Genomic DNA, 114,109 nt, shown 5'->3' on the forward strand with positions numbered 1-114,109 from the left:
GACCCCCTCGCTAGGGTCGAAGACACCGTGGGGAGGAACACCGGTGAACGGCTCGTGGGCCGTCCGACGAGGGGGAGTCGTCGAACGGCCCACGTGGCCAACACCTGCTCAGGCGACGGGCATCTCCTCGGCGAAGTGGCACGCCGACAGCAGCTCGCTCTCGCCGCGCTTCTTCAGCTCCGGGGCCTCGGTGGCGCAGATGTCCTGCGCCTTCCAGCACCGGGTCCGGAACCGGCAACCCGAGGGCGGGTTCACCGGGCTGGGCACGTCGCCGGTCAGCACGATCCGGTTGCGCTGGCGCTCCCGCTCCCGCTTGGGATCGGGGACGGGCACGGCCGACAGCAGGGCCTGCGTGTACGGGTGCATCGGCCGGCTGTAGATCAGCTCCCGCGGCCCGACCTCGACCAGCGACCCCAGGTACATGACGGCGACCCGGTGCGAGATGTGCCGCACCACGGACAGGTCGTGCGCCACGAACAGGTACGCCAGGTTGAGCTCCTGCTGCAGCTCCTCCAGCAGGTTGACCACGCCCGCCTGCACGGACACGTCCAGCGCGGACACCGGCTCGTCCAGCACGACCAGCTTCGGGTTCAGCGCCAGCGCCCGGGCGATGCCGATGCGCTGCCGCTGGCCGCCGGAGAACTCGTGCGCGTAGCGGTTCCGGTGCTCCGGGTTCAGGCCGACGATCTCCATCAGCTGGTTGATCCGCTGCTGGATGACCTCGGCGCTGCCGAAGCGGTGGATCCGCAGCGGCTCGGCGATGATGTCGTTGACCTGCCACCGCGGGTCCAGCGACGCGTACGGGTCCTGGAACACGATCTGGAGGTCCCGGCGCATGGCCTGGAGCTCCTTGCGGTGCATGGTGGTCAGCTCGCGACCCTCGAACTTCACCGAGCCCGAGGTGGGCTTGTGCAGCTGGAGGATGGCCCGGCCGGTGGTCGACTTGCCCGAGCCGGACTCGCCGACCAGCCCCAGCGTCTCGCCGGCGGCCAGGTCGAAGCTGACGCCGTGCACGGCCTGCACGTGCCCGACGGTGCGCGGGATGATGCCGCCGCCCCGCACCGGGAAGGACTTGTAGAGGTCCTTCACCTGGAGCAGGGGCGAGCCCGTGGTGCCCGCGCCGCCGGTCGCCGGCCTGGTCTCGGTGCCGGTGCTCACGACGCGGCCTCCTTCTGCTGGTCACCGCTGTCCGCGAGATGCTCCTCGACGACCACCTCGGGGTTGTCGATCATGAGCGCGGCGATCGGCTCCTCGGCGCCGATCTCCTTGCGGGCGAACAGCTTCTTCGGGTCCTCGTAGCCGGCCAGGTCGTTCCACCGGTGGCAGCGGGTCAGGTGCGCCGTGGCGCCGCCGCCCGCCTCCACCAGCTCCGGCTCCGACTCGTGGCACACCGGCGCCACCAGCGGGCAGCGCGGCGAGAACGCGCAGCCGGACGGCAGGTTGACCAGCGAGGGCGGCGCGCCGGTGATCGGGGTCAGCCGCTGGCCGATCAGGCTCGGGTCCGGGTTGGAGCCGAGCAGGCCGACCGTGTACGGCATGCGCGGGGTCTCGAACACCTCGTCCACCGAACCCGACTCGACGACGGTGCCGGCGTACATCACCTGCACCTTGTCCACCATGCCGGCCACGACCCCCAGGTCATGGGTGATCATGATGATGGCCGCGTTCGTCTCGTCCCGGATCCGCAGCAGCGTCTCCAGGATCTGCGCCTGCACGGTCACGTCCAGCGCGGTCGTCGGCTCGTCCGCGATGATCACGTCCGGGTCGTTGATGATCGCCATGGCGATCACCACGCGCTGCCGCATGCCGCCGGAGAACTCGTGCGGGTACTGCTTGGCCCGCCGGTCCGGCTGCGGGATGCCGACCTGCTCCAGCGCCTCGACGGCCTTGGCCCACGCCGCCTTCTTGGACACCTTGTGGTGCTCCAGGTAGGCCTCGGCCAGCTGGGCCCCCACGGTGAACACGGGGTTCAGCGAGGTCATCGGGTCCTGGAAGATCATCGAGACCGAGTTGCCGCGGAACTTGCGCATCTCGTTGTAGCTCAGGCCGTTGAGCTCCTGGCCGCGGTAGGCGATCGAGCCCGACACCCGGGCGGTCTTGGGCAGCAGGCCCAGGATCGCCATCGAGGACACCGACTTTCCGGAACCGGACTCGCCGACGACGCCGAGCACCTCGCGGGGCTTCAGCTCGAAGGACAGGTCGCGGACCGCGTGCACCACGCCGTCGTCGGTCGGGAACTCGACCGTCAGGTCGGACACCCGAAGCAGCGGCTCGTTCGTGTCGATCCCGTTGGTCATCACGCACGCACCTTCGTCTGCCGCGGGTCGAACGCGTCACGCAGTCCGTCACCGATGAAGCTGATGGTCATCGAGATCAGCACGATGGCCAGGAACGGACCCCAGAACAGCCACGGCCGCAGCAGCACCTGGGTGTAGTTGTCCTGCACGATCAGGCCGAGCGAGGTGTCCGGCAGCTGCACGCCCAGGCCGATGAACGACAGCGCGGCCTCGGTCAGCACCGCCGTGGACACCGACAGCGTCGCGTTCACGGTGATGGTGCCGACCATGTTCGGGATGAGGTGCTTGAACACGATGTGCCAGGTGCCGGCGCCGGCCGCGCGGGAGGCCTCGACGAACTCGCGAGCCGACAGCGACAGCGCCTCGCCGCGGGTGATGCGGGCGATCTGCATCCAGTTGAACAGTGCCAGCACGATGGCCACCACCCACCAGGTGCTCGACCAGGCGTGCACCAGGATCGCGGCCAGCGCGATCTGCGGCACGATCAGGAACAGGTCGACCAGCCGCATCAGGGCGTTGTCGACGAAGCCCTTGAGATAGCCGGCGACGGCGCCGACGAGCACGCCGACGATGGTCGAGCTGATCGCCACCGTGAACGCGATGGCCAGCGAGAACTGGGTGCCGCGCAGCAGCTGCGCGAGCGCGTCCCGGCCCAGCTGGTCGGTGCCGAGCAGGTGGCCGCCGCCGGGCCGCAGGTAGCCGCCCGCGCTGGTGTCGGAGTAGTTGTACTTCAGGAACAGCGGCACCACGAACGAGGCGATCGCCAGCAGGATGAGCACGCCGAGGCTGGCCATGGCCAGGCGGTGCCGCACGAACCGGCCGAAGATGATCGACGTCTGGGACCGGGCCTTGGCGTCGAACTCGTGGCGCACGGCGTCGGCGGCGGGGCCGTCGACGGTGGCGGTCTGGGTTGCGTTAGCCAAGGCGGATCCTAGGGTCGAGAAGGCCGTAGAGCACGTCGGCGATCAGGTTGAACACGACGACGACTGTCGCGGTCACCGCGAACCAGCCCATCAGTGTCGGCGGGTCGAAGTTGGTGACGGACTTGACCAGCACGGTGCCCATGCCGCTCCAGCCGAACACGTGCTCCGTGATGATCGCGCCGCCGATGATGGCGCCGATGTTGAGCGCGAACAGGGTCGTGACGGGGATGAGCGCGTTGCGCATGGCGTGCCGGAAGATCACCCGGCTCTGCGAGAGGCCCTTCGCCCGCGCGGTCCGCACGTAGTCGGCGTTGAGCGTCTCCAGCATGGAGGCGCGCTGGAACCGGCTGTACGCGGCGAAGCTGATGGTCATCAGCGAGATCGTCGGCAGCAGGAAGGTGCCGGAGTAGTTCACGATGATCTGGCCGAGGTTGTGGCCGAAGCCGCTGGTCGGCGGGCCTGCCGTGGTCAGCCAGCGCTTGAGGTGGAACGACTCCAGCACGTTGTTGAACTGGATGCCGTAGTTCTTGATCACGACGGCGACGCAGCTGATCGGCATCGAGAACATCAGGAACGCGATGCTGGTGGCGATGTAGTCGAAGATCGAGTACTGCCGGACGGCGGAGAACACGCCGACGGCGATGCCCAGCACGAGCGCGATCAGCTCGGCGCCGATCACCAGGCGCATGGTCACCCACAGCGCGTTGGAGATGGTGTCGATGACCGGCGTCTGCGCCTCGCCGAGGGCGACGCTGACCCCCCAGTTGCCGGTCACGAAGCCGGTCAGCCACGACCAGTACCGGGCCAGGATCGGCTTGTCCAGACCGAGCGAGACGGACAGCGTGTGGATCTGCTCCGGGGTGACGCCGGGCTTGCCTTTCAGGCCCGCCAGCGGGTCACCGGCCGAGGCCACGAGCAGGAAGAGGAGGAAGCTGCCGATCAACAGGATGGGTATGGAGATCAGCAACCGTCGAATCAGGTATTGGAACACGGGTTGCTCCTCGACGACCTCACCGGGAGCTGGTCGGGTAGCCGGCTGGAGCGAGGTCTGCCTGGACGGGTGGGGACGGGGTCAGTACTGACACGGGTGCGCCCCGGCGCCGATCGCGAGCCGCGACCGACGCCGGGGAGCCGACAACCGTGGTGCTGGAATCAGGAGTTCGGCTTCTGCCACTCGTTGGCGTTCCACAGGGCGCCGAAGTAGCTCTGGAAGTACGCCCGGTCGATGTCACCGGTGTACGCCCACATGTTCGGCGGCTGGAAGAGCGGGAACGTGGAGTACGTCTCCGACAGCGCCTTGTCCGCGGCCTGGTAGAACGGCACGGCCGCAGCGGGGTCGGTCTGCTTGACCGCCTGGTCGAACGCGTCGTCGGCCGTCTTGTCGCTGATGCCGTTCCAGTTCTGGCCCTGACCGGTGTGGTAGGTGGCCACCGAGGACGAGTGGAACGGCGGCACCGACCACGCGAACAGCGCCACGTCGTAGTCACCGTCGCTGACCCGCTTGTCCAGGAAGTTCGGGTCGGTGTCGTCCTGGACGTCGATGCCGGCCGCCTTGCACTCGCTCTGGATCAGCGCGACGGTCTGCTTGCGGCGGGGGATGTCGGTGTGGCTGATCTTGAAGCTCAGCTTCTGGCCGTTCTTGGCCATGATGCCGTCCGGACCCAGGGCCCAGCCGTCGTCGGTCAGCGTCTTCTTCGCGGTGTCCGCGCTGGCGGTCAGCTTGTCCGAGTAGTTGTCGGCGTAGCCGGGGCTACCCGGGAAGAACAGCAGGCTGTTGAACGGCTTGGCGTCCGGCTGCACCTGCTTGATCAGCTTGTCCACCAGCTCGTTGCGGTTGATGCACTCGCCGAACGCCTTGCGGACCGCGATGTCCTGGAAGATCGGCCGCTTGAGCTGCAGGTCGAGGTGCTCGAAGTTCAGGCCGGCGTTGGCGCCGTAGGTGATGCCCGACGAGCCGAGGCCCTGCAGCGTGGTCGCCGCGTTGCTGTCCGGCTGCGCCGAGGACAGCACCTGCTCCTCGTTGTTCTGCAGCGCCTGCACCTGGGCGTTGGAGTCGGGGATCGCCTTCAGGGTGATCTGCGACGGGCCGCCCGGGTTGCCCGCCCACTTCGGGTTGCGGACCAGCGTGATCGACGAGCCCTGGGCCCAGTCCTTGATCATGTACGGGCCGGAGGCCGGCGCGAGGTCCGCCTTGAAGCCCTTCCACCCGGTGTTCCAGAAGTCGGAGACCTTGGTCAGCACGTCGGCCGAGCTCTGCGGGGTCACCTGGGTGATGTCCGAGACGCCGGTCTGCTTCTCCAGGATGTGCGCCGGGAGCAGGTCGTCTGAGAAGCCGAACAGGCTCTTGTAGTCGGCGAACGGCGTGCTGAACGTGGTGACCATCGTCTGGTCGTCCTGGCACTTGGCCGAGCTGATCTGGCTGTACCCCGTGGTGCTGGCGGCGTTGAAGTAGGCCGTCTTGCCGTCGGGCTTCATGGCCAGGCCGCTGTCGGCCAGGTAGGTCAGGTAGAAGTCCTTGCAGTTCCAGGGCGCGCCGTCGGACCAGGTGACGCCCTTCTTGATCTTCCAGGTGATCGTCTGGGGGTTGGTCGAGGTGACGTCGACCGAGTCCATGACGTCCTTGTTCAGCAACACCTTGTTGTTGCCGTCAGGGATGAACGGACGGGCCAGAACCTGGATCAAGGCGAAAGTGTTGTATGACTGATTCGCGTCGGCCGTCGCGTTGTTGTACGCGGTGAACGGCTTGTCCGTCGAAACGGTCACCGGGCCAATGTCGCTGACCTTCGGCGCGGTGTACGTGTCACCTGATTCGCCCTTGGCAACCGCCGCGCCGGCGAGGCCACCGCCGTTGGACCCGTTGCCCTGATCGCCCCCACCGGAGCCACCACATGCGGTCAGCATGAGCGCGGCGCCAGCCATCACCGCGATCGCGGGGATCGCTTTGGATCTCCTCATTGACACGTGCCCTCCTAGCACAGGGCGGCCGCGACCGGATCAGTCGACGCGCACACCCGGGGACCATAGCGCGCCACAAGCTACTCGACCTGCGCGCTGTGCCAGGCACCGTAAGAAGAGGAATACCCACGGGTCACTGGTGACACGGCGATCGTGACCAAAGGGTGACACGGTGACAGCGCGTAGCGATTGAGCAGTTACCGGGCGGGATCGTTCGCTACCCGAACGGGGGAAAAATCTGTCAAGAGTTGAAATCGGCAGGTCGCGCCGAGTCGCCCGAATTAACAGCAATTAACAACACGAACGGGTCACCGACGAACTGCTCGGCGCCACGTCGGCGCGCCGGCAAAGGGTCCGACCAAGGGTGGCCCGCCGTTCACACCAGTGATCTCGGAACCGGTCGCGAGGACATCGGCGAGTTGGAACAACGGCATCGCGACATGGTGTTGCCACAACGCCGGCTCAACCGTCGACAGCGCGTCCGGCAGTGACATCGCGCCGGTCAGGGCCGCTTCGATGGTCGGCTGCAGGCCGGGGTCGCAGAACCCGGCCGGGTTGGCCGCCGGCAGCGCCGTCGTGCCGTCCGGCAGCGCGCCCCGGCAGCCGAACGCCGCCGCCAGCACGCTGGCCGGGTCACCCCCCACCGCCTGCGGGACGATCGCGACATCCACCGAATTGACGGGGTCGCCGCCCTGGTCGTTGGCCGGGGAGGTGGTGGTGGTCACGGTCGGCGTCGTGGTCGTGGTGGCCGGCAGAACCTGCCCGAACAGCTGGTCGCCGGAGGTGTTGAGGATCGTCGCGCCGATGCCGGCCGCCTCCAGCTGCTGCTGCAGCACGCCGGCCAGCTGTGAATAGGGGGCACGGTCGTTCGGCGCGCCGATCACGAGGTTGAGTGGCACGCCGTCACGGATCCACGAGCCGTTGGTCTTCGTGTAACCCGCCTGGGTGAGCAGCTGATTCACCAGGTCGTGGTTGGGCGTGCCCACGCCGGCCGGTATCGACGGCTTGTAGCCCGGCTGCGACGGGGCCAGCACCAGCGAGTCGGCGCGCAGCGAAGCCGACGGGCCGCCGCCCGAGCCGATGGAGATCAGGGCGTCCCGGTCGATCGCCGCGAACACCGCGGCGCGCAGCGTCGGGTCGGACAGCCGTGGGGCGGTCTGCCGCAGCAGCACCTCCACCACGACCGGATTGGGCACCGTGGTCAACGTGACCGACTTGCCCAGTTCGTTGAGCGCGCGCATCGTGCTGTCGCCCGGGTCGAGCACGGCCAGCTGGTCGTCGGCCGACTTGAGCGCGCCGACCAGGTCGGCCGGCCCGGCCTGGCGCAGCACGATCTGCTGCAGCTTGGTCGACTGGCCCCAGTAGCGGTCGTTGCGCTGCAACAGGATCTCGCCGCGGTCCTGGTCGATGTTGCGGATGGAGAAGGGCCCGCCGGCGGCGGGGAACGTCTCGCTGAGCGCGCCGGTCCAGCCGCCGGGCGCGTCCTTGAGCACGTGCGCCGGCAACAGGTCGTTGAACAGCGACCGCCAGCCCGGATAGGGCTGGCTGAAGGTCACGTCCGCGACGCGGCCGCCGTCGCGCGCCGACACGCCCGTGATGAGGCGGTAGCCGGCCGGGTCGACCACGCCGGGCTGGCTGCGCATGTTCTGCCACAGGTAGGCGAAGTCCTCGGCGGCGATCGGCGCGCCGTCACCCCAGGCCGCCTGCGGCTGGATGGTGTACGTGACCGTGTACGGATTGGCCTTGGTGACCTCGGCCGACACCATCAGCGTCCGGTCCAGCAGCGGGCTGCCGTCGACCCCGGTGTGGAAAACCGAGGGGAGCACGAGTTCGCCGAGCGCGCGGGTGACGGTGGTCTGGTTGGCGATCAGGTGCGGGTTGTAGCCGCCCTTCACGCTGTCCACACCGACCACCAGCTGGGTCGGATCCGTGGGACGCGTCGGCGTTACGGTGGTCGGTGGGGCGCTGACCAGCGGAGGCGGCGGCGAATCCGTGCACGCCGTCAGCAGCGCGCAGACCGCCGCCGTAAGGGCGAGCAGCGCCGACCTGCCGCGCACGAATCCGCCTCCAAGTGTCTGCGACCGGGGCGAAGCCCCGTGTGGTCCACAGCCGGGCTTCCGCCGTCAACTATGGACCACACGGGTGAATAGACGTGTGCGGGGTACTGCGGGTTGCTACTTGATGTTCGCGTCGCGGGTCTTGGCGCGGGACCGCTCGCGGCCACGGGTGGTGGAGTCCAGCACCAGCTTGCGCACCCGGACCACGTTCGGCGCGACCTCGACGCACTCGTCGGTGGCGCAGAACTCCAGCGCCTCCTCCAGCGACAGGGTGCGCGGGCGGGCCAGCCGCTCCAGCTCGTCACCGGTGGAGGAGCGCATGTTGGTCAGCTTCTTCTCCCGGGACACGTTGATGTCCAGGTCCTCGGCGCGCGGGTTCTCGCCCACGACCATGCCCTCGTACGCGTCGGCGCCGGGCTCCACGAAGAAGGTGCCGCGGTCGGCCAGCTGGATCATGGCGTACGCGGTGACCGGGCCGGTCCGGTCGGCCACCAGGGAGCCCGAGTGCCGGGTGCGGATCTCGCCGGCCCACGGGTGGTAGCCCTCGAACACGTGGTTGGCGATGCCGGTGCCGCGGGTCTCGGTGAGAAAGTCGGTGCGGAAGCCGATCAGGCCGCGCGCCGGCACCACGTAGTCGAGCTTGATCCGGCCGGTGCCGTGGCCGTCCATGTGCTCCATCCGGCCCTTGCGGTTGGCCAGCAGCTGCGTGACCGCGCCCAGGTGCTCCTCGGGGGCGTCGACCGTCAGCCGCTCGTACGGCTCGCACAGCACGCCGTCGATGGTGCGGGTGACGACCTGCGGCTTGCCGACCGTGAGCTCGAAGCCCTCGCGGCGCATCTGCTCGACCAGGATGGCCAGCGCCAGCTCGCCGCGGCCCTGCACCTCCCAGGTGTCGGGGCGCTCGGTCGGCAGCACGCGCACGGACACGTTGCCGACGAGCTCGCTGTCCAGCCGGGCCTTGACCAGGCGGGCGGTGAGCTTGGTGCCGCCGTTGCGGCCGGCCAGCGGCGAGGTGTTGACGCCGATGGTCATGGAGATGGCCGGCTCGTCCACGGTGATCCGGGGCAGCGGCTCGGGCGTCTCGGCGTCGGCGAGCGTGTCGCCGATGGTGATCTCCTGAATGCCGGCGATGGCCACCAGGTCGCCCGCGCTGGCCTGCTCGGCCGGCTGGCGCTCCAGGCCCTCGGTGATCAGCAGCTCGGTGATCTTGACGCGCTGGGTGGAGCCGTCCTCGCGGCACCAGGCCACGAACTCGCCCTTGCGCATGGTGCCGGCGTGGATGCGGCACAGCGCGATACGGCCGAGGAAGCTGCTCGCGTCCAGGTTGGTGACCAGCGCGCGCAGCGGGGCCTCCGGGTCGCCGGTCGGTGCCGGCACGTGGCCCAGCAGCACGTCGAACAGCGGGTCCAGGTTCTCGCTGTCCGGCAGCGCGCCGTCGGCCGGCTGGTTCAGGCTGGCCTTGCCGGCGCGGGCGGAGGCGTAGATGACCGGCAGGTCCAGCACGGAGTCGTCCGCGCCGACCTCGGTGGCCAGGTCCAGCAGCAGGTCGTGGGTCTCCTCGACGACCTCGGCGATCCGGGCGTCCGGGCGGTCGACCTTGTTCACCACCAGCACCACCGGCAGGCCGGCGGCCAGCGTCTTGCGCAGCACGAACCGGGTCTGCGGCAGCGGGCCCTCGCTGGCGTCCACCAGCAGCAGCACGCCGTCCACCATGGACAGCGCCCGCTCCACCTCGCCGCCGAAGTCGGCGTGGCCGGGGGTGTCGACCACGTTGATCGTGACGACCCCGTCCGGCGTGCTGCGCCGCACCGCGGTGTTCTTGGCGAGAATGGTGATGCCCTTCTCGCGCTCCAGCTCGCCGGAGTCCATGACCCGGTCGACCAGTTCGGCGCGGGCGGCGAAGGCGCCCGACTGCCGCAGCATGGCGTCGACCAGCGTGGTCTTGCCGTGGTCGACGTGCGCGATGATGGCGACGTTGCGAAGGTCCGTGCGGATCTGACTCGCGGTGGCCGTGGGCACGCGAAACTCCTAGAGCGTTGCGAGTGGGAGGTGGGCACCGGCGGCCGTCCATACCCGCGCGTGTCCCCAACCATCGTACCTTTTCCGGGCCGCGGGTTCCGACTTAGGCGAGCCTCACCTATCCTGGTCGGAGTCGAGGACGGGAGTGCGCCGGGTGGGCAAGGTCAAGGTGAAGAAGAAGTGCTGCCGGTCCAAGCCGAGGTGCAAGCGCTGCCCGGTGGTCGCCCTGCTCAAGGCCAAGAAGAAGGCCGCGTGACGCGGATCTCCACCGCGCTTTTCGATCTTGTTCCGCATCGTCGCCGACGGTCGTACTAGGCGTTTCCCTAGTGACAGGCTTCACACCTGATCAGTGCGTGGCTGCGATCACCTTCACGTCGTAGAAGACGCCGTTGTGGTCGGGAAAGACCAGCGCACCCGTCGCGTCCACCATCTTCCACAGGACATGGCACACGCCGACGGCCATCGGCGTCACCGGCACGCTCACGGCGACCATCTGGCCGGGCTCGGCGTCGGGCACCGGCACCCGCGACGGCGAGACGCACTGCATGGTGGTGCCGCCGGCGATGTCCAGGAACCGGCCGTGCCACGGCACCGTGCCGGTGTTCTTGATCCGCCACACCTTCGTGAAGGTCTGCCCCAGCGGCACCTGCGAGCCGTCCGGGTACGTCATGTCGCCGGACAGGCCGTCGCCGCCGAAGCCGGAGGCGTCGCCGGGCAGCGGGTACGGGTCGTGGGATCCCCAGGACGGCAAGTGCCGGAACAGGCGCGGCGCCAGCACGGCGGCGGCCACGAGCACCACCACCGCGGCGATCGCGAGAACCGCCCGGCGGGCCTTGTTCTTCGGAGCAGGCGGTTCCGCTACGGCCTTTTCTTCTTCCCGTACAAGGACATTCGACTGCTTCGACGCTTCGGCGAGTTCGGCGTTGGCCGTCTCCCAACGGAACCGCCACTCCCGGCGGACGTCGTCACCGGGACCGGCGAGACTGCGCACGAACTCCCAGGTGGTCTCCCAGGACGGCAGCACGCGGCCGCGGGTGGCCGCCGACAAGGTGGATTTCGACGCCGCCGCACCGAGTTCGGCGCGCATCCGGTCATAGGACGGGTTCCCGGCGAGTTCCTTGAGCTCCAGGAGGTCGCGGGCGAAGCGGGCCGCCGGACCGTCGCCGGCGTCGGGAACGATGTGCTTGCGCCCTCGTCGAGCCTGATTCTGAGGACCGGTCACGACGGGAATATAAACCACCCGGGGGTATGTCAACGATGCGTGACGGGACGTGCGAGGCGGGTGACCCCTCCCCCGGGGTCACCCGCCTTTCACCTCAGACGGCGCAGTCCCGCGTCAGAGGCTGCAGCCCTTCTGGATACGGACGACGGTCTCGTCGACACCGATGTCGAACTTCTTCTTGCCCGAGGTGCCGCCGTTGGTGACCATGCAGTAGACGGACAGGCGGTCGTCCTGGTCCTTCGTGACGATCCCGGCCGACACCTTGTGCGAGCAGTGGTTGTTGAAGTAGACGGTCACCGTGGTGAAACCGTCGCCCCACGAGTAGTTCGCCTTCGCGTCACTGGGCGAGGTGCACTTGATGCTCGCGCGGTGCGTGTCCGCCATCGCGGCCGGAGCGGCTGCGGCCATCAGGCCCAGACCCAGCGCGGAAGTGACAACAGCGGCAATTGCCTTGTTCATGTTTTCCCCTCATGACATGACCGGGACTCCGGTGCACACATCACAGCCCGGCGGCCGCATCCGGTTCAAGCCGGAAATGTGCGAAGTCTCGTTCGCGCAGGTCAGGGAATTGTTCGGCGGTCTAGCCGAACAGTTTCCGAAGGTCCGGAAGGAACGCCAGGTCGGCTTCGAGCCACGGCAGGTCGTCGAATTCCTCGATGCCGACCCACCTCACCGCGCTGTGCTCGACCGCCACCGGCTCCGCGTTGTCGTCGACAAGTGTGGCCGTATAGAGCCGCAGCACCATTCCATTCCGCAGCGGCACATCCGGCCCGACACTCGGCCCGGCTTCGACCTCCACACCCAGTTCTTCACGGCATTCCCTGACGACCGCCGCTTCTTCGGACTCGCCGGGCTCGACGCGTCCGCCGGGGAATTCCCACCGGCCGGCGTCGGCGCTGGGATACGCCCGCTGCTGGGCCAGCACCTGCCCGTTCCGCATGATCGCGGTGGCGACGACAATCTGGGTCACACTCAGATCCTGCCCCACATCGCCAGCCCGGCCGCCTGCCACCGCACCTCGAACCGCGCACCGCCCTCCGGCGAGTCCGTCACGCGCACGGTGCCGCCGCGCCGCCGCACGGCCTCCGCCACCAGCGCCAGCCCCAGCCCCGCGCCGCCGGTGCCCCGGCCACGGTCGTCCTGCACGCGGTAGAAGCGGTCGAACAGCCGGGTGCGGTGCTCCACCGGCACGCCGGGGCCGTCATCGTCGACGAGAAGCCGCACAGTCGCGCCCGCCGGCAGCACGGACACCCGCACCTGCACACGTGCGTAGCGGATGGCGTTGTTGAGCAGGTTGTTCAGCACGAGCGCCACTTCGCCGGGGGCGCACAGCACCACCGCGCCGGCGCGCGGGGCGTCCACCCGGATGCGAGGGCCGCCGTTGGTTGACAGGCGCTCCGCCGCGGCGATCGCCGCCTCGCTCACGTCGACACGGCCCACCGGCTGCGCTTCTCCGGCGTCGGATCGCGCCAGCGCCAACAGATCGTCCACGAGAGTCGACATGCGCTCCGACTCGTCCGTGACGGCCGCGAGGACCTCCTGCGCGAACTCCGGATCCGGGTGCGCCACCGCGACCTCCGCCTGCGCACGGATGGACGCCACCGGCGACCGCAGCTCGTGCGCGGCGTCCCCGGTGAAGCGCCGCAGTCGCTGGACCGCCTCGTCGCGCCGTACCAACAGGTCGTTCATCGCCTCCGCCAGCGAGCGCAGCTCGTCGTGCGCCTCCGGCACCGGCAGCCGTTCCCCCGGCGGGAGTGCGCCCGCCGCCGCGTGCATGCGCCGTACCGGCCACAGCGACCAGCCGACAACGAACCACGTCGCCACGCCGATCAGCAGCGACGCCAACACCGCCGCGACCGACAGCCAGTCCGCGCCCTCCCTTACCGCCTGGTTGTAGCCGACGAGGTCGGCGCCGGCCGCGACGAGCCGTGGCAGGCCGGTGGGGTCGTAGACGACCTGGCCGATCCAGCGGTGCGGCGGGTCGTCGTCGATGCGCAGCACGTCCCGTCCGGACATCAGCGCGTCGACGTCGTGCGGGCTCAGCATCGGCGGCGGGCCGCCGTCGGCCGGAGCGCCCTCGGAGTCCAGGACGCGCAGCTGCACGTCGACGAGCGCCGAGTGCACCGGCTTGCCCTCGGCCACCGCCGGCACGGCGTCGCCCAGGGCGTTGTGCAGCTCAGAATCCGCCGCGCCGACCAGCAGCTGCCCGATCGCGCCTCCGGCCAGGCGGGACAGCACCAGCAGGCACACCATCGCGAACAGCGTGGCGGAGACGGTGATCTTGGAGCGCAGCGATCGACGCCGCCACCACGCGCGAGGATTCATCGACGCAGCGCTGCGTCCAGCTCCGGAGAGCTGGCCATGTAGCCGTGGCCACGGATCGTCCGCACCACGTCACCCGCGCCCACGGCATCCAGCTTGCGCCGCAGGTAGCCCACGTATACCTCCACCGCGTTGCGGGTGGCCGCCAGCTCGTCACCCCACACCGTGCGCAGCAGCTCGTCCTTCGTGACGACCGCTCCCGCGCGGCTGGCCAGCACCTCCAACACCGCGAACTCGCGGGGGCTCAGCGCCACCGTCTCCCCGGCCCAGCGCACCTCCCGGCCCGCGCGGTCGATCACCAGCTCCCCCACCTTGAGCTGCGCCGCCGCCTCGGCCGACGCACCACGGCGCAGCACCGCCCGCACCTGCGCCACCAGCACCATGAAGGAGAACGGCTTCACCAGGTAGCCGTCCGCGCCCAGGTCCAGGCCGTCCGCCTGGTCCACCTCGCCGTCCTTCGCCGACACCAGCAGCACCGGCGTGTCCACCTGCTCCGCGCGCATGTGCTGCAGCACGCGGTAGCCGGACAGGCCCGGCAGCATGATGTCCAGCAGCACCACGTCGAAGCTGCCGGTCAGCGCCGCCCGCAGGCCGCTCGGGCCGTCCGCCGCGCACACCACGTCCATCCCCTCGGCCGTCAGTCCGCGTTCCAGCGCCCGACGCACCCCGATCTCGTCGTCGACTACGAGCACCCGTGGTCTCACCAGGCCAGTATGGCCACGGCGAAGGCCGCTCTCAGGCATCTCTCAGCAGCTCGGTCCGTCGGCCGGCGCGATGCGGCCCCCGTCTCAGCGTTCTCTCAGCTCCTCAGCCCGGTCTCAGCTGGCCTTCACCAAGCTCGAAGCGTTCACTGGAGACGTGACCGGGAGGGGACCCATGAACGGGAAGAAGGCAGGTCTGGTCGTCGGGGCGGCCGGCGTGCTGGCCGGCGTGGTCGGGCTGGGGGTGCTCGCGATGCCGGCCGGTGCGGGACCCGCCCCCGTGCTGCCGCAGGTCAGCGCTCAGGACCTGGTGCAGTCCGTGCTGACCACCAAGTCGGTGCCGGCGCTGGCCGGCACCGTGACCGCGACCAACAACCTGGGGCTGCCGGCGATGCCGTCGCTCGGGCAGGCGGCGCGGTTCCTCAGCAACGGCTCGACCAGCACGCAGGTCTGGACCGACGGCCAGGGCAAGGGCCGCATCTCGCTGCCCAACGGAACGTCCGAGGAGACCGTTGTGTTCGACGGCACCACGGTGTGGGACTGGACGTCGTCGAACAACACCGTGCGCAAGGAGACCGGCGCGCCGGACAAGGCGCACCCGGAGAAGCCCTCCAGCGGTGAGGTCGCCACCGACCCGGCGCAGGCGGCCAAGCAGGTCATCGCGCTGATCAACAAGGACAGCACGGTGAAGGTGGACGGCACCGCGACCGTCGCCGGCCGCTCCGCGTACGAGCTGGTGCTGGCGCCGAAGCCGACCGAGCGCACGATGCTGCGCGAGGTGCGCATCGCCGTCGACTCGGAGACGAAGATTCCGCTGCAGCTGAGCGTGCTGGCCAACGGCAACGCGCAGCCGGTGGCGCAGATCGGCTTCTCCAAGCTGGAGATCGGCAAGCAGGACCCGGCGCTGTTCACCTTCACGCCGCCGGCCAACGCCAAGGTCGTCACCGGCGACGCGCAGAAGCAGGCCGACAAGGCGGCCGGCGCGGCCAAGGACCTGCCGGAGCCTCAGTTCGTCGGCACCGGCTGGGACACCGTGCTGGTGCAGAAGCTGCCGGCCGGCACCCTGGGCTCCTCGGGCAAGGCCAAGGAGGGCCAGAGCATCGACCCGTCCAAGCTGCTCGGCCAGCTGGGCAAGCGCGTCAGCGGGCCGTGGGGCTCGGGCTACGAGATCAGCACCGCGGTCGGCACCGCGCTGATCCTCGACGACGGCCGGGTCGCCGTCGGCGCCGTGCCCCAGCAGGTTCTGGTCGACGCCCTGGCGAGCGTGAAGTGACCAGCACCTCCCTCGTGGAGCCGGGAGTGGGGGCGGCGCTGGCCGCCCCCACCCTCGCGGCGCGGACTCGGGGCCTGCGCAAGACCTACGGCAGCACGGTCGCCGTCGACCAGGTGGACCTGGACGTGCCCGAAGGCGCCGTGCTGGGGATGCTGGGCCCGAACGGGTCGGGCAAGACGACCACCATCCGGATGCTGCTCGGGCTCGTGCAGCCGACCGACGGCGAGGTGGAGCTGCTCGGGCATCCGATGCCGAGCGGGGCCCAGATCACGCTGCCGCACGTCGGCGCGCTGGTCGAGGGGCCCGGCTTCCACCCGTTCCTGTCCGGGCGGGAGAACCTGCGCCGCGTCGCCTCCGCCGAGCCGCTGATGGAGACGCCGGCGATCGCGTCGTCGGTCGAGGAGGCGTTGGCGCGAGTCGGCCTTTCCGACGCGGCCGACCGCCGGTACCGCGGCTACTCGCTCGGTATGAAGCAGCGGCTGGGGCTCGCCGCCGTGCTGCTGCTGCCCCGGCGGCTCGTCGTGCTGGACGAGCCCACCAACGGCCTCGACCCCGCCGGCACGCGGGAGATCCGGCGGGTCATCGCCGAGCTGCACGGCGCCGGCACCACCGTGCTCGTCAGCTCCCACCTGCTGGCCGAGATCGAGGCCACCTGCACGCACGTCGCCGTGCTGCACAAGGGTTCCGTCGTCGCCCAGGGCGAGCTGGCCGAGCTGCTCGAGGCCGGCGCTCCCGCGCTGATCGTGTCCACTCCGGACGTCGAGCTGTCGCTGGACTCGCTCCGTGACAACGGGATCGCCGCACGGTCCACAGAGGACGGACTGTTCGTCGAGCTGATCGGCACCACCGCGCCGCAGGTGGTTCGGGTGCTGGTCGAGGCCGGTGCCGGCGTGCACGAGGTGCGTCGGCGGCGGACCGGGCTGGAGGAGCTGTTCGCCCAGCTCACCGAGGGGGAGACGCAATGACCGCCGCCGTTGTGGACCGGCCCGCGCTGGACCGCCCGGTCCGGGCGCCGCTGGGTCGGCTGCTCGCGTCCGAGCTGCGCTGGGTGCTTCGCCGGCCTCGGACCATCATCGCCATCGTGCTGCTGTCCCTGGTGCCCGTGCTCATCGGCGTCGGCACCGTCATCGCCGGCAACGCCGGGGCCGGTCCCGGCGGGAACGGGCCCGGCTCGTTGTTCACCATCTTGATCGGCAACGGCTTCGTGCTGCCGGTGCTGTCGTTGACGCTGCTGCTGGCCATGCTGCTTCCGCTGCTCGGCGCCATGTCCGCCGCCGACGCCCTCGCCGGCGAGTCCGCCCACGGCACCCTTCGGGGACTGCTCATCGCCCCCGTCAGCCGGGCCCGGCTGCTCGGCGTCAAGGCCTTCGGCGTCGGCGCCGTCGTGTTCATCGCCGCCCTGTCCATCGCCCTCGTCGGCCTCGTCACCGGCGTCGTGCTCGTCGGCACCGACGGGCTGATCACCCTGACCGGCAACACCCTCAGCTTCGGCGACGCCCTCGCCCGCATCGGGCTCGCCGTCGGATGGGTCACCTTCCAGGTCTGGGCCGTCGCCGCCATCGCCCTGGCCGTGTCCGCCTTCACCGAGCACCCCCTGGTGGTCATGGCCGCCACCCTCGCCGGGGCCCTGGTGTTCGCCATCCTCACCGTCATCCCCCAGCTCGACTGGATCCAGCCGTACCTGCTCACCAGCAGCTGGGGCACCATGACCGACGTCCTCCGCGACCCCATGCCGTGGGACGGCCTGCTCGACAGCACCCTCAAGGCCGCCTGTTACCTCCTCATCGGCCTCTCCGTCGCCTACGCCCGCCTGTCAAGCAAGGACGGCTAGTTGTCCACAGGGTGGCTGGGCTGGTCCACAGCCACCCTGTGCGGAGATCACAGCCGGGCTCTCAGCACGTCGACCTCGCAGCCCGGCGCGGCCGGGTCGAAGCCGTGCTCGACCAGCCAGCGGACCGCCACCAGGCTTCGCAGCGACCACCAAGCGCGGATCACGTCGAGGTCGACGTCGGTGCCGTAGCCGGCGACGACGTCGCCAAGGCGCTCCTCGTGCCCGAGCGTCAAGATGGCGAGGTCGAACAGGGCATCGCCCTGGGCCGCCTCGGACCAGTCGATCACGCCGGTGATCTCGTCGCCGTCGACGAACACGTGGGTGAGCTGGAGGTCGCCGTGCGTGAACACCGGTGTCCACGGGCGGAGCGCGGCCTCGGCGACCTGGCGGTTGCGCGTGACCAGGTCGGCGGGGAGGACACCATTGGTGACGAGCCACGCGCATTCGCCGTCGAGCCGCGCCGCGATCTCGTCGAGGCTCCGACCGGGCCACGGCGGCAGCGGCGCGTCGTGCAGCATCCGTGCGGCGGCACCCGCCGCGGCCCACGCCGCCGACGACGCGGTCGACGGCTCGCCGAGGCGGCCGAGTGCCGTGCCTGAGAGGGCGGCGAGTGCGAGCACGGGCGGCTTGCGCCAGAGGACCTCCGGAGTCGGGATCGGCGCCATGGCCATCGCCTCGACCTCGACGTCGATGCGCGTCTGATCAGGGTCGATCTTCAGGAACACGTCGCCGACACGCAGGGTCGCACGCTCGTTGTGGGCGACGACGACCTCGACCTCTTCCATATCGGCGAGTATCGCGGGGACGATCAGCGGTGTCGCCGGGTTTATCGCGTACGACCGCGCGCCTGGCCGGTGAGGGCGATGCCGTCGGGGTCGAGGGCGAGGCGGATCGCGTCGCCGGGTTCGGGGGCGCCGGCGACGGGGGCGACGGCCTCGACGGGGGCGGTGGGAACGCCGTCACCGGTGAGCTGGACGAGCAAGCGGGCGTGATCGCGGCGGTGGAGGCGCTGGACGACCTCGCCGTGGACGAAGCCGGCCGGGTCGGTGCGCAAGGCGTTGGCACGAAGGCCGAGTAGCACGGAACCATCGCCGGCGCCGGGCAGCGGGACCGCGCCGAGGGGGCTGCTGACCAGGTCGTGGTCGGCCTCGGCGGGCACGAAGGTGGTGCAGCCGAGGAAGCCGGCGACGACGTCGTCGGCGGGCCGGCGCCAGACCTCGTCGGGCGGCCCGACCTGGCGGATCCGGCCGGCCTGCATGAGGGCGACACGGTCGGCGAGGGTGAAGGCCTCGTCGTGATCATGGGTGACGACGAGAGCAGTGGTGCCGGTGGCGCGCAGCAGGGCGGCGAGGTCGACGGCGAGCTGCTCGCGCAGGGCACGGTCCAAAGCGGACAGTGGCTCGTCGAGCAGGAGCAAGCGGGGCTTGGGAGCCAGGGCCCGGGCCAGCGCCACCCGCTGCTGCTCGCCGCCGGAGAGCTCGGTGACGCGGCGTTCGCCGTAGCCGGCAAGGCCGACGAGCGCCAACAACTCGTCGACGCGGGCGGCGCGCTCGGAGCGGTCGACGTGGTGCATGCGCATGCCGAACGCGACATTCGCGGCGACGTCCCGGTGCGGGAACAACTGCCCGTCCTGGAACACCAGCCCGAAGTCCCGCCGGTGCACGGCGACGCCGGCCAGATCGACGCCGTCCCAACGAATCGTGCCGGCGGCGGGCCGCTCCAGACCGGCGACGGCCCGAAGCAGCGTCGACTTGCCGCAGCCGGACGGACCGAGCAGCGCGACAACTTCGCCGTCGGCGACACTGAGGTCCACATCGGACACGGCGGCGATCGCGCCGTAGCGCACGGACAAGCCCTGCAGTTCCAGTGCCATCAGAACTCCCCAACCGCCGGCGTCAACCGCTCGATCAGCACGACGGCGAGCACGGTGACCAGCATCAACACCACGCACGCCGCGTACGCCATCTCGTTGTTCAGCTCGCCCGGCCGGGCGATGAGCCGCGCGATCGCCACCGGCAGCGTCGGCGCGTCCGGCCGCGCCAGGAAACTCGTCGCGCCGAACTCACCCAGCGCGACCACGTATCCGAAGCCGGCCGCGGCGATCAGCGACCGCCAGGCCAACGCCAGGTCGACCTCGCGCCACACGCGGAACGGCCCGGCGCCGAGCGTGCCGGCGGCCTGCCGCAGCCGCTCGTCGATCGCCCGCAGCACCGGCAACACCGTCCGCACGATCAGCGGCGTGATCACCAGGGCCTGCGCGAACGGCACGAGCAGCGGCGATGTGCGCAGGTCGAAGGGCAGATCGCCGAGCGTGACGAGGTAGCCGAAGCCGACCGTCACCGCCGACACGCCCAGCGGCAGCATCAGCGCCAGGTCCAGCGTCTCGCCCAGCACCGCACGTCCTCGACGGAGCTGCGACAGCACGACGGCCGCCGTCACGCCCAGCAGCATCGCAAGGATGGTGGCGTCGGTCGCCGCACGGATCGAGTTCCACGCCGCGTCCCAGGCCGAAACCTCCAGCGTGCCGGAATCGCCGGTGCCCGCCAACGCCCGCCAACCGTCCATTGTGGTCAGTGACCGGGCGACAAGGCCGACGATCGGCACCAGCAGCGCGATCACCACGACCAGCGCCGCGCCGACCACGATCCATTCGCCGCCGACCGGCCGCCGTGCCGTCTCCAGGCGACCCCGCAGCTTCAACGCCGTCTCACGGCGTCGACGCGCGAACGCGCCGATCAGCAGCACCGCGATCACCGCGACCACCTGCAGGATCGACAACGCCGCCGCGCCGGGCAGGTCGAACAGGTCGACCGTGCGGAGGTAGATCTCCGTCTCCAACGTCCGGTAGCGCGCCCCGCCGAGCATCAGAACAACGCCGAAACTGGTGGCACAGAACAGAAACACGACCGCGGCAGCCGACCCGATCGCGGGCGCGATCGCCGGCAGCACCACCGACGTGAACGCCCGCCACCGTGACGCGCCCAGCGCCCGAGCCGCCTCCTCGGCCCGCCGATCCGTGTGCGCCCACAGCCCGCCGACCGTCCGCGCGACGACCGCGACGTTGAAGAACGCGTTGGCCAGCACGATCGACAGGACGCCACCGTCCGGCAGCAGGGCCCGAAACGCCAGGCCCACCACCACCGTGGGCAGCACGAACGGCACCAGGATCAGCGTGCGCACCAGGCCCACACCCGGCAGTTCGCAGCGCGCCATGACGTACGCGAGCGGCATGCCCGCGAGCACCGCCACCAGCGTCGCCGCGGCCGCCTGGCCGAGCGTGAACGCGACGAGCCGCCAGGTCTCGCCGCTGGCCAGCACGTCCGCCGCGCCGCTGCCGCCGAGCCCGATACCCACGATCGACACCACCGGCCAGGCGAAGAACAGGCCAAGGAAACCGATCGGGACCAGCGCCAGCAGCGGCAGAACTAGCCTTGCAGCAGCGTTCGGCACTGCTGAACCCACTTCTCCCGGTTGGCGTCCACCTGGTCCGCCGGCAGCTGCGCCGGCGCGTCCGGCAGCGGCGCCGCCGTCTTCCAGGCAGCCGGCAGCGACACGCCGGACCGGGACGGGTAGACGTACATGCTGCCCGGCACCTGCTCCTGGAACTTCTGCGAGATCAGGAAGTCCAGGACCTTCTTGGCGTCATCCGGGTTCTTCGCGCCGGCCAGCACGCCCGCGTACTCGACCTGGCGGTAGCAGGTGTTCAGCAGGGCCTTGGTGCGCGGCTTGCCGTCGTCACCGATCTCGTCGGCGGGCGAGGAGGCGTAGGACACCACGATCGGGCGCGGCCCCTTGCCCGAGGAGCCGGAGAAGTCCTGGCTGTACGCCTCGTCCCAGCCCGAGTCGACCTTGACGTCGTTCGCCTTGAGCTTAGACCAGTAGTCCGGCCAGTTGTCCGCGCCGAACTGCTTGATCGTGCCCAGCAGGAACGCCAGGCCCGGCGAGGAGGTGGACGGGTCCTCCACCACGGTCTGGCCCTTGTACTTCGGGTCGGTGAGATCGGCATAACCGGACGGCGCCGGCCGGTTGTGCGCCGCGTACCAGCCCGTGTCCACGTTCAGGCAGACGTCGCCGACGTCGATCGCCGTCAGCCGGTGCGAGTCGTCGAACTGGTACCGCTGCGGGCCCTGGCTCGCGTCAGGGCTGGTGTACGGGGCGAAGACGCCCGCCGACACCGCCCGGGAGGCGAACGTGCTGTCCACTCCGTACGCGATGTCGCCGATCGGGTTGGCCTTCGTCAGCACCAGCTTGTTGGTCAGCGCGCCCGCGTCGCCGTTCATGCTGACCTTGACCGTGATGCCGGAGGTCTTCTGGAAGTCCGCCCACAGGGTCTTGTCGACCGCCCACGAGTCGTGGGTCACCAGCGTGACCGTGTGCTGGCTCGGGGCCTGTTCACCGCCGCCGACCAGCGAACAACCCGCCACCATCGTGGCCGTCAGCGCCAGCGCGGCCAGCCGTGCCGTCCGGGTCAAGTTCTCCTCCAGGTGACCTCGTCGCGCGAGGTCGCCCGTAGTGCCTCCCTCCACCGGCATGATCCGGATCAGGTGCTTACGGTCGAGAGCTCGCCCGCTCTCCTCTCAGCCCGGCGACACCGGACTCCCGTGGCTCACCCGGAGCTTACGCTGCGTTCCGGCGTGGTCGGGACCACCATGGACGGCATGGCGGAATTGCTCACGGACGATCAGGTGACCGAGGCGCTGGGGCGGCTGGCCCAGTGGCGGCAGGACGGCGATGCGATCATCCGCATCGTGGAACTGGGCAGCTTCCCGGAGGCGATCCAGGCGGTGAACCGGATCGCCGAGATCGCGGAGAACGACAACCACCACCCCGACATCGACATCCGGTGGCGGACCCTGACGTTCCGGTGCAGCACGCACAGCGCCGGCGGCATCACGGCGTTGGACGTGACGCTCGCCGGCGAGATCGACGGGGTGCTGGAGCTGCTCGGTCAGCCGAGCGAGTAGAGCAGGTTGCGGCCCGCCTCCGCGTTGCGCGGCTGGCACAGCACGTCGTAGCGGCGGGCCACCAGCTGGCTCTGCGACACGAAGTCGCGCTTGCCCCGGGTCGAGGCGTAGCTGATCGCCGCGAAGATCATGCTGGAGCCCACGCCGCCGACCAGGCCGATGACGATCGGCAGCCAACCGCCGCCGATCGTGAACAGCGACAGCAGGATGCCGACGAACAGTCCGAACCAGGCGCCCGAGGCCGCCGCCGCGCCGAGCACGCGGCCCCAGCTCAGCCTGCCCGCGACGCGTTCGACCAGCATCGGCTCCACGCCGACGATGGTGATGTCCTGCACCGGGAAGTCCCGGTCGGCGAGGAAGTCGACCGCCCGCTGCGCCTGCTCGTAGGTGTCGTAGGAGCCGATCGGCCAGCCGGTGGGCGGGGTGGGCAGCGCGGACGCCGCCGGGTTGTTGGCGAATGCAGTGGTCATGATGGCCCTCCTTGTCGGCCTTACACCCCCTTTAACGTCGAGCCCACCTCGGTTCGTGCCGGCCGGCGGAAGTCCACAGGGGAATCTCAGGTTGTGACCTGGGCTACCCGGCGACGATCACCGATGCCCACCCGCGCCATCCACCTGTCCGCGCCCACGCGCCATCCAGCGGTCCCCACCCGCGGCATCGGTTTGTTGTGACGTCGGCTACCCGGGCAACGATCACCCCTTCCCGTGCGTCGTTCGTAGTGAAGCCGTACAAGGGGATTCGAAGTGATCAAGTTCTGTCGCACCGCGGCCGCCAGCGCCGCCGCCGTCGTTCTCGCCGTGCTGTTCGCCGTGCAGGCCCAGGCCGCGTCGCCCAGCCCCCAGGTCGCCGCCCAGTCCCAGCAGGGCGACGGCGACCTGATCTTCGCCGGCGCCGCCGGCCTGCTCATCCTCGCCGCCGCCTTCGGCGTGATCATCTACGCCGCGCGGCACCGCAACACCGAGAACTGACGCCGTACCAACACGAAGGGGCCGCTGCATCCGCAGCGGCCCCTTTGTCATGCCGACAGGTCCAGCCACATCACATGCAGGCCGACCAGTCCGTGGTCGGGATGGTCGAAGGCCTCGGGGACAGTGCCGATGGTCCGGAAGCCGAGCGAGTGCCAGAGACCGACCGCGGTGCTGTTGGTCTCCACGACCGCGTTGAACTGGATGCTGCGGTAGCCGGCCGAGCGCACCCACTCGATCACGTGAAGGCCGAGGTTGCGTCCAACACCCCGGCCACGGTGACGGGGATCGACCATGAAGCTGGCGGTCGCGACGTGAGACCCACGGCCCGGACGGTTGGGCCCCATCTTGGCGCTGCCGAGGATGTCGTCGCCGTCGACGGCGACGACCGTGCGCCCCGGCGGCGTCTCCATCCACCAGCCACGCGCCTCGTCGAGGCTGAGGCCGTCGGGAAAGGCATAGGTCTTGTCCTCGGCGACGATCTCGGCGAAGAACGGATAGATCAGCGGCCAGTCGCCGTCCCCGGCGTCACGGATGAGCACCCGCGAACCGTAAACGCGACCGCCGGGACCTTCCACCCATATACGCCCCGGTGAACGCGACCCGCTGGCCGCCGACGACGGTCAGACGTTGAAGCGGAACTCCACGACGTCGCCGTCGGCCATGACGTAGTCCTTGCCCTCCATCCGGGCCTTGCCGGCGGCGCGGGCGGCGGCGACGGAGCCGGTCGCTACGAGGTCGTCGTAGGAGATGACCTCGGCCTTGATGAAGCCGCGTTCGAAGTCGGTGTGGATGACGCCGGCGGCCTGCGGGGCGGTGGCGCCCTGCGGGATGGTCCAGGCGCGGGACTCCTTGGGACCGGCGGTGAGGTAGGTCTGCAGGCCGAGGGTGTGGAAGCCGGCGCGGGCCAGGGCGTCGAGGCCGGGCTCGTGCTGGCCGATGGACTCCAGCAGCTCCCGGGCGGACTCGGCGTCGAGCTCGATGAGCTCGGACTCGACCTTGGCGTCGAGGAACACGGCGTCGGCGGGCGCGACGAGCTCGCGCAGCTCCTTGAGCCGGGCCTCGTCGGTGAGGATGGTCTCGTCGGCGTTGAAGACGTACAGGAACGGCTTGCCGGTGAGCAGGTTGAGCTCCCGCAGCAGCGACACGTCGACGTCGGCCTGCGCCTGGAACAGGGTCCGGCCGCCGTCGAGGATCTCCTTGGCCTTGGCGGCGGCCTCGAAGGCGGGCCGGCGGTCCTTGTGCGTCCGCCCCTCCTTCTCCAGCCGCGGCAGCGCCTTCTCCAGGGTCTGCAGGTCGGCCAGGATCAGCTCGGTGTTGATCGTCTCGATGTCGGACGACGGGTCGACCCGGCCGTCGACGTGCACCACGTCGGGGTCGTCGAACACGCGGATGACCTGGCAGATGGCGTTGGCCTCGCGGATGTTGGCGAGGAACTTGTTGCCCAGCCCGGCACCCTCGGAGGCGCCCTTGACGATGCCGGCGATGTCGACGAACGACACGGTGGCCGGCACGATCTTCTCCGAGTGGAAGATCTCGGCGAGCTTGTCCAGCCGCGGGTCGGGCAGCGCGACGACGCCCACGTTGGGCTCGATGGTGGCGAACGGGTAGTTCGCGGCGAGCACGTCGTTGCGGGTCAGCGCGTTGAACAGGGTCGACTTGCCGACGTTGGGCAGACCGACGATGCCGAGGGTGAGACTCACGACGGAGCAGTCTACGCGGCTCGATGCTGGTGTCCGAAAACCGCCAGCCATCGCCCGTGGACGCTGGCAGCATTCATACCGTGCTCATCGATCCGGAACGCGCCTACCGCGCCGTCGCCTCCCGCGACGCGCGGTTCGACGGCCACTTCATCACCGCGGTGCGCACGACCGGCATCTACTGCCGGCCGTCCTGCCCCGCGGTGCGCCCGAAGCGGGAGAACGTCGAGTTCTACCTGACGGCGGCGGCCGCCCAGGCCGGCGGCTACCGGGCGTGCCGGCGCTGCCTGCCGGACGCGGTCCCGGGCTCGCCGGACTGGAACGTGCGCGCCGACCTGGCGGCCCGCTCGATGCGGCTGATCGCGGACGGCGTCGTCGAGCGCGACGGCGTGCCGGGACTGGCCCGCCGCCTCGGCTACTCGGAGCGCCACCTGACCAGGGTCCTGACGGCCGAGCTCGGCGCCCCGCCGCTGGCGCTGGCCCGGGCCCACCGGGCGCACTCGGCCCGGCTGCTGATCGAGAGCACCGACCTCCCGTTCTCGGACGTGGCGTTCGCGGCCGGCTTCGCCAGCATCCGCCAGTTCAACGACACCGTACGGGCGGTGTTCGCCGTCACCCCGTCGCAGCTGCGGGAGGGCGCGGCCAGGCGCAAGCACCACGAGTCGGTGCCGGGCACCATCTCGCTGCGCCTGCCGTTCCGGCCGCCGATGGACGCGACCGGCATGCTCGCGTTCCTCGCCTCCCGGGCCATCCCGGGCGTCGAGGAGGCGACCGAGGACAGCTACGCCCGCACGCTCCGGCTGTCGCACGGCAGCGCGACCGTCCGACTGACGCCGACACCGCAGCACATCGACTGCACGCTGCGGCTGACCGACCTCCGCGACCTGGGCAGCGCGGTGACCCGCGTGCGCCGCCTGTTCGACCTCGACGCGGACCCGGTGGCCTGCGACGAGCTGCTCGCGGCGGACCCGAACCTGGCGCCGTCGGTGTCGAAGACGCCGGGCATCCGTCTGCCGGGTGCGGTCGACGGCCCCGAGATCGTGCTGCGGGCACTGCTCGGCCAGCAGGTGACGGTGGCGGCGGCACGCACCGCCGTCGCCCGGCTCACCGAGCAGCTCGGCGAGCCGCTGGAAACCCCGGACGGCACGCTGACCAGGCTGTTCCCCACCCCCGAGGCGATCGCCAAGGAGGGCGCCGCGGTGCTCACCGGCCCACGCCGTCGCATCGACACGGTGCTGTCCACCTGCGCGGCGCTGGCCGACGGCACGCTGACCGTCGACGTCGGCCGCGACCCGGAGGAACTGCGCGCCGAACTCGAAGCCCTGCCCGGCATCGGGCCGTGGACCGCCGGCTACGTGCTGATGCGCGTGCTCGGCGCGCCCGATGTCCTGCTCACCACGGACGTTGCCCTGCTCAAGGGCGCGGCCAACCTCGGCCTGCCCGCAGACCCGGACGGTCTGGCGGCACGCGGCCGGGCCTGGCGGCCCTGGCGCTCGTACGCCGGCATGCACCTGTGGCGGGCCGCCCAGTCGACGACACCGATTCCCAGGAGTTCGAAGTGACCACCGCGTACTCGTCCACCGTGGACACCCCGATCGGACCGTTCACCACAGTCGTCAACGACCAGGACGTCGTGCTGGCCTCGGGCTGGACCGCCGACCTCGGCGACCTGCTGCCGCAGGTCCAGCCGTCGCTGCGGCCGACCGAGGTCGAGCAGCGGGCCGAGCTGGGCCACATCACCAAGGCCGTCCGCGACTACCACGCGGGCGAGCTGCTGGTGATCGACGACATCGAGGTGCTGCAGCGGTCCGGCGAGTTCCGCGAGCACGCCTGGCGCGTGCTGCGCACCGTCCCGGCCGGCAAGCCGGTCACCTATCGGCAGTACGCCGAGCTGGCCGGTCGCCCGGCCGCGGTCCGGGCTGCCGCGGGAGCCTGCGCGTACAACGCCGCGACACTGTTCGTGCCCTGCCACCGCGTCCTGCGCACCGACGGTTCGATCGGCGGGTTCCGCTGGGGCGCCGAGGTCAAGCGCTGGCTGCTCGACCACGAGGAGAAGGCTGCCTAAGCGACCACCTCCAATCGCGAGCCGGCGCGGGCCTTGCGCACCCGCAGCCGGGTCGGGATCCGCTGTCGCAACTCCTCGACGTGCGAGACCAGCCCCACGACGCGGCCACCGGCACGCAGCTCGTCGAGGGTGTCCATGACCATGTCGAGGCTCTCCGGGTCGAGGGTGCCGAAGCCCTCATCGACGAAGAGCGTGTCCAGCAGCGCCCCGCCGGTCTCGGCGGCGACGACGTCGGCCAGGCCCAGCGCGAGCGCGAGCGACGCGAGGAAGGACTCGCCGCCGGACAGCGTCTTCGCCGGCCGGATCCGGCCGGTGTAGTCGTCGAGCACGTCCAGCCCGAGGCCGCCCCGGGTGCCGCGCGGGCCGGCGGCGTCGGAGTGCACGAACTCGTAGCGGCCCTGGCTCATCCGGCGCAGCCGGCGCGAAGCGGCGATGGCGACCTCCTCCAGCCGGGCGGCCAGCACGTACGACCGCAGCGACATGCCACGGGCGTTCTGGCCACGCCCGATGACGACGTCGGTCAGGGCGTCCAACTCGTCGTACTTGGCCAGCACCGGGGCGAGCGAGGCCCACACCGAGCGCAGCCGGGCGCCCTGCTCGGCCAGCTCGGTTCGCCGCTGCTGGGCCGAACGCAGCGCCGCGACGGCGACCTCCAGGGCCTCACGCGCCTGCGCCGCCTCGGCTTCGACCGTTGCGACGTCGACCTCGGTGGTCGGGTCCACACCGGCCAGCTCGGGCTCGGCGAGCACTCCCCGCGCCGAGTCCTCGACCGCTTGCACCTGCTCAAGCTGCCGCTCCAGGGCGGCGATGGCCTGGTCGGACCGCGCGGCGTCGATCGCCGCCGGCACGTCGTCGAACCCGGCCGCCGTGGCCGCCCGGGCGACGGCTTCCCGTTGTGCGGCAAGCCTTTTCTCCACTCCGACGGCCTCGTCCCTCGCGTTGGCGACGAACTCGACGATGTCGGCGACGGTGAGCAGGTGCTCGCGCCGGGCGGCGACGTCCGGGAACTCGCCGCGAGCGAGCCGCACGCGTTCGGTGCGCTCGTCGACGTTCTCCCGCAGCGAGGCCAGCTCGGCGACGACGACCGCGAACTCCCGCTCGGCCTCGGCGTGCCGCTCGGTCTGCCGCCGCGTCTCGTCCTCCAGCCGGCTCACCTCGGCGACCAGCCGGTCGACCCACGCGGCGACCGTGCGCAGCTCGTCCCGCTCGTCGGTGAGCATCTTCAGGTCGGCCTTCAGCGACTCGGGGTCCTTGCCGGCCAACCGATCCCGGAGCGTCAGGCACTCCTGTTCGGCGGTCCGCAGCCGCGCGGCGGCCTGTTCCCGGCGCTGCTTCGCCTCCTGCTCGGCCCGCTGCGCGGCGGCGTCCTGCTCCCGGGTGACCGAGCCGTCGGCGGCACGGGCCGGCACGGGGTGCTCGGTCGAGCCGCATACCGGGCAGTGCTGGCCGGGAACGAGCCCGGCGGCCAGTTCGGACGCCATGCCGTCCAGGCGGCGCTGCCTGATGTCCAGGAACCGGTCGTAGGCCGCCTGATGCTCGTCGACGGCCTTGCGGTCGCCGGCGATGGCCCGCTCCAGCGCGCGTTCCAACGCCGGCAGCCGGTCCGCGTCGACGGCGATCTCGGACAGCTGCCGCCACTGCTCCTCGACGGCGTCCAGCCGCGTCCGGGCGTCCCGGGCCTTGTCGAGGCGTTGCCGAGCGATGCTCAGCTGGTCCGGCAGCTGGGTGAGAACGCCGCCGAGCTGCCGGATGCCGACGGCGAGCTCCTCGCGGCGCTTCTCCTGCTGCCGGATCCGTCGCTGATCGGCCGCCAACTGCTCGGCCTCGGCGACGAACTGCCGGAGCGTTCCCGCTTCCTCACGAAGACGGCCCGCCTGACCACGGGGATCGTCCTCCAACACGACCGGGCCGAGCCGTCGGACACCGGCACGCTCCCGGTCCCGCACCTGAGTCAGTTCCTGCTCGATCTGCCGCTCGGTCTGGTGCGCGGCCTTGACGCCGACGGCCCGTCGGGCGGCCGCCAGCTCGGCTCGCCAGGCGGCGCGTTCCTCGGTCGGCAGGCCCGCGAGCTGCTCGGTCGCCCGGCGCACGCGGCGCACCCGATCGGCCAGCGCACGTCGCTGCGCCAGCTCGGCGTCCGCCTGCCGGGCGCGTTCCCGGCTCGCGGACTCGGTTGCCTCTGCCACGGACACCATCGTGGCGACCCGGTCCGACAATTCCGCGAGCCACTGCTCGTCGGCCTCGTCGGGCATCTGCTCGCCGGCCGCCTGCGCGGTGCGGGCGACCTGTTCGCGTACCTGCTGGCGATGCTGCTCGACCTTGCGGCCGGCCAGCTGGCGGCGGTCGCGGAACCACTGCTCGACGTCGTGGAAGCGCTGCGTGCCGAACAGCTTCTCCAGCAGCTTCTCCCGTTCGGACGTGTCCGAACGCAGGAAGCGGGCGAATTCTCCCTGTGGCAGCAGCACAACCTGGAAGAACTGCTCCGCGGTCATGCCGAGCAGCCGCTCCACGGTGCGAGCGACCTCGTCATTGCGGGTAATGCCTTCGGCGTCGGAACTCAGCCACGTCAGCGAGACCATCGCCTTCTGGGTGGTGAAGCCGCCGCCGCGGCGCTTGGGCCGGTCGTACTCCGGGCTGCGGACCAGTCGAAACCGTTGACCCTGAACGGAAAGCTCCAGTAAGACCTCGGTCGGCAGGTCCGGGTCGGCGTTGTCGTACCGCAGCCGCTTGACGTCACCGCGCGCGCCGGGAACCCGACCGAACAGGGCGAACGCCACGGCGTCGAGCAGCGTCGTCTTGCCGGCGCCGGTCTCCCCGTGCAGCAGGAAAAGGCCGTCGGCGCCGAGCTGGTCGAAGTCCACCGCCTCGCGGCCCGCGTAGGGGCCGAAGGCGCACAACTCCAAGCGGTGCAACCTCATTCCGTCTCCACCTCCCGGAAAGCCTGCTCCAGCAACGACGATTCCGACGCGGTCGGCGCGCTGCCCCGGACGTCGTGCACGAAGCCGGCGGCGATCTGGTGATCGCTGCGGCCGCGCACGGCGTCGGCGTAGCGCAGTTCGGCCGCGGCCCGGCCGCCGTCGGGACGCCACTCGGCGTGCACGGCGTACGGGAACCGCTCCTGCAACTTGCGTTGCAGGTCAAGGGGTCGAACCTCGTCGGTCACCGCGACCGACAGGAAGCACTCTTCCAGATCGGCGTGCCGAGGGTCGGAGAGAAGATCGTCGAGACGGCCGCTGAGGGTGGCCAGCCGGCGCGGAACAGGCAGCTCGACCTGCGTGACAGCATGCAGTCCGTAGCTGTCAATGTCGACCAGCAGGACCTGCTTGCGGTGTCGCGCCTCGGAGAAGGAGTAGGCCAGCGGGCTGCCCGAGTAGCGCAGGTTCTCGGCCAGCTTCTGCGCACCGTGCAGGTGGCCGAGGGCGACGTAGTCGACGCCGTCGAAGACCGCGCCGGGCACGTGGTCGATGCCGCCGACGCGAATGGAGCGTTCGGACTCGCAGGATTCGCCGCCCGTCACGAAGGCGTGGGCGAGAACCATGGTGCCAAGGCCGCTTCTGTTGCGTAAATCGGCACGAACTCGGCGCATCGCTTCACCCAGCACGGCCGCGTGACCGCGGCCGTCGACGCCGAGCGCGTGACGCGAGGGTTCCGGGTCCAGATAGGGCAGCCCGTAGAACGCGACGTCGTCGAGCACAACCGGCGTGTCCAGCGCGGACAGCTTCGTCCTGAGGTGCAGGCCACCCGCGGCGGCGAACGCGCCGAACACGCCGATGCGTTGGGCGGAGTCGTGGTTCCCGGGTGTGATCACGATGCGGGCCCCGGCCTCCCGGATCGCCGACAGCACACGCGCGCAGGTGTCGATGGACTCGGCGGACGGAACCGCGCGGTCGTACAGATCGCCGGCCACCACGACGACGTCCACCCGCTCGCGCTCGACCAGGGATGCCAGCCCGGTGAGGACCGTTTCCTGGTCGGCGAGCAGGTCGCGGCCGTGGAAGGTACGGCCCACGTGCCAGTCGGAGGTGTGCAGGACCCGCATGGCACCTCAAGCTAAGCCCCGGCACCGACAACCTCCGGTAGGCCGCTCGGCGAGTCTCGAAGGTGTGACCGAAGTCCTCGGGCGGCGACAACTCTGTCGGAGGGCAGTGGCACTGTGGGGTCGTGAGTTCCGAAGTGATCAGCACCGCGGCGATCGTGCTGGCCCTGCTGCTGGCCGGCGGCCTGGTGCTGCTGTGGCGGATGTACCAGGACAGCGTGCGTCGGACCGACGCCGCGTTCGCCGCGGTGGAGGCCGAACGCGCCCGGTTCGACCGGCAGCAGGCGACGCTGCGCCGGTACGAGGTGGCGTTCTCCTCGATCACCGGAAGGGGTGAACTCGGCGAACAGGTGCTCGTCGAGACGGCCCGCACCCTCGGGCTCCGGGAGGGCCTGCACTTCACGTTGCAGACGGATCTGGCCGGCGGCGGCACGATCCGCCCGGACCTGGTGCTCGCGGTCGGCGGCGGCCGGCAGGTGCCGGTGGACGCGAAGATGAGCATGGTCGTCTGGGCCGAGGCGATGGAGACCGACGACGCCGACGAGCGGGCCGACGCCCTGCGGGTGCACGTGCGCAACATCCGGTCCCGGGCGGCGGAGCTGGCGGGCAAGGGCTATGCCCGCTGGGCGGACGCCATCTACGGCACGGTGATGTTCGTGCCCTCGGACGCGGCGGTGGTCGCGGCCCTGGACACCGACCCCGACCTGCTGCGATGGCTGCTGGACCGGCGGGTGTTCCTGTGCGGCCCGACCGGGTTCGCGGTGCTGGCGTCGGCGGCGCTGTTCGCGGCGACGGAGCGTGCCATCGCCGCGGACGTGGAGCAGGTACGCAGCCAGGCCGCGGTGGCACACCGGGCGGCGAACACGGCGATCGACTCCGTCAACCTGTCCAGCACGCATCTGCAGCGCTTCCTGTCCGCTCGGCGGCGCGAGCTGGACGCGCTGGAGGGGTTCCGGGGTGCGGTGCAGCCGCTGACCGACGCGGCCGGCAGCCCGACGCCGCTGGCGACCGTGCGCCGTGCGGATGAGGTCACGGCCGGTCCGTTTACCCCGATGGCCGAGCCGCTTCACAGTGAGCAAACAGCGGACGGAGGGTGATCAACTGACGGTTTTGCCCGCTCAACGGGGCACTCCCCGCAGCCCGTAGGGGTGACTGCCGGGCGTTCTCACGGAGCGTTCACAAGCTTCGCGACACAAACGGGCTACCGTGTCGTCTCGTGACCGCCACGCGCGATCGCCGAAGCGATCTTGACACCGAGCCGCGGACCTCCTCGTGGGGGGACTCACCCGCCTTCGGCTCACGGGCCATGCCCTGGTGGGGCGCGGTGCTGACGGCGCTCGCCCTCACCGTGGTCGGCGCGCTGTTCGACGAGCTGACGAACAAGACCCTGGGGCTGCCGTTCCAGGTCCTGTACACGCTCGGCTGCGTGTTGGCCGTGACCTTCGTGCGGCGGCGCAGCCTGTTCGGGCCGATGGTGCAGCCGCCGCTGATCATGATCATCGTGGCCGGCCTCGTGCTCACGCTGTTCGCCGGCGGCGCGAGCGGCGGTGTCACGGCCAAGGCCATCGCGATCGCCCCGCCGTTGATCGGCAACTTCCCGGTGATGGCCATCGCCACCGTGCTGACCGTGGTGATCGGCGCGATCCGGCTGATCCTGCAGCGCAAGCCGCGGCTCGACGAGGACGAGGACTTCCCGCCCGCGGTCAGGTCCGTGCGCCGGGAGCCGCAGGGCCGTGAGGACCGCGAACCGGTCGGGCGTGACCGCGAGCCGCCGCGTCGCGAGCCGGCCCCGCGGCCGGCCGGTGGACGCTCGCGGCCGGCACCGCCGCCGCCCGCGCGTGACCGGGAGAGGGTGGATCGCGACCGGCAGCAGCCTCCGCCTCCGCCGCGGCAGGTGCCGCCGGGCCGGGGTGGCAATCCCGGGCGTCCCGCTCCTGGTGCCGGCGGCCAGCGCGGCGTGCCGCCTCGTCCGGCCGCACCGGGCCGTGGCGGCGGTGGCCGTCCCGGCGGTGGCGGGCAGGGCCGCCCGCCGCAGCCCCCGCCGCGCCGGCCTCGTCGTCCCGACGACGAATACTGAGACATGACACGAAGGGGCCCTTCGTCGCACCAACTGCGACGAAGGGCCCCTTCGTGTCAGCTGAGGATCAGCGCACGAGGTCCTTGCGGAGCTCGCGGGGCAGCTGGAAGGCAATCTTCTCGTTGGCGGTGGTGACCTCTTCCACGTCGCCCCAACCGCGCTCGGCGAGGTAGGCCAGCACCTCGTGGACGAGGATGTCCGGCACGGAAGCGCCGCTGGTCACACCGACCGTGCGGACGCCGTCCAGCCACTCCTCCTGGATCTCCTTGGCGTAGTCGATCAGGTACGAGGCCTGCGCGCCGTGCTGCAGCGCGACCTCGACCAGCCGCTTGGAGTTGGACGAGTTCTGCGACCCGACGACGATCACCAGGTCGCACTCCGGGGCCATCGCCTTCACCGCGACCTGGCGGTTCTGGGTGGCGTAGCAGATGTCGTCGCTCGGCGGCGCCTGCAGATCCGGGAAGCGCTGCTTGAGCTGCTCGACGCGGACCATGGTCTCGTCGACCGACAGCGTCGTCTGGGACAGCCAGATGACCTTGGACGGGTCGCGGACCTCGACCTTGGCCACGTCCTCGGCGGTGTCCACCAGCTGCACGTGCTCGGGGGCCTCGCCGGCGGTGCCCTCGACCTCCTCGTGCCCCTCGTGGCCGATCAGCAGGATGTCGTAATCCTCGCGGGCGAACCGCTTGGCCTCCTGGTGCACCTTGGTCACCAGCGGGCACGTGGCGTCGATGGTGCGCAGGTTGCGGGCGGCGGCCTCGTCGTGCACCGCCGGTGACACGCCGTGCGCGGAGAACACCACGAGCGCCCCCTCGGGCACCTCGTCGGTCTCGTCCACGAAGATCGCGCCGCGGTCCTGGAGGGTCTCCACGACGTACTTGTTGTGCACGATCTCCTTGCGCACGTAGACGGGGGCGCCGTAGGTCTCCAGCGCCTTCTCCACCGTCACGACGGCACGGTCCACGCCCGCGCAGTAGCCGCGTGGCTTGGCGAGGAAGACGCGCTTGGGCCGGTCAGCAGCTGGGCTCGACGTGGTCATGGCCCAAGGGTAGCGGCGGCGGGCCGGCCGCTCCGCGTGAGCGGCGTTGGTTTCGTCACCCGTTCGCCATGCAGAACTGTGCAGGACGGGCCGACTGGGGCAGGCTAGACGCCATGAAGTCGTCACTGCCGCTGCCGGTGCGCATCGCAGCCGGACTCGCGGTCACCGCGGTCGAGCAGGCACGCAAGCTCCCCGAGCAGCTGACCGGGCTGCCGGTGACGGTGGTGAGCCAGGCGCTGCAGCTGTCCATGCGCGTGCAGCAGCGGGTCACCGAGCTGGCGATCAAGGGTGACGACGCGCTGGCCTCGCTGCGGCCGGTCGAGGAAACCCCCGATTGGGCGACCTTCGACGAGGACGAGGACGTCGCCGCCGACGGCCAGGTGCAGGACCTCGACCCGTGGCTGGCCGAGGAGCGGGCGGTGTCCGAGCACGAGGACACCGCCGACGAGGACGAGTTCGCCGCGGGCGGCCCGGCCGCGCTGCCGGAGTACGACGAGCTGTCGGTGCCGCAGCTGCGGGCCCGGCTGCGCCGGCTCAGCCTCGACGACCTGGAGCAGCTGCTCGGCTACGAGCGCGAGCACGCCGCCCGCCCCGCCTACCTGGGCATGCTGACCAGGCGCATCGCCACCGTACGGGCCCAGGAGAACACCGACTCGTGACCGCACCCGGTCCGACCACCGCCGAGCAGCCCTGGCCGGTGCGCACGGTCACCCGCAAGATCGCCGATTGGATCAACCGGCTCGGCGCCGTCTGGGTCGAGGGGCAGGTCACCCAGATCTCGGCCCGTCCGGGCACCGCCACCGCGTTCCTCACGCTGCGTGACACCAGCGCGGACGTGTCGATCTCGGTGACGTGCTCGACGCAGCTGGTCCGAGGCATGGAGCCGCCGCTGACCGACGGCAGCCGGGTGGTGGTGCACGGCAAGCCCAGCTACTACACCGGCCGCGGCACGCTGAGCCTGCGGGTGGACGAGATCCGCGCGGTCGGCATCGGCGAGCTGCTAGCCCGGATCGAACGGCTGCGCCGGCTGCTGGCCGCCGAGGGCCTGTTCGACCCGCGCCGCAAGCGGCCGCTGCCGTTCCTGCCGCGCACCATCGGCCTGATCACCGGCCGCGCGTCGGCGGCCGAGCGGGACGTGCTGACCAACGCCCGCGGCCGCTGGCCGGCGGCACACTTTCGGGTGATCAACGTGGCCGTGCAGGGCACGACGGCCGTGCCGCAGGTGATGACCGCCCTGAAGACCTTGGACGCCGACCCGGACGTGGACGTCATCGTGATCGCACGCGGCGGCGGCAGCGTCGAGGACCTGCTGCCGTTCTCCGACGAGACGCTCTGTCGTGCGGTGTCCGCCTGCGGCACGCCGGTGATCAGCGCCATCGGCCACGAGCCGGACACCCCGCTGCTGGATCACGTCGCCGACCTGCGGTGTTCCACGCCGACCGACGCCGGCAAGCGGGTCGTGCCGGACGTCGCCGAGGAGACCCAGCGGATCCGCCAACTGCGCGACCGCACCCGGCGGGCGCTGCACGGCTGGGTGGACCGGGAGCGGCGGCTGCTGGACGCGCTGCGCAGCCGGCCGGTGCTGGCCGACCCGTTCACGCCGCTGCAACGGCGCGCCGACGACGTGACCACGCTGCGTGACCGAGGCCGTCGGGAGATCAAGTCCCTGCTCGGCAGCGAGGAAAGTGCACTATCGGCCATCCGTTCACGCTTGACGACCCTCGGACCAGCCGCCACGCTGGCCCGTGGATACGCCGTGGTGCAGAGCGTGGCCGAGGACGGGGCCACCTCGGTGCTCCGGTCCGTGGACGACGCCCCACCGGGAACGCATCTGCGGGTGCGGCTCGTTGACGGGGCGATCCGTGCCGTCGTGCCCGACGACGACACCCGTGAGCGGAGGTAGGGGTGCCATACCCGGCGCGTGAACCCACGTTCCTCCCGTTGACGGTGGCCACGGCCAGAGCGGCGGCCGACAACACCGACCAGTCCGAACTGACCCGCGGCGCGCGGGTGGTGCAGTACTGCGCCGAGGCGGCGAACGCGGCCGCCGTCGACACGTGGACCGCCATGCTGGCCGGCTGCGACTACCCCGGTCGCCGGGCGTTACCCTCGCGTCTCCATGAGCTGACCGAGGCCACCTCGGTCTACGTGGGGACGCAGTGGTGGTACGGCGACGGCTCCGTGCACCGGCGCCGCGTGGCCGATGCCGAGGACCGCATCGGCGAGGCGGTGCAGGACGGCGACGGCGCCGAGTTCGCCGAGGCGTTCGTCGGGTACGACCAGGCCGTCGCGGCGGTTGTGGTCCGGGTGCAGAGCCAGATGGGAACCAGCGCGTCATGACGGAACCGACGCTCGGCTACGAGGCCGCGCGCGACGAGTTGGCCGATGTCGTCCGCAAGCTGGAGGCCGGCGGCCTGTCCCTGGAGGACTCGCTGGCGCTGTGGGAGCGTGGCGAGGCCCTGGCCAAGATCTGCGAGGGGCACCTGGCCGGCGCCCGCCAGCGGGTGGAGACGGCGCTGGCGGTCGTCGAGGAGGACGTCGCCGAGGGCTAGGACTTCTTCGGCAGCGGCGCGGCGGTCTGCACGGCCTGCGCCAGCGTCCGGAACTCGGCGTCCTTGCCGCTGCCGGAGATCAACAGCCGTACCCCGCCGACATTGGCCAGCCACGACGTCTCGCTGCGCCGGGCCGGATAGATGGTCCAGTTCACGCCGGCCACGTCGACGGTGCCGGTGGCGGCCGGCTCCGACTTCGGGTCGTCCGTCTCGGAGGCGATGAGGTCCCGAGCCGCGCCCTGGGTCTGGGACAGCCGCAGGTAGCCGCCGCCGGGCGTGAGCCAGCCGACGCGGACGACCGGCCGGGCCTGGTCGCCGGTACCGATGGAGATCGTGTCCGTCGAATTGGCGTGCCAGTCGGCGGGCACCTTCGGCTCCCGCACCGGAACGTCCGTGCCGGCCGCGATGCCCTTCAGCGCGCTGTCCACGTCCACGGTCGGCACCGCGCTGGTGTCGATGGTCGGCCCGCCCGGGCTGAACGAGCAGCCGCGGCTGAAGCCCAGCACCGCGAGCAGGATCAGCAGCAGCGCGGCCAGCGACAGCACCATGTCGCGGGCGGTCTGCGAGCCGCGTCCGGACCGCGGTGGGGTGGGCGTCTGGGTGTCGGGCACCCGGCCATCGTCTCAAGCTGGCCCGACGTGGGCGCACGGGGTGCTGTTTCTCACCGCGGAATCGATCACGGGCCGGGCCCGAGCGGGTGATCTGCGAGGATTTCCGGGTAGTCCTGCCACGAGCAGAACAGGGAGGCCGCCATGACCACCACCGAGCCCCGGCGCACGCCGGAGGCGCCCGACCGCAACCTCGCGATGGAGCTGGTCCGCGTGACCGAGGCCGCCGCGATGGCCGCCGGCCGCTGGGTGGGCAGGGGCGACAAGAACGGCGGCGACGGCGCCGCGGTGGATGCCATGCGCAAGCTCATCGGCACGGTGTCGATGCGTGGCGTGGTCGTGATCGGCGAGGGCGAGAAGGACGAGGCGCCCATGCTGTTCAACGGCGAGGAGGTCGGCAACGGCGACGGCCCGGACTGCGACGTGGCCGTCGACCCGGTGGACGGCACCACGTTGATGAGCAAGGGAATGCCGAACGCCGTCGCGGTGCTCGCGGTGGCCGAACGCGGCGCGATGTACGACCCGTCGGCCGTGTTCTACATGGAGAAGATCGCCGCCGGCCCGGAGGCGGCGGACGTGATCGACCTGACCGCGCCGGTGGCGGAGAACATCCGCCGGGTGGCGCGGGCCAAGCACAGCGACGTCGAGGACGTCACGGTGTGCATCCTGGACCGGCCCCGCCACGAGCAGCTGGTCAAGGAGGTCCGTGAGGCCGGCGCCCGGATCCACTTCATCGCCGACGGCGACGTGGCCGGCGCGATCTCGGCGGCGCGCCCGGGCACCGGCGTGGACCTGTTGCTGGGTATTGGTGGCACGCCCGAGGGCATCATCACGGCGTGCGCCATGAAGTGCATGGGCGGCGCGATCCAAGGCCGGTTGTGGCCGCGTGACGACGCCGAGCGGCGGAAGGCGCTGGACGCTGGGCACGACCTGACCCGAGTCCTCACCACCGACGACCTGGTGCGCGGCGACAACGTGTTCTTCTGCGCCACCGGCGTCACCGACGGCAGCCTGGTGCGCGGCGTGCAGTACCGCGCGGGCGGCTGCACCACGCAGTCGATCGTGATGCGCTCCAAGTCCGGCACCGTGCGCGTGATCGACGGCTTCCACCGGCTGACGAAGCTGCGCCAGTACTCCTCCGTGGACTTCGACCGGCTGGCCGAGTCGGACGTCGAGGACGTGCTTCCGCCGCTCCCGTAGCCAACCGGAGTCCCAACCGTTACGAAGTAACGGAAATCCCGTGGCAACCCCCGCATACAGTGTCGCGTCGTTGCTGGTGATCGGCGTTGTACCGGGGATTGCAGGGGAGAATTCCGTGCGGGTGAACAGAATTGTGCTGGCGCTGGCCGCGGTGGGGGCCGCGGGGCTGATGGCGGCGTGTTCGACCGGGGTGGATCTGGCGTCGAACGCCTCGCCGGCGAGCACGTCGGCCAGCGCGACAACGACGACCACCACCACAACCACGACGACGACCACGGTCGCGCCGACGACCACCACCACGACTCCCCCGCCGACCACGACCACCACCACGGTGAGGCCGACCACCACGACGAAGCCCAAGCCGGTCGGCAAGGCGCCGGGCACGCCGTGCCTGGCGACCATGGCGGCGTGTGTGGACAAGAGCAGCGGGCAGGCGTGGCTGATCATCGACGGCAAGGTCAGCTACGGGCCGGTGCCGATGATGCCGGGCAAGGCGTCCGAGCCGACCCCCGTCGGCTTCTTCCACGTGGAGTGGAAGGACAAGCACCACAAGAGCAGCGAGTTCAACAACGCGCCGATGGAGAACTCGGTGTTCTTCGCGCCCGGCGGCATCGCCTTCCACGAGGGCAGCCTGACCCGGCCCTCGGCCGGCTGCGTGCACCTGACGATGGCGGCGTCCGCGAAGTTCTACGCGGTGCTGGAGGTCGGCGACCCGGTCCAGGTCGTCGCCTGATCAGCCGTCGTTGCTGGAGTGCCCCGGGAACAGGTGCGCCTCGGGGTTCAGCTCCACGGCGAGGTTGTTGACCGCGGTCGCGGCCTCGCCGAAGCCGGTGGCGATCAGCTTGACCTTGCCCGGGTACGTGGCGACGTCGCCGGCGGCGTAGACCCGGGGCCGCGCGGTGCGCATGGTCGTGTCGACGGCCACCGCGCGGTGGTCCAACTCCAGGCCCCAGGACTCGATCGGGCCCAGGTCGGCGGTGAAGCCCAGCGCGGCGACCGCCGTCTGGGCCGGCAGCACCTTGCGGCCACCGCCCTTGATCTCGATCTCCACCTCGGCGAGCAGCCCGTCATCGCCGCCGCGCAGCTCCGTGACCTGGGCGTCGGTGATGATCGGCACGCCCAGTTCGCGCACCTTGGTGACGGTGGCGGGATGGGCCCGGAAGGCCGCGCGGCGGTGCACGAGGGTGACGCTGTTGGCGATGGGGTGCAGCGCCAAGGCCCAGTCGAACGCGGAGTCGCCGCCGCCGACGATCACCACGTCCTGGCCGAGGTGCGCCTCCAGCGACGGCACGAAGTACACGACGCCCTTGCCGACCCAGCCGTCGCCGGCGGGCAGCGGGCGGGGGTTGAACTCCCCCATGCCGGCGGTGATCAGCACTGCGCCCGCGCGCACGGTCGTGCCGTCGGCGAGGCCGACGACGAGCCCGTTCTCCCCGTCCTCGACCGTGCGGGCCTGGCGGCCCAGCAGGTAGCGGGGCTTCCACTGGGCGGCCTGCTCGACCAGCGCGTTGATCAGGTCGCGGCCGCGCACCGCCGGGAAGCCGGCGACGTCGAAGATCATCTTCTCCGGGTACATCGCGGTGACCTGGCCGCCGGGTTCGGGCAGTGCGTCCACCAGCGCGGTGGACAGCTCCCGGAAACCCGCGTAGTAGGCGGCGAACAGCCCGACCGGGCCGGCGCCGACCACCAGGAGATCGACCTCGATGTCGTCCGGAGAACTCATCGCTTGGGCCCCGCTTTCCGCCTGTGGTGGGAGGCAGTGATCGCGAACACGTCCGACTCTAGTGCGGTTCGCGCCGGGCGCGTCAGGACATCGCAGGATTCAGGGGGTGATCTCGGGGGTGCCGCACGCCACGCTGCCGGCGGTCGCTTGTAGGTCCAGACTCGAACTATGGGTGAGCAGCAGTACCGGATCGAGCACGACACGATGGGCGAGGTCAAGGTCCCCGCCGAGGCGCTGTGGCGCGCGCAGACGCAGCGCGCCGTGGAGAACTTCCCGATCTCGGGGCGGGGCCTGGAACGATCACAGATCCGGGCGTTGGGCCTGCTCAAGGCGGCCGCCGCGACCGTGAACAAGCAGCTCGGCGTGCTGCCCGACGACATGGCGGACGCGATCGTCGCCGCGGCCAAGGAGGTCGCCGACGGGGCGCACGACGAGCACTTCCCGATCGACGTCTTCCAGACCGGATCGGGCACCTCGTCGAACATGAACGCCAACGAGGTGATCGCCACCCTCGCCACCCGTGCCCTCGGCCGTGACGTTCATCCCAACGACCACGTGAACGCCTCCCAGTCGTCCAACGACACGTTCCCGACGACCATCCACGTCGCGGCCACCGAGGCCGTCGTGCGGGACGTCGTGCCGGCGCTGGAACACCTGGTTGCCGTGCTGCGCAAGCGGGCCGCGGAGTGGGGCGATCTCGTGAAGTCGGGTCGCACGCACCTGATGGACGCGGTGCCGGTCACGCTCGGGCAGGAGGCCGGCGGCTGGGCGTCGCAGGTCGCCTATGGCGTCGAGCGGCTGCAGGCGAGCCTGCCGCGGCTGGGTGAGCTGCCCATCGGCGGCACCGCCGTCGGCACCGGGCTGAACGCGCCGGAGGGCTTCGGGGCCGCGGTCGCGGCGGAACTGGCCTCGCTGACCGGACTTCCGCTGACCGAGGCCCGCGACCACATCGAGGCGCAGGCCAGCCGGGACGGCGTCGTGGAGATCTCCGGCCAGCTGCGCACCGTCGCGGTGTCCCTGTTCAAGATCGCCAACGACCTGCGCTGGCTGGGCTCCGGGCCGCGCACCGGCCTCGCCGAGCTGGCGCTGCCGGACCTGCAACCGGGCTCGTCGATCATGCCCGGCAAGGTCAACCCGGTGATCTCGGAGGCGACCATGATGGTCGTCGCCCAGGTGATCGGCAACGACGCGGCGGTCGCGTTCGCCGGCACCCAGGGCAATTTCGAGCTCAACGTGATGCTGCCGGTGATCGCCCGCAACGTGCTGGAGTCGGCCCGCCTGCTCGCCGCCGTGGCGCGACTGCTGGCGGACAAGGTGATCGCGGGTGCGGTGCCGGACGCCGACCGGATGCGGGAGTACGCCGAGTCCTCGCCGTCGGTGGTGACACCGCTGAACCGCTACCTCGGCTACGAGGAGGCGGCCGCGATCGCCAAGCAGGCGCTCAAGGAGCGGCGCACGATCCGCGAGGTCGTGCTGGCCCGTGGGCATGTGGACGCCGGGCGGATCACCGTCGAGCAGCTGGATGAGGCATTGGACGTGCTTCGGATGGCTCGCGGCGGGCGCTGACCCGGCGGCGGTACAGACCGAGGGTGCAGCCGGCGGCGACGGCGGATGCACCCACCGCTGCCGTGACGGTCAAGGCCTGGGCGTGCAGCAGCACGGAGACGACGAGGCCCGACACCGGCATCAGCCCGACGAGCACGCCGGCGCGGTCGGCGCCGATCCTCGCCACGCACGTGTACCAGCCGGTGAACGCGACGGCGGTGACGAAGACTCCCAGCACCACCAACGCCGTTCCCTCGGTCGGCGTCGGCAGCCGCCACGCGGCACCACCATCCACAATGGACGCGATGCCGGCGCCGCCGATGGCCGCGATGAAGCTGGCCCACGTGGACGCTTCCATGGCTCCTAACCGCTGCACCGGCCCGATGCCGCACAACGTGAACAGCACCTCGCCCGCCATGCACGCCAGGGCCAGCAGCAGCCCGGGCCCGTGCCACGAACCGCCGCCGGTGAGCACGGCGACGCCGCCGACCACGATCCCCGCGCCGAGGACAGCCGCCATCGCCGGACGTCGCCTTCCCAGCAGCGGCACCGCGATCGCGAGCACCAGCGGCGTGCAGCCGACGACGGCCGTGACGAATCCCGGCGTGGCATAGCGTTCGGCGACCAGGATGGCCGCGTTGAAGCCGAGCATGCCGGCCACGACCATGCCGAGGATGCCGGCCAGGTCGCGCAGGCCCGGCAGCGGCAGCCGGCGGCCACGCGCCAGCAGCACGCCGAGCAGGATCAGGCCGCCGATCGCGTACCGGACCGCCTGCCCGGCCAGCACCGGGTAGCCCTGCAGCAGCCCGGTCACCGGGAAGGACGCGCCGACCAGCAGGATGCTCCCCCCGCCGAACGCGACCGCCCTGATGTCCCCCGTCTTCGCCATGCCCTCCAGTCTGCGGGCAACTGGTCCGCGTACCTGCTCCACTTGATGCTCCGGTTGCCGGACCACTTGAGGAGTTTCCGCAGTCCCTCCGATGAGTTTCCGCAGTCCGTGCATTTGAGCGTTTGGCCAACTCGCGATGACTGACCATGGGAACAGGGCATCTCGGCGACCGGTTCGCGCTCTTGCTTGATGGGGGTGTGGCTGCCGTCACACGGCGGCCACCGCACTGGGAGGACTGACATGACCACACCGCTCGCGACCTCACAACCGCCCGCGGTCAACCACCGCGTGCTGGCCATGCTGCGTGCCGTCGCCGCCGGCCGAGCCCAGCTGGCCTGCAGCGCCGAGCCCGACCTGTTCGTGGACGGCGTCCCGTGCTGCGACCAGTTCACCGCGCACGTGCTCGCGCACGAGGGCCTGGTCCGCCCGGGCCAGCCGGGCACACCCGGCCAGCGCGTGCCGGCCGTGCTGACCAGAGCCGGCCGCGCGCTCGTGACCGGCGCCCAGGCGGCCGCGTGAACACGTGCGGGACCTAGCCGGCGGGTGGTTCTCGGGCATGCTCGACTGGTGACCCCAGTCGACCGACCACCGCCCGGCGGCGGACCGCCGTATTCATGACCTCGAACACGACAGCGTCCACACGTGAACTGCTGCTCCCCGCCGTCTCGGCCGAACCCGTACGCACCCGCGGTCGAGCCCTCGAGTCGGCACTGCGTGAGGCGATCCGAACCGGCCGACTGCGGCCAGGCACCCGGCTGCCGTCCAGCCGCGACCTCGCCGGCCAGCTCGGGCTGGCCCGAGGCACCGTCACCGCCGGATACGCCCAACTGATCGCGGAGGGCTACCTGGTCGCACGGCACGGCTCCGGCACCATGGTGGCCGACACCGAGTGCGGCGCCGCGCCCGTCACGACCAGCCCGAGCCGACCGGTCCGCTGGCGCTACAACCTGCGGCCCGGCATCCCGGCGCTGGGCGCGTTCCCCCGCGCCGAGTGGATCGCGGCGACCAAGGCGGGCCTGGCCGAGCTGCCCGACGAGGCGCTGGGCTACCCCGACTACGCGGGGCTGCCCGAGCTCCGGACCGAACTGGCCGGCTACCTGGGCCGGGTCCGAGCCGTCGCGGCCGGTCCCGAGGACGTCGTGGTCACCCACGGCGTCGCCGAGGGCATGGGCCTGGTGGCCCGCGTCCTGCGGGCCGCCGGCCACACCAGCATCGCCCTCGAGTGCCCCGGCCACCTCGGCCAGGCCGACCTGTTCGCGGCACACGGGCTGCGTCCGGTCCCGGTCACCGCCGACGATCGCGGCATCCGCGTCGACGAACTGGCCGCGACCGGCTGCCGCGCCGTGCAGGTCACCTCGGCGCACCAGTTCCCGCTCGGCGTCGTGCTGCACCCCCAGCGCCGACGGGCGCTGATCGCGTGGGCACGCGAGCGTGATGGCCTTGTGCTGGAGGACGACTACGACGCCGAACACCGGTACGACCGGCACGCCATGGGCGCGGTGCAGGCGCTGGACCCGACGCGGGTGGCCTACCTCGGCAGCGTCAGCAAGGTGCTGTCGCCGGCGCTGCGGATCGGCTGGCTCATCCCGCCGCCCGCGCTGCGCTCGGCCGTCATCGACGCCAAGCACTACAACGACCTCGGCGGCAGCCCGATCCCCCAGGCCGCCCTCACCCACCTGCTGCGGACGGGCGGGTACGAACGACACCTGCGGCGGACCAGGGCGCTGTACCGCCGTCGTCGGGACGCGTTGCTCGCAGCAGTCGCGGAACGGCTGCCCTCGTGGCAGGCCGTCGGTGTGGCGGCGGGTCTGCACGTGGTGCTGCGGTTGCCGGACGGCACCGATGATCTCGCGCTCCAGCGGGCACTCGCCGCGAGCGGGGTCAACGCGCTGGCACTGTCCGGGTACGTCCCGAGTGGACGGATCGCGCCCTACCCAGGTCTGGTCGTCGGCTATGCGTCGCTCGGGCCGGATCGTCTCCGGTCAGCGGTGGACGTCATCGCCTCCGTTGCGTCATAGATCGCCTCCCCTCCGTGTCGGGCATGGGCCTCACTATGCACCACGTTCCTGGCAGTCCGAGGCCGCTCGGGACGCGCTCCACTCTGCCTTGCACCACTGACAATTTCGTGCTCCCGCAGGTCGAGGCGCACTTTTCCGTCGAACCGAGTGGTGCTCACCCGGCCCCGAAATCGCACGCGAAGAAATTGTCAGGGCGCGGGCGCAAGATGGCCCCATGCGCTTCGCCGAAGTCGTAGCGACCTCAGCAGCCGTGACCGCCACCAGGTCCCGGCTGGCGAAGGTGGCCGCGCTCAGCGAGCTGCTGCGGCAGCTCGAAGACCCCCGCGAGGTCGAGGCGGCCACCGCGTTCCTGGTCGGCCTGCCCAGGCAGGGCAAGGTCGGCGCGGGCTGGCGCACGCTGGTCTCGATCGAGGTGCCGGCGGCGACCGAGCCGGACCTGTCCATCCTGGACGTCGACGACCTGCTCACCCAGGTCGCCGGCACCAGCGGCAAGGGCTCGACCCAGCGCCGCACGGAGTTGTTGACCGCCGCGCTGGCCCGGGCGACCGCGCCGGAGCAGGACTTCCTGCTGCGGCTGCTCACCGGCGAACTCCGGCAGGGCGCATTGGAAGGAGTGATGACGGACGCGGTCGCGGCCGCGTTCGACGTGCCGGTGGACGCGGTCCGCCGGGCTTTCATGCTCAGCGGTCGGCTGCACACCACGGCCGAGCAGGCGAGATCCGGTGGCGCGGCGGCACTTGCCGCGTTCGGGCTCGAGGTCGGCCGGCCGATCCGGCCCATGCTGGCCTCGCCGGCCGAGTCGCTGGAGTCGGCACTGACCGAGCTGGGCGCGGTCACCGTCGAGTACAAGCTCGACGGGGCGCGGATTCAGGTGCACCGCAACGGATCCGAGGTGCGCGTCTACACCAGGACGCTGCGCGAGATCACCGCGAGCGTGCCCGAACTCGTCGAGCAGGTCCGCGGCCTGCCCTGCGAGTCGGTCGTGCTCGACGGCGAGACGCTCGCGCTCAACGACGACGGCCGGCCCCGTCCGTTCCAGGAGACGATGAGCAGGTTCGGCGCGACGAGCTCCCGGGAGCTGTTGCTCCATCCCTACTACTTCGACTGCCTGCACCTGGACGGCGACGACCTGCTCGACCTGCCCCTGCGCGACCGGTTGGCCGCGCTGGAGCGGGTCGCCGGGCCGTTCCGCATCCCGGGCGCGGTGGAGCCGGACGCGGACAAGGCCGCGGAGATCGCCGCGGCGGCGCACGCCGCCGGGCACGAGGGGGTGATGGTCAAGGCGCTGGACTCGGTGTACGCCGCCGGCCGGCGTGGCAAGTCGTGGCAGAAGGTCAAGCCGGTGCACACCCTGGACCTCGTGGTGCTGGCCGCGGAGTGGGGTCACGGCCGCCGCCGTGGCTACCTGTCCAACCTGCACCTCGGCGCCCGGGATCCGGACGGCGGCCCGCCGGTGATGGTGGGCAAGACCTTCAAGGGCCTCACCGACGAGCTGCTGGCCTGGCAGACGAAGGCGTTCCAGGAGATCGCGGTCGATTCCGGTGACTGGGTCGTGCACCTGCGGCCCGAGATCGTGGTGGAGATCGAGTTGGACGGTGTGCAGGTCAGCCCGCGCTATCCGGGCGGTGTGGCGCTCCGGTTCGCACGGGTCCTGCGCTACCGCCCGGACAAGGAGGTGAGCGAGGCCGACACCATCGATCAGGTCAGAGCGCTGCTGCCGGGCTGACCGACCCGTAGTCTGGAGTCTCGTGCGCTTCCTAGACGGGCATGAGACCCACTACGACCTCACCTACGACGACATCTTCGTCGTCCCGGGCCGTTCCACCGTGGAGTCGCGGTTCGACGTCGACCTCGCGACCTCCGACGGCACAGGCGCCACGATCCCCATCGTGGTGGCCAACATGACCGCGGTCGCCGGCCGGCGGATGGCCGAGACGGTCGCCCGCCGGGGCGGTCTGGTGGTGTTGCCGCAGGACGTGGCTCCAGACGCGGTCGCCGAGATCACCGCCTGGGTGAAGACCCGGCACACGGTCTGGGACACCCCGCTGGTGCTGCGGGCCGGCGACGCGGTCGCGGACGCCGTCAACCTGCTGCCGAAGCGGGCCCACGGGGCCGTGGTCGTGGTGGACGGCGAGGGCCGGCCGCTGGGCGTGGTCGATGAGGCCGCGTGCCACGGCGTGGACCGGTTCACGCGGGTGGGCGAGGTGGCCAACCCGGACGTGGTGACGCTGCCGATGGACACCGCGCCGCGAGACGTCTTCGACCGGCTGCACGGGCGGTCCACCAAGGTGGCGCTGGGTGTGGACGACGAGGGCCGGCTGGCCGGCGTGCTGACCGAGGTCGGGGCGCTACGGGCGGAGATCTACACGCCCGCGCTGGACGCCGACGGCAGGCTGCGGGTCGCGGCCGCGACCGGGGTGAACGGCGACGTCGCCGCCCGGGCGGCGGAGCTGCTCGACGCCGGGGTGGACGTGCTGGTCGTGGACACCGCCCACGGGCACCAGGAGAAGATGCTCAGCGCGCTGCAGGCGGTGCGCAAGCTCGACCTGGGGTCGGTGCCGGTGGTCGCGGGCAACGTGGTCACCGCGGCCGGTGTGCGGGACCTGGTGGACGCCGGGGCCGACGTGATCAAGGTCGGTGTCGGGCCGGGCGCCATGTGCACGACGCGGATGATGACCGGCGTCGGCCGGCCGCAGTTCTCGGCGGTCGCCGAGTGCGCCGCACAGGCCCGTGCGCTGGGCAAGCACGTGTGGGCCGACGGGGGCGTCCGGCACCCGCGGGACGTGGCGCTCGCCCTCGCGGCCGGCGCGTCCAGCGTCATGGTCGGGTCGTGGTTCGCCGGTACCTACGAGTCGCCCGGCGACCTGCAGCGCGACGAGGCCGGGCGGCCGTACAAGGAGTCGTTCGGCATGGCCTCCAAGCGGGCGGTCGGCGCGCGGACGCGCAACGACAACGCCTTCGACCGGGCGCGCAAGGGCCTGTTCGAGGAGGGCATCTCGACCTCGCGCATGCGGCTCGACCCGCTGCGACCGGGCGTCGAGGACCTGCTCGACTCGATCTGCGCGGGCGTGCGGTCCTCGTGCACCTACGCCGGCGCGCACAGCCTGGAGGAGTTTCACGAGCTGGTGGTGCTGGGTGTGCAGTCCGCGGCGGGCTTCGCCGAGGGCCGCCCCCTGCCCGGCGGTTGGTGAGCCGCGGCTGAGGGCCACGGCTGGGCGGCTGCGCGGCCGGCTGGTGCATAGGGGCCACACGGGTCGGGAATGCGGACCGGGCGATTCAGGCTGCTGGCGATTCGGCCGGCGGTCCGATGGTCGGTGACGTGATGCGCGCCGCGCACCCGGAGGGCCGCGCGGCGGCGATCAGGGCCGCTCGCGACCCGGCCGCCCGCGACCCGACATCCGCCGCCCGCCGTCCGGGCCAACCACGACCCGGGTCACCCGCGGCCTGGGCGCGCGTGGCCGCGCGTGGCGGGTGAGCTGTGCGGCGGCTCGCGCTGCCACGCTGGGTCGCGGCCTCATCGGGCAGAGATCGGCCGGGAGCAAAGAAATGGGTTGCTCCCATTAACTAGCGGTCCTAGGGTTGCGCCGTGACTGACGCGGTCGTGGTCGAGGAGCTGGTCAAGCGGTACGGCAAGAACCCGAGACCGGCAGTGGACGGCCTGGGCTTCACGGTCCATGGCGGCGAGGTGTTCGGCCTGCTCGGCCCGAACGGGGCGGGCAAGACAACGACGGTCGGAGTGCTGACGACGCGGGTGCTGCCGACGAGCGGTCGGGCTTTGGTGCACGACGTGGACGTGGTGGCGGACCCGCAGCGGGCCCGGCAGGTGCTGGCGGTGGTGCCGCAGCGGAACAACCTGGACCGGTCGCTGAACGTGCGGCAGAACCTGCTGTTCCACGCCGCCTACCACGGGGTGGCGCGGGCGGAGCGGACGAAGCTGGCGGACGAGATCCTGGAGCGGATGGGGCTCACCGGCCACGCGAAGGCGGCGATCGACACGCTGTCGGGCGGCCAGGCCCAGCGGGTGATGATCGCCCGGGCGCTGATGCACCGGCCGAAGGTGATGTTCCTGGACGAGCCGTCGACGGGGCTGGACCCCCAGGCCCGGTTGTTCGTGCACGACCGGGTGGCGCAGCTGCGGGCCGAGGGCGTGACGGTCGTGCTGACCACGCACGACATGGACGAGGCGGCGAAGCTGTGCGATCGGGTCGGCATCGTCGACCACGGCAAGCTGCTGGCGCTGGACACGCCGGCCGAGCTGACGAAGTCGTTGCCGGGCAGCTCGACGATCACCTTCACGGTCGATCTCGCCGGGGTGGCCGGCAGCGAGATCGCGGCGAAACTGTCCGCTGTGGACGGTGTGGAGCGGGTGGAGCAGATCGCCGCGGCCAACAGCGGGTTCCCGGGCGGGGGTGCGCCGTGGGCCGGCATGGCGATGGGCGGCGGCGCGCCAGGCGGCGGGGCAACAGGGGGCGGCGCGGCACGCGGCGGGGTGACAGGCGGCGCGACAGGGGGTGGCGCGGCAGGCGGCGGGATGCCGGGTGCCGGGGCGAAGGGCGGCGGGATTCCGGGCGCCGGAGCGGCGGTCGGGGCGCCGCAGACCGAGGGCAACCAGTTCCGGCTCTACTCCGACTTCGACGCCGCCGTGGTGCTGCCGCCGGCGTTGAGCGCGCTGGGCGCGCTCGGCTGCGAGGTCAGCGACCTGGCGCTGGGCAAGCCCAGCCTCGAGGACGTGTTCATCCACCTGACGGGAAGGGAACTCCGGTGACGGCCCTGCGCACCTTCAACGCGGTACTCGGGCGGGACGTGTTCGTCACCGGCCGGGAGCTGCCCAGCTTCCTGGCGCAGGTGATCATCCAGCCGTTCTTCACGCTGTTCATCTTCGGCAAGGTGCTGGCCCAGATCGGCTTCGTGCAGGGCAACTTCGCCGAGGTGCTGCTGCCGGGTGTGGTGGCGCTCAACGGCTTCCTCGGCGCGCTGCAGAACACGACGCTGCCGCTGGTGCTGGACTTCTCGTGGACGCGGGAGATCGAGGACCGGCTGCTGGCGCCGATGCCGATCGCCTTGGTGGCGGTGGAGAAGATGGTGTTCGGGGCGCTGCGCGGACTGCTCGCGGCGGTGCTGATGATCCCGATCGGGTTCATCATCCTGGGCCTGACCTGGCCGGTGTCCAGCCTGCCGCTGGTGCTGGTCGTGCTGATCCTCGGCTCGCTGGCCGGGGCGGCGATCGGCATGGTGGTCGGCACCTCGGTGCCGCCCCGGCGGATCAACATCATGTTCGCGGTCATCCTGACCCCGCTGATGTTCACCGGCTCCACCCAGTTCCCGTGGTCCTCGTTGAACGACGACCTGCTCTGGTTCAAGGTGGTCTGCGCGCTCAACCCGCTGACCTACGCCAGCGAGGCGATGCGCGCGGTCCTGCTCCCGAACGGCCAGAACATCGCGCTGTGGATCTCGCTGCTGGTGATGGTCGGCGCGATCGCGCTGTTCGGGGCGATCGGGATCCGGGGCTTCATGCGCCGCGCCCTGGACTGACCCGCGGCGCAGGCCGTGGCCGATGCGGCGCCAGGGCGGAAACACAACCGGAGGCCCGGGACGCGAGAGCGTCCCGGGCCTCCGGTGTCAGCGCCTCAGCTGGCGTAGTCCTCCAGCATCTCGGTGACCAGGGCCGCGATCGGGGAGCGCTCCGACCTGGTCAGGGTGACGTGGGCGAACAGGGGGTGGCCCTTCAACTTCTCGATCACGGCGGCGACGCCGTCGTGGCGGCCGACGCGGAGGTTGTCGCGCTGCGCCACGTCGTGGGTGAGCACGACGCGGGAGTTGGCGCCGAGGCGCGACAGGACCGTGAGCAGGACGTTGCGCTCCAGGGACTGGGCCTCGTCGACGATGACGTAGGAGTCGTGCAGGGAGCGGCCGCGGATGTGGGTCAGGGGCAGCACCTCGAGCATGCCGCGGTCGAGCACCTCATCCAACACGTCCTGGCTGGCCAGGGCGCCGAGGGTGTCGAAGACGGCCTGGGCCCAAGGCGCCATCTTCTCGCTCTCGGAACCGGGGAGGTAGCCGAGTTCCTGGCCGCCGACGGCGTAGACGGGGCGGAAGACGACGACCTTCCGGTGCTGACGCCGCTCCATGACGGCCTCGAGACCGGCGCACAGGGCCAGGGCCGACTTGCCGGTGCCGGCCCGACCGCCCAGCGACACGATGCCGACCTCGGGGTCGAGCAGCAGGTCGAGGGCGATGCGCTGCTCGGCGGACCGGCCGTGCAGGCCGAAGGCCTCCCGGTCGCCCCGGACGAGCCGGATCTGCTTGTCGGGGGTCACGCGGCCCAGGGCTGAGGCGGAGCCGGAGAGCAGGCGCAGGCCGGTGTGGCACGGGAGCTCGGCGGCGTCGCCGAGGTCGAACAGCGCCGGCTCGATGCTGCCTTCCTTGTACAGGGTGTCGATGACCTCCTGCGCGACGTCCAGATCGGCCATGCCGGTCCACCCGGACGGGGTGACGTCCTGGGCCCGGTACTCGTCGGCGTCCAGGCCGCACGCACCGGCTTTGACCCGCAGCGGCATGTCCTTGGTCACGAGGGTGACCGCCAGCCCGTCGGCCTTCAGGTTCAGGGCGCAGGCGAGGATGCGGGCGTCGTTGGAGTCGGTGCGGAAGCCGGCGGGCAGCACCTCCGGGTCGGTGTGGTTGAGCTCGACGTGCAGGGTGCCGCCCTGGTCGCCGATCGGGACCGGGGAGTCCAGCCTTCCGTGCCGCAGGCGGAGCTCGTCCAGCAGGCGGAGCGCCTCCCGGGCGAACCAGCCCAGCTCGGGGTGGTTACGCTTGCCCTCCAGTTCACTGATCACCACGAGCGGCAGCACGACCGAGTGCTCGGCGAACCTGGTCAGCGCCCACGGATCGGACAGCAGAACCGAGGTGTCGAGCACGAAGGTGGGGGTTGTGCGCCTTTTCGCGGCACTACGGGCAGAGCCTGAGGAACGGCTGGCGGGACGTCGTGCAGTCACGGCAACTCCCTCGCGAGTGCGGCACCCGCACCCGCTTCCCTCGATGGGCCAGGCACACCACCCAGCTGGAACGTTCGTCCGACGCCGATCCGGCGTCAGCTTCCCGCCCCAAGAGGGCCGGGTGCCGGCCCCCTCGCGCTCACCGTCACGACCAGGGCCTCCCGGGACGGTTCGCATTGGACACGACCCGTCACTTCGCAAGCTACCTGCGGGGTGCCCCTGTTTGCAGGCTGCCACACAGGTGATTCACGCACTCGTCATCTAAGTGCCACGGACGGTCAAGATCGCCGGCACCGCGCCGAGCACCGGTGCACCCCATCTGACCTGCGGCGATGCTGGATCCGGGTGATCACCGGAAACTACTGGGCGTAGTTGTCAGCTCTGCGCGAAGCCCGGCCGGCACAAGGGGCTCGTCCAACAGCCGGGAGTACCGGGTGGCCAGGTCGACCGGGCCACGAGCGGCCAACCATCGCCGCACCAGCCGCGAACCCTCCACATAGGTCGTGGTGTACGCCCGCCAGAGCGGGTCGGTCAGGAACGGCAGCAGCCGGTACGCCCGGAACTCGGGCACGAGCAGCCAGCGGGACAGGAAGCCGACCACGTCGTCCTCGTCGGCGCCGCGGTCGTGCAGCATCAGCATCGCGTCCTGGCGGACGGCCTGCAGCGTGGTCGTGGCCAGGTCGACGGCCTCCAGCAGCTCCCCGTCGACGTGCACGCCGGCCTCGGCGAACAACGCGGTGGCCCAGGCGCCCCAGTGCGGCCCGACGGCGGCGTACACGCCCAGCTCGGCGAGCCCCTCGGCGACCACGCACTGCGGCGTGTTGAGCACGAACATGCTCTGCTCCCACTGCCCGTCGACGCGGATCGCGCCGGCTTCCTTGCGGCAGTGCTCGGTGTGGTGCCCTGGGTACGCCTCGTGCGCGATGAGATGGGCCAACGTGGACACTCGGTGCCCCTGCGCCACGTTCAGCGACACCCGCGACCGGTAGCCGCCGAGGTAGCTGTTGAACCCGCTCCACGCGCGGTTGTCGACGATCTCGTACTGCACGGACTCACCGGCCGGCAACCCGAACCGCTCCGCCGCGCGGGCGCGGAGGTCGGCGGAGAGCACCTGAACGCAGTCGCCGATGCGCTCCTTCGGGATCTCCTCACCCGATCGATACCGCGCGACCCGGCGGCGCAGTGAGCCGAGGCCCGGCAGCAGCCGGCGCAGCTGCCGGTGCGCCTGTGCGTAGACGTCCGGGTCGCCGAGCCCGATCGTGGTCTGGAAACACGTCTCGACCTCGGCGACGAAGCCGATGGGCCGGCCGGCCAGCCGCGCGCACGTGGTCTCCATGGCGACCAGCTGGGCGGTGAGGAACTCGCGTCGCTGGGGACTCAGGTCGGCGTCGGCGACGGCGCGCCGCAACTCGGCGGCCCCCAAACGCAATTCGCCCGGATCGGGGACGGGCTCCCCGGCGACCTGGGCGCGCAGCGCGGCGGGCCCGGTGTACGCGTCCACCGCGCCCGGCAGCAGCCGGTCCATTCGCAGACCAAGCGTCAGATATTCGCGCACGACCTGGAGTTCCATGAGAACTGCGAGCCTAGGCGGCGGCGCGCGGTCGCACCTACCACCGTCCGGAGCAAACTGCGAACCGAGAAATGCAGTCACCCGAAAGAGCGCCGGAACGTGCCACGCGGCCGAGCGAACCGATCACACAATGGTGTTAGCGCGGTGGGCAACACCTCCGCGATCCGAGTAGGTTTTCGCTGCGAAGGGCCCCGAGCCCGGAGCCGAAGTTTCGGAGTTCCGGGTATTTCCCCGGTACGAAGGAGAGTGTTGGAAGTGCTGAAGAAGGCTGGCGTAGTCGCCGCTGCCGCTGCGGCGGGCGTGATGGTCCTCAGCGCGCCCGCGTTCGCCGGGACCCCCGGCGAGGGCCACTGGATGGAGGGCCACCACCACCCGCACCAGGTCGGTGTCGTGAACGTCGACGACGTGCACGCGCTGAACGACGTGCACGTTCTGGAGAACGTGAACGTCCCGGTGTGCGCCACGAACAACACCATCGCCGGCGGTCTGGTCGCGGTCGCGGTCAACGCGCTCAACCCGACCTTCGTCAAGGACTGCGTGGACGGCGCCGCGATCTCGCACAGCGGCGACCACCACGGCGGCTGATCTCGGCCGAGCCCTGACCGAAAGCACCGGAGCGCAATTGACGCGCGCCGGTGCTTTCGGCTGTTTTAAAGCGTCCGAACGGTCGCGACACGCCGAGATGATCACACAATGGTGTTAGTCGCCCGGTGTCGACCGGAATCGGCGAGTAGGTTTCGCTACCGAGCAGGACCGGTGGCTGCACAGTTCGCCGGAAATTCCCCGAGAAGGAGTGAGCAGACGTGCTGAAGAAGGCTGCCGTCGTCGCCATCGCCGCCGCCGGCATCACGCTGGCCGGCTCCCCGGCGTTCGCGTCCCCGATGCACGACGGCCCGGACCAGGCCGGCACCGTCAACGTCAACGACGTGCACGTGCTGAACGACGACCACGTGGCGGAGAACGTCGACATCCCGGTGTGCGCCACCAACAACACCATCGCCGGCGGCCTCGTCGCCGTCGCGGTGAACGCGCTGAACCCGACGTTCGTCAAGGACTGCGTCGACGGTGTGGCCGCCTCCACGAGCGGTGACCACCACGGCGGCTGAGCCAGCCCGCCAAGCCGAGGGCGCCGGGACCGATGGTCCCGGCGCCCTCGGCGTCTCCTACGGGGTCTACGAGCCGTAGCGGCGGTGCCGCCAGGCGAAGTCACGCAGTGCGCGCAGGAAGTCGACGTGCCGGAACTCGGGCCAGTACGCCTCGGTGAACCAGAACTCCGAGTGCGCGGACTGCCAGAGCAGGAAGCCGGACAGCCGCTGCTCGCCGGAGGTGCGGATCAGCAGGTCCGGGTCGGGCTGCCCGGAGGTGTAGAGGTGCTCGGCGATGTGGTCCACGTCCAGGACCTCGGCCAGCTCCTCGATCGGCGTGCCGGCCTCAGCGTGCTGCAGCAGCAGCTTGCGCACCGCGTCGGCGATCTCCTGGCGGCCGCCGTAGCCGACGGCGACGTTGACCTCCATGCCGTTGCGGTTGGCGGTGCGCTGCCCGGCCGCAGTGAGCCGGTTGGCAATGTCGGCGGGCAGCAGGTCGAGCGCGCCGACGATGCGCAGCCGCCACGGGTTGCCGGGCTCGGCGAGCTCGTCGACCACATCGGCGATGATCAGCAGCAGCGCCGACAGCTCGTCGCTGGAGCGCTTCTTCAGGTTGTCGGTGGCCAGCAGCCACAGGGTGACGACCTCGACCTCGGCCTCGCGGCACCACTCCAGCAGGTCGGCGATCTTGCGGGCGCCCGCGCGGTGACCGTCGGCGACGTCCTCGAAGCCGGCTTCCTTGGCCCATCTGCGGTTGCCGTCCAGGATCACGCCCACGTGCCGCGGTCGCCGCCTGGCCGCGGTGATCTGTTGGTTGAGGCGCATCTCGTACAGGCCGTAGACGATCCTGCTCAGGCGCTTGCGAAGACCCACGCCACCGGAGGGTACGCCGGGACAAGGGATCGGGTCACATCACGGTGACCGCGCAACCTACGGTGCCGTAACCTCGGTCGCGTGACCGCTGCGACCCTCGACCACACCCCGCCCGCACCGCCGAAGCCGCGGCTGCGGGGCTGGCTGCACTTCTGGTCGTTCTTCGCCTCGCTGGCCACCGGCGTGACCCTGGTGTCGGTCGCCGCGGCCACCGTGTCGGCGACGGCCGCGCTCGCGACTTCCGTGTACGGCTTGACGATTCTCGGCCTGTTCGGGGTCAGCGCGCTCTATCACCGGCGGAACTGGCTGAGCGTGCGGGCCAGGACGGTGATGAAGCGGCTCGACCACTCGATGATCTTCGTGTTCATCGCCGGCACCTACACGCCGTTCGCCGTGCTGGCCCTGCCGGGGACGACCGGGACCATCGTGCTGTCGGTGGTGTGGGGCGGCGCGCTGCTCGGCGTGGCCCTGAAGATGGCCTGGCCGCACGCGCCCCGTTGGCTTGGCGTGCCGATCTACATCGCGCTCGGCTGGGTCGCGGTCTTCGTGCTGCCCGATCTGTTGCACCACGCGGGAATCACGTCGTTCGTGCTGCTGCTCGCCGGCGGCGCGCTGTACACCGCCGGCGCCGTCTTCTACGCCACGAAGTGGCCCGACCCGTGGCCGAAGGTGTTCGGGTACCACGAGTTCTTCCACGCGGCGACGGTGCTGGCCGCGCTCTGCCACTACATCGCCATCTGGTTCGCGCTCTACCCGTGAGCGGGCCCTGCCCACGGGTAGCAACGCTCAGCCCAAGTCCGGACCCTGGTTGCGGACGTCGTTGACCTTCTGCATCGCCTGGCGCAGCTCGGTGAGCCAGGCGTCGGCGTGCTCGCCGACCAGTCGCACCGCCCAGGCCAGAGCCTCGGAGCGGGATCGGGCCACGCCGGCGTCGACGAGCGTGTCCAGCACCAGCCGCTCGGACTGGCGCAGCCTCGTCATCACCGGCGCGGACAGCGTGGTGAACAGTTCGGTGGTGCCGCCGAGCTTCGCGCCCCAGGCGACCTTGCGGCCGTAGCGGTGCTCGGCCTGGCGGGCGATCTCGATCCGCTCGTCGCGGGTCTGCTCGCGGAACCGGCTGATCCGGCCCGACTCGGCGGCGGCGCGCGCCGCGTCGTCGGCGAACTCGCCCTCCAGCGCCGGCAGCTCGCCGACGATGACGATCTCCTCGCGGTCCACGGTGATCTGCGGCGCGCCGGTGAACCAGCCGTCGGGCAGCCGCCCGGCGAACCAGCCCGGCGCGTCGTCGGCGGACGGCACCTCGGCCTGCTGCCAGCCGCCCCGGCCCCGTGCGAAGCGTCCGTGCATGACGACCTCCTTGATTACATGATTACACCGCTACACGGTACGCGCGGCAACGCCACTTACAAGGGTCGTTCGCCGGCGGCGGAAGCTCCACGTGAGTGGCTTATTTGCGCTCAGGGCGCACCTGAGCCACTCAGGTAGGGCAAAAATTGAAGGGTGTTAAGGAAAGGGCTTAACGGCGTTCGAGGGCTACGAGTAGCTCGTCGGTGGAGCCGACGGGGCGGTCGCAGACGTAGCCGCGGCACACGTAGGCGGCGGGGGCGTCGTAGATGAGCGGACGGTCGGCGAGCAGCGGCGCGGAGTCGGGCTCGCCGGCCAGCACCACGGCACCACCGGGGGCGTGTGCCAGGGCGGCGTCGCGGAGCGATTCGCCGCGCGGGTCGCCGTGAGTCGTGGCGATGGCGACCTGGATCGGCCCCTGCGCGATGGCTTCGGCCACGGTCAGCCAATGCCCGGCGAACCGAGGCGCCCGTGCCACGAGCAGGCCGGCACGGGTGACGGCGGCCTCGGCGGCCTCCCGGTAGCGCGATGCCTTGTCGTAGCCGACGAGCGCGGACGCCGTGAGCAGCGCGCCGGCCAGGGACGACGCACCGGAGGGGCTGGCGTTGTCGCTGACGTCGGCGGGCCGCCCCACGAGTTTCTCGGCGTCGTCGGCGGTGTCGTGGAAGACGCCGGCCTCGGTCGGATCGGCGAACCGCTCCAACGCCGTGTCCAGCAGCTGCACGGCGACCTCCAGCCACTCCGCCGCGCCGGTGGCCTGGTGCAGCGCCAGCAGCCCCTCGGCGAGGCAGCCGTAGTCCTCCAACACGCCGGCAGCGGTGCCTACAACGCCGTCACGGGAGGTCCGCCGCAGCCGACCGTCGACGAGGTGCACGCGCACCAGCAGCGACGCCGCCGTGGCGGCAAGCCCGATCCACGCCGGCTGCCCGAGCGCTGCACCGGCCTCGGCCAGCGCCCCGATGGCGAGCCCGTTCCACGCCGTCACGATCTTGTCGTCACGGGCGGGTTGCGGTCGCTCCGCCCGCGCCTCCAACAGCCGTTCCCGCACGGACGCCAGCCGGTCCACGTCCTCCACGTCCCGCAGGTACTGCAACGTCGAGGCACCCTCCTCGAAGGTGCCCTCTTCCGTCACCGTGAAGACCTCAGCCGCCCACGCGCCGTCTTCCTCACCGAGCACCTCGACCAGCTGCGCAGGCGTCCACACGTAGGTCAGCCCCTCGACGCCGTCGGTGTCGGCGTCCAACGCGGCCGCGAACCCGCCCTCCTCGGTCCGCAAGGCGCCGGCGAGGAACTCCGCGGTCTCGATGGCGATCCGTTGCGCCAGCGCCGATCCGGTGCGCCGCGCGAAGTGGGCGTACGCCCGCAGCAGCAACGCGTTGTCGTACAGCATCTTCTCGAAGTGCGGAACCACCCAGCCGGCGTCCACGCTGTAGCGGGCGAAGCCGCCGCCGAGCTGGTCGTACATGCCGCCGCGGGCCATCGCCTCGAACGTGCCCTCGGCCAGCGACAGGGACTGCACGGAGTCGGTGCGCTCGTGGTGGCGCAGCAGGAACTCCAGCGCCATCGACGGCGGGAACTTCGGCGCGCGGCCGAATCCGCCGTGGGCACGGTCGTACTCGGCCAGCAGCGACACCACGGCCCCGTCCAGCACCTCGGCATCCACAGTGGACTCCGGCAGCGGCCGGGCGTTCTTGTCCAGCTCGGCCACGATCTGCCCGGCGGCCTGCCGGACCTCGTCGCCGCGAGTGGTCCACGCGTCCACCACGGCGGCCATCAGCTGCCGGAACGAGGGAATGCCCGGCCGCGGCTCGGGTGGCGAGTAGGTGCCGCAGTAGAACGGCTCGCCGTCGGGCGTCAGGAAGCACGTCATCGGCCAGCCGCCCTGGCCGGTCATCGCCTGCGTGGCGGCCATGTACACCGCGTCGACATCCGGGCGTTCCTCGCGGTCCACCTTGATGTTGACGAAGTTGCGGTTCATGATCTCCGCGGTCGCCTCGTCCTCGAAGGACTCGTGCGCCATCACGTGACACCAGTGGCAGGCCGCGTAGCCGACGGACAGCAGCACCGGGACGCCGCGGCGGCGGGCCTCGGCGAAGGCCTCCTCCGACCATGGCCACCAGTCGACCGGGTTGTCGGCGTGCTGCAGCAGGTAGGGGCTCGTGGCATCAGCGAGGCGGTTGGCCATGCGCCCCAGCCTGCCACTCCGAGAATCCACATGCGCGTCCCCGTGACCATCCGGGACACTGGCGCGTGTGCTCCTGACCCTGACCACCACCATGCCGCAGGCCACTGACCTGGGCTTCCTCCTGCACAAGCACCCGGACAAGGCGCAGACGTTCCCCGTGTCCGCGGGTTCCGCGCACGTGTTCTACCCACGCGCCACCGACGCCGAGTGCACCGCGGCGCTGCTGCTGGAGGTCGACCCGATCGCGCTGGTTCGTGGCGACCGAGGTCAGGGGCTGTTCCAGTACGTCAACGACCGGCCGTACGCCGCCAGTTCGATGCTGGCGGTGGCGCTGGGGTCGGTATTCCGGACGGCCATGAACGGCCGCTGCGACGTGAAGCCGGAGCTGCCGGGGCGGGAGATCCCGCTCAGCGTGCACCTGCCGGTGGTACCGGCGCGCGGCGGCGCGGATCTCGTGCGGCGGCTGTTCGAGCCGCTGGGCTGGGCCGTGGGCGTTGAGCAGATCGAAAGCTCCCGCTACGTCGACCTGAGGCTGGCCGGCACGCTGCGGCTGGCCGACGCGCTGAACCACCTGTACGTGCTGCTGCCCGTGCTCGACGACGCAAAACACTACTGGGTGTCCCACGACGAGGTCGACAAGCTGCTGCGGGCCGGCGAGGGCTGGCTGGCCGCGCACCCGGAGCGGGAGCTGATCAGCCGCCGATACCTTGCGCACCAGCGGGGTTACGTCCGATCGGCGCTGGAGCGGCTGGGCGAGGTGGACGAGTTCGACCCGGAGGACGCCGAACCCGGTCCGGAAAAATCGACACTGCGCCGAGAGTCCCTCGCGGAGCTGCGGCGCGCTGCCGTGCTGGCGGCGCTGCGGCAGTCCGGGGCCCGGCGCGTGGTCGACCTCGGCTGTGGGCCCGGGGCGCTGCTGCGTCTGCTGGTCAAGGACCCGCAGTTCGAGGAGATCCTCGGTGTGGACGTGTCGACGGCGGCGCTGCGCACGGCTGCCGACCGGCTCAACGACCGGGAGCTGCGGCGCGTCACCCTGCGGCAGTCGGCGTTGACGTACAAGGACGCGGAGCTGGCCGGTTACGACGCGGCGGTGCTGATGGAGGTCGTCGAGCACCTCGACCCGCCGCGGCTGCCGGCGCTGGAGCGGTCGGTGTTCGGCGCGGCGAAACCGCGGACAGTGATCGTCACTACCCCGAACGTCGAGTACAACGTGCGGTACGAGGGCCTGGCGGCGGGCGCTTTCCGCCATCCGGACCACCGGTTCGAGTGGACCCGGGCGCAGTTCGCGGCGTGGGCGGAAGCCGTTGCCGCCCAGCATGGTTACCGCGTCCAGTACCTTCCCGTCGGAGAGCCGGACCCGGAGCTGGGTCCGCCGACGCAGATGGCCGTCTTCAGCCGGGAGGAGGAGGCGTCATGACCGAGCTCGTCATCCCGCAGCTGTCGCTGGTCGCGCTGGTCGGCGCCTCCGGCTCGGGCAAGTCCACCTTCGCCCGCAAGCACTTCCGGCCGACCGAGGTGATCTCCAGTGATCACTGCCGCGGCCTGGTGTCCGACGACGACAACGACCAGTCGGCCACCGGCGACGCGTTCGACGTGCTGCACTACATCGCCGGCAAGCGGCTGCACAACGGCCGGCTGACCGTCGTGGACGCGACCAACGTGCAGCGCGAGGGGCGGGCGTCGCTGGTGCGGCTGGCCCGCGAACACGACGTGCTGCCGGTCGCCGTCGTGCTGGACCTGCCGGAGTCCGTGTGCTTCCAGCGCAACGAGGCCCGGCCGGACCGAGACTTCGGTGTGCACGTGATCCGGCGGCAGCGCAACGACCTGCGCCGGTCGCTGCGCTTCCTGGAGAAGGAGGGCTTCCGCCGCGTGCACGTGCTGCGCACGGTCGAGGAGGTCGAGGCCGTGACGATCCGCCGCGAGCCGCTGGTCAACGACCGGCGCGGCGAGACCGGGCCGTTCGACATCATCGGCGACGTGCACGGCTGCCGCGCCGAGCTGACGGAACTGCTGGCACGGCTGGGATATCACGTCGAAGGCGACTTCGCGTCGCACCCGGCGGGGCGCCGCGCGGTGTTCGTCGGCGACCTCGTGGATCGTGGACCGGACACGCCGGGCGTGCTGCGGCTGGTGATGAACATGGTCGCCGCCGGCACGGCGCTGTGCGTGGCCGGAAACCACGAGAACAAGCTGGTCCGGGCCCTGCGCGGGCGCAACGTGCAGGTGACGCACGGGCTGGCGGAGTCGCTGGCGCAGCTGTCCGAGCAGCCGGAGGAGTTCCGCAAGCAGGCCGAGCAGTTCTGCTACGACCTCGTGTCGCACTACGTGCTGGACGGCGGCAAGCTGGTCGTGGCGCACGCCGGGCTGCCGGAGCGGTACCAGGGGCGGGCGTCCGGCCGGGTGCGCAGTTTCGCGCTGTACGGGGAGACGACCGGGGAGACCGACGAGTACGGACTGCCGGTTCGGTATCCGTGGGCCAACGACTACCGCGGCAGCGCGACCGTGGTGTACGGGCACACGCCGGTGCCGTCCGCCGAGTGGGTGAACAACACCATCTGTCTGGACACCGGGTGTGTGTTCGGCGGCCGGCTGACGGCGCTGCGGTATCCGGAGCGGGAGCTCGTTTCCGTTGCGGCGGAAAAGGTCTGGTACGAGCCGGTGCGGCCGTTGGCGCCGGTGGAAGCGGTGCGGCCGCCGGACGAGCTGGACCTCACCGACGTGATCGGCAAGCGGACCGTGCAGACGGCCAACCACGGCCGGCTGACCGTGCGCGCGGAGAACGCGGCGGCGGCGATCGAGGTGATGAGCCGGTTCGCGATCGAGCCGGCGAAGCTGCTGTACCTGCCGCCGACGATGGCTCCGGTGGCGACGTCGCAGCGCCCGGAGGTGTTGGAGCATCCGGAGGAGGCGTTCGCCGGGTACCGGCACGACGGCGTGGATCGGGTCGTGTGCGAGGAGAAGCACATGGGCTCACGGGCCGTTGTGTTGGTGTCGCGCGACGGCGGTGCCGTGCACACACGGACCGGTCGGTCGTTCTTCGACGAGGAACTGACCGGGCAGCTGCTGGAGCGAATCCGTTCTGCCATCGCGAAGGCCGCGCTTTGGTCTACTTTGGACACTGACTGGCTGCTGCTCGACTGCGAGCTGCTGCCGTGGAACGCCAAGGCGGGCGCGTTGATCCGGGAGCAGTACGCGGCGGTCGGCGCGGCGGCCCAGGGTGCTCTGCCGGCAGCCGTCGACGTCCTGCGCGAGGCGTCCCACCGGGGCGTTGACGTGACGGAACTGTTGGCGCGCACGGAGTCCCGGGCCTCGAACGCCGCCGCCTACCGCGAGGCGTACGAGCGGTACTGCTGGCCGACCGAGGGCCTGAACGGCGTGCGGATCGCCCCGTTCCAGCTGCTCGCGTCGGAGAAGGCCACGTACCACGACCGCCCGCACTCCTGGCACCTCGCACTGGCCGACCAGCTCTCCGCCGCCGACCCGGAGTTGTTCGCCAGCACGGCAAACCTGACCGTGGACACGACCGACCCCGAGTCGGTCAGGGCCGGCGTGCGCTGGTGGGAGGAGCTGACCGCGGCCGGCGGCGAGGGCATGGTCGTCAAGCCGATGGCCAACCTGACGCGCGGCCGGCGCGGGCTGGTGCAGCCGGGGCTGAAGGTGCGCGGGCGGGAGTACCTGCGGATCATCTACGGGCCCGACTACACCGAGCCGGGCAACATCGACCGGCTGCGGCAGCGTGGCCTCGCGGCCAAGCGGTCGCTGGCGGCACGGGAGTACGCGCTGGGCATCGAGGGACTGGAGCGGCTGGCCCGCGGCGAGCCGCTGTGGCGCGTGCACGAATGCGTGTTCGCCGTGCTGGCGCTGGAGTCCGAACCCGTGGATCCGAGGCTGTAGATGATCGAGCACACCGTGTTGTCCGTGATCGTCGGCTCGCACGCGTACGGGCTGGACACCGACGAGTCCGATGTGGACCGCCGGGGCGTGTACGTGCCGCCGACGCGGCTGTTCTGGACCTTCGAGAAGCCGCCGACCTCGGTGGACGGGCCGGAGCAGGAACGGGTGAGCTGGGAGGTCGAGCACTTCCTCGCGTTGGGGCTGAAGGCCAACCCCACCGTGCTGGAGGTGCTCGCTTCCGACCTCGTCGAGACGTGCACTCCACTGGGCGAGGAGCTGCGGGCCCTGCTTCCGGCGCTGCTGTCCCAGCGGGCCGCCGACAGCTTCCGTCGGGCCACCGCGCAGCAGTTCGCACGGGCCGCCGCCGCCATGGCCAGCGGCGGCACGCCTCGGTGGAAGCAGGTCATGCACGTGATCCGACTGTTGACCCTGTGCGACCGGCTACTGACCACCGGAGAACTGGTGATCAAGGTCGGCGAGCACCGGTCGCAGCTGCTGGCCGTGCGCGAAGGCGACGTGCCGTGGAAGGACGTCGTGAAGTGGGTGGAGGATCTGCGCGACCGCACCGCGCGGGCCGTGCTCCGCTCCCCGCTGCCCGCGGTGCCCGACACCGCCGCCGTCGAGGACTGGCTGGTGTCGGTGCGCCGGAGATCCGCTTTGGAGGAACTGTGACCGCCGTGGACGTTCCCGGGCTGCGTGAGGTCGTCGCCGAACAGCCGTACCGGCTGCTGTTCGCCACCGTGTCCGGCGCGCACCTGTACGGCTTCCCGTCCGCCGACTCCGACGTGGACCTGCGGGGCGTGCACCTGCTGCCCGCCGACGAGGTGATCGGGCTGCGGCACGGACCGGAGACGCTGGAGCGGATGTGGCTGCGGGACGGGGTCGAACTCGACCTCGTCACCCACGACCTGCTCAAGTTCGTCCGACTTCTGTTGCGCCCCAACGGTTATGTTCTCGAGCAGCTGCTGTCCCCGCTGGTCGTCCAGACCTCCGACGCCCACGCCGAGCTCGCCGGCCACGCCGCCGGGTGCATCACCCGGCGGCACGCCCACCACTACCGGGGCTTCGCCCACACCCAGTGGCAGCTGTTCGGCCGTAACAACGAGCTCAAGCCCCTGCTCTACACGTTCCGGGCCCTGCTCACCGGCATCAACCTCATGCGCACCGGCGTGATCGAGGCGGATCTGTCCGTGCTGGTCGAAAGCCTCGACGGGCCGTCGTTCCTGCCCGAGCTCATCGCCGCCAAGGCCGCTGGCGAACACCTCACCCTGACCGGCGGCCCGTCACCGGAGCAGCTGTGGCAGACCTACGAGCAGTGGCTGGCGGAGTTGGTCGCCGCGCAGGAGAAGTCCACGCTCCCCGAGCAGCCCTCGGCCGAACCCCAGCTGCACGACTTCGTGGTCCGACTCCGACTCACAGCCTGAACCCCCGGCGAGTCCCGCTCACCGTCACACCGAAAGCGCGAAACCGATTCACGCATTCGGTGTGACGCTCGGCGGGACTCGCCGGGGTCGGGTGCGGGCCATCAGGACGATGCTGACGATCAACGTGGTCAGGATCAGCCCGTGGTAGGTGAGGTCGGGCACCGACTTGGGGCCGGGGCCGCTGCTGATGGCGGTGATGCCGACGACGGTGCCGAAGGCGGCGAAACCGCTGGTCCACAACGCCACCGCGCGGCGGCCGCGCAGCGCGAAGAAGGCGCCGACGGCCATGACCACGCCGATCAGGGCCTCGGGCCCGGCGGCGCCCGGCTCCCACTCGACGGTGAGGTGCAGCAAGGACGCGACCAGGAAGGTGGCGGCCTCGACGATCATCAGGTAACCGAATCCCCGTGGCATGCGGCCAAGCCTCCCCGCAACGCCCGCGAACCGCGTCGGCCCGGAGGCGACACCCGTACGTACGCCCGAGCGCGTATCAGCCGAGCAGCTTGAGCCACGGGTGGTCGGGGTGCTGGCGGCTGATCAAGTCGGCGCAGCGGTGCCGCCCGGCGGCGTCCAGCCACGGCAGGGTGGCGACCAGGTCGGCCTCGTCACGGGCGAGGGCGTCCCGGGCCTTGAACAGGATCACCAGCTCGGGCCGCAGGTAGCGGATGCCGCGCCCTTCCCAGGTCGCCTCGGCCAGCGGCAATGCCAGCGACGGATCCCGCTGGTAGACCCACTTGCCGTCGCGGTCGTCGGTGAGCTTGATGTCCAGCAGCCACGGCGCGGACGCGTGCTCGCGGATCCACAGCTGGCCGGCCCACGACGGCAGGTCCTCGCCCCAGGTGACCGGCTTCAGGGCCCCGTCACCGAAGGCCCATACGTGGAACCGGGCGGAGAAGTGCTCGATCACGGCCGGCAGGTCGCGGCGGAAGACGCCGAGGTCGATGTCGCGGTGCTCCCGGCGCACGGCCGCGTACGCCTCGATCGCCCACCCGCCGCAGATCCACCACGGCACGTCGAGGCCGGCACACAGCGCCGCCGCGTCGTCGGGCTTGACCATCCCCCAAGGCCCGTACCACGCGGCGACGTCCGACCCGCCCACCTACTCCCCGGTCTTCGGCGTCGGCTCGTCCGGCGGGTCGAAACTGGCCGGCACCCGCTTGAGGTGCTTGGTCATCGACCGGATCAGGAACGCGACGGCGACGAAGAAGAGGATGAGCACGACAAAACCGACGGGCGTGGACTTGCCGAAGTCCTCCCCCTGACCGCCCTGGTCGGTGTTGGCGGGTGTGGTGGTGGCGGTGGTCGTCTCGGCCAGCGCCACCCCCGGGACCGGAAGACCGGTCACACGTGCACCTTCTCTCGAACTCCGGCGAACAGGTCGTCCTCGGGCAGCGTGGTGTCCACCAGCGACCGGACGAGCTCGTACTCCTCGGTCGGCCACACCTCGCGCTGCAGGTCCAAGGGTACGGCGAACCACCGGGAGGTGGGATCGATCTGGGTGGCGTGCGCCCGCAGCGCGGCCAGGCCCTGCTCGAAGTAGTCGGCGCAGTCGACCTGGGTGGTGACCCGCTCCATGTTGTCCTTGCGGTTCGGGTCCCAGTTGGCCAGCCACTCCTCGTACGGCGACTCCAGGCCCCGGGCCAGCAGCGCCTCGTGGAACGCGACCAGCTTGGCCCGGGAGAAGCCGTGCGAGTAGTACAGCTTGGACGTCTGCCAGGGCTCGCCGGCCTCGGGGAACTGGTCGGGGTCGGCGGCGGCGTCGAAGGCCGCGACGGAGACCTCGTGGCAGCGGATGTGGTCGGGGTGCGGGTAGCCGCCGTTCTCGTCGTAGGTGACGATGACGTGCGGCCGGAACTCGCGGACCACCCGGACCAGCGCCTCGGTGGACTCCTCCAGCGGCACCAGCGCGAAGCAGCCCTCGGGCAGCGGCGGCTTGGGGTCGCCCTCGGGCAGGCCGGAGTCGACGTAGCCGAGCCAGCGGTGCTGGATGCCGAGGATCTTGGCGGCGGTGGCCATCTCCTCGCGCCGGATCTCGGCCATGTTCTCCAGCACGTCCGGCCGGTCCATGGCCGGGTTCAGGATGCTGCCCCGCTCGCCGCCTGTGCAGGTCACGACCATCACGTCGTGGCCCTCGGCGACGTAGCGCGCCATTGTGGCGGCGCCCTTGCTGGACTCGTCGTCGGGGTGTGCGTGCACTGCCATCAGGCGCAGCTTCTCGGCCATGGTCCCCTCATCGTCGTATCCACCCTGCCCGCCGGCCTCACCGGGGGCCCAGGGATACTCAACCGGGCGGTCAGAGCCATTGTTCCAAAGGGGTCCGACAGTCCCGAGCGAGGAGGCGACATGGTCACACAGCGTGAGCTCCCGGCCGGCCGCTACGGCTCCCGGGACAAGCGTCGTGGCCCGCGCTGGGCGTACTGGGCATTACTCGGCGTGTTCGTCGTGGCCGGCCTGGTGGTGGCCTACGTGGCGTACGTCAACCTGGGCGACGGCCCGATCACGACCGAGGCCGCCCGGTACACCGTCGTCGACGACGGCTCGGTCAGGTTCGGCTTCACCGTCACCCGCGACGACCCGTCCAAACCGGCCGACTGCATCGTCCGGGCCCGCGCCGGCGACGGCGACGAGGCCGGCGTCCGTGAGGTCTACGTGCCCGCGGGCGGCGCCCAACGCACGGTCGACACGGTGGTGCACACCTCGAAACGAGCAGTGATCGTGGAGGTGTACGGCTGCTCGTACCAGGTGCCCCCTTACCTGAAGAACAACTAGCCGCCAAGCGGGTGAACCGGCCCGCAAGCAGTCGTGGACCTGCGAAAATTCCGACGCCGGGCACTGGCGGCGTGCTAGAATCGTTCGACAGCACGGCCCCTTTCCACGGGCCGTGTTTTTCCGTTCCGGGCCTCACGGCCCGGAAGTTCCCGGCATGCCATTGGCATGTCGGTGCCCGCGTGTCCGACATGGGCCCGGAGTACGACGAGGAGTTGGTGACCGTGAGCGAGACCCAGGTGACCTGGCTGACCCAGGAATCCTACGACCGGCTCAAGCACGAGCTTGACGAGCTGATCGCGAACCGCCCGGTCATTGCCGCCGAGATCAACGCTCGGCGTGAGGAAGGCGACCTCAGGGAGAACGGCGGGTACCACGCCGCCCGCGAGGAGCAGGGCAAGCAGGAGGGCCGGATCCGTCAGCTGCAGGAGCTGCTGCGCGCCGCCAAGGTGGGCGAGGCGCCCGCCAACGACGGCACCGCCGAGCCCGGCAAGGTGCTCACCGTCCGTTACGAGGACGACGAGGACACCGAGCAGTTCCTGCTGGCCACCCGCGAGGAGGGCGCGGAGGGTCCCCTGGAGGTGTTCTCGCCTGCGTCCCCGATCGGCCGCGCGCTGCTGGGCGCCAAGGAGGGCGAGACCCGGGAGTACGAGCTGCCCAACGGCAAGAACATGAAGGTCACGCTGGTCAAGGCGGTGCCCTACACCGGCTGAGCCACGGCCTTGCCGCCCTGGTCGCCGCTCACGGTGACCAGGGCTTTTGCTCGTTCGCGACCCGCTGCAGCAGCGGCCGGACCCGCGGCTCGATCGGCGTGGACAGCGCGATCGCCGTCGACGTCCGCTGCACGCCCGGCACCGCGACCACCTCGTCCACGACCCGCTGCAGGTCGTCGTTGGACCGCGCGACCATGCGCACGTGCAGGTCGCCCTGCCCCGTGGTGGCGTGCACCTCGCAGACCTCGTCGATGGCGGCCAGCTGCGCCGCCACCTCGGAGCGGCGCCCCTGGGCGATCTCCAGCACCGCGAACGCCGTCAGCCCGTAGCCCATCGCGGCCAGGTCGACCGCGGGCGGGAAGCCGCGCAGGATGCCCCGCTCGGCCAGCCGATCCAGCCGGGCCTGCACGGTGCCGCGGGCCACGCCCAGTCGGCGCGAACATTCCAGCACCCCCAGCCGGGGCTCGTCGGTGAGCAGCAGCAACAGCCTCGCGTCGAGCGCGTCCATCGGTTCCCGGTCCATCTGGTCAGTCTGCCCAGTTCTGCCGGCGATATCCACGGTTGACTGGACATCATGTCCAGTGAAATCACCGGCTGTTGCGCACGATGTCGTCGCGAAGGATCCTTCGGCTAGCTGATTGCACACCGCCACGGGGAGGGTTCCGCCATGACCGAGATGTTGGACGACGTCAGCTTCGAATCGCTCAGGCAGCTGGTCGGGCTGGTCGACTACGACGCGTCGAAGGACCCGTTCCCGGTCAAGGCGATGGACGCGGTCGTGTTCGTGGCCGGCAACGCCACCCAGACCGCGTGGTTCTACCAGGTGGCCTTCGGCATGCAGCTGGTCGCCTACTCCGGCCCGGAGACCGGCAACCGCGACCACAAGTCGTTCGTGCTGAAGTCCGGCTCGGCCCGCTTCGTGATCAACGGCGGCGTGTCGCCGACCAGCCCGCTGCTCGACCACCACCGCAAGCACGGCGACGGCGTGGTCGACCTGGCGCTGGAGGTCGGCGACGTCGACCAGTGCATCTCGCACGCCCGCGCCCAGGGCGCGACCGTGCTGGAGGAGCCGCACGACGTCTCCGACGAGCACGGCACGATCCGCCGCGCCGCCATCGCCGCGTACGGCGAGACCCGGCACACCCTGATCGACCGCTCCCGCTACAACGGCCCCTACCTGCCCGGCTACGTGGCCAGGACCAGCACCGTGAAGCGGCCCGAGGGCGCGCCGAAGCGGCTGTTCCAGGCCATCGACCACTGCGTCGGCAACGTCGAGCTCGGACGCATGGACTACTGGGTCGAGTTCTACAACCGGGTGATGGGCTTCGTGAACATGGCGGAGTTCATCGGCGACGACATCGCCACCGACTACTCGGCGCTGATGAGCAAGGTGGTGTCCAACGGCAACCACCGCGTGAAGTTCCCGCTCAACGAGCCGGCCATCGCCAAGCGCAAGTCGCAGATCGACGAGTACCTGGAGTTCTACGACGGCGCCGGCTGCCAGCACATCGCGCTGGCCACCAACGACATCATCGCCACCGTGACCGCGATGCGCGACGCCGGCGTCGAGTTCCTGGACACCCCGGACTCCTACTACGACGACCCGGAACTGCGGGCCCGGATCGGCGAGGTGCGGCTGCCCATCGAGGTGCTCAAGCAGCACCGGATCCTGGTCGACCGGGACGAGGACGGCTACCTGCTGCAGATCTTCACCGCGCCCATCGGCGACCGGCCGACCGTGTTCTACGAACTGATCGAGCGGCACGGCTCGCTGGGCTTCGGCAAGGGCAACTTCAAGGCCCTGTTCGAGGCGATCGAGCGCGAGCAGGAACGCCGCGGCAACCTGTGACGCCGCTTCGGAGCCCACGTGAGCCACTCACGTGGGCTCCGAAACGCACGCGAGCCACTCACGTGGGCTCCGAAACACACGCGAGCCACTCACGTGGGCTCCGAAACACACGCGAGCCACTCACGTGGGCTCCGAAACACACGTGAGTGGCTCATGTGCGCTTCGAAACGCACGTGAACCACTCACGTAGAGGAAAGAGGGGCGCCGTCAGCGAAGGACGGTGAAACCCGCACTGCGCAGGGCGGTGACGAGTTCGGCGCAGTGGTCGACGCCGCGGGTCTCCAGGTTGAGGGAGACCTCGGCCTCGCCCAGCCGGAGCTCGTCGGACATCCGGGTGTGCTCCACGTCCAGCACGTTCACGCCGAGGTCGCCGAGCATGGTGAGCAGGCCGGCCAGGCTGCCGGGCTTGTCGTCGATGCGCAGGCGCAGCGCGAGGTAGCGGCCGGCGGCGCGCATGCCGTGCTGGATGATTTGCAGTAGCAGCAGCGGATCCACGTTGCCGCCGGACAGGACGGCGACGACCGGCCCCTCGAACCGGCCGGGATGCTGCATGAGCGCGGCGACGGTGGCCGCGCCGGCCGGCTCGACGACCTGCTTGGCCCGTTCCATGCACAGCAGCACCGCCCGGGCCAGCGAGTCCTCGGTGACGGTGACGACGTCGTCGACCAGGTCGCGGACGTGCCGGTAGGTCAGCGCGCCGGGCTTGGCGACGGCGATGCCGTCGGCCATCGTGCGCACGCCCGGAAGCTTCACCGGCGAGCCGGTGCTCAGTGACTCCGGCAGCGCGGCGGCGTTCTCCGCCTGCACGGCGACGACCTTCACGTCCGGCCGGGTGGCCTTGATCGCCGCGGCGACGCCGCCGACCAGCCCGCCGCCGCCCGCGGCCAGCAGTACCGTGCCGACGTTGGGCAGCTGGTCCAGGATCTCCAGGCCGATCGTGCCCTGGCCGGCGATCACGTCAGGGTGGTCGAACGGGTGGATGAACACCGCCCCGGTGCGCTGCGCGAAGACGATCGAGGCGGCCAGCGTCTCGTCGAAGGACTCGCCGGTCAGCTTCACGTCGGCGCCGTAGCCGCGGGTCGCCGCCAGCTTCGGCAGCGGGGCCCGGCGCGGCATGAACACCGTCGCGGGAATGCCGAGCAGCGAGGCGCCGAGGGCGACGCCCTGGGCGTGGTTGCCGGCGCTGGCCGCGACCACGCCGCGCGAGCGTTCCTCGGCATCGAGGCCGTGCATGCGCACGTAGGCGCCACGAATCTTGAACGATCCAGTGCGCTGGAGGTTCTCCAGCTTGAGGTACACCTCGCCGCCGTGGATGTCGCCGAGCACCCGGGAATGCTCCATCGGCGTCTGCCGCACCACGGTCGAGAGCAGCTTCCGGGCCGCGTGCACCCGCTCGACGCTGACCAGCTCCATGGCACCCGATCCTGCCAGTGTGCTGTCGGCTGCCACACCGGCGGCCCGTTACGGGTACGCTTGACGCATTCTCACCCGGCGACGGTGACCACTGAACCACGCGCGGTCATCGGCACGTAGAGGACAACTACGCCGGGACGTGGACATCGTGGAGGTGGCATGGCACGCGTGGCCCGCATCGCCGGGGTGCTGCCGCTGATCGGGGCGGTGGCGTCCGCCGCGGCACTGGCTGGGGCAGCCGTGTTCACCGTGTCGCAGGCCGGCTGCGCCGACGCCGGGCACTACGTGGTCAACGGCAACGTGGTGGAACTCGTCGGCAGCTGCGTCGACAAGCAGGACTTCCCCGGCGCCAAAGACGCCGCGACCGGCCTCCGTCCCTGACGGCAAGCTCTGTTCGGAAGGGGGCATTCCTGGCGTTGGGCGCCAGGAATGCCCCCTTCCGAACGTCTAGGCCAGGGCGGCCAGCAGGTCCTCGACCAGGTCGTCGGCGGACTCGATGCCGACCGACAGGCGGACGAGGTCGTCCGGCACCTGCAGGGCCGAGCCCGCGGTGCTGGCGTGGGTCATCTTGCCGGGGTGCTCGATCAGCGACTCGATGCCGCCGAGCGACTCGGCCAGCGTGAACAGCTTGGTGCGGGCGCACACGTCCAGCGCGGCCTGCTCGCCGCCGGCGACGGTGAACGACACCATGCCGCCGAACCGGCGCATCTGCTTGGCGGCGACCTCGTGACCGGCGTGCTCGACCAGGCCCGGGTAGTACACCCTGGTCACCTTCGGGTGGTTGACCAGCGCCTCCACCACGCGCTCGGCGTTGTCGCTGTGCCGGTCCATGCGCACCGCCAGCGTCTTGAGGCCGCGCAGCGTCAGCCACGAGTCGAACGGGCCGGGCACCGAGCCGGCGGCGTTGCGCAGGAAGGCGAACTTCTCGTGCAGCTCGTCGTCGGAGGTGACCAGCGCGCCACCGACCACATCGGAGTGCCCGCCGAGGTACTTCGTGGTGGAGTGCAGCACGATGTCGGCGCCGAGGCCCAGCGGCGACTGCAGGTACGGGGTGGCGAAGGTGTTGTCCACCACCAGCCGAGCCTCGGCGTCGTGCGCGATGCCGGCCAGCGCGGCGATGTCGGCGATGCCCAGCAGCGGGTTGGTGGGCGTCTCCACCCAGATCGCCTTGGTCTCCGGGCGAACCGCGGCCCGGACGGCGTCCACATCGGACAGATGCACCGGCGTGTGCTCGACGCCCCACTGGCTGAGCACCTTGTCCACGAGGCGGAAGGTGCCGCCGTACGCGTCGTCCGGGATGATCACGTGGTCGCCGGGGCGGACCAGCGCGCGCAGCGTGATGTCGGACGCGGCCATGCCGGACGCGAAGGCCAGCCCGTGCCGGCCGCCCTCCAGTGACGCGAGGCACTCCTCGAGCGCGCTGCGGGTGGGGTTGGCGGTACGCGAGTACTCGTAGCCGCCGGCCCGCAGCCCGCCGACGCCGTCCTGGGCGAACGTGGAGGTCTGGTAGATGGGCACGATGACCGAGCCGGTGTGCGGGTCAGGCTCCTGCCCGGCGTGAATCGCCCTGGTCTCGAAACCGTGTCGGGCGGTGCTGTCCGTCATGTACAGAGCCTACGTTGCGAAACCGGCCGGCCCGAGAGGCCGGTGACGACCGCCACCGGGCCCCTTCGCACGTAGGTAGCCGCCGGTCACGGGGGCCGAGGCCAGCACGATCAAGACGATCGCCAGCACCCGTCCGGCGCGAACCCGAGTGAGTATCGGATTGCCGAGTCCTCTCACAACAGAACGCCGCCGGGAGGTTCACAGTGGAACCTCCCGGCGGCGTCCGGAACGGGTGACCTCAGGGGCCGTACGGGCCGGGCTGCTGGCCCGGCTGCGGCGGCTGCCCGAAGCCGGGCTGCTGCGGCGGCTGGCCGTAGGGCGAGGGCTGGCCGAACTGCTGCTGCGGGGGCTGGCCGAAACCACCGGTCGGCGGCTGCTGCGGCTGACCGTAGGGCTGGCCCGGCTGCGGCTGGCCGAACTGGGGCTGGCCGAACTGCTGCTGCGGCTGACCGAACTGCTGCTGGGGCTGCTGACCGAAGGGCGGCTGGCCGAACGGCTGCCCGTACTGGCCGTAACCGCCGGCGGCCTGCGGGGCCGCGCCACGCTTGGCGGCCATGTTGGCGCTGGTCGACGGCATCCACCACAGCACGAGCAGGCCGATGAACAGCACGATCTCGATCAGCGAGACCACCGGGCTGCGCCCGACCTGCAGCAGAGCGCTGATGACGCCCAGCCCGAAGAACACGCTGAGCACGATCCGGCCCCAGTTGGCGCCCTGGCCGGCGAACCACGCACACGCGCCCGCGCCCAGCGCGATCACCAGTCCGATGATCGGGCCGATGAACAGGATGCCGGCGCTGTACCGCAGGCTCAGCAAACCGATCAGCGAGATGATGCCGGAGATCAGGCCGATGGCCATCAGGCCGATCGTCACCCACATCGCGATCGGCAGCGTGTTCGCGCTGCCGCCCGCGGCGCCGCCGCCCATCGGCTGGGCGCCGAAGCCGCCCGGGGCCTGCTGGGTCGCCCACGCCGGCTGCTGCGGCGCGCCGAACGGCTGCTGGCCGAACTGCCCCGGGGCCCCGGGCTGGCCCGGCATCGGCGGCTGGCCCGGCTGCTGCGGGAAGCCACCGCTGCCGGGGGCGCCGAAGGGCTGCGGCTGCTGGCCGAACGGGCTCGGCGTCGGCTGCTGCCCGAACGACGGCGTGGCCGGCTGCACCGGCATCGGGCCGCTGGGCGGGTTGGCGTAGCCGGGCGGGCTGTAGACCGGCCCGGCCGGCGGCTGCTGGCCGGGCGGCACCACCTGGGTGGAGTCGGCGGGCGGCGGCGGTGGCGTTGTCGCGCTCGGTGACGACAGGTCGCCGGGACGCACCACCTGGGTGGCGTTGGCGTCCGCCGGGCTGCCGGCAGGGGGCTGGGATCCCGCCCCGACCACCTGCGTGGCCTCCGGGTTCACCGCGGAGTCACCGGTCTCCGGCGGCTGTGGATCACTCATCGGGTTTCCAACCCCCTTGGGCCCTTGACGTCACGTCGCGGGTAACGCTAGCCCATACGCCGCAGCGCCGCCGCACACCTGGCGAGACTCATCGACCAGCGAGAAATCCGAGGATGTCGTGCCGGGTGACCACGCCCGCCGGCTTGCCGTCGACGAGGACCATCGCGCCGTCCGCGGCGGACAGCGCCTCCATCGCGACGCCGACCGGCTCACCAGCGCCGATGGTCGGCAGCGGCGGCGACATGTGCTGCTCGACGCGGTCGGCGAGCTGCGCCTTCCCGGTGAACAGCGCGTCGAGCAGGTCCCGCTCGTTGACCGCCCCGGCCACCTCGGCGGCCATCACCGGCGGCTCGGCGTTGACGACCGGCATCTGGGACACCTCGAACTCGCGCAGGATGGCGACGGCCTCCGCCACGGTCTCGTTCGGATGCACGTGCACGAGCTCGGGCATGGTGCCGTCCTTGCGGCGCAGCACGTCGCCCGCGGTCGCGCCGGAGTGGTCCGGCGACAGGAAGCCGTAGGAGGACATCCAGGTGTCGTTGAAGACCTTGGACAGGTAGCCGCGGCCGCCGTCGGGCAGCAGCACCACGATCACGTCGTCCGGGCCGCAGCGGCGGGCCAGTTCGATCGCGGCGGCGGCCGCCATGCCGCAGGAGCCACCGACCAGCAGGCCCTCCTCGCGGGCCAGCCGCCGGGTCACGTCGAACGAGTCGGCGTCGGAGATCGGGATGATCTCGTCGCAGATGTCGCGGTCGTAGGTGGTCGGCCAGAAGTCCTCGCCGACGCCCTCGACCAGGTACGGCCGGCCGGTGCCGCCGGAGTAGACCGAGCCCTCCGGGTCGGCGCCGATGATCTTGACCCGGCCGCCGGAGACCTCCTTGAGGTACTTGCCGGTGCCGGAGATGGTGCCGCCGGTGCCCACGCCCGCGACGAAGTGGGTGATCTTGCCCTCGGTCTGCCGCCACAGCTCGGGACCCGTGGAGTGGTAGTGGCTCTCCGGGTTCTGCGGGTTGGCGTACTGGTTCGGCTTCCAGGCGCCCGGGATCTCGCGGACCAGCCGGTCGGAGACGTTGTAATAGGAGTCCGGGTGCTCGGGGGCGACCGCGGTCGGGCACACCACGACCTCGGCGCCGTAGGCCTTGAGCACGTTGCGCTTGTCCTCGCTGACCTTGTCCGGGCAGACGAAGACGCACTTGTAGCCCTTGCGCTGGGCGACAAGGGCCAGCCCGACGCCCGTGTTGCCCGAGGTCGGCTCCACGATCGTGCCGCCCGGCTTCAGCTCGCCCGACTTCTCGGCCGCCTCCACCATGCGCAGCGCGATGCGGTCCTTGACGCTGCCGCCGGGGTTGAAGTACTCGACCTTGGCCAGCACCAGCGGCGCCAGGCCATCGACGAGCGCGTTCAACCGCACCAGCGGGGTGTTGCCGACGAGGTCGACTACGTGATCGACGTACTCCACCGGAGGCCCTCTCGATTCCGTCTTGTGAACTGGCCGCAGCCTAACTCGTTCCGGGGAACCATCGTGGCTGCGTGGTGTTAATCCCAATGAACCAGCCGACGATCTAACCGGTGGGACAATGGATCGGGGGAGGTTGACCATGGGTGTGATGCGGGGACTTCGGTTCGTCGCGCTGGCCGCCGGCACGCTCGGCGGCGTCTACGGCGCGGCATACGGCCTGCTCACGGGGCAGGCGCGGCGCGCGGAGCGGATCATCGGCCCGCCGGTCGCGCCCCCGCACCTGGCCGACGGCCTCTACCTGCCCGACGGTTCCGGTCCGCTGCCGCCCGTCGAGGAGGGCGACCCGCTGCGGTTCGCCATGTTCGGCGACTCCATGGCCGCCGGCCTGGGCGTGGACACACCCGACCAGCTGCCCGCCGTGGTGCTGGCCCGTGGGCTGGCCGAGGAGGCCGAGCGGCCGGTGCGCCTCGACACCTACGCCGTCGTCGGCGCCGCCACCCGGGACCTGCCCGCGCAGGTGGAACAGGCGTTGGTGACTCCCCCTCATGTTGCCGTGATCATCATCGGCGCCAACGACGTCACCACGCTGACCACCGTTCCCGACGCCGTCGAGGGCCTCGAACGGGTGATTCGCACGCTCCAGGACGCCGGCTGCGGCGTGGTCGTCGGGACCTGTCCCGACCTCGGCGTGATCCGCCCCATCGCACAGCCGTTGAAGTCCATCGCGCGGGTGTGGAGCCTGCTGCTGGCCCGGGCGCAGCGCAAGGCCGTGCTCCAGCTCGGGGCCATCCCCGTGCCGCTGGCCGACCTGCTCGCCCCCGAGTTCCTGGCCCGGCCTCGGGAGTTCTTCAGCTCCGACCAGTTCCATCCCAGCGCCGTCGGCTACGAGGCCGCGTGCTCGGTGCTGCTGCCGGCGCTGTGCACCGTGGCCGGCGTGTGGACGGGCGGGCCGCTGCCCCGGTTGCCGTTCCGCTCCCCGCTCTCGGTCACCCGGCGGCCCACAGCGAAGTTCATCGCCCGCCTCAACCTCCGCTTCGGCCGCCCGGTGCGCCAACTGGCCCAATAGCCCCCCAGTAGCCGCTGCCGGCGGTTCGAGGAGAGCTGGACCACAGTCACGGGGTGGGTCCGGTCGCTAGACTCCGCAGGTTACCAATCAGTAGCGAACCGAAGGAGTTTCGCGATGCCCGAGGCCGTGATCGTCTCCGCAGCCCGCTCGCCGATCGGTCGGGCCGGCAAGGGATCGCTCGTGTCCATCCGCCCCGACGACCTGGCCGTGCAGGTGGTGCGGGCCGCGCTGGACAAGGTGCCGGCGCTGGACCCGACCCAGATCGACGACCTGATCATGGGCTGCGGCCTGCCCGGCGGCGAGCAGGGCTACAACATCGGCCGCGTGGTGTCCGTGCTGATGGGCTTCGACCACCTGCCCGGCTGCACGGTGACCCGCTACTGCGCCTCCAGCCTGCAGTCGACCCGGATGGCCTTCCACGCCATCAAGGCGGGCGAGGGCGACGTGTTCATCTCCGCCGGCGTGGAGACCGTCTCCCGGTTCGCCAAGGGCAGCTCGGACGGCCTGCCCGACACCAAGAACCCGCTGTTCGCCGACGCCGAGGCGCGCACCGTCGCCACCGCCGAGAACAGCGGCGGCGAGTGGCACGACCCGCGCCAGGACGGCAACGTCCCGGACATCTACATCGCGATGGGCCAGACCGCCGAGAACCTGGCGCTGGCCAAGGACGTCAGCCGCGAGGAGATGGACGAGTTCGGCGTCCGCTCCCAGAACCTGGCCGAGAAGGCCATCGCGGACGGCTTCTGGCAGCGGGAGATCACCCCGGTGACGCTGCCGGACGGCTCCGTGGTCTCCGCCGACGACGGCCCGCGGCCGGGCGTGACGCTGGAGAAGACCGCCACGCTCAAGCCGGTGTTCCGCCCCGACGGCCGGGTCACCGCCGGCAACTGCTGCCCGCTCAACGACGGCGCGGCGGCGCTGGTGGTCATGAGCGACACCAAGGCCAAGGAGCTCGGCCTCACGCCGCTGGCCCGCATCGTCGCCACCGGCGTCTCCGGCCTGTCGCCGGAGATCATGGGCCTCGGCCCGGTGGAGGCCTCCCGCAGGGCGTTGGCCAAGGCCGGCATGTCCATTTCGGACGTCGACCTGGTCGAGATCAACGAGGCGTTCGCCGCGCAGGTCATCCCGTCCTACAAGGACCTGGGCATCCCGCTGGAGAAGCTGAACGTCAACGGCGGCGCGATCGCCGTCGGCCACCCGTTCGGCATGACCGGCGCCCGCATCGCCACCACGCTGATCAACTCGCTGCAGTTCCACGACAAGCAGTTCGGCCTTGAGACGATGTGCGTCGGCGGCGGCCAGGGCATGGCGATGATCCTGGAGCGCCTGAGCTGACACCGGTCCCCCAGCGGTGACGATCACAGGCCGGCGTCGACCACGACGCCGGCCTTGTTCGTCACCACGTGCACCGGGTTGCGCATGTGCAGCAGCTTGCCGCAGCCGAGGTTGTCGAACGTCCCCTGCAACCGCTGGGCCAGGAACGTGAACAGGTTGCTGGCGGCGGCCGGATCCGGTGACGGGCCGGCCTTGGTGAAGCGCGCGTCCAGCTTCGTGCGCTGGACGCCGGTGGTCACCAGCGATCGGCAGTAGGCCTGCGGCGTCTCCGTCCGGGTGTTGATCTGCGGCATGTCGACGCCGACCCGGTACAGGTTGGTCTTGGTGACGCTGGTCCTCGTGCCGTCCATGGTCATCGGGTCGCTGCTGGGCACGAGGGCGATCGGCGCCGCCTGCCGGGTCGCGGCCTGCAGTTCGTCGAGGGCGAGCGAGGTGACCGGCCGGCCGCTGGCCAGGTCCGGCGCGGTGAACGGCGTGCAGCCCAGCGCGGGGTCGACGAAGGCGTCCAGCAGCACGTTGTCGCTGCCGTTGGTCAGCTTGGCCCTGGTCTTGCCGCGCAGCTTGGTGAAGCCCAGCTTCGCCTCGGCCGCCGGGGTGTCCTGGGCGACCCGACCGTCCCGGGCCTGGAGGTAGGTCGTCGTCACGTTGTCGCTCTGGTCCTGGTCGACCAGGCCGAAGTCACGGGTGGTCATGCACGGCCTGCCGTCCTTGCCGGTGCCCAGCGGCGGGACGACCAGCTTCCTGGCGGCGATCGCGTTGTTCGCGGCGGCGAAGAACGGCTGGGCGTTGCAGTAGGCGTACTGCCCGAACACGGAGTTGTGGTCGCCGTTGACGCACGTGCCGGTGTCGCCCCGCAGCGTCAGGTTGCTGCCGTTGAAGCCGAACCAGATGCCGACGACGGCGCCGCGGGGCAGCGCGGGCGGCGTCGGGGCGATCGCCGGCCGGCTGCCCTTGTCGATCACCAGCGGGTCGTACACGGACAGCTTGCCGGTCGCCGGGTCCAGGATCGTCGCCTGCACGAACGCCGACTGGTCGGCGTTGGTCTCGTGGCAGTGGCCCTTGGCCGCGCTCAGCAGGTACGGCGTGGCCAGTCCCTTGGCGGACAACGGATTGGCCGGCACCTCGAGCGTGCAGTCCGGGTTGACGATGTCGGCCTGGTTCGCCGCCAGCTGCGGATCCCCTTGCACGGCAACGGATGCCACCACGGCCACCGCCGCGGCGAACACCGCCAGCGCCGGCACGCCCAGCGCCAGCCGGCTGCGCACGGTCAGTTTCTTCAGCTGGGGCAGCACGAACGTCGGTCTGATCGTCTTCCAGCGCATCGGCCTGTCGGTCACGGGTGCCTCCTCGATGAGCCCACTCCACCGGTCCGCACTACGCGCCCCGGTCGGTTCGGGTTCACCTGGATGAGAAAGCCACCCGTTACAGGGGAAAGCGCCGACATCCTCACGGATGCCGGCGCTTCTGGCAAGACGGTGTCCGCCTTGGTTGACTAGTTGCGCTGCAACTGGGCCAGCAGGTTCAGGATCTCGATGTACAGCCAGACCAGCGTGACCATCAGACCGAACGCGATGTACCAGGCGAACCTGGCCGGCGCGCCGGCGCGGATGGCCCGGTCGGCCTGGTCGAAGTCCAGCAGCAGGTTGAACGCGGCGATGCCGATGAACAGCAGGCTCACGACGATCGCCAGCGGGGTGTTGCCGCGGACGCCGAGGTCGAGATGGAAGAACGACAGCAGCAGGTTGAGCACCAGCAGGGCGGCCGCGCCCATGGTGGCGCCGATGATCCACTTGGTCAGTCGCGGCGTCACCTTGACCGCGCCGGTCCGGTACAGGACCAGCATGGTGGCGAACACCACGACGGTGCCGACGACGGCCTGCACGGCCACGCCCGGCACGAGGAAGTCGATGAGCCTGGTGATGGTGCCGAGGAACACACCCTCGGCGGCGGCGTACGCCAGCACCAGCGCCGGGTTGGTCGACTGCTTGAAGGTGATGACCATCGCCAGCGCGAACCCGACGATCGCCGCGAGCAGCGCGAAGCCGGGCGCCAGCCCGACGTAGGCGGTCAGCCCGCCCACCACGACGGTGGTGCCCAGCGCGGCCGCGGTCTTGGTGACCACGTCGTCGATCGTCATCGGCCGGTCGGCGGCGGTGGGCGGCGCGGCCGGGTAGCCGTACCCGGTCTGCTGCGCCTGCCCCTGGTACCCGAAGCCCGCGTAGCCGCCCTGGCCCTTGCCGGACAGCGCGCGGAACGCCGGGTTGCTCGATGTGCGCACCTGGTCCTCCTGGAACGTGTGGCGCCTACAGCCCGTACAACGGTAACCGTGGTCGATCAGTTCCCATTGGGGCAAAGCTCACTTTACCAATGTGGATGAACGCGCACTGATCCGTTCGGGCTAGCGATCAACTTCTTCACACCGTATTGACACTCTCGGTGTCCTCGGACATCCTCCCGCTGGCGGCTTGCCCGCCGCCCGCGCGCCCGCCAGGCTCGCAGGGCGGCCTACCACGGCTTTCTCGTTCCGTCGGGGGAACGAGCCCGGACCGCCGCCGTTGAAGACGTCCGACCTAACGAAGGGCACCGCGCCGCGGGGAAGCGGCACGGCGCCCATGAGGGAGCGCAGGACCGTTATGGGACTGAGCAAACTGGTCGCTGGGGTGACCGGGATCACGATGTTGGCCGGGGCGGCGATGCTGGCCGTGCCGGTCACCGCCGCCGCCAACACGGGCAACCCCGGCATCGGCCACGGCGTGACACCGGCCCAGCAGTACAGGGACAACAAGGACCCGTCCGACTGGCTGGGGTCCTACGTCGTGGGCGGCAAGGACGTCTACTGCGTCCGCTTCGCGCTCAACGCGCCCGACAGCGACACCCAGTACAAGCCGGGCGAGCCGCTCAAGGACAAGTGGGGCAACGACCTGAAGCCCGAGGTCGCCGCGAAGATCTCGTACCTGCTGCTGCGCTACGGGGGCACGAAGAACCCGGACGAGGCGGCGGCGCTCGCGCACCTGCTGCACAGCTACACGTCGGGGGTGCCCGCGGGCGACCCGAGGCTCGACCCGGCCAACGACTTCAACCACATCGGCTACGACATCGCAGGCCACCTGGCCAAGCTCCAGGCGCAGTTCCCCGACGCGGCCAAAGCCGTGGCGGCCGAGGAAGCCGACGCCACGGCGAACCAGGGCCCCTGGGACGTCGCCGTCGTCGCGCCGACCGCGGCCCAGGTCATCGGCACCGCCGACAAGTGGACCATCAAGGTCACACACGCGGGCACGGACAAGACGGTCACCGGCGTGCCGGTGAAGCTGACCGTCACCGACGGCAAGGTCGACAAGGACGCCGTGACCACGCCGGCCGACGGCAGCCCGCTGGTCGTCAACGTCACGCCGACCGGTCCCAAGCCGACGGTCAAGGTCGACCTGAGCGCCCCGGCCGACCAGCCGGTCGTGCAGGCGCCGGTGAACGCGGGCGGCAACATCCAGTGGATCGTGTCCACCGGTGGCGAGAAGGCGCTGACCGGGACCGCGAGCACCACGGCTGTCACCGCACCCGGCAGCGTCAAGGTGACCAAGGTGGACAGCAAGACCAACGCCGGCCTCGCGGGCGTGCAGCTGCGGATCACCGCCAAGGACAAGACCGCCGCGGCCGTGAAGCAGGACGGCACGCCGCTCAACGGCACCGACGGCAAGCCGCTGGTCGTCACAACCGGGGCCGACGGCACCGCCACCATCGACAACCTCCAGACGCCTCAGGACATCTGTCTGGTCGAGGTGGCCGCGCCGAGCGGCTACGACGAGAACTTCAACTCCTCGTCGCCGCCCAGCGTCTGCGGTTCCATCGAACCCGGCAAGACGCTGGCACTGCAGCTGGCCAACACGCCGAACACGCCGACCGTGCCGGTGAAGATCCCGGCCGGTGGCTCGCCGATGGTCGCGGACGCGGCCACCGTCACCGAGCTGAACCCGGGCGCGCTCGCCGGGGTCGGCGGCCTGCTCGTGATCGCCCTCGGCGGCCTCGGCCTGCTGCTGCGCCGCCGGAGGCTCGCCTCGCGTGGCTAAGCACCGGGCATCGGGCGCCCGCTGGCCGGTCACGGCCGGCGGGTTCCCGGTCGCGGGCCGGTCCCGGTACCGCAACCCGGCCGCCGCCGCGGGCACGGCCGTCAGCGGCGCGGTCGGGTTGACGATGATCGTGGTGGCCGCCGGCGCGACGCTGCTCGGCCAGCCACAGCACATCCCGGGCTCGCCGTTGCCGGTCGGCCACACGCAGACCGTCGACCCGCAGGCCGGCCCGGCCCCTGTGACCTCTCCTCCCGGTACCACGACGTCGTCCCCGGCGCCGCCGCCGGCCACGTCATCGACCCCGCAACCGCCGGGGCCGAACACAGTGCTGCTGCCCAAGGGCGGGCGCTCCTCGCTGGTACGCAGCGCCGTCGCCGGCGACGGAACGCTCCAGATCCCGAACGGCGTGAGCAAGGCCGCCCTGTGGGGCGCCGCGCTGGACGCGCAGACCGGCGCGACCCTGATCGCCGGGCACATCAACTGGGAAGGCGTCGCCGGGCCGTTCGCCGAGCTGTGGGGCGCGCAGGCCGGGCAGAAGGTCACCGTCGTCGACGGCGGCGGCAAGCAGCTGACCTTCGTCGTCGACCAGATCCTGACCGTGGACAAGGACAATCTGCCGCAGCACGCGGACGAGCTGTTCGGCCAGACCGGGCCGCACCGGCTGGTGCTGGTGACCTGCGGCGGCAACTGGGTCGGCGGCGCGCTGGGCTACGACCAGAACCGGGTCGTGATCGCGCGCCCCGTGCCCTGACGACAACCGACCCGGGGTCTGCGTCGTCTCACCCGGCATGGGGCTCAGGCAGAGGTGGGGTTGGCTGACGACCGCGGTGGCGCTGGTGCTCGCCGTGGTCGTCGTGATCGTGATGGGACAGGGATCGGGACAGCAGACGGCGTCGCAATCAGGACCCTCCACGACCACCACGAATCCCGGGCCGCTCACGCCCGCCGGCCAGGCCACGCCGGCCGGCCCCACCCCGACCCTGCCCGCGCCGAGCGGCGCCCAGCCGGCGTGGATGCACAAGCTCAGGCCCGGCGAGAAGCCGCCGCAGTTCATCCTGTTCTCCTTCGACGGCGGCGCGTCCGGCGCGCACTGGTCGCGGGTGCTGCCGATCGCCGAGCGGACCGGCGCGAAGGTGACCGCGATGCTGTCCGGGCTGTACCTGATCCCGGACCGCGAGAGCAAGGAGTACACCGGCCCGGGGCACCCGACCGGGACGAGCGAGATCGGCTTCGGCGGCTCGGACGCGGACATCACGTCCCGCGTCGAGTACCTGAACCGGGCGCTGGCCGACGGCATGGAGTTCGGCACGCACTACAACGGCCACTTCTGCCAGGGCGTCGAGCCCAGCGTCGGCTCCTGGTCGACCGCGGGCTGGAACTCGGAGCTGGACCAGTTCTTCTCCTACCTCAGGGAGATCGACGGCAAGGGCCTGAAGATCACGCCCGACATGATCAAGGGCGGCCGCACACCGTGCCTGGAGGGCAACTGGGACCAACTGTTCCCGTCGATGAAGTCGCACGGTTTCGTCTATGACACCAGCCACGTCTCGTTCGGCGTCACCTGGCCGACGGTGGACCGCGGGCTGTGGGAGTTCCCGCTGCCGGAGGTGCGCGTGCCGGCGCTGGACAAGAACGTCGTGATGATGGACTTCAACTTCTGGTACCTGCTCGACGGCGCCAAGGAGGGCGACGACGCGCGGGCGCCGGAGTTCACCCCGATCGTGCTGGACACGTACCGCTCGGTGTACCAGAGCGTGTTCAACGGCAACCGGGCGCCGATGGTGATCGCGAACCACTTCAACGACTGGGCCGGCGGCGCCTTCTCCGGCGCGGTCGAGCAGTTCATGGGCGAGACGTGCGACAAGCCGGAGACGGTGTGCGCCACCTACAGCCAGGTGATCCAGTGGCTGCAGCTGCAGGATCCCGCCGTGCTGGACTCGCTGCGCGGGCTGCCGGCGGCGCACAACTGAGCCGGTGATCCTACGAAAGATCCATGTGGACGCGTCGGAAGGTGTCTAGCCGCGACCCGTAGAAAGGGCTTACTGTGGAGATCCGCCGCGGCCTTGCCCAGTTCGTACAAGGAGTGAGCGATGTCCGCACCGAAGACCGTCAAGCGCGCCGAGAAGTCCGTCCGCAAGCCCGCCCGTCGCAGCTGGGTCAAGCCCGACTTCAGCGAGTACGACACGCCGATGGAGGTCACCGCGTACGCCGCGCGGGTCTGACCTGTCAAGCACTCGTGTTCGGAAAGGACCATTCCACGCGTTCAACGTGAGGAATGGTCCTTTCACCCACGTCCATCGAGGAGTCGATCATGCTGGCGGCCGAGGACTTCATCGCCGAGCTGCGGGCGCTTGCGCCGCGGTACTGGCACGACCACCCGTTCCACCTGCGCCTGCACGCGGGCGCCCTCAGCCGCGAGGAGCTACAGCTGTGGGCGGCCAACCGGTGGTACTACCAGCGGAGCCTGCCGCAGAAGGACGCCGCCATCCTGGCGAACTGCCCGTTGCCCCAGGTCAGGCGGTACTGGATGGAGCGGATCGTCTATCACGACGGCAGTCGCGACGGCGAGGGCGGCGCGGAGAACTGGCTGCGCATGGCCGAGGCCGTCGGCCTTGACCGGGCGGAAGTGCTGGACGAGCGGCATGTGCTGCCGGGCGTGCGGTTCGCCGTGGACGCTTACGTGAACTTCGCTCGCAACAAGCCGTGGGTGGAGGCGATCGCGTCGGGGCTGACCGAGATGTTCTCGCCCGGGCTGATGCGTCGGCGGCTGGCCGACATGCGGGAGCAGTACCCGTGGATCGGGGAGGACGGGTTCGCCTACTTCGTGTCCCGGCTGACCGTGATCGCCGGCGAGGGCAAGTCCACTCTGGACATCGTTGTGGAGCACGCCCGCAGTCGCGAGCAGCAGCAGGCGTGTGTGGCCGCGCTGGCGTTCAAATGCGATGTGCTGCAGGCGATTCTGGACGCCGTGGATTACCACTCATGACATCGCTGGACTCCGTGCCGCGGGTGCGCCGGGGCGTGCGGTGCACGTACGACAAGACCCGGAACAGCGATGTCGTGCTGTTTCCGGAGGGCGTGCTGCTGTTGAACGAGACCGCCGCCGCGGTGGTGTCACGGTGCGACGGTTCGTCGAGCGTCGGCGACATCGCCTTGGCGCTGGCCGACGAGTTCGATGGCGTGCAGCCCGACGACGTGATCGAGCTGGTGGACCGGCTCGTGGCTCGACGGGTGGTGGATGTTGACTGAAGCACCGCTGGGCTTGCTGGCCGAGCTCACGCACCGATGCCCGCTGCACTGCCCGTACTGCTCCAACCCCGTCGAGCTGGTCCGACGAGCCGACGAGCTGGACACCGTTGCGTGGCAACGGGTTTTCGACGAGGCTCGCGAGCTCGGCGTGCTCCAGGTGCACCTGTCCGGCGGCGAGCCGCTGGCCCGTCCGGACCTGCCCGAGCTGTTGGCGCACGCCAGCGGTCTCGGCTGCTACACCAATCTCGTCACCAGCGGCCTCGGGCTGACCGCTTCGCGGCTCGCCGACCTGGTCGACCGCGGGCTCGACCACGTGCAGCTGTCCGTGCAGGACTCGGATCGCTCGAACGCCAACCTGATCGCCGGCGTGAAGGGCTACGACCGCAAGCTTCTCGCGGCGTCTCTGATCAAGAACGCTGAGCTGCCGCTGACCGTCAATGCCGTGCTGCACAAGGCGAATCTCGACCACATCGGCGGAATCATCGAGCTGGCCGAGCAGATGGGCGCGGACCGCCTGGAGCTCGCCAACACCCAGTACTACGGCTGGGCGCTTCGCAACCGCGCCGCCCTGCTCCCCACCCGGGAACAGCTCGCCGCCGCTTTGCCGATCGTGCAGCAGGCGCAGCAGCGGCTCGCCGGGCGGATGGAGATCGTCTACGTCGTCGCCGACTACCACGAGGCCAATCCCAAGCCGTGCATGTACGGCTGGGGTTCCCGTCAGCTCACCGTCGCGCCCAACGGCGATGTCCTGCCCTGCCCCGCCGCCAGCGTGATCACCGACCTTCCCGTGCAGAACGTCGCGCGGTCGTCGCTTTCGGCGATCTGGTACGACTCTCCGACCTTCAACGCCTTCCGCGGCACCTCCTGGATGCAGGAGCCGTGCCGGTCGTGTCCCCGCAAGGAGATCGACTTCGGCGGTTGTCGCTGCCAGGCCTTCCAACTCACCGGCGACGCCGCCGCCACCGACCCCGTCTGCACCCTGTCCCCCGACCACGGCCTCGTCCAGTCCATCCTTGCTACGGAGATCACGCCTTCGCGGCCTTCCTTCGCCATGCGGCGGTCCGTGTGAAGGTTGTCGTTCTCGGCACCGCCGCCGGCGGTGGCTTCCCCCAGTGGAACTGCGCCTGCTCCCTCTGCGCCAAGGCCCGCAACGGTTCGCTGCCGTCCCGGGCCCAGGATTGCGTCGCCGTCAGCGGCAACGGCTCCGACTGGTGGCTGCTCAACGCCTCCCCCGACATTCGGGTGCAGGTGGTGGGTTGCGCCGCCCTCACCCCCGGCCCCGGCCGCCGCGACACCCCTGTCCGCGGCGTTCTGCTCACTTCCGCCGAGCTCGACCATTGTTTGGGCGTGTTCTCCCTTCGTGAGGGCGGCGGCCAGCACCTCTACGCCCCCGCCAACGCGTTGGCCGCCCTCCGTTCCCACCTCGGTTTGCGGGACGTCCTCGACCTCTACGCCGGCTGGTCGTGGTCGGAGGCCGTGCCCGAGAAGTCCTTCGCGCTGGCCGGCGGCCTGATCGCCACCCCTCACGCCGTCGGCACCAAGCGCCCCAAGTACGCCCCCGAGCTGCCGGGGCCTTGGGTGGTCGCCTACCGCGTCCACGACCCCTCGACCGGCGGCACCCTGCTCTATGCCCCTTGCCTGGCTTCCTGGTCTGCGGGGTTCGAGGCCCTGTTGGACGGCGTCGACTGCCTCCTGCTCGACGGCACCTTCTCGGCGCCGGACGAGATGGGCGTCAGCACAGGGCACTCCAAGGGCCAGTCCTCAATGGGCCACGTACCGGTCTTCGGCGGGGGTGGCAGCCTGGCGCAGCTCCGCCGGTTCCCGGTCATGCGCCGGATCTACACCCACCTCAACAACACCAACCCGCTGCTGGACCCGGCCTCGCCGGAGTCGGCCGAGATCACCGCCGCCGGCATCGAGGTGGTCCCGGACGGCACCGTGATCACGCTCTAAGCCATGAGAGTTGAGTCCAGGCGACTAAGGTTTGTGCATTGAGTGGAGCGGTGCCTGCATAGTTGACTCCAGGGTGCTCAAGTCTGGAGGGTGGCCATGGGGCGTGCGGTGGGGATCGACCTGGGGACGACGAACTCCGTGGTGGCGGTGCTCGAGGGTGGGGAGCCGAGGGTGATCGCGAACGCGGAGGGGTCACGCACGACGCCGTCGGTGGTGGCCTTCGCCAAGAACGGCGAGGTGCTGGTGGGGCAGCCGGCGAAGAACCAGGCCGTGACCAACGTGGAGCGGACGGTGCGGTCGGTGAAGCGGCACATCGGCACGGCATGGACGCAAGAGGTCGACGGCAAGGGCTATACGGCGCAGGAGATCTCGGCGCGGGTGTTGCTGAAGCTGAAGCGGGACGCGGAGGCCTATCTGGGGGAAGAGGTCACCGACGCGGTGATCACGGTGCCGGCGTACTTCGAGGATGCCCAGCGGCAAGCCACCACAGAGGCGGGGCGGATCGCGGGCCTGAACGTGCTGAGGATCGTCAACGAGCCGACGTCGGCGGCACTGGCGTACGGGCTGGACAGGGGCGGGAAAGAGCAGACGATCCTGGTGTTCGACCTGGGCGGCGGCACCTTCGACGTCTCGCTGCTGGAACTGGGCGACGGGGTGGTGGAGGTCAGGGCCACGAGCGGCGACAACCACCTGGGCGGCGACGACTGGGACCAGCGCATCGTGGACTGGGTGCTCCAGAGGTTCGCCGTCGATCTGTCGAAGGACAAGATGGCGATGCAGCGGGTCCGCGAGGCGGCGGAGAAGGCGAAGATCGAGCTGTCGGCGTCCACGACCGCGACGATCAACCTGCCCTACATCACGGTCGACGGCGACAAGAACCCGCTGTTCCTGGACGAGACGATCAGCCGGGCGGAGTTCGAACGGATCACGAAGGACCTGCTGGACCGCTGCCGCGCCCCGTTCCACAACGTGATCAAGGATGCGGGCGTCGAGGTCGGGGACATCGACCACGTGGTGCTGGTGGGCGGCTCGACCCGGATGCCGGCGGTCAACGAGCTGGTCCGGGGGTTGATCGGCAAGGACCCGAACAAGGGCGTGAACCCGGACGAGGTCGTGGCGGCGGGCGCGGCGCTGCAGGCGGGCGTGTTGAAGGACGAGGTCAAGGACGTCCTGCTGCTGGACGTCACGCCGCTGTCGCTGGGAATCGAGACGCTCGGCGGCGTGATGACCAGGCTGATCGAGCGCAACACGACGATCCCGACCAGCCGCACCGAGGTCGTCACGACCGCGGGCGACAACTACACGTCCATCCCGGTGCAGGTCTACCAGGGCGAACGCCCGATGACGGCGGACAACAAGCGGCTGGGCATGTTCGAGCTGACGGGCCTCGCGCCGGCGCCGAGAGGGGTGCCGCGCATCGAGGTGCGCTTCGACATCGACGCCAACGGCATCGTGCAGGTGTCGGCCAAGGACCTGGACACGGGCGCCGAGCAGTCGATGACGATCACGGGCGGCTCGGCGCTGCCGGAGGACGAGATCGATCGCATGATCCGGGACGCCGAGGAGCATGCCGAGCAGGACCGGCGGCGCCGCGAGGAGGCGGAGCTGCGCAACACGGCGGAATCGCTGCTGCACAACGCCGACGCGTATCCGCCGGACCAGATCGCGGCCGTGCGCAAGGCGCTCGACGACGGCGACATGGACGCACTCAAGGCCGCCTTCGCTGCGATGCGGCCGTGACTGCGGGCCCTGACACCACGCCGGTGTACTCGATCTCGGCCGCCGCTGAGCTGGTCGGGCTGCACCCACAGACGCTGCGCACGTACGAGGCGCACGGCCTGGTTCGGCCGTACCGCGCGGACAACGGCCAGCGGCGCTACTCGGCGCGCGACATCGAGCGGCTGCGCCAGATCCGGGACCTGTCGCAGCGCGAAGGCATCAACACGGCCGGCATCCGCCGCATCATCGAACTCCAGGAGCTGTTGCTACGTCTGCAAACCGCACTCGGCTGCCGGTGAGCTGTGGTTAGCTCGAAACCGTGCGTGTTGTCATCGCGGAAGACCTGCTGCTGCTCCGGGACGGCCTGATCCGGCTGTTGCAGGCGCACGGCTTCGAGGTCGTCGCCGCCGTCGAGTCCGGGCCGGAGCTGCGGGCGGCGCTCACCGAGCACAAGCCGGACGTGGCCGTTGTGGACGTACGGCTGCCGCCCACCTTCACCGACGAGGGGCTGCGCGCCGCCATCGAGGCTCGCCGCACGATGCCGGGGCTGCCGGTGTTGGTGCTGTCCCAGTACGTCGAGCAGCTCTACGCCCGCGAGTTGCTGTCCGACCGCAGCGGCGGCGTCGGCTACCTGCTCAAGGACCGGATCTCGGACGTGAGGCAGTTCGTGGACGCGGTGCGGCGCGTGGCCGACGGCGGCACCGCGATGGATCCCGAGGTCGTCGCCCAGCTGCTGACCAGCCGAGAGCGCGACGCCCCGCTGGGCACGCTCACGCCGCGGGAGAAGGAGGTGCTCGGGCTGATGGCCGAGGGCCGCTCCAACGCCGCGATCGCCGGCCGGATGTTCGTCACGGAGAAGGCCGTGGGCAAGCACACCAACAACATCTTCACCAAGCTCGGCCTGCACCAGCACGAGGACGACAACCGCCGGGTGCTGGCGGTGCTGGCCTATCTGAACGGTTGATCCACCCGATCGGGTGGCGCGCCGGGTAGGGTCGAGGACGGTGTGCCGGGAAGTCTGGTCGGCGGTGTTCGGCGACCCCGACGAAAGGCGTGCCAGCGATGCGAAGCGTGGAGACCGTTCTACTGCTGGTCGTGCTGGCGACGGTCGTCGCCACGTTCGCCCGGCGACTGAGCATTCCCGCGCCGTCGCTGCTGGTGGTGGCCGGCGTGGTGGTGGGCCTGCTGCCGGGGGTGCCGGAGGTCCGGGCGACGCCGGAGATGGTCAGCCTGGTGGTGTTGCCGCCGCTGATCTACGCGGCCGGCGAGGAAATGCCCTGGCGGGACCTGCGCGCGGTGTGGAAGCCGGTGACGGTGCTGGCGATCGGCCTGGTGCTGGCGTCGGCCGGCGTGGTCGGGCTCGTGGCGGCCGTGGTCGCGCCGCTGCCGGCGAGCATGGCGTTCGTGCTGGGGGCGGTGTTGGCCAGCACCGACCCGGTGGCGGTCAGCGCGCTCGGTAGACGGTTGTCGCTGCCGCCCCGGATCCAGGTGCTGGTGCAGGCCGAAAGCCTGTTCAACGACGCGACGAGCCTCGTGCTGTTCCGGCTGGCGGTGTCGGCCGCGATCGCCGGCGGGGCGATGTCGTTCGAGTCGATCGGCGGCGAGTTCCTGCTGCTCGCCGGCGGCGGCCTGATCGTCGGCCTGGTGGTGGCGGCCGGCATCTGGCTGATCCGGCGACGGACCGTGGATCCGGTGCTGGAGACGGTGATCGCGCTGGTCAGCCCGTACTCGGCCTACGTGATCGCGGAGACGGTCGGCGGCTCCGGCGTGACGGCGGTGGTGGTGTGCAGCGTCGTGCTCGGCGCGCAGACATCGAAGATCACCACCGCGCACATCCGGCTGCAGGTCGACGCCGTCTACGGCACGGTGATCTTCATCCTGGAGAGCGCGGTGTTCGCGCTGATCGGGCTGCAGCTGCCGTATCTGGTCCGCGCGCTCGCCGGCTCGGATCCGGGCTGGCCATGGCAGGCGCTGGTGATCACCGCCGCGCTGATCGCGATCCGGTTTCTGTGGGTGTTCCCGCTCGGCTGGATCATGCGGCTGCGGCGCGGGGATCGCCGCCTCAACTGGCGTACGTCCACTGTGGTCTCGTGGGCCGGCGCACGCGGCGTGGTGCCGCTCGCCGCGGTGCTGTCCATTCCGCTGCTCACCGACGACGGCCAACCCGTGCCGCAGCGCGACCTCGTGCTCGCCCTGGCCACCACCGTCATCGTGATCACGTTGGTGGCGCAGGGTTTCACGCTGGCGCCGCTGGTCAAACGGGCGGGCATCGCCCGTACACCGGATGAAGCGCGCAAGGAACAGGACATCGCCAACATGCGGTTGGCCGAGGCCGGCCTCGCGCACCTGGAGCAGCTCTACGACCTCGAAACCGCGCCGCACGACGTGCTCGACCGGCTGCGGCAGGGGTTGCTGGCCCGGATCGACCACGGCAACGCCACGCCCGAGGCGCCCCCGGGCTCGTCTGCCGCGGCCGCCTATCGGAAGCTGCGCCGCGAGCTGCTCGCCGTGGAGATGGCCGAGCTGGCAAGGCTTTTCGAGGACGGGACCATCGACGACAGCACCCGCCGCCGGCTGCAGCGGACGCTGGACCTCGAAGACGCCCGCCTGGGCGACGATCCCTAGGCCCCGATGTAGGTCAGCAGGAACTCCGCGACGCCGAGTACGGCCGCGGTGGACTCCGGGACGTCCGGCACGAACAGGTGCCAGAAGTGCATCAGGTCCGGCCAGATCTCCAGGTTGGCCCGGCCACCGGCGGCCAGCACGCCCTCGACCAGGGCACGGGCGTCGTCCACGAGCACCTCGCGGTCGGCGGCGTGCACCATCAGCGGCGCCAACCCGGAGAGGTCCGCGAACAGGGGCGAGGCCAGCGGCTCGCGGGGGCTCGCGTCGCCCAAGTAGTCGGCGGCCGAGGCGAGCGCCTGCGCCCGGCTGTAGATGGGGTCGTCCTCGGCGAACTTCTCGTACGACTCGCCGCTGGCGGTCAGGTCGAACAGCGGGCTCAGGCACGCGGCCGCCGCCGGCTGCGGTAAGCCGAGGTCACGGGCGGCGAGCATGGCGGCCACCACCAGGCCACCGCCGGCGGTGTCGCCGAGCAGCACCACCCGCCCCGGCGAATATCCCTCGGCCAGCAGCCACTTGTACGCCTGCACGGCATCCTCGACGGCCGCCGGGAACGGGTGCTCGGGCGCGAGCCGGTAGTCCGGCAACAGCGCCGGCATGCCCATCACCGCCGCGAACTGCGAGGCGAAGCCGCCGAACGCCGCCGCCGAGCCGGCCCGGTAGCCGCCGCCGTGCAGGTAGAGCAGCACGCGGTCGATCGCGCCGCCCTGCGGCCGCACCCACACCGCCGGGCAGCCGCCGGCGTCGGTCTCCCCCGTCATCACGCCGTCGGCCAGGGGAATCGCGCCCAGCGCCAGGTCCATCGACTCGCGTGCCTGACGCACGCCGTCCGCACCAGCGGCCGGCTCGGGCCGTGGACTGGCCCGGATCGCCGTGAGCAGCGCCTCGAACTCGGGACTGGGCATCGCGTCATCTCTACGGGAGCAGGGAGACGAACCTACATCAGACCGGTTCCAACTCCGTGACGCCCGTCACCAGGCCGAGCGAAAGTCCAGGACACGCGGCGCGTCCGCTTGACGTTTCACGTGAAGCACACTTGCGAGTATCGAAAACTGGCCCCATAATCGGTAGTCGAACCCAGGGAGGTTGTCATGTCGGTGGCCGCCGAGAAGGAGCAGACCGAGCGGCTGCTGGCCAACGTCGAGGCGATCGAGGAGGTCGCCGGCACGCTGCCCAGCGGCGCCCCCGGGCGCAGCAAGCTGTACGACGTGGCGGACAACCTGCTGGCCAGCGCCACGCCGATCCGCCCGGTGGTGGCGGCCGACCTGCTCGACCTCACCGAGAAGACGGTCCGCGCCTGGGCCAGCGAGGGCGTGCTGCTGGTCAGCGAGCAGGAACCGACCATGCGGCTGGAGCCGCGCCGCGTGCACGAGGTGATGCACCTGGTCCGGGAGATCCGCCGGATCGGCCGCACCCGCGGGCTGCTCGACGAGGTGCACCGCCGGCTGAGCGACCAGGCGCTGCTCGAACGCGACGACCTGGCCGAGAGCCTCGACCAGGTGGTCCGGGGCGAGGGAACGGTCGTGCGCTCCGGAACGACGATCCCTGAGTGATCGAAGTAGTCGAGACCCGCGTCGCCTCGGCGCAGGCCGCGCTGCTGCGCGGGCCGGCACGCAAGGCGTACGAGTCCTTCCTTGACGACCTCGCCCACCGCGGCTGCGCCGCCCTGGGATACCGCGTCACCGGCCCCGCGCCGCTGCCCCGGCTCTGCGTGCGCCACCTGCGCGACAACGATCGCGTGGTCGTCGCCTTCGAGGGCGCCGGGCGGGCGTGGATCGTGCTCGTCGGCCCGCACGAGCAGACCGACCCCGGCCGCAACGTCTACGACGCGCTGTACGAGCTCGCCGGCACCTGGCCGACCGACAACACCCGTCGGACCAAGCCCAGTTGCTGCGACCCGCACACCGGCACGCCACCTTCGGCCGACGCCGAGGTGATCGACGATCTGGTCCGCCGGGCCCGCGCACTGGCCCGCGGCAGCCGCCGAATCTGGTGAATTCGATAAATGTGAGCGCGCGAACACGGCCCGACACAGTTCAATGCGCCGAGCCGCGTCCAACGGAATAGAAGGGCAGTATTCGCGGTACGTCAGTACGCGGCCGCCACGTTCGACGTATCTGCGACGCCGCGCTCCCCCGCGTAGCGCGCGTCGCTGAAGCCGAGAATGGCGAAACCGATGACACTGAACAGCCAGAGGCCGACGATGCCGAACGCCCTGCTCTTGCCGAAGTTGCGCGCCACGTCCATCGCGACGATCGCGTGGATCACGATGTTCACCACCGGGACCAGGTACAGCAGCACCCACCAGCCGGGCCGGCCGGCGACCTTGACCAGCAGGTAGAGGTTGAAGATGGGGATGATCGCGCCCCAGCCGGGCCGGCCGGCCTTGCTGAACACCTGCCAGAGCCCGACGATGCCGATGAGCGCGACGACAAGGCCGATGCCGGAGCTGACGGTGGAGTCCATTGTGCGAACCGCTTTCTATACACGAAGAATTGACAGGTCGTCGACGAGCGCCATCGCGACACCGGTTCGAAACTATTTCGAAACCGTGCACACAAGGGCGAGCGATCGACGTGCAGGGACAATAGCGGACACCCCCGACTACATCCCTCCAATGCGACGCTCACGCGCAGACGGGCAGCAACCAGTGTCCGTTCACGCCCATGAACGACAGTTGTTCAGCCCCTGTCTCACGACACGACACCGGCGACCGGTACCGAGACTCGAGTCTCACCACATGAGCGGCCGGCGCCCGCCCAGACACGGCCCGCACGCCACCGAACCCGGGGGCCAGAGTCCCCTGACCGGATTAACCCTGATCAGGGGGCTGCTCTCTTGATCACTCTCTGTGCCCCCGATCGGACTCGAACCGACACTCTGACCCTTTTAAGGGGCCTGCCTCTGCCTGATTGGGCTACGGGGGCGTGGGGAGCCTAAGCCGTCCGACTGCTCAAGGTCAGGTACTTACAGCCAATTGAGACCCTGTTCGCCCACCCGGCGGATCGCTCGGGCATCCGGTGGAGGTACGACCACATGGATCAGCGGCCCCGATCGGCGGCCAGGAGCTCGCCGAAACGCACGGCCACCCAACCGTGCACGGCATCGGAGACGTCGGTGTCGCCGGCGCGGTGCTCGAACCACCGCCAGTCGCAGTTCACGTTCACCTCGAGGAACACGTGCTCGCCGTCGACCACGAGCAGGTCGAAGGCGGCGACCTGGAGCCGCCAGTGCCGGGCGAGCGCCAGCAACCGGTCGGCGAGCCCGGGCGGCACGTCGGTCGGCCGCACGGAGACGTTGTCGGGGTCGACCCACAACTGCGCGGGGTCGTACTTGTCGACCTGGTAGCCGATGAGCTTGTCGCCGACGACAAAAACCCGCAGCTCGGTGTCGGCGGCGAGGTACTGCTGCACGATCACCGGCGCGGCCTCGGGGACGTCGCCGGCGCGGGAGGTGTCCAGCGGCCGGGGGAACAGACCGTGCTGCACGCCGGGGCGCGGCTCCACGAGGTGCCGCCCGGCCGTCTTGACGATGCACTGCCCGCCACCCGGCCTACTCCGCCCGGGCTGGGTCGTCACGGCCGTCCTGGGCGTCCTGAGGCCGAACGCGGCGGCATCGGAGAGCTGGGTGAGCCGGTTGAGGTGGCCGGTGGCCCGGGCCGGGTTCACGTGCGCCCATTCGGTCCGCTCGGTGAGCCAGCCGGCGACGGTGTTCCACTGGTCGAGTGCGTAGGCGCCGCTGATCGTCCGCGGGTCGACGGGCATGGCCGCCAGCTCGAAGTGCCGGCGCCAGACCAGCAGCGGCCGCAGCAGCCAGCGGTTGAGCTCGATCAACGGGGTGTCGGTGTAGATCGTCAACGCGAGGTCGAGGCAGCGGTCGACGTCGATGCGGGCCATCCGGATGCCGCGCTCGGCCAGCGCGATGGACAGCTCGTTCATCTCCATGTCGGCCGACCGGGCCAGCACCAGCACGCACGGCGACGGCTCGCCGGTGTCCTCGACCATCTCGAGGCGGTGGATCTGCTCCTGGAAGTCGTAACAGCCGCTGGGCGCGCGGAAGACGTAGTCCTGGCCCTGCAGCAACAGGGGTGTCGGGCGGGCGGGGAGCATCGGCTGGGGCGGGCCGTCCGACTGGGCCCGCCCAGCGCCGATCATGCTCAGTCGTCCTTCTTGCTGCGGGAGATCCGCTCCGCACGCGCGTACTCGGCAGCGAACTCCGCGAGCGCCTGGTCCTCGATCTCGCCGCTGCGCAGCTGCGCGGCCAGGTCCTCCATCGACATCGCGGTCACCTCTTTCCCCGAAGGCGCATCACACGTTCAGGCGATCCGCCCCGGGTAGTTTCGGGACCCGCCTAACGCAATGTCAAGACGACTGACACCGATCATAGCCCATTCGGCGGATCAAGCTCGGCGTGTCGCGCGCCGATAGCTACGTTCTCAGCTCTTCGTGACCCGGTCGAACTCGGCCCGCGGGTCGTTGATCTGACCGAGTGACACGACCTCGCGCTTGAGCAGCCACGAGCCCAGCCAGTCGAAGGCCACCCGCACCTTGCGGTTGAACGTGGGCATCCGGGACACGTGGTAGCCGCGGTGCATGCCCCACGCGATGAAGCCCTTGGCCTTCATGCCGTAGACGTCCGCGACACCCTTGTACAGGCCGAGGCTGGCCACCGAGCCGGCGTACTTGTGCACGTACGGCTTCGGCTTGCGGCCGCGCAGCACCGCGACGATGTTCTTGGCCAGCTGGTTGGCCTGGCGCACGGCGTGCTGCGCCGACGGGCTGCACGTGGCCGCCGGGTCGACGTCGGTCTTGGACAGGTCGGGCACGGCCGCGTTGTCGCCGGCCGCCCAGACGCCGTCGAGGCCCTGGACCTGCATGGTGGCCGTGCAAATCACCCGGCCGCGCTGGTCAAGCGGCAGGTCCGTGTCGGCCAGGACCGGGTTCGCCTTCACGCCGGCGGTCCAGATGATGGTGTCGCAGTCGTACTCGGTGCCGTCGTCGAGGACGACGTGGCCGTCCTCCATCGTCTTCACGCGGGTGTCGAGGTAGACCTCGATGCCGCGGGCCTCGAGCTGCTTGACGGTGTAGACGCCCAGGCTGTCGCGCACCTCCGGCATGATCCGGCCGGTCGCCTCGACCAGCACCCAGCGCATGTCGGCCGGGTCCAGGTTCTCGTAGTAGCGCAGCGCGTAGCGGGCCATGTCCTCCAGCTCGGCCAGCGCCTCGATGCCGGCATAGCCGCCACCGATCACCGTGAAGGTCAGCAAGCGCTTGCGGATCTCCGGGTCGTCGGTGGTGGACGCCAGGTCCAGCCGCGACAGCACGTGGTTGCGCAGGTAGATGGCCTCGCCGATGGTCTTGAACGCGATGCCCCGGTCGGCCAGGCCCGGGATCGGCAGCGTGCGGGCGACCGAGCCGAGAGCGACGACCAGCACGTCGTAGGGGATCTCCTCGACGTGGCCGTCGGTCATCGTGACGGTCGCGACCTTGTCGGCGTCACTGATCTTGGTGACCCGGCCGGTGAGCACGTGGCACTTGCGCAGCACCCGGCGCAGCGGCACGACCACGTGGCGCGGCTCGATGGAGCCGGCGGCGGCCTCGGGCAGGAACGGCTGGTAGGTCATGTGCGGCTGCGGGTCGACAACCGTGACCGACGCCTCCCGGGACCTCAGCTTCTTCTGCAGGCCCAACGCGGTGTACATGCCGACGTAGCCACCGCCGACGATCAGGATCCTCGCGGGTTCCGACTTCACTGCCGCCATACGTGCAATGGTCGCACCCGTCGCCAGGGGCCGCTGCCCACAACGGGCCCGATGTGACGGCCGTCCCCCGTGAGCATGATCACGGTGTGTGGTCACGATGCCGGAGTTGACGGGTCCATCCCGGTTGGCCGAATCGGTTCACCGACCGAACGGGGCAGGATCGGCGCACCCTACCGTCACTCTTGGTCATCGGCGACCACGATCGCCCGGCGGAACACGTCCCGCACCATCTCCTGCGTCAGTCGACCGGTGAAGGTGTTGTGCGGGCTGACGTGGAAGCAGCCCAGCAGGGTGAGCGGCGCGCCGCCGTCCGTCGCCGGCAGCACGATCTCGGCGCCGTGCGCGAACACCGGCCGCGGCTTCGGCACCTCCCAGCAGGCGGCGCTCAACACCGGCAGCAGCGCCTGCCAGCCGAACGCGCCCAGCACGACCACCGCCCGCAGCGTCGGCCGCAGCAGTTCGAGCTCCTGCGCCAGCCACGGTCGACAGTTGTCCCGTTCCTGCGGTGTCGGCTTGTTCTCCGGCGGCGCACACCGCACCGGCGACGCGATCCTCGTGCCGAACAGCGTCAAGCCGTCGTCCCGTGAGACCGCGTGCGGCTGCGACGCCAGGCCCACCGCGTGCAGCGCCTCGAACAGGAAGTCGCCGCTGCGGTCCCCGGTGAACATGCGGCCCGTTCGGTTCGAGCCGTGCAGCGCCGGGGCCAGGCCGATCACCCCGATGCGGGCGTCCGCCGGTCCGAAGCCCGGCACCGGCCGTGACCAGTACTCCTCCGGCCGCGCCCGGTGTTGCAGCGGGGCCGACTCGCGCCAGGCCACCAGCCGCGGGCACCGTCGACAGCCAACCACCGCGTTGTCCAGATCTTGTAGATCCACGGTGGTTAGGGTTCCACCCATGGCAGGCAACGACGAGCAGAAGCCCAGCGAAGAGCCGACCGACGACCTCGTGACGAGCCGGCACTCGATCACCGTCGACGGCCGGGCGCTGGAGTACACCGCGACCACCGGGCGCATCGTGCTGCGGCAGGAGAAGCACACCGACGGCGCGTTCGACGGCAACGTGGCCAAGGCCGAGGTGTTCCTCACCGCCTACACCCTCGACGGCGCCGACGCGTCCAGCCGTCCCGTGACCTTCGCGTTCAACGGCGGCCCCGGCTCCGCGAGCGTGTGGCTGCACCTCGGGCTGCTCGGGCCGCGCCGCGTCGTCAGCGGCGACGTCGGCGCGATGACGCCGCCGCCGTACGAGCTCGTCGACAATGCCGAGACGCTGCTGGCCGAGAGCGACCTGGTGTTCATCGACCCGGTGTCCACCGGCTACTCGCGGGCCGTGAAGGGCGGCAAGCCCGAGGAGTTCCACGGCTTCGCCGCCGACATCGAGTACATCAGCGAGGTCATCCGGCTCTGGACGTCCCGCAACGACCGCTGGATGTCGCCCAAGTTCATCGCCGGCGAGTCCTACGGCACGACGCGCGGCGCCGCCATCGCCGAGCGGCTGCAGTCCACGTACGGCATGTACTTCAACGGACTGATGCTCATCTCCACCGCGCTCGACTTCAACGCCCTGGACTTCAGCGAGGGCAACGAGCTGCCGTACGTGCTGTTCCTGCCGACCTACGCGGCCATCGCCCACTACCACGGCCTGCACGGCGACCGCGCGCTCGCCGACGTGATCGCCGAGGCCACCGAGTTCGCCAACCGCGACTACCTGTGGGCCCTCGTCCAGGGCAGCCGGCTGTCGGCCGCGGACCGTCAGTCCATTGTGGACCGCACCGCCGCGTTGACCGGCCTGTCCACCGACTACGTCGACCGGGTCAACCTCCGCATCGAGCACATCCGGTTCTTCACCGAGCTGCTGCGCTCGCGGCGGCTCACCGTCGGCCGCATCGACGGCCGGTTCACCGGCTGGGAGGCCGACTACGGGCGCGAGCACTTCAGCCACGACCCGTCCATCAGCGCCATCACCGGCCCGTACGCCTCGGCGTTGAACCACTACCTGCGAGGGGAACTCGGTTACCAGAACGACCTTCCGTACGAGGTTCTCTCGAACCGCGTGCATCCCTGGTCGTACAAGGACTTCGAGAACTCCCACGTCACCGTCGCCGACAAGCTCGCGTCGGCCATGCGCGTCAACCCGCACCTTCGGGTGCACATCGCCGCCGGCTACCACGACGGCGCCACCCCCTTCGCCGGAAGCGACTACGTCGTCGCACACCTCACCATCCCCGAGGAACTGCGCGGCAACATCGACCTCGCCTACTACGAGGCCGGCCACATGATGTACATACACGAGCCCAGCCGAATCCAGCAGTCCGCCGACCTGGCCGCCTTCATCCGCACCTCCTCCAACCGCTGACCCCCACCTGTCAACCCCCTGATGTTCGGAAAGGACCATTCCTCACGTTCAACGTCAGGAATGGTCCTTTCACACAGGACGGGACGGAACTGTCAGGGGGTCGCGGCAGCATCGAGGCATGAAGCGAGGAACCTGGGCAGTCCACACCGACGAGTTGGTGCGGGCAAGCCGCGACGGTGTCATCCGAGTCCAGAGGCTGCAGACGCTAGGCGTGCCCGAAGCAACTTCGTACCGACGATGTCAACCCGGTGGACCATGGCGGTGGCTGCTACCCGGCATCGTCCTGTTGTCCAACGGGCAACCAACCAGACGGCAGCAAATCGAGGCGGCGCTGCTCCATGGCGGGCCGGAGGCGCTGCTCACCGGCTGCGAAGCCGCTCGCCTTCACGGACTGTCCCGGATCCCGGACAACGGCCGCTTCCACATCCTGGTACCGCAGGCCAGTCACATCCGTAGCGCACGCTTCGCCGTTGTCGAGCGCACGATCCATATGCCTGACGCAGTCCAGAAGCATGGACTTCGCCTGGCACCTCTCGAACGCGCGGTCCTCGACGCAGTCCGTAGATGGCGAAGAATCGATCCTGTCCGAGCGTTGCTCGCGGAAGCCGTCCAGCGCGGGCGTTGTCGGCCGGCGGAACTGCTGGCCGAGCTGAACAGCGGGAGTCGCCGCGGGTCCGCCTTGCCGCGCCGGGTGCTTGCGGAGATCGACGAGGGTGCACGATCGGTTGCAGAGGCAGAAGGCCTGCGAATCTGGCAGGCATCGGGCCTGCCGACGGCCGTCTGGAACGTGCCGGTCGTCAACAACGACGGTCGCTTCATCGCCGTTCCGGACGCATGGTGCGACGAAGTCGCGATGGCCTGGGAGATCGACTCGTTCGAGTGGCACTTCGACGCCCATGGCTACGCCAGAACAGTGGCGCGGAACACCAGGTACGCCGGGGCAGGGATCGTGGTGGTCCAAACGCTGCCGTCTCGCCTTCGCGATGATCCGGCCGGCGTGATCGCCGAACTCCGCGCTGCCTACAAGGCTGCCAACGCGCGTCCTCGGCCACCCGTCCGCCTGAATCCCGTCCACGCCGCCTAGCTGCGACCTCATGTTGTGAAAGGACCATTCCTCTCACTGAACGAGAGGAATGGTCCTTTCCAAACGACGAGGGGTTGACCAACGGGGTGGGTGGGTTAGGGGGTGGTCAGGGAGAGGGCGATACCGTCGAGGATGTCCTTTTCGCTGACGGTCAGCTGGGTGATGCCGGCGTGTTCGGCGAGGTGGTCGGCCAGGACGCGCAGGATGATCGCGCCGCCGCCGATGACGTCGACCCGGCCGGGGTGGATGGTCGGCACGGCGGCGCGCTCGTCGTGGCTCATGGCGAGCAGGCGGTCGCCGACGGAGTGGATCTGGTCCACGGTCAGCGTGGAGAGGTGGGTCGACAGCACGTCGTACTCGGGCAGGTCCTGGGCGACGGCCGACAGGGTGGTGACGGTGCCGGCGACGCCGATCCAGGTGCGGGCCTTCGCCACGGGAACGGCGTCGAAGGCGTCGGCCAGCACGGAGGCGGCGACCTTGGCGGCCTCCTCGATCTCGGACGCGGTCGGAGGGTCGGAACGCAGGCATCGCTCGGTGATGCGCACACAGCCGATGTCGACGGACTTGGCCGCCTCGACGCCGTCTTCGGAGCCGAGCACCAGTTCGGTGGAGCCGCCGCCGATGTCGACGACGAGGAACGGACCGTCGGCGGGGTCGCAGTCGCCGACGGCGCCGGTGAAGGAGAGCCGGGCCTCCTCGTCGCCGGTGATGACCTCGGCCTCGACGCCGAGGACCTCGCGGGTCATGGCGAAGAAGTCGTCCCGGTTGGCGGCGTCGCGGGTGGCGGAGGTGGCGACCATGCGCACGGCCTCGACGCCCTTGCGGCGCAACAGGGCCGTGTAGTCGACGAGCGCGGCACGGGTGCGGTCGAGCGCCTCGGGGGCGAGCCGGCCGGTGGCGTCGACGCCCTGCCCGAGCCGGACGATGCGCATCTCCCGATGGACGTCCCGGAGCGAACTCGACCCGTCGTCCCGGACGGTGACGTCCGCGATGAGCAGACGGATCGAGTTCGTCCCACAGTCGATGGCGGCCACCCGCGAGTGCTTCATGCCGCCAACGCTAGCCGGTCAGCTGGCCTTCGTGGTCCCGCTGGGTGTCGGCGAGGGGGTGGTGGTCGGCGCCGGGCAGCCCGGCGGCACCGGCGTCGTGCTGGTCGGCGCCGCGGTGCTGGTCGTCGTCGACGTCGGGGCCGTCGGACACGTCGGCGGCGTCGTCGTCGTGGTGGTCGTCGTCGTCGTGGTCGTCGTTGTGGTGGTGGTTGTCGTCGTGGTCGTGGGCGACGTCGACGTCGTGGTGCCGGTCGGCGACGTGGTCGTCGTGGTGGTGCTGGTGGACGTCGGTGTCGTCGTCGTGGTGGTGGGCGACGTCGGGTTCGTGGGGTTGTTCGGGGGCGGAGCCGGGGGCCCCGTCGGGCCGACGAACGGCGGCTTCGGGATCGGCTGGATCACCGGAACGTCGGTGTTGTTCGGCAGCGTCTCCACGCCGGTGGCGTACGAGGAGGCCCACGCCAGCACGTTGGCGACGTACGCGTCGGAGTGGTTGTAGCCGAACACGGCGGCCGACCGCTGCGCGGGATTGCGCATGTCACCGCCGCTGGCGCACAGGTAGTTCGCGGCGGCGTACGCGGCGTCGTAGATGTTGTTGGGGTTCGCGGTGCCGTAGCTCTTGGCATTGGAGATCGACGCGTACTGGGCCCACGTGGACGGGATGAACTGCATGGGCCCGACGGCCTGGTCGTAGACCTTGTTCAGGTCCCACACGCCGCCGTCGGTGTCGTAGATCAGCGCGAAGCCGCCGCTGCCGTCGAGCACGGGCCCGAGGATGGGCGAAAGCGTGTTGCCCGCGGCGTCCACGGCGCCGCCGCGCGCGTGGTTGGACTCGATACGCCCGATGCCGGCCAGCAGCGGCCAGTCGAGGTGGCAGTTGGGGTTGCGAGCCGCCTCAAGCTGCTCGGCGCGCTGATAGGCCTGCAACGCGGCCCCGGGAATGCCGAGCGGGCCGTTGGGCAGGCCACCGAGCGCGGAGGCGCCGGGCGTGTTGGTCGCGTCGCCGAGGTTGGTGTCGAGACCCGGGTCGACGGTCTCCTGCTGCGGCAGCTGCCCGGTCGCGCCTAACGGGTTCTTCTGCCCCTGCGGCTGGCTGGGCGTCGAGTGGGCGGTGTTCACCCACGTGAACGTGGCGTCGCCGGCGAGCACCATGGGCGCGAGCATCGCCGTCACGGCCGCCGCCGCGCGCCATCTCCGCTGGGGTGCGACTCGCGCGGGCTTGGGAGCTCGGGCTCTGACGCTGTGCACACCCACGCGGATCCACGCTCCTCGTCTCGATCACATGACCCAGATGCGATCGTTGCCTACACGCCGTTAGCTCACGGTCAGCCTGCCCCACACCCGGTCGAGTGTCACTGCGTTGACGGAGATTTGCACCTCGGGGAGGCAGCACTAGCCCGAATGGTGCACGCAGCGTCACCAAAGCTGTCACCACCGTACAGATCCGGCGGGTTGACGTCAGGCGCAGTCGCCGGCCGGCCAGTCCCCGGCGAGCGCGGCGAGGGCCTCGTCCCCGAACGGGTTGACGCCCGGCCCGCAGGCCAGGGCGTGCGCGATGTGCACGTGCAGGCACTTGACCCGACCGGGCATGCCGCCGGCGCTGACCTCGGTGCCGAGCGGCTCGATGGCGTCGCGTTCGGCCAGGTAGGAGCGGTGCGCGGCGAGGTACTGGGCCGCCAGCTCCTCGTCCTCGGCCAGCCGAGCGGTCTGCTCCTTCATCATTCCGGCCGCCTCCAGCCGGCTGGCCAGCGAGGTCAGCCGGGGGCAGGTCAGGTAGTACAGCGTCGGGAACGGCGTGCCGTCCTCCAGCCGTGGCGCGGTCTGCACGACGGAGGGGTGGCCGCTGGGGCACCGGTGCGCGATGGCCCGCAGCGCGCGCGGCGGCCGGCCGAGCTGCTGGGCGATCACCTCCCGGTCCAGTTCGGTGATCGGTTCCCTGATCCCCGCCGTCACGAGCCACTCCCGGTGATCGAATTCCACAACTGGTCGAACCATGGTCGGTTGGCCGCCTGCTGCTGCGGCGACCCGTGCTGATCGCCCTGCTGCCCGTCGCCGGGCAGCTGCACGGTGTAGGGCGTCTCCCCCGGCATCACCATGCCCAGCCGGCTGCGCGCCTCGGCCTGGATCTGCGCGGGGTCGGACAGTTGCTGCTTGCGCTGCTCCAGCTGCTCGGCCTGCTGCTGCAGCTTGGCCTGCTGGGCCAGCTCCTGCTCCACCTGCGCGTGCTGCGTCAGGTACGTGCGCAGCGGCACCGCGACGGACAGCGCCAGGGCGCAGACGACCATCGCCAGCACCGCGGCCTGCCTGGTGGCGGACAGGCCGAACGCTCCGCCGGTGCGGGCGCGCCCCGAATCCTGTCGTGACGTGCTCTGCCGCGCCCGGGGCGGCCGCGGCGCCGGCTGGTCCTGCTCCGAGGCGGCCGGCTTGGCCGCCGCCCGGCGGGCACGGTCGGGCGCGCGACGCTGGCTGGACGTGTCCTGCCGGCGTCGCGACTGCCGACCGTGCTCGCGCTCGGGCACGACCGTCAGGCCTCCGCGGTGAACCGCGGGAAGGCCAGCTCACCCGCGTAGCGGGCGGCGTCGCCGAGGGTCTCCTCGATGCGCAGCAGCTGGTTGTACTTGGCGGTGCGCTCGCCACGGGCCGGGGCGCCGGTCTTGATCTGGCCGACGCCGGTGGCCACCGCGAGGTCGGCGATGGTGGTGTCCTCGGTCTCGCCGGACCGGTGGCTCATCATCGACCGGTAGCCGTAGGAGGTGGCCAGCGCGACCGCGTCCAGCGTCTCCGACAGCGTGCCGATCTGATTGACCTTCACCAGCAGCGCGTTGGCGGCCCGGCGGGAGATGCCCTCCTCCAGCCGCTCCGGGTTGGTGACGAACAGGTCGTCGCCGACGATCTGCACCTTGTCGCCGAGCTCGGCGGTCAGCTGCACCCAGCCGTCCCAGTCGTCCTCGGACAGCGGGTCCTCGATGGACACCAGCGGGTAGGAGCTGACCAGCTCGCTGTAGTACGCGGTCATCTGCTCCGCGCTGCGCTTGGTCTGCTCGAAGGTGTACGCGCCGTCGGAGTAGAACTCGGTGGCGGCCACGTCCAGCGCCAGCGCCACGTCCCGGCCCAGCTTGTAGCCGGCCTTCTCGATGGCCACGGCGATCAGGTCCAGCGCCTCGCGGTTGCTGGACAGGCTCGGCGCGAAGCCGCCCTCGTCGCCGAGGCCGGTGGCCAGGCCCTTGCCCTTCAGCACGGACTTGAGCGCGTGGTAGACCTCGACGCCCCAGCGCAGGCCCTCGCGGAAGGACTCGGCGCCGATCGGGGCGATCATGAACTCCTGGATGTCGACCTCGGTGTCCGCGTGCGAACCGCCGTTGAGGATGTTCAGCATCGGCACCGGCAGGATGTGCGCGTTCGGGCCGCCCAGGTAGCGGAACAGCTCCAGCCCGCTGGACTCGGCGGCGGCCTTGGCCACCGCCAGCGAGACGCCGAGGATGGCGTTCGCGCCCAGGCGCCCCTTGTCCGGGGTGCCGTCCAGGTCGACCAGCTTCTGGTCGACCACCCGCTGCTCGACGGCCTCGATGCCGACCAACTCGGGCCCGATCTCGTCGAGGACGGCGGTGACGGCCTTCTCCACGCCCTTGCCGTTGTACCGGGTCGTGTCGCCGTCGCGCAGCTCGACGGCCTCGTGCTCGCCGGTCGACGCGCCGGAGGGCACCGCGGCCCTGGCCAGCGTGCCGTCGTCCAGCGCGACCTCTACCTCGACGGTCGGGTTGCCTCGCGAGTCCAGGATCTCGCGCGCGCCGACCTGCTCGATGACCGCCACAACAGCTCCTATCCAGCGTTCAGGGGCTCATCCCGCAACCAGCCTAGCCGGGTGGACAGATCACCCGGAGGCGGCACGCTCGCGTGCCGAAACGAGAGCGTAATCATTCTGAATCGAGGGAGAAAGGGGTCAGCTTGGCGAGCACTTCCGGCAGGGCTCCGGTATGGAGCACGCCGAGCCGCTTGGTGGCCCTGGTCATGGCCACGTACAGGTCGTTCGCGCCGCGCGGGGACTCCGTCAACATCAACTCCGGCTCGACGAGCAGCACGGAGTCGAACTCCAGGCCCTTGGCCTGGCCGACGGTCAGCACCACCACCGGGCTCTCCAGGTCGTCGCCGCCGACCGCGAACTCGCCGGCCAGCGACCGCGGCACCAGCACCGCGAGCCGGCCGTCGTCCAGCCGCGCGACCTCCCGGTCGACGGCCTTGGCGACCGCGTCGGACAGCCCGTCGGCGGGCACCTTCTCGTGCCACGGCGGCAATCCGGAGTCGCGGACCGAGCTGGGCGGCACCGCGTCCGGGTCGAGGCTGGCGAGCACGTCCGTGGCCACGGCCATGATCTCCGCCGGGGTCCGGTAGTTCACGGTGAGTTCGGCCAGCCGCCACCGGTTGGCCACGTACGGGCTGAGCACCTCGTCCCACGAGGAGGTGCCGGCGAGGTCGCCGGTCTGCGCGATGTCACCGACCACGGTCATGGACCGGCTGGGGCAGCGACGCATCAGCACCCGCCACGCCATCGCCGACAGCTCCTGCGCCTCGTCCACGATCACGTGCCCGAAGGTCCAGGTGCGGTCGTCGGCGGCGCGCTCGGCGGCGGTCAGGTAGTCGCTCTGCGCCACGCGGGCGACGAGGGCGTCCGCGTCCAGCACGTCCATGGCCATCAGCACGTCGGGGTCGGACTCGTCCTGGAGATCCAGGATGTCCAGCACGCCCTGGGCGTAGGCGAGGTCCTGCCGGCGCTTGGCCGCCGCGGCGGCCTTGATCGCCCGGTCGTCCTCGCCCAGCAGCTCGGCCGCCTCGTCCAGCAGCGGCGCGTCGGCCGGCGTCCACTCCGCGCCGGGGTCGCGGCGCAGCAGCTGGCGCTCCTGCGGGGTCAGCGCGCGGCCGGCGGCGTTGAGCCGCTTCTCCGACGCGTACAGGTCGGTGAGCAGCTGCTCGGGGGTGAGGATCGGCCACAGCCTGTCGATCGCGGCGATCACCTGGTCGTCCTCGCGCAGCTCGGCCCGGATGTCGCTGACATCGTCGGCGTCCAGGAACTGCGCGCCGAGCTTGTTGGCGACGAGCCGGGCCAGCGCGCCGATGATCTCCCGCTCGAACACCGGCCGCGCCGCGTTGTGCGGGCGGCGCGAGCGGCGGGCCCGGCCGCGGGCGTCGGCCACCGTCTTGCGGTCCAGCACCAGCGTGTCCCGCTCGTGCGGGATCTCGATGCCGTCGCGCGGCACCCACTGCCGGTCCCGCACGGCGGCGGCGAGCACGTCGGCCATCACCAGGCGGCCCTTCACCGCGCTGACCTCGACCGGCTCGCTGCCGACCGCCTTGAGTCCCGGGTAGAGCTCGCCGACGGTGTTGAGCAGCACGCCGGTCTCGCCCAGCGACGGCAGGACCTGGCTGATGTAGTTGAGGAAGGTGGCGTTGGGGCCGACCACCAGCACGCCGCGCTTCTCCAGCTGGCGGCGGTGCGTGTAGAGCAGGTACGCGGCGCGGTGCAGGGCCACCGCGGTCTTGCCGGTGCCCGGGCCGCCCTGCACGACGAGCACACCGTTCAGCTCGGACCGGATGATCTTGTCCTGCTCGGCCTGGATGGTGGCGACGATGTCGCCCATCCGACCGGTGCGGCTGGCGCTGACCGCGGCCAGCAGCGTCGCCTCGCCGACCAGGCCCTCGTTCCGGCCGGGCACCGCCTTGGCCAGGTCCAGCACCTCGTCGTCGATGCCGACGACGGTGCGGCGGCGGGTGCGGATGTGCCGGCGCCGGATCACGCCGTCCGGCGACGCCGCGGTGGCGAGATAGAAGGGGCGGGCGGCGGGGGCGCGCCAGTCCATCAACAGCGGTTCGTAGTCACCCTCGGTGCGGAAGATGCCGATTCGCCCGATGTGCTGGTGTTCGCCGTTCTCGAAATCGAGCCGCCCGAAACACAGGCCGTTCTCGACCGCGCTGTACTGGGCGAGGTCGCTGGAGTGCATTGCCGTCGCCGCGTCGCGCTCGGACCGGGCCTGCGGCGTGCCGCCCGTCTCCAGCAGCACCCGGGCCAGCCAGCGCGACGTCTGTTCCCGGAGGTCGTCGAGGCGGCCGTAGAGCATGGAGACGTATTCCTGCTCTCGGTCGATTTCCTGACTGTCCGGAATACTCGCAGGGCTTGACAACTGACCTCACTCACCGTTATTGTCTGGCGCAGACACGTTTTTTCGTGCTGTTTTACTTGTGCGTTCAGACCGCTAAATCTATCAAACCGCTGGTCGCGCGCGCCACCTGTCACCGGTGTTGTGCCCGGATGGTCCATCGAACTCGCAGCCGATCTTGCGTACTGTGGGAACGACCATGAGCGACAGCACCTTCGAGGCGTTCCGACGGGCCGAGGCGCTGGTGTCGAACGGCCGTCCGCTGGACGCGCTGCGAGAACTGCGCCCGGTGCTCGAGGCCGAGCCGGACCTGCCCAGCGTGGTGCAGCTCGCCGGCCGCGCCTACCTCAACTCCGCCCAGTTCCGGCGGGCCGAGGAGGCGTTCAGCCGACTCGTCGAAATGGACCCCAGCGACCACTACTCGCTGTTCGCGCTGGGAAAGACCCTGCAGCGGCAGGGCCGGCTGTCCGAGGCCATCGCCAAGCTGCGGCTGGCGGTGGCGATGAGCCCACTGCCCGAGTACCAGGAGGCGCTCGGCGAGGTCAGCGCCCGCCTGGCCTTCCGCAGCGACCCGCAGGCCGGCGACTGATGTTGGGAAAGGACCGTTCCTCTACTCCGAGTAGAGGAACGGTCCTTTCCGAGCGTCAGAGCTTGCCGAGGCTGACCTTGCCGTAGGCGTCGGCGTTGCTGAAGACGTCCTGGCCGTAGGCCGTGGAGTTGTTGTAGGTCAGCACCGCCGACCACCAGTTCTTCGGCACGGACAGGTCGCCGCCCATGGCGCACAGGTAGCGGGCGGCGGTCATCGCGGCGTCGTCGATGTCCTGCGGGTCCGGGGCCTTGCCGTCGTCGCTGGCCCGCACGCCCCAGCGGTGCCAGGTGGCCGGCGCGAACTGCATGGGGCCCACGGCGTGATCCCACTTGGTGTCGCCGTCCAGCGCGCCCTTGTCGGTGTCCGGCACCGCCAGGAAGCCGGGCGAGCCGTCCAGCGCGGGGCCGACGATCGGCCGGGACTCCTCGCCGCTGTCCAGCACGCTGGCGCCGCCGTAGCGGCCGTGCTTGGACTCGACCCGGCCGACGCCGGCCAGCGTCGCCCAGGTGAGGTGGCAGCCCGGGTTCTTGGCCTGGTAGGCCAGGTCGGCGTTGGCGTACGCGACGAGCACCCGCTCCGGCACGTCGCTGTAGTAGGAGACCCGCTTGATCCAGCCCTGGAAGTTCTCCTTGGGCACCGCGGCCGTGGCGGCCGGCGGCGGCGTGGCCGGACCGGGGATGGCGGAGTCCTTGGCCACCTCCAGCGGCGGCACCCGGAACGGCGGCGGGCCGGTCGGCCCGGACGGCACCGGCGGCCCGGGGTGGCTCAGCCAGTTCACGGCATAGATCGCGCCGGCGCCCAACGCCAGCACCAGCGCGATCAGGAAGACCTTGCCGAAGATCTCGCCGCCCCGGCCGCGGCGCGGCGGGGGCGGCGGTGGCAGGGATGGCGACTCGGCCTGCGAGCGCGGTGGGGTCGAGAAGGCCATACGACCCAGGCTACGTGGCCGACGGCCAGTGCCGGCGCCAATCGTCCGCGGTCAGCCGGGTGGGGTCCAGCCCGGCGGCCCTGGCCGACCGCTCGGCGGCCCGCACGTCCCGCTCGAACTGCCGGGCCACGGCCCGCAGTTCGCTCTCCGGGTCCTCCCCGGCGAGCTTGGCCACGGCCGTCACGCCGAACAGCGTGGCTCCCGTGTCGTCACCGGACGGCAGCAGGTCCACCGGCAGGCCGACGCGGGCCACCCGCTGGGTGAGCTTGGCCGCCAGCGACACCGCGGGCTGGCCGAGCGCGACACCGTCCACGCTGGACTCGCGCTTCTTCTCGGCCTGCTTGAGCTCCTCCCACCGCCGGTCGTGCCGGTCGAGTTCGAAGCCCTCCTCCTCGGTGGCGAACACGTGCGGATGCCGGCCGACCAGCTTGTCCACCAGGTCACCGGCGACGTTGTCGATGTCGAACGGGTCGTCACCGTGCTCGGCCGCCACCCGGGCGTGGAACAGCACCTGCAGCAGCACGTCGCCGAGCTCCTCGCGCAGCGCCGCCCGGTCGCCGTCCTCGATCGCCTCCAGCAGCTCGTAGGTCTCCTCGACCAGGTACTGCCGCAGCGACTCGTGGGTCTGCTCGGCGTCCCAGGGGCAGCCGCCGGGCGAACGCAGCCGGTCCATCACCGCCGCCGCGTCCAGCAGCCGCGACCCGGCCGGCTCCGGCGTGTCGATCCTGGTCGCACCGGCCGCGAGCAACGCGGCCGCCGCCGGCTCACTGGCGTCGGCCGCGATCAGCACCACGTCGTCCTGCGCGGACAGCTCCTCGGCCGCCACCTCGCGTGCGCCGAGGGACTGCCGCAGCTGCTCCGGCACGTCCTTGCCCGCCCACACCTCGGCGGCGGCACGCAGCGCCGGCAGCGCCGCCGCCGGCAGCACGCCGGGCAGCCGCGGGCTGAGCAGAACGACAACCGTCACGGGTTCGGCTTCCGCACGGTCGCGCTGATGCTGGACGACTCACCGTCGCTCGGCGAGACGTAGCCGGTCAGCGGCTCCCAGACGCCGAACCTCGGGTTCAGCGTGACGCCCACCTGCTGGGCGGAGCGGATCATCTGCGCCTGGCCGAAGGTGCCCGCGACCTGGGAGACGTCCTGGCCGCCGCTGGTGTCGCCCGCGTTGTCCGAGCGCTTCAGCACGTACACGACGACCCAGATGTTCTCGTCCTGCACCGGGAAGGCGATGACCGAGCCGGCGTTCGCCTTGAACATCGGCGCCAGCTCCGGCGGCACGGTCGCCAGGCCGCCCGTCTGGTTGGTGGTCGGCCTGCTGCTGCCGGCCGACGCGGCGTTGAAGATCGCCACGTGCTGGTCGGGGTTGGCGACGACCTTGTCCACCAGCGCCTGCGCGGAGTTGCGGTCCTGGGTGACGCCGAAGTCGTAGGTGAAGCTCGCCGTGCCGGCCTGCTTCATGCCGATCGCGTTCCACACCAGGTTGTCGTGGATGAAGTCCTTGAACATCTGGCCCTTGATCGGGATGGTCGCGGGCCCCGGGAACGTCGGGAACTGGTTGGCCGCGACCGACTGGTTGTAGGCCTGGTCCACCTGATCCTCGTTGACCTTGACGCCCGCCTTCGCCGCCAGCTGGTTGCTCAGCTCGTGCCACACCGCCAGCTGGACGACCGTCCGGGCGATCGGCGGGAACGTGCTCGGCTTCTGCTGCTGCAGCTTGCGCGCGTCCGCGCTGTCGGCCAGCACGCTCGTGATCTGCTGCTGCACGACGTCGAGCGGGATCGTGTGGCCGCCGACAACCGCGGCGGCGCCGATCTGCTCCGGACCGGCACCACAGCCGGTCACCATGGCGCCTACTGCGGCGCACGCGGCCAGGACTGCGATGGGACGGCGAATGGCGATCGTCACAGTGCGCACTCTCTCACAGCGACCAAGATCTCAACCAGCCGCTACCGGCTTGGGTTTTCCGACCAGTGATTCCACGAAGTGGGCGCACCAGTCCAGCAGCTCGGTGTCCCGCAGCGGCGGCGCGCCGATCCGGCCGCCGGCCGGGCCCTCGGTCGGGCGCGGCACCGAGACGATCCGGGTGGCCGCCTTGTACACCGCCTTCGGGTACAGCCGCCTCATCCGCACCAGCTGCGAGTCCAGCAGCTCCATCGGCGCGAACCGGATCGAGCTGGACTGGGTGGCCACCTCGGTCACGCCGTGCCGGCGGCAGGTCTGGCGGAACCGCGCCACCGCCAGCAGCCGCTCCACCGGGGCCGGCGGCTGGCCGTAGCGGTCCTGGAGTTCTTCCTTGACGGCCTGCAGCGCCGCGTCGTCGACCGCCGCCGCGATCTTGCGGTACGCCTCCAGCCGCAGCCGCTCCCCCGGCACGTAGTCGTGCGGGATGTGCGCGTCCACCGGCAGGTCGACGCGGACCTCCGCGAGGTCCTCGCCGTCGTCCTCGGTCGGCGCGCCCGCGTGCTTGCGGAACGCCTCGACCGCCTCGCCGACAAGACGTACATAGAGGTCGAAGCCGACGCCGGCGATGTGCCCGGACTGCTCGGCGCCGAGGATGTTGCCGGCGCCCCGGATCTCCAGGTCCTTCATCGCCACCGCCATGCCCGCGCCCAGCTCGGTGTTCTGGGCGATGGTGGCCAACCGGTCGTGCGCCGTCTCGGTCAGCGTGCCGTCCGGCGGGTACAGGAAGTAGGCGTAGCCCCGTTCGCGGGCCCGGCCGACGCGGCCCCGCAGCTGGTGCAGCTGGGCCAGGCCGAGCAGGTCGCCGCGCTCCACGATGAGCGTGTTGGCGTTGGAGATGTCCAGGCCGGTCTCGACGATCGTGGTGCACACCAGGACGTCGAACTCGCGCTCCCAGAAACCCTCGATGATCTTCTCGAGGCGGTCCTCGTTCATCTGGCCGTGCGCGGTGGCGATCCGGGCCTCCGGCACCAGCTCACGCAGCCGGCGGGCCGCCCGCTCGATCGAGGACACCCGGTTGTGCACGTAGAACACCTGGCCGTCGCGCAGCAGCTCGCGGCGGATGGCGGCGCCGACCTGCTTGTCGTCGTAGGCGCCGACGTAGGTCAGGATCGGGTGCCGTTCCTCGGGCGGGGTGAGGATGGTGGACATCTCGCGGATGCCGGCCAGGCTCATCTCCAGCGTGCGCGGGATCGGCGTCGCCGACATGGTCAGCACGTCGACGTGCGTGCGCAGCGCCTTGATGTGCTCCTTGTGCTCGACGCCGAAGCGCTGCTCCTCGTCCACGATGACCAGGCCGAGGTCCTTGTAGCGCAGGCCGGTCTGCAGCAGCCGGTGCGTGCCGATGACGATGTCCACCTCGCCGTCGGCCAGGCCCGCCACGACCTTCTCCGACTCCTGCGGGTCGGTGAACCGGGACAGGCCCTTCACCACGACCGGGAACTGCCGCATCCGCTCGCTGAACGTGTTCAGGTGCTGCTGGGCCAGCAGCGTGGTCGGCACCAGCACGGCCACCTGCTTGCCGTCCTGCACCGCCTTGAACGCCGCCCGGACCGCGATCTCGGTCTTGCCGTAGCCGACGTCGCCACAGATCACCCGGTCCATCGGGACCGCGCGCTCCATGTCCCCCTTCACCTCGTCGATGGCCGCCAGCTGGTCGGCCGTCTCGGTGAACGGGAAGGCGTCCTCCAGCTCGCGCTGCCACGGCGTGTCCTGGGCGAACGCGTGGCCGGGCGCGGCCTGCCTGGCCGCGTAGAGCTGCACCAGCTCGGCGGCGATCTGCTTGACCGCCTTGCGCGCCTTGGCCTTCGTGTTCTTCCAGTCCGAGCCGCCGAGCTTGTTCAGCGTGGGCAGCTCGCCGCCGACGTAGCGGGAGACCTCGTCGAGCTGGTCGGTCGGCACGAACAGGCGGTCGCCGGGCTGGCCACGCTTGCTGGCCGCGTACTCCAGCACCAGGTACTCGCGGGTGGCGCCGGCGACCGTGCGCTGCACCATCTCCACGTACCGGCCGATGCCGTGCTGCTCGTGCACCACGTAGTCGCCGGCCTTGAGCGCCAGCGGGTCGACCGCGTTGCGGCGGCGGGACGGCATCTTGCGCATGTCCCGGGTGGACGTGCCGCCACGGCCGCCGGTCAGGTCCGTCTCGGTGACCACGACCAGGCCCAGGCCGCTGGCCAGGAAGCCGTCCTCCATGGAGCCGCGGGCGACCGTGACGACGCCCGCCTCCGGTGCCGTGGCGAGGCCGTTCTCCGCCAGCCGGGCCGGCACCTCCGCGTCGGCCAACTGCTCCACGGCCCGTTGCGCCGTACCGGCTCCCGGGACGACGAGGATCGCCGTGCCGCCCGTCGCCGTGTGGGCGCGCAGGTCGGCGAAGGCCCGCTCCACTTCGCCCCGGTACGACTCCACCGGCGCGAAGTCCAGGCGCAGCACGCCTTCCACGTCGGTGGTCAGCTGGCTCAGAGTCCACCAGGCGCGGCCACTGTCCACTGTGGTCGTCGCTACGTCCGCCAGCGACCGGTAGGCCGACGCGCCCAGGTCGATCGGGGCCTTGCCGCCGCCGGCCGCCGCCATCCAGGAGGCCTCCAGGAACTCCTGGCCCGTGCGGACCAGGTCCTGGGCCCGGGTGCGGATCTTCTCCGGGTCGT

General features: G+C 70.8%; 109 protein-coding genes, 1 tRNA gene and 1 riboswitch (1 of these 111 cut by a window edge). Of the genes, 52 read left to right on the forward strand and 58 right to left on the reverse strand.

From position 1 onward, the window contains the following. Positions 1-108: 108 nt before the first annotated feature. The 12 genes from BJ998_RS14290 to BJ998_RS14345 form a co-directional block, all read right to left on the reverse strand. The gene (locus tag BJ998_RS14290) at positions 109-1,158 is read right to left on the reverse strand and encodes an ABC transporter ATP-binding protein (protein WP_312890107.1); all 1,050 of its coding nucleotides are present in this window, start codon (positions 1,156-1,158) and stop codon (positions 109-111) included. Then, on the reverse strand, positions 1,155-2,297 hold the full coding sequence (locus BJ998_RS14295; RefSeq protein ID WP_184861966.1) for an ABC transporter ATP-binding protein: 1,143 nt from the start codon (positions 2,295-2,297) through the stop codon (positions 1,155-1,157). Before BJ998_RS14295 ends, BJ998_RS14290 begins: the two co-directional genes overlap by 4 nt. Then, complete coding sequence (locus BJ998_RS14300) at positions 2,297-3,220, reverse strand: ABC transporter permease (RefSeq protein ID WP_184861968.1); 924 nt, start codon at positions 3,218-3,220, stop codon at positions 2,297-2,299. Before BJ998_RS14300 ends, BJ998_RS14295 begins: the two co-directional genes overlap by 1 nt. Beyond that, positions 3,213-4,211: an ABC transporter permease gene (locus tag BJ998_RS14305; RefSeq protein WP_184861970.1), complete on the reverse strand. Its 999-nt coding sequence runs from the start codon at positions 4,209-4,211 to the stop codon at positions 3,213-3,215. The genes BJ998_RS14300 and BJ998_RS14305 overlap by 8 nt, the downstream gene beginning before the upstream one ends. Before the next feature lie 161 nt (positions 4,212-4,372). Further along, on the reverse strand, positions 4,373-6,175 hold the full coding sequence (locus tag BJ998_RS14310; RefSeq protein WP_184861972.1) for an ABC transporter family substrate-binding protein: 1,803 nt from the start codon (positions 6,173-6,175) through the stop codon (positions 4,373-4,375). 308 nt (positions 6,176-6,483) lie between these two features. Further along, positions 6,484-8,232, reverse strand: coding sequence for an ABC transporter family substrate-binding protein (locus BJ998_RS14315; RefSeq protein WP_312890108.1), 1,749 nt, complete (start codon positions 8,230-8,232; stop codon positions 6,484-6,486). A gap of 117 nt (positions 8,233-8,349) precedes the next feature. After that, on the reverse strand, positions 8,350-10,251 hold the full coding sequence (gene typA, locus BJ998_RS14320) for a translational GTPase TypA (RefSeq protein ID WP_184861974.1): 1,902 nt from the start codon (positions 10,249-10,251) through the stop codon (positions 8,350-8,352). Positions 10,252-10,597: 346 nt separating this feature from the next. Continuing rightward, positions 10,598-11,473 (reverse strand): NBR1-Ig-like domain-containing protein, encoded by an 876-nt coding sequence (locus BJ998_RS14325; RefSeq protein WP_312890109.1) that lies wholly within the window; start codon positions 11,471-11,473, stop codon positions 10,598-10,600. Between the two features lie 114 nt (positions 11,474-11,587). Beyond that, positions 11,588-11,932, reverse strand: a complete 345-nt coding sequence (locus tag BJ998_RS14330; protein WP_184861976.1) for a hypothetical protein — start codon at positions 11,930-11,932, stop codon at positions 11,588-11,590. 121 nt (positions 11,933-12,053) lie between these two features. Further along, positions 12,054-12,443: a (deoxy)nucleoside triphosphate pyrophosphohydrolase gene (locus BJ998_RS14335; protein WP_312890112.1), complete on the reverse strand. Its 390-nt coding sequence runs from the start codon at positions 12,441-12,443 to the stop codon at positions 12,054-12,056. Positions 12,444-12,445: 2 nt separating this feature from the next. Then, a complete protein-coding gene (locus BJ998_RS14340) occupies positions 12,446-13,798 on the reverse strand; it encodes an ATP-binding protein (protein WP_184861978.1) in 1,353 nt (450 codons plus the stop codon). After that, the gene (locus BJ998_RS14345) at positions 13,795-14,538 is read right to left on the reverse strand and encodes a response regulator transcription factor (protein WP_184861980.1); all 744 of its coding nucleotides are present in this window, start codon (positions 14,536-14,538) and stop codon (positions 13,795-13,797) included. The genes BJ998_RS14340 and BJ998_RS14345 overlap by 4 nt, the downstream gene beginning before the upstream one ends. Before the next feature lie 133 nt (positions 14,539-14,671). On the opposite strand from BJ998_RS14345, the gene BJ998_RS14350 reads away from it, so the two are divergent. From BJ998_RS14350 to BJ998_RS14360, 3 genes are read left to right on the forward strand one after another with little or no spacing between them, the layout of a single operon-like run. Next, positions 14,672-15,769 (forward strand): LolA family protein, encoded by a 1,098-nt coding sequence (locus tag BJ998_RS14350; RefSeq protein WP_184861982.1) that lies wholly within the window; start codon positions 14,672-14,674, stop codon positions 15,767-15,769. After that, a complete protein-coding gene (locus BJ998_RS14355; RefSeq protein ID WP_184861984.1) occupies positions 15,766-16,734 on the forward strand; it encodes an ABC transporter ATP-binding protein in 969 nt (322 codons plus the stop codon). Before BJ998_RS14350 ends, BJ998_RS14355 begins: the two co-directional genes overlap by 4 nt. Continuing rightward, on the forward strand, positions 16,731-17,600 hold the full coding sequence (locus BJ998_RS14360; protein ID WP_184861987.1) for an ABC transporter permease subunit: 870 nt from the start codon (positions 16,731-16,733) through the stop codon (positions 17,598-17,600). The genes BJ998_RS14355 and BJ998_RS14360 overlap by 4 nt, the downstream gene beginning before the upstream one ends. Before the next feature lie 47 nt (positions 17,601-17,647). Here the strand turns inward: BJ998_RS14360 and BJ998_RS14365 are convergent, their stop codons facing one another. From BJ998_RS14365 to BJ998_RS14380, 4 genes are read right to left on the reverse strand one after another with little or no spacing between them, the layout of a single operon-like run. Further along, positions 17,648-18,385 (reverse strand): aminoglycoside phosphotransferase family protein, encoded by a 738-nt coding sequence (locus BJ998_RS14365; RefSeq protein WP_184861989.1) that lies wholly within the window; start codon positions 18,383-18,385, stop codon positions 17,648-17,650. 41 nt (positions 18,386-18,426) lie between these two features. Then, complete coding sequence (locus BJ998_RS14370; RefSeq protein WP_184861991.1) at positions 18,427-19,473, reverse strand: ABC transporter ATP-binding protein; 1,047 nt, start codon at positions 19,471-19,473, stop codon at positions 18,427-18,429. After that, positions 19,473-21,050, reverse strand: coding sequence for an ABC transporter permease (locus BJ998_RS14375; protein ID WP_312890113.1), 1,578 nt, complete (start codon positions 21,048-21,050; stop codon positions 19,473-19,475). The genes BJ998_RS14370 and BJ998_RS14375 overlap by 1 nt, the downstream gene beginning before the upstream one ends. Then, positions 21,026-22,027, reverse strand: coding sequence for a thiamine ABC transporter substrate-binding protein (locus BJ998_RS14380; RefSeq protein WP_246489213.1), 1,002 nt, complete (start codon positions 22,025-22,027; stop codon positions 21,026-21,028). Before BJ998_RS14380 ends, BJ998_RS14375 begins: the two co-directional genes overlap by 25 nt. 73 nt (positions 22,028-22,100) lie before the next feature. Further along, positions 22,101-22,213: riboswitch (TPP riboswitch) on the reverse strand. 45 nt (positions 22,214-22,258) lie between these two features. On the opposite strand from BJ998_RS14380, the gene BJ998_RS14385 reads away from it, so the two are divergent. After that, positions 22,259-22,564 carry a 4a-hydroxytetrahydrobiopterin dehydratase gene (locus BJ998_RS14385; protein WP_184861995.1) on the forward strand — a complete coding sequence of 102 codons (306 nt, stop codon included), beginning with the start codon at positions 22,259-22,261 and terminating at the stop codon, positions 22,562-22,564. Here the strand turns inward: BJ998_RS14385 and BJ998_RS14390 are convergent. Next, positions 22,549-23,034 (reverse strand): YflT domain-containing protein, encoded by a 486-nt coding sequence (locus tag BJ998_RS14390; RefSeq protein WP_184861997.1) that lies wholly within the window; start codon positions 23,032-23,034, stop codon positions 22,549-22,551. The genes BJ998_RS14385 and BJ998_RS14390 overlap by 16 nt on opposite strands. A gap of 273 nt (positions 23,035-23,307) precedes the next feature. On the opposite strand from BJ998_RS14390, the gene BJ998_RS14395 reads away from it, so the two are divergent. Then, a complete protein-coding gene (locus BJ998_RS14395; protein ID WP_184861999.1) occupies positions 23,308-23,532 on the forward strand; it encodes a hypothetical protein in 225 nt (74 codons plus the stop codon). Positions 23,533-23,579: 47 nt separating this feature from the next. Here the strand turns inward: BJ998_RS14395 and BJ998_RS14400 are convergent, their stop codons facing one another. Together BJ998_RS14400 and ychF are read right to left on the reverse strand one after the other, a co-directional pair. Beyond that, positions 23,580-24,071, reverse strand: a complete 492-nt coding sequence (locus tag BJ998_RS14400; RefSeq protein ID WP_184862001.1) for a GNAT family N-acetyltransferase — start codon at positions 24,069-24,071, stop codon at positions 23,580-23,582. Between the two features lie 81 nt (positions 24,072-24,152). Then, positions 24,153-25,232 carry a redox-regulated ATPase YchF gene (ychF, locus tag BJ998_RS14405; protein WP_184862003.1) on the reverse strand — a complete coding sequence of 360 codons (1,080 nt, stop codon included), beginning with the start codon at positions 25,230-25,232 and terminating at the stop codon, positions 24,153-24,155. Between the two features lie 23 nt (positions 25,233-25,255). On the opposite strand from ychF, the gene BJ998_RS14410 reads away from it, so the two are divergent. After that, positions 25,256-26,791 carry a DNA-3-methyladenine glycosylase 2 family protein gene (locus BJ998_RS14410; RefSeq protein ID WP_221338010.1) on the forward strand — a complete coding sequence of 512 codons (1,536 nt, stop codon included), beginning with the start codon at positions 25,256-25,258 and terminating at the stop codon, positions 26,789-26,791. Further along, on the forward strand, positions 26,788-27,294 hold the full coding sequence (locus tag BJ998_RS14415; protein ID WP_184862008.1) for a methylated-DNA--[protein]-cysteine S-methyltransferase: 507 nt from the start codon (positions 26,788-26,790) through the stop codon (positions 27,292-27,294). Before BJ998_RS14410 ends, BJ998_RS14415 begins: the two co-directional genes overlap by 4 nt. Here BJ998_RS14415 and BJ998_RS14420 read toward each other — a convergent pair. After that, positions 27,291-30,212, reverse strand: a complete 2,922-nt coding sequence (locus BJ998_RS14420) for an AAA family ATPase (RefSeq protein WP_184862010.1) — start codon at positions 30,210-30,212, stop codon at positions 27,291-27,293. The genes BJ998_RS14415 and BJ998_RS14420 overlap by 4 nt on opposite strands. Further along, positions 30,209-31,333, reverse strand: a complete 1,125-nt coding sequence (locus BJ998_RS14425; protein ID WP_184862012.1) for an exonuclease SbcCD subunit D — start codon at positions 31,331-31,333, stop codon at positions 30,209-30,211. The genes BJ998_RS14420 and BJ998_RS14425 overlap by 4 nt, the downstream gene beginning before the upstream one ends. A 122-nt stretch (positions 31,334-31,455) precedes the next feature. On the opposite strand from BJ998_RS14425, the gene BJ998_RS14430 reads away from it, so the two are divergent. Next, on the forward strand, positions 31,456-32,427 hold the full coding sequence (locus tag BJ998_RS14430; RefSeq protein ID WP_184862014.1) for a DNA recombination protein RmuC: 972 nt from the start codon (positions 31,456-31,458) through the stop codon (positions 32,425-32,427). Positions 32,428-32,546: 119 nt separating this feature from the next. Then, the gene (locus BJ998_RS14435; protein ID WP_184862016.1) at positions 32,547-33,407 is read left to right on the forward strand and encodes a DUF6542 domain-containing protein; all 861 of its coding nucleotides are present in this window, start codon (positions 32,547-32,549) and stop codon (positions 33,405-33,407) included. Between the two features lie 67 nt (positions 33,408-33,474). Here the strand turns inward: BJ998_RS14435 and BJ998_RS14440 are convergent, their stop codons facing one another. Beyond that, entirely contained in the window at positions 33,475-34,446 is a 972-nt protein-coding gene (locus tag BJ998_RS14440; protein WP_184862018.1) for a 4-hydroxy-3-methylbut-2-enyl diphosphate reductase, read from the reverse strand. Positions 34,447-34,559: 113 nt separating this feature from the next. Here BJ998_RS14440 and BJ998_RS14445 point away from each other — a divergent pair, with 113 nt between their 5' ends. The 4 genes from BJ998_RS14445 to BJ998_RS14460 are packed head-to-tail and all read left to right on the forward strand — an operon-like array spanning position 34,560 to position 36,998. Continuing rightward, positions 34,560-35,105 (forward strand): lipid droplet-associated protein, encoded by a 546-nt coding sequence (locus tag BJ998_RS14445; RefSeq protein WP_184862020.1) that lies wholly within the window; start codon positions 34,560-34,562, stop codon positions 35,103-35,105. After that, positions 35,102-36,349: an exodeoxyribonuclease VII large subunit gene (gene xseA / locus BJ998_RS14450; protein WP_184862022.1), complete on the forward strand. Its 1,248-nt coding sequence runs from the start codon at positions 35,102-35,104 to the stop codon at positions 36,347-36,349. Before BJ998_RS14445 ends, xseA begins: the two co-directional genes overlap by 4 nt. A 44-nt stretch (positions 36,350-36,393) precedes the next feature. After that, positions 36,394-36,786: a sugar ABC transporter substrate-binding protein gene (locus BJ998_RS14455; RefSeq protein WP_312890554.1), complete on the forward strand. Its 393-nt coding sequence runs from the start codon at positions 36,394-36,396 to the stop codon at positions 36,784-36,786. Further along, a complete protein-coding gene (locus BJ998_RS14460) occupies positions 36,783-36,998 on the forward strand; it encodes an exodeoxyribonuclease VII small subunit (protein ID WP_184862026.1) in 216 nt (71 codons plus the stop codon). The genes BJ998_RS14455 and BJ998_RS14460 overlap by 4 nt, the downstream gene beginning before the upstream one ends. Here the strand turns inward: BJ998_RS14460 and BJ998_RS14465 are convergent. Next, positions 36,995-37,609: a DUF4245 domain-containing protein gene (locus BJ998_RS14465; protein ID WP_184862028.1), complete on the reverse strand. Its 615-nt coding sequence runs from the start codon at positions 37,607-37,609 to the stop codon at positions 36,995-36,997. The two genes, BJ998_RS14460 and BJ998_RS14465, sit on opposite strands and share 4 nt — an antisense overlap. A gap of 141 nt (positions 37,610-37,750) precedes the next feature. On the opposite strand from BJ998_RS14465, the gene glpX reads away from it, so the two are divergent. Together glpX and BJ998_RS14475 are read left to right on the forward strand one after the other, a co-directional pair. Continuing rightward, positions 37,751-38,806 (forward strand): class II fructose-bisphosphatase, encoded by a 1,056-nt coding sequence (gene glpX / locus BJ998_RS14470; RefSeq protein ID WP_184862030.1) that lies wholly within the window; start codon positions 37,751-37,753, stop codon positions 38,804-38,806. Positions 38,807-38,921: 115 nt separating this feature from the next. Next, positions 38,922-39,539 carry a L,D-transpeptidase gene (locus tag BJ998_RS14475; protein WP_312890115.1) on the forward strand — a complete coding sequence of 206 codons (618 nt, stop codon included), beginning with the start codon at positions 38,922-38,924 and terminating at the stop codon, positions 39,537-39,539. On the opposite strand, the gene BJ998_RS14480 is transcribed toward BJ998_RS14475, so the two are convergent. Continuing rightward, on the reverse strand, positions 39,540-40,529 hold the full coding sequence (locus tag BJ998_RS14480) for an NAD(P)/FAD-dependent oxidoreductase (RefSeq protein WP_184862032.1): 990 nt from the start codon (positions 40,527-40,529) through the stop codon (positions 39,540-39,542). It abuts the gene before it with no gap. A 168-nt stretch (positions 40,530-40,697) separates the two neighbouring features. Here BJ998_RS14480 and BJ998_RS14485 point away from each other — a divergent pair, with 168 nt between their 5' ends. Continuing rightward, positions 40,698-42,095: a class II fumarate hydratase gene (locus BJ998_RS14485; RefSeq protein ID WP_184862034.1), complete on the forward strand. Its 1,398-nt coding sequence runs from the start codon at positions 40,698-40,700 to the stop codon at positions 42,093-42,095. Here the strand turns inward: BJ998_RS14485 and BJ998_RS14490 are convergent. Beyond that, entirely contained in the window at positions 42,034-42,963 is a 930-nt protein-coding gene (locus tag BJ998_RS14490; RefSeq protein WP_184862036.1) for a DMT family transporter, read from the reverse strand. The two genes, BJ998_RS14485 and BJ998_RS14490, sit on opposite strands and share 62 nt — an antisense overlap. A gap of 240 nt (positions 42,964-43,203) precedes the next feature. Here BJ998_RS14490 and BJ998_RS14495 point away from each other — a divergent pair, with 240 nt between their 5' ends. The 6 genes from BJ998_RS14495 to BJ998_RS14520 all read left to right on the forward strand — a co-directional run bounded on the left by BJ998_RS14495 (position 43,204) and on the right by BJ998_RS14520 (position 50,513). Beyond that, the gene (locus BJ998_RS14495; RefSeq protein ID WP_184862038.1) at positions 43,204-43,482 is read left to right on the forward strand and encodes a hypothetical protein; all 279 of its coding nucleotides are present in this window, start codon (positions 43,204-43,206) and stop codon (positions 43,480-43,482) included. Positions 43,483-43,577: 95 nt separating this feature from the next. Next, positions 43,578-44,981: a MocR-like pyridoxine biosynthesis transcription factor PdxR gene (gene pdxR / locus BJ998_RS14500; protein ID WP_184862040.1), complete on the forward strand. Its 1,404-nt coding sequence runs from the start codon at positions 43,578-43,580 to the stop codon at positions 44,979-44,981. Between the two features lie 214 nt (positions 44,982-45,195). After that, a complete protein-coding gene (locus tag BJ998_RS14505) occupies positions 45,196-46,707 on the forward strand; it encodes an ATP-dependent DNA ligase (RefSeq protein ID WP_184862043.1) in 1,512 nt (503 codons plus the stop codon). A gap of 22 nt (positions 46,708-46,729) precedes the next feature. Continuing rightward, entirely contained in the window at positions 46,730-48,172 is a 1,443-nt protein-coding gene (locus tag BJ998_RS14510) for a GuaB1 family IMP dehydrogenase-related protein (RefSeq protein ID WP_184862045.1), read from the forward strand. 395 nt (positions 48,173-48,567) lie between these two features. Next, the gene (locus BJ998_RS14515) at positions 48,568-49,746 is read left to right on the forward strand and encodes an ABC transporter ATP-binding protein (protein ID WP_184862047.1); all 1,179 of its coding nucleotides are present in this window, start codon (positions 48,568-48,570) and stop codon (positions 49,744-49,746) included. Next, positions 49,743-50,513: an ABC transporter permease gene (locus tag BJ998_RS14520; protein ID WP_184862049.1), complete on the forward strand. Its 771-nt coding sequence runs from the start codon at positions 49,743-49,745 to the stop codon at positions 50,511-50,513. The genes BJ998_RS14515 and BJ998_RS14520 overlap by 4 nt, the downstream gene beginning before the upstream one ends. A 95-nt stretch (positions 50,514-50,608) precedes the next feature. Here the strand turns inward: BJ998_RS14520 and phoH2 are convergent, their stop codons facing one another. Together phoH2 and BJ998_RS14530 are read right to left on the reverse strand one after the other, a co-directional pair. Further along, complete coding sequence (gene phoH2 / locus BJ998_RS14525) at positions 50,609-51,898, reverse strand: RNA 5'-3' helicase PhoH2 (RefSeq protein ID WP_312890116.1); 1,290 nt, start codon at positions 51,896-51,898, stop codon at positions 50,609-50,611. Positions 51,899-52,325: 427 nt separating this feature from the next. Beyond that, positions 52,326-53,546, reverse strand: a complete 1,221-nt coding sequence (locus BJ998_RS14530; protein WP_184862053.1) for a DUF885 domain-containing protein — start codon at positions 53,544-53,546, stop codon at positions 52,326-52,328. A gap of 255 nt (positions 53,547-53,801) precedes the next feature. On the opposite strand from BJ998_RS14530, the gene BJ998_RS14535 reads away from it, so the two are divergent. Both BJ998_RS14535 and BJ998_RS14540 read left to right on the forward strand, forming a co-directional pair. Next, entirely contained in the window at positions 53,802-54,131 is a 330-nt protein-coding gene (locus tag BJ998_RS14535; protein ID WP_184862055.1) for a hypothetical protein, read from the forward strand. Positions 54,132-54,349: 218 nt separating this feature from the next. Continuing rightward, on the forward strand, positions 54,350-54,652 hold the full coding sequence (locus BJ998_RS14540) for a hypothetical protein (protein ID WP_184862057.1): 303 nt from the start codon (positions 54,350-54,352) through the stop codon (positions 54,650-54,652). 66 nt (positions 54,653-54,718) lie between these two features. On the opposite strand, the gene BJ998_RS14545 is transcribed toward BJ998_RS14540, so the two are convergent. Beyond that, positions 54,719-55,504, reverse strand: a complete 786-nt coding sequence (locus tag BJ998_RS14545; protein WP_184862059.1) for an isoprenyl transferase — start codon at positions 55,502-55,504, stop codon at positions 54,719-54,721. Between the two features lie 81 nt (positions 55,505-55,585). Here BJ998_RS14545 and trhA point away from each other — a divergent pair, with 81 nt between their 5' ends. Beyond that, on the forward strand, positions 55,586-56,263 hold the full coding sequence (gene trhA, locus BJ998_RS14550) for a PAQR family membrane homeostasis protein TrhA (protein ID WP_184862061.1): 678 nt from the start codon (positions 55,586-55,588) through the stop codon (positions 56,261-56,263). Positions 56,264-56,290: 27 nt separating this feature from the next. On the opposite strand, the gene abmR is transcribed toward trhA, so the two are convergent. Together abmR and BJ998_RS14560 are read right to left on the reverse strand one after the other, a co-directional pair. Further along, positions 56,291-56,851: an ATP-binding transcription factor AbmR gene (gene abmR / locus BJ998_RS14555; protein WP_184862064.1), complete on the reverse strand. Its 561-nt coding sequence runs from the start codon at positions 56,849-56,851 to the stop codon at positions 56,291-56,293. 169 nt (positions 56,852-57,020) lie between these two features. Next, the gene (locus BJ998_RS14560; protein ID WP_184862066.1) at positions 57,021-59,033 is read right to left on the reverse strand and encodes a thioredoxin domain-containing protein; all 2,013 of its coding nucleotides are present in this window, start codon (positions 59,031-59,033) and stop codon (positions 57,021-57,023) included. A gap of 67 nt (positions 59,034-59,100) precedes the next feature. On the opposite strand from BJ998_RS14560, the gene BJ998_RS14565 reads away from it, so the two are divergent. From BJ998_RS14565 to BJ998_RS46565, 4 genes are read left to right on the forward strand one after another with little or no spacing between them, the layout of a single operon-like run. Continuing rightward, entirely contained in the window at positions 59,101-60,450 is a 1,350-nt protein-coding gene (locus BJ998_RS14565) for a 3' terminal RNA ribose 2'-O-methyltransferase Hen1 (RefSeq protein WP_184862068.1), read from the forward strand. After that, complete coding sequence (locus BJ998_RS14570; RefSeq protein ID WP_184862070.1) at positions 60,447-62,927, forward strand: polynucleotide kinase-phosphatase; 2,481 nt, start codon at positions 60,447-60,449, stop codon at positions 62,925-62,927. The genes BJ998_RS14565 and BJ998_RS14570 overlap by 4 nt, the downstream gene beginning before the upstream one ends. Continuing rightward, positions 62,928-63,599, forward strand: coding sequence for a nucleotidyltransferase domain-containing protein (locus tag BJ998_RS46560; RefSeq protein WP_221338012.1), 672 nt, complete (start codon positions 62,928-62,930; stop codon positions 63,597-63,599). It begins immediately after the preceding gene. Then, complete coding sequence (locus BJ998_RS46565) at positions 63,596-64,351, forward strand: nucleotidyltransferase domain-containing protein (protein ID WP_221338013.1); 756 nt, start codon at positions 63,596-63,598, stop codon at positions 64,349-64,351. The genes BJ998_RS46560 and BJ998_RS46565 overlap by 4 nt, the downstream gene beginning before the upstream one ends. A 48-nt stretch (positions 64,352-64,399) precedes the next feature. Here the strand turns inward: BJ998_RS46565 and BJ998_RS14580 are convergent, their stop codons facing one another. From BJ998_RS14580 to mca, 4 genes are all read right to left on the reverse strand, one after another. Then, positions 64,400-64,765 carry a hypothetical protein gene (locus tag BJ998_RS14580; protein WP_184862072.1) on the reverse strand — a complete coding sequence of 122 codons (366 nt, stop codon included), beginning with the start codon at positions 64,763-64,765 and terminating at the stop codon, positions 64,400-64,402. A 76-nt stretch (positions 64,766-64,841) separates the two neighbouring features. Further along, positions 64,842-65,450: a sucrose phosphorylase domain-containing protein gene (locus BJ998_RS14585; protein ID WP_184862074.1), complete on the reverse strand. Its 609-nt coding sequence runs from the start codon at positions 65,448-65,450 to the stop codon at positions 64,842-64,844. Next, positions 65,451-65,672, reverse strand: coding sequence for a hypothetical protein (locus BJ998_RS14590; RefSeq protein ID WP_376775997.1), 222 nt, complete (start codon positions 65,670-65,672; stop codon positions 65,451-65,453). A 20-nt stretch (positions 65,673-65,692) separates the two neighbouring features. Continuing rightward, a complete protein-coding gene (gene mca, locus BJ998_RS14595; protein WP_184862076.1) occupies positions 65,693-66,574 on the reverse strand; it encodes a mycothiol conjugate amidase Mca in 882 nt (293 codons plus the stop codon). A 120-nt stretch (positions 66,575-66,694) separates the two neighbouring features. Here mca and BJ998_RS14600 point away from each other — a divergent pair, with 120 nt between their 5' ends. Together BJ998_RS14600 and greA are read left to right on the forward strand one after the other, a co-directional pair. After that, the gene (locus BJ998_RS14600) at positions 66,695-67,120 is read left to right on the forward strand and encodes a DUF4307 domain-containing protein (RefSeq protein WP_184862078.1); all 426 of its coding nucleotides are present in this window, start codon (positions 66,695-66,697) and stop codon (positions 67,118-67,120) included. Between the two features lie 188 nt (positions 67,121-67,308). Further along, positions 67,309-67,830: a transcription elongation factor GreA gene (gene greA / locus BJ998_RS14605; protein ID WP_221338737.1), complete on the forward strand. Its 522-nt coding sequence runs from the start codon at positions 67,309-67,311 to the stop codon at positions 67,828-67,830. 28 nt (positions 67,831-67,858) lie between these two features. On the opposite strand, the gene BJ998_RS14610 is transcribed toward greA, so the two are convergent. After that, positions 67,859-68,353, reverse strand: a complete 495-nt coding sequence (locus BJ998_RS14610) for an Lrp/AsnC family transcriptional regulator (RefSeq protein ID WP_184862080.1) — start codon at positions 68,351-68,353, stop codon at positions 67,859-67,861. A 144-nt stretch (positions 68,354-68,497) separates the two neighbouring features. Between BJ998_RS14610 and hppD the strand changes: the two genes are divergently transcribed. Continuing rightward, a complete protein-coding gene (gene hppD / locus BJ998_RS14615) occupies positions 68,498-69,679 on the forward strand; it encodes a 4-hydroxyphenylpyruvate dioxygenase (protein ID WP_184862082.1) in 1,182 nt (393 codons plus the stop codon). Positions 69,680-69,886: 207 nt separating this feature from the next. On the opposite strand, the gene ilvA is transcribed toward hppD, so the two are convergent. Next, positions 69,887-71,092, reverse strand: a complete 1,206-nt coding sequence (gene ilvA, locus BJ998_RS14620; protein WP_184862084.1) for a threonine ammonia-lyase — start codon at positions 71,090-71,092, stop codon at positions 69,887-69,889. 159 nt (positions 71,093-71,251) lie between these two features. Here ilvA and BJ998_RS14625 point away from each other — a divergent pair, with 159 nt between their 5' ends. Next, on the forward strand, positions 71,252-71,473 hold the full coding sequence (locus BJ998_RS14625) for a hypothetical protein (RefSeq protein ID WP_184862086.1): 222 nt from the start codon (positions 71,252-71,254) through the stop codon (positions 71,471-71,473). A 66-nt stretch (positions 71,474-71,539) separates the two neighbouring features. Here the strand turns inward: BJ998_RS14625 and BJ998_RS14630 are convergent, their stop codons facing one another. The 3 genes from BJ998_RS14630 to BJ998_RS14640 form a co-directional block, all read right to left on the reverse strand. Beyond that, the gene (locus BJ998_RS14630; RefSeq protein ID WP_184862088.1) at positions 71,540-72,697 is read right to left on the reverse strand and encodes a cystathionine gamma-synthase; all 1,158 of its coding nucleotides are present in this window, start codon (positions 72,695-72,697) and stop codon (positions 71,540-71,542) included. A gap of 238 nt (positions 72,698-72,935) precedes the next feature. Continuing rightward, a complete protein-coding gene (locus BJ998_RS14635; protein ID WP_184862090.1) occupies positions 72,936-74,132 on the reverse strand; it encodes a hypothetical protein in 1,197 nt (398 codons plus the stop codon). Between the two features lie 88 nt (positions 74,133-74,220). Continuing rightward, on the reverse strand, positions 74,221-75,591 hold the full coding sequence (locus BJ998_RS14640) for a cystathionine beta-synthase (protein ID WP_184862092.1): 1,371 nt from the start codon (positions 75,589-75,591) through the stop codon (positions 74,221-74,223). A gap of 148 nt (positions 75,592-75,739) precedes the next feature. Here BJ998_RS14640 and BJ998_RS14645 point away from each other — a divergent pair, with 148 nt between their 5' ends. Next, positions 75,740-76,657 carry an SGNH/GDSL hydrolase family protein gene (locus tag BJ998_RS14645; RefSeq protein WP_246488589.1) on the forward strand — a complete coding sequence of 306 codons (918 nt, stop codon included), beginning with the start codon at positions 75,740-75,742 and terminating at the stop codon, positions 76,655-76,657. A 114-nt stretch (positions 76,658-76,771) separates the two neighbouring features. Beyond that, complete coding sequence (locus BJ998_RS14650; RefSeq protein ID WP_184862095.1) at positions 76,772-77,992, forward strand: acetyl-CoA C-acetyltransferase; 1,221 nt, start codon at positions 76,772-76,774, stop codon at positions 77,990-77,992. A 23-nt stretch (positions 77,993-78,015) separates the two neighbouring features. Here BJ998_RS14650 and BJ998_RS14655 read toward each other — a convergent pair whose 3' ends face one another. Continuing rightward, positions 78,016-79,329: a hypothetical protein gene (locus BJ998_RS14655; RefSeq protein WP_184862096.1), complete on the reverse strand. Its 1,314-nt coding sequence runs from the start codon at positions 79,327-79,329 to the stop codon at positions 78,016-78,018. Between the two features lie 155 nt (positions 79,330-79,484). Next, entirely contained in the window at positions 79,485-80,270 is a 786-nt protein-coding gene (locus BJ998_RS14660; RefSeq protein WP_184862098.1) for a Bax inhibitor-1/YccA family protein, read from the reverse strand. Positions 80,271-80,652: 382 nt separating this feature from the next. Between BJ998_RS14660 and BJ998_RS14665 the strand changes: the two genes are divergently transcribed. The 12 genes from BJ998_RS14665 (at position 80,653) to BJ998_RS14720 (ending at position 91,599) form a co-directional block, all read left to right on the forward strand. Continuing rightward, positions 80,653-82,053 (forward strand): SpaA isopeptide-forming pilin-related protein, encoded by a 1,401-nt coding sequence (locus tag BJ998_RS14665; protein ID WP_312890117.1) that lies wholly within the window; start codon positions 80,653-80,655, stop codon positions 82,051-82,053. Then, on the forward strand, positions 82,046-82,804 hold the full coding sequence (locus BJ998_RS14670) for a class F sortase (RefSeq protein ID WP_312890118.1): 759 nt from the start codon (positions 82,046-82,048) through the stop codon (positions 82,802-82,804). The genes BJ998_RS14665 and BJ998_RS14670 overlap by 8 nt, the downstream gene beginning before the upstream one ends. A 37-nt stretch (positions 82,805-82,841) precedes the next feature. Further along, entirely contained in the window at positions 82,842-84,023 is a 1,182-nt protein-coding gene (locus BJ998_RS14675; protein WP_184862100.1) for a polysaccharide deacetylase family protein, read from the forward strand. 120 nt (positions 84,024-84,143) lie between these two features. Next, positions 84,144-84,275, forward strand: coding sequence for a pyrroloquinoline quinone precursor peptide PqqA (gene pqqA, locus BJ998_RS49550; protein ID WP_184862102.1), 132 nt, complete (start codon positions 84,144-84,146; stop codon positions 84,273-84,275). Positions 84,276-84,364: 89 nt separating this feature from the next. Further along, a complete protein-coding gene (gene pqqC / locus BJ998_RS14685) occupies positions 84,365-85,039 on the forward strand; it encodes a pyrroloquinoline-quinone synthase PqqC (RefSeq protein ID WP_184862104.1) in 675 nt (224 codons plus the stop codon). Next, positions 85,036-85,302, forward strand: coding sequence for a pyrroloquinoline quinone biosynthesis peptide chaperone PqqD (pqqD, locus tag BJ998_RS14690; RefSeq protein ID WP_184862106.1), 267 nt, complete (start codon positions 85,036-85,038; stop codon positions 85,300-85,302). The genes pqqC and pqqD overlap by 4 nt, the downstream gene beginning before the upstream one ends. After that, positions 85,292-86,371, forward strand: coding sequence for a pyrroloquinoline quinone biosynthesis protein PqqE (pqqE, locus tag BJ998_RS14695; protein ID WP_184862108.1), 1,080 nt, complete (start codon positions 85,292-85,294; stop codon positions 86,369-86,371). Before pqqD ends, pqqE begins: the two co-directional genes overlap by 11 nt. Continuing rightward, on the forward strand, positions 86,368-87,255 hold the full coding sequence (pqqB, locus tag BJ998_RS14700; RefSeq protein ID WP_184862109.1) for a pyrroloquinoline quinone biosynthesis protein PqqB: 888 nt from the start codon (positions 86,368-86,370) through the stop codon (positions 87,253-87,255). Before pqqE ends, pqqB begins: the two co-directional genes overlap by 4 nt. A 96-nt stretch (positions 87,256-87,351) precedes the next feature. Further along, the gene (dnaK, locus tag BJ998_RS14705; protein WP_184862111.1) at positions 87,352-88,995 is read left to right on the forward strand and encodes a molecular chaperone DnaK; all 1,644 of its coding nucleotides are present in this window, start codon (positions 87,352-87,354) and stop codon (positions 88,993-88,995) included. Further along, positions 88,992-89,273, forward strand: a complete 282-nt coding sequence (locus BJ998_RS14710) for a heat shock protein transcriptional repressor HspR (RefSeq protein ID WP_184862113.1) — start codon at positions 88,992-88,994, stop codon at positions 89,271-89,273. Before dnaK ends, BJ998_RS14710 begins: the two co-directional genes overlap by 4 nt. Positions 89,274-89,293: 20 nt before the next feature. Beyond that, positions 89,294-89,938: a response regulator transcription factor gene (locus BJ998_RS14715; protein WP_184862115.1), complete on the forward strand. Its 645-nt coding sequence runs from the start codon at positions 89,294-89,296 to the stop codon at positions 89,936-89,938. Between the two features lie 98 nt (positions 89,939-90,036). Next, the gene (locus tag BJ998_RS14720; RefSeq protein WP_184862117.1) at positions 90,037-91,599 is read left to right on the forward strand and encodes a Na+/H+ antiporter; all 1,563 of its coding nucleotides are present in this window, start codon (positions 90,037-90,039) and stop codon (positions 91,597-91,599) included. Here BJ998_RS14720 and BJ998_RS14725 read toward each other — a convergent pair. Then, on the reverse strand, positions 91,596-92,501 hold the full coding sequence (locus tag BJ998_RS14725; RefSeq protein WP_184862119.1) for an alpha/beta hydrolase: 906 nt from the start codon (positions 92,499-92,501) through the stop codon (positions 91,596-91,598). The genes BJ998_RS14720 and BJ998_RS14725 overlap by 4 nt on opposite strands. Positions 92,502-92,687: 186 nt before the next feature. Between BJ998_RS14725 and BJ998_RS14730 the strand changes: the two genes are divergently transcribed. Together BJ998_RS14730 and BJ998_RS14735 are read left to right on the forward strand one after the other, a co-directional pair. Beyond that, entirely contained in the window at positions 92,688-93,149 is a 462-nt protein-coding gene (locus BJ998_RS14730) for a hypothetical protein (protein WP_184862121.1), read from the forward strand. Next, the gene (locus tag BJ998_RS14735; RefSeq protein WP_184862123.1) at positions 93,146-93,592 is read left to right on the forward strand and encodes a hypothetical protein; all 447 of its coding nucleotides are present in this window, start codon (positions 93,146-93,148) and stop codon (positions 93,590-93,592) included. The genes BJ998_RS14730 and BJ998_RS14735 overlap by 4 nt, the downstream gene beginning before the upstream one ends. Positions 93,593-93,684: 92 nt before the next feature. Here the strand turns inward: BJ998_RS14735 and BJ998_RS14740 are convergent, their stop codons facing one another. From BJ998_RS14740 to BJ998_RS14760, 6 genes are all read right to left on the reverse strand, one after another. After that, positions 93,685-94,062: a DUF5684 domain-containing protein gene (locus tag BJ998_RS14740; protein WP_184862125.1), complete on the reverse strand. Its 378-nt coding sequence runs from the start codon at positions 94,060-94,062 to the stop codon at positions 93,685-93,687. A 386-nt stretch (positions 94,063-94,448) separates the two neighbouring features. Continuing rightward, positions 94,449-94,523, reverse strand: a tRNA-Leu gene (locus tag BJ998_RS14745). 114 nt (positions 94,524-94,637) lie between these two features. Beyond that, positions 94,638-95,750 (reverse strand): ATP-grasp domain-containing protein, encoded by a 1,113-nt coding sequence (locus BJ998_RS14750; RefSeq protein WP_246488590.1) that lies wholly within the window; start codon positions 95,748-95,750, stop codon positions 94,638-94,640. A 2-nt stretch (positions 95,751-95,752) separates the two neighbouring features. Then, entirely contained in the window at positions 95,753-95,875 is a 123-nt protein-coding gene (locus BJ998_RS48615; protein ID WP_255360895.1) for a hypothetical protein, read from the reverse strand. A 156-nt stretch (positions 95,876-96,031) separates the two neighbouring features. Next, entirely contained in the window at positions 96,032-97,357 is a 1,326-nt protein-coding gene (locus tag BJ998_RS14755; RefSeq protein WP_184862127.1) for an NAD(P)/FAD-dependent oxidoreductase, read from the reverse strand. A 176-nt stretch (positions 97,358-97,533) separates the two neighbouring features. Next, complete coding sequence (locus tag BJ998_RS14760) at positions 97,534-98,253, reverse strand: uracil-DNA glycosylase family protein (RefSeq protein ID WP_184862129.1); 720 nt, start codon at positions 98,251-98,253, stop codon at positions 97,534-97,536. Between BJ998_RS14760 and BJ998_RS14765 the strand changes: the two genes are divergently transcribed. Both BJ998_RS14765 and BJ998_RS14770 read left to right on the forward strand, forming a co-directional pair. Beyond that, positions 98,252-99,709, forward strand: coding sequence for a S10 family peptidase (locus BJ998_RS14765; protein ID WP_184862131.1), 1,458 nt, complete (start codon positions 98,252-98,254; stop codon positions 99,707-99,709). The two genes, BJ998_RS14760 and BJ998_RS14765, sit on opposite strands and share 2 nt — an antisense overlap. A 118-nt stretch (positions 99,710-99,827) precedes the next feature. Next, the gene (locus BJ998_RS14770; protein WP_184862133.1) at positions 99,828-100,793 is read left to right on the forward strand and encodes a hypothetical protein; all 966 of its coding nucleotides are present in this window, start codon (positions 99,828-99,830) and stop codon (positions 100,791-100,793) included. 95 nt (positions 100,794-100,888) lie between these two features. Here BJ998_RS14770 and BJ998_RS14775 read toward each other — a convergent pair whose 3' ends face one another. The 6 genes from BJ998_RS14775 to BJ998_RS14800 all read right to left on the reverse strand — a co-directional run bounded on the left by BJ998_RS14775 (position 100,889) and on the right by BJ998_RS14800 (position 108,012). Further along, complete coding sequence (locus tag BJ998_RS14775; RefSeq protein WP_184862135.1) at positions 100,889-101,842, reverse strand: Ppx/GppA phosphatase family protein; 954 nt, start codon at positions 101,840-101,842, stop codon at positions 100,889-100,891. Between the two features lie 18 nt (positions 101,843-101,860). After that, positions 101,861-103,003 (reverse strand): lysozyme family protein, encoded by a 1,143-nt coding sequence (locus BJ998_RS14780; protein WP_376775998.1) that lies wholly within the window; start codon positions 103,001-103,003, stop codon positions 101,861-101,863. Between the two features lie 294 nt (positions 103,004-103,297). Further along, complete coding sequence (locus BJ998_RS14785) at positions 103,298-103,792, reverse strand: DUF501 domain-containing protein (RefSeq protein WP_312890120.1); 495 nt, start codon at positions 103,790-103,792, stop codon at positions 103,298-103,300. Beyond that, entirely contained in the window at positions 103,789-104,358 is a 570-nt protein-coding gene (locus tag BJ998_RS49165) for an FtsB family cell division protein (protein WP_312890121.1), read from the reverse strand. Before BJ998_RS49165 ends, BJ998_RS14785 begins: the two co-directional genes overlap by 4 nt. 5 nt (positions 104,359-104,363) lie before the next feature. Continuing rightward, positions 104,364-105,650, reverse strand: a complete 1,287-nt coding sequence (eno, locus tag BJ998_RS14795; RefSeq protein WP_184862141.1) for a phosphopyruvate hydratase — start codon at positions 105,648-105,650, stop codon at positions 104,364-104,366. Between the two features lie 103 nt (positions 105,651-105,753). Next, on the reverse strand, positions 105,754-108,012 hold the full coding sequence (locus BJ998_RS14800; RefSeq protein WP_512699327.1) for a HelD family protein: 2,259 nt from the start codon (positions 108,010-108,012) through the stop codon (positions 105,754-105,756). 175 nt (positions 108,013-108,187) lie between these two features. On the opposite strand from BJ998_RS14800, the gene BJ998_RS14805 reads away from it, so the two are divergent. Then, positions 108,188-108,577 carry a tetratricopeptide repeat protein gene (locus BJ998_RS14805; protein ID WP_184862145.1) on the forward strand — a complete coding sequence of 130 codons (390 nt, stop codon included), beginning with the start codon at positions 108,188-108,190 and terminating at the stop codon, positions 108,575-108,577. A 55-nt stretch (positions 108,578-108,632) separates the two neighbouring features. On the opposite strand, the gene BJ998_RS14810 is transcribed toward BJ998_RS14805, so the two are convergent. The 4 genes in view from BJ998_RS14810 to mfd are tightly spaced (at most 30 nt apart) and all read right to left on the reverse strand, a layout consistent with a single transcriptional unit that may run on beyond the window. Next, on the reverse strand, positions 108,633-109,505 hold the full coding sequence (locus tag BJ998_RS14810; protein ID WP_184862147.1) for a lysozyme family protein: 873 nt from the start codon (positions 109,503-109,505) through the stop codon (positions 108,633-108,635). A 10-nt stretch (positions 109,506-109,515) separates the two neighbouring features. Next, positions 109,516-110,472 (reverse strand): nucleoside triphosphate pyrophosphohydrolase, encoded by a 957-nt coding sequence (locus BJ998_RS14815; RefSeq protein WP_184862149.1) that lies wholly within the window; start codon positions 110,470-110,472, stop codon positions 109,516-109,518. Then, a complete protein-coding gene (locus BJ998_RS14820; protein ID WP_184862151.1) occupies positions 110,469-111,410 on the reverse strand; it encodes a hypothetical protein in 942 nt (313 codons plus the stop codon). The genes BJ998_RS14815 and BJ998_RS14820 overlap by 4 nt, the downstream gene beginning before the upstream one ends. 30 nt (positions 111,411-111,440) lie before the next feature. Then, positions 111,441-114,109 carry the 3' portion of a transcription-repair coupling factor gene (gene mfd, locus BJ998_RS14825; protein ID WP_184862153.1) on the reverse strand. It continues 907 nt past the right edge of the window, so 2,669 of the gene's 3,576 nt are visible here — the last part of the coding sequence; its start codon lies off the right edge, out of view — the gene reads right to left on this strand; the stop codon is at positions 111,441-111,443.

This window comes from Kutzneria kofuensis (assembly GCF_014203355.1).
Classification (GTDB): Bacteria; Actinomycetota; Actinomycetes; order Mycobacteriales; family Pseudonocardiaceae; genus Kutzneria; species Kutzneria kofuensis.

Bases quoted from the DNA above. Each gene is read 5' to 3' on its own strand.
- BJ998_RS14295 (WP_184861966.1), bottom strand. From the start codon at position 2,297: ATGACCAACGGGATCGACACGAACGAGCCGCTGCTTCGGGTGTCCGAC.
- BJ998_RS14310 (WP_184861972.1), bottom strand. From the start codon at position 6,175: ATGAGGAGATCCAAAGCGATCCCCGCGATCGCGGTGATGGCTGGCGCC.
- BJ998_RS14330 (WP_184861976.1), bottom strand. From the start codon at position 11,932: ATGAACAAGGCAATTGCCGCTGTTGTCACTTCCGCGCTGGGTCTGGGC.
- BJ998_RS14340 (WP_184861978.1), bottom strand. From the start codon at position 13,798: ATGAATCCTCGCGCGTGGTGGCGGCGTCGATCGCTGCGCTCCAAGATC.
- BJ998_RS14345 (WP_184861980.1), bottom strand. From the start codon at position 14,538: ATGCCTGAGAGCGGCCTTCGCCGTGGCCATACTGGCCTGGTGAGACCA.
- BJ998_RS14350 (WP_184861982.1), top strand. From the start codon at position 14,672: ATGAACGGGAAGAAGGCAGGTCTGGTCGTCGGGGCGGCCGGCGTGCTG.
- BJ998_RS14360 (WP_184861987.1), top strand. From the start codon at position 16,731: ATGACCGCCGCCGTTGTGGACCGGCCCGCGCTGGACCGCCCGGTCCGG.
- BJ998_RS14365 (WP_184861989.1), bottom strand. From the start codon at position 18,385: ATGGAAGAGGTCGAGGTCGTCGTCGCCCACAACGAGCGTGCGACCCTG.
- BJ998_RS14370 (WP_184861991.1), bottom strand. From the start codon at position 19,473: ATGGCACTGGAACTGCAGGGCTTGTCCGTGCGCTACGGCGCGATCGCC.
- BJ998_RS14380 (WP_246489213.1), bottom strand. From the start codon at position 22,027: ATGGTGGCGGGTTGTTCGCTGGTCGGCGGCGGTGAACAGGCCCCGAGC.
- BJ998_RS14385 (WP_184861995.1), top strand. From the start codon at position 22,259: ATGGCGGAATTGCTCACGGACGATCAGGTGACCGAGGCGCTGGGGCGG.
- BJ998_RS14390 (WP_184861997.1), bottom strand. From the start codon at position 23,034: ATGACCACTGCATTCGCCAACAACCCGGCGGCGTCCGCGCTGCCCACC.
- BJ998_RS14410 (WP_221338010.1), top strand. From the start codon at position 25,256: ATGCTGGTGTCCGAAAACCGCCAGCCATCGCCCGTGGACGCTGGCAGC.
- BJ998_RS14420 (WP_184862010.1), bottom strand. From the start codon at position 30,212: ATGAGGTTGCACCGCTTGGAGTTGTGCGCCTTCGGCCCCTACGCGGGC.
- BJ998_RS14425 (WP_184862012.1), bottom strand. From the start codon at position 31,333: ATGCGGGTCCTGCACACCTCCGACTGGCACGTGGGCCGTACCTTCCAC.
- BJ998_RS14440 (WP_184862018.1), bottom strand. From the start codon at position 34,446: ATGACCACGTCGAGCCCAGCTGCTGACCGGCCCAAGCGCGTCTTCCTC.
- BJ998_RS14445 (WP_184862020.1), top strand. From the start codon at position 34,560: ATGAAGTCGTCACTGCCGCTGCCGGTGCGCATCGCAGCCGGACTCGCG.
- BJ998_RS14460 (WP_184862026.1), top strand. From the start codon at position 36,783: ATGACGGAACCGACGCTCGGCTACGAGGCCGCGCGCGACGAGTTGGCC.
- glpX (WP_184862030.1), top strand. From the start codon at position 37,751: ATGACCACCACCGAGCCCCGGCGCACGCCGGAGGCGCCCGACCGCAAC.
- BJ998_RS14480 (WP_184862032.1), bottom strand. From the start codon at position 40,529: ATGAGTTCTCCGGACGACATCGAGGTCGATCTCCTGGTGGTCGGCGCC.
- BJ998_RS14485 (WP_184862034.1), top strand. From the start codon at position 40,698: ATGGGTGAGCAGCAGTACCGGATCGAGCACGACACGATGGGCGAGGTC.
- BJ998_RS14490 (WP_184862036.1), bottom strand. From the start codon at position 42,963: ATGGCGAAGACGGGGGACATCAGGGCGGTCGCGTTCGGCGGGGGGAGC.
- BJ998_RS14495 (WP_184862038.1), top strand. From the start codon at position 43,204: ATGACCACACCGCTCGCGACCTCACAACCGCCCGCGGTCAACCACCGC.
- pdxR (WP_184862040.1), top strand. From the start codon at position 43,578: ATGACCTCGAACACGACAGCGTCCACACGTGAACTGCTGCTCCCCGCC.
- BJ998_RS14505 (WP_184862043.1), top strand. From the start codon at position 45,196: ATGCGCTTCGCCGAAGTCGTAGCGACCTCAGCAGCCGTGACCGCCACC.
- BJ998_RS14530 (WP_184862053.1), bottom strand. From the start codon at position 53,546: ATGGAACTCCAGGTCGTGCGCGAATATCTGACGCTTGGTCTGCGAATG.
- abmR (WP_184862064.1), bottom strand. From the start codon at position 56,851: ATGCACGGACGCTTCGCACGGGGCCGGGGCGGCTGGCAGCAGGCCGAG.
- BJ998_RS14560 (WP_184862066.1), bottom strand. From the start codon at position 59,033: ATGGCCAACCGCCTCGCTGATGCCACGAGCCCCTACCTGCTGCAGCAC.
- BJ998_RS14570 (WP_184862070.1), top strand. From the start codon at position 60,447: ATGACCGAGCTCGTCATCCCGCAGCTGTCGCTGGTCGCGCTGGTCGGC.
- BJ998_RS46560 (WP_221338012.1), top strand. From the start codon at position 62,928: ATGATCGAGCACACCGTGTTGTCCGTGATCGTCGGCTCGCACGCGTAC.
- BJ998_RS14580 (WP_184862072.1), bottom strand. From the start codon at position 64,765: ATGCCACGGGGATTCGGTTACCTGATGATCGTCGAGGCCGCCACCTTC.
- mca (WP_184862076.1), bottom strand. From the start codon at position 66,574: ATGGCCGAGAAGCTGCGCCTGATGGCAGTGCACGCACACCCCGACGAC.
- BJ998_RS14600 (WP_184862078.1), top strand. From the start codon at position 66,695: ATGGTCACACAGCGTGAGCTCCCGGCCGGCCGCTACGGCTCCCGGGAC.
- greA (WP_221338737.1), top strand. From the start codon at position 67,309: ATGGGCCCGGAGTACGACGAGGAGTTGGTGACCGTGAGCGAGACCCAG.
- BJ998_RS14610 (WP_184862080.1), bottom strand. From the start codon at position 68,353: ATGGACCGGGAACCGATGGACGCGCTCGACGCGAGGCTGTTGCTGCTG.
- hppD (WP_184862082.1), top strand. From the start codon at position 68,498: ATGACCGAGATGTTGGACGACGTCAGCTTCGAATCGCTCAGGCAGCTG.
- ilvA (WP_184862084.1), bottom strand. From the start codon at position 71,092: ATGGAGCTGGTCAGCGTCGAGCGGGTGCACGCGGCCCGGAAGCTGCTC.
- BJ998_RS14625 (WP_184862086.1), top strand. From the start codon at position 71,252: ATGGCACGCGTGGCCCGCATCGCCGGGGTGCTGCCGCTGATCGGGGCG.
- BJ998_RS14630 (WP_184862088.1), bottom strand. From the start codon at position 72,697: ATGACGGACAGCACCGCCCGACACGGTTTCGAGACCAGGGCGATTCAC.
- BJ998_RS14635 (WP_184862090.1), bottom strand. From the start codon at position 74,132: ATGAGTGATCCACAGCCGCCGGAGACCGGTGACTCCGCGGTGAACCCG.
- BJ998_RS14645 (WP_246488589.1), top strand. From the start codon at position 75,740: ATGCGGGGACTTCGGTTCGTCGCGCTGGCCGCCGGCACGCTCGGCGGC.
- BJ998_RS14650 (WP_184862095.1), top strand. From the start codon at position 76,772: ATGCCCGAGGCCGTGATCGTCTCCGCAGCCCGCTCGCCGATCGGTCGG.
- BJ998_RS14675 (WP_184862100.1), top strand. From the start codon at position 82,842: ATGGGGCTCAGGCAGAGGTGGGGTTGGCTGACGACCGCGGTGGCGCTG.
- pqqA (WP_184862102.1), top strand. From the start codon at position 84,144: ATGTCCGCACCGAAGACCGTCAAGCGCGCCGAGAAGTCCGTCCGCAAG.
- pqqC (WP_184862104.1), top strand. From the start codon at position 84,365: ATGCTGGCGGCCGAGGACTTCATCGCCGAGCTGCGGGCGCTTGCGCCG.
- pqqD (WP_184862106.1), top strand. From the start codon at position 85,036: ATGACATCGCTGGACTCCGTGCCGCGGGTGCGCCGGGGCGTGCGGTGC.
- pqqE (WP_184862108.1), top strand. From the start codon at position 85,292: ATGTTGACTGAAGCACCGCTGGGCTTGCTGGCCGAGCTCACGCACCGA.
- dnaK (WP_184862111.1), top strand. From the start codon at position 87,352: ATGGGGCGTGCGGTGGGGATCGACCTGGGGACGACGAACTCCGTGGTG.
- BJ998_RS14720 (WP_184862117.1), top strand. From the start codon at position 90,037: ATGCGAAGCGTGGAGACCGTTCTACTGCTGGTCGTGCTGGCGACGGTC.
- BJ998_RS14725 (WP_184862119.1), bottom strand. From the start codon at position 92,501: ATGCCCAGTCCCGAGTTCGAGGCGCTGCTCACGGCGATCCGGGCCAGT.
- BJ998_RS14730 (WP_184862121.1), top strand. From the start codon at position 92,688: ATGTCGGTGGCCGCCGAGAAGGAGCAGACCGAGCGGCTGCTGGCCAAC.
- BJ998_RS14740 (WP_184862125.1), bottom strand. From the start codon at position 94,062: ATGGACTCCACCGTCAGCTCCGGCATCGGCCTTGTCGTCGCGCTCATC.
- BJ998_RS14750 (WP_246488590.1), bottom strand. From the start codon at position 95,750: ATGATCGGCGCTGGGCGGGCCCAGTCGGACGGCCCGCCCCAGCCGATG.
- BJ998_RS48615 (WP_255360895.1), bottom strand. From the start codon at position 95,875: ATGTCGATGGAGGACCTGGCCGCGCAGCTGCGCAGCGGCGAGATCGAG.
- BJ998_RS14755 (WP_184862127.1), bottom strand. From the start codon at position 97,357: ATGGCGGCAGTGAAGTCGGAACCCGCGAGGATCCTGATCGTCGGCGGT.
- BJ998_RS14765 (WP_184862131.1), top strand. From the start codon at position 98,252: ATGGCAGGCAACGACGAGCAGAAGCCCAGCGAAGAGCCGACCGACGAC.
- BJ998_RS14760 (WP_184862129.1), bottom strand. From the start codon at position 98,253: ATGGGTGGAACCCTAACCACCGTGGATCTACAAGATCTGGACAACGCG.
- BJ998_RS14770 (WP_184862133.1), top strand. From the start codon at position 99,828: ATGAAGCGAGGAACCTGGGCAGTCCACACCGACGAGTTGGTGCGGGCA.
- BJ998_RS14775 (WP_184862135.1), bottom strand. From the start codon at position 101,842: ATGAAGCACTCGCGGGTGGCCGCCATCGACTGTGGGACGAACTCGATC.
- BJ998_RS14780 (WP_376775998.1), bottom strand. From the start codon at position 103,003: ATGCTCGCGCCCATGGTGCTCGCCGGCGACGCCACGTTCACGTGGGTG.
- BJ998_RS14805 (WP_184862145.1), top strand. From the start codon at position 108,188: ATGAGCGACAGCACCTTCGAGGCGTTCCGACGGGCCGAGGCGCTGGTG.
- BJ998_RS14810 (WP_184862147.1), bottom strand. From the start codon at position 109,505: ATGGCCTTCTCGACCCCACCGCGCTCGCAGGCCGAGTCGCCATCCCTG.